Genomic DNA, 115,343 nt, shown 5'->3' with positions numbered 1-115,343 from the left:
GAATAGAAATTTGATATGAAGAGGTAAATTTTTGATGGAGTACAAGAGGGGCGTATTCGGCGTCTTGAATCAGGATGACATGGAGCCCCAGCCGCTTATCCTGCTGGACGGCGGTGTGGAGCGCCGGTGCGGGGAGACGTATGATTTTTCCAATGACAGGAGGCCTGGGTATGAAGGTTTTCTCTTTCAGTATACGCTTTCCGGGGAAGGGATATTTGAGAGGAATAAAAAAAGATACAGAGTGACGCGCGGTCAGGGATTTCTGATCCGGTTTCCCGAAGAAAGCAGATATTATCTGGAAAGAGACAGGAATGAACCATGGGAATTTCTCTATCTGCATTTCTGTGGGACCGCAGCACTGCCTTTTGTAAAAAAGATAAGAGATATCAGCCCGGATATTCTGGATCTGGATGAAAACAGCCCTCCTGTGCGCATGGCTCTTAGTCTGCAGAAACGTCTGACAAACGGGGAGCGGCTTCAAAAATACGAGGGCGGAGAGTTCCTCTACCGTTTTCTCTGCGCTGTCTTGAGGGAGACGGAACACCCGGCGGCACAGAAAAAGAGTTCCTCTGTCAAGAAGGCAGCAGAAATCATGGAGGAAGAATACCGGGGGCTGGCCGGAATAGAGGAGCTGGCAGCCAGACTGGACCTATCGCCGGAACATCTGTCAAGAGCATTTAAAGAGGAGATGGGAACAGCGCCCCTGTCCTATCTGACAGGACTCCGTCTGCAGTCAGCCATGAATGATCTGTTGGGTACGGAGCAAAGCATTGATTGTATCGCAAGAGCAAATGGCTTTTCCAATGGGAATTACTTTGCGAAGATATTCAGGAAACATGTGGGGATAAGCCCGGGCTGCTACAGAAAGAGTAATGGAATTGGCAAATACAGCGGGAAAGGAATGGGAGAATGAAAAAAATGGGAATTATATTCGGCAGTTTGATCTTTGTGCTGGCTGCTGTGCTGGCAGTTCTGGCAGTGACAGGCACACAGAAAAGCAGATCGCTCCAGCAGGAGATGAAGCGTATGGACAGACAGATAAGCAAAATGCAGAAATCTTCAGAGTCCCTGGAAAAGGAGCTGGAGGAATTAAAGAAAGAAGCCGAAAAGCAGGCATTGGAGGAAAAAGCGGAGCAGAATGGAGAAACGACAGGGGACGTCCAAGATGCCGGATCAGCAGGAGACGGTCAGGATGCAGATACATCCACTGCGCAAAATACAGAATCAAAGAGTAACGGAAGAAAAGTAGCTGTGGATCCCGGACATCAGGGGCCAGGAGCGGATACAGGAGGAACGGAACCCCTTGGCCCAGGCTCTGAGGAGATGAAAGATAAGTTTGCATCCGGTACGCAGGGAGTCTACACAGGTGTCCCTGAATATGAGCTGACGCTCAATATTTCCATGCAGCTTCAGGCAGAGTTAAAAAGCCGGGGATATGAGGTCATTATGACAAGAGAGGACAACGACACAGCCGTCAGCAACGTAGAACGCGCTCAGATCGCGGCAGAGAACGGTGCTGAGATCCTTGTGAGAATCCATGCGGACGGCAGTGAGGACAACAGCGCAAACGGAGCCATGACCATGATCCCCTCTGCAGAGAATCCCTATGTGGGCCAGCTTCACCAGGAAAGCAGCAGACTGGGGGAGGAAATCATTAATGCCTACTGTCAGGCAACGGGAATCAAGAATAATGGCGTAAGGCTCTATGACAACATGACCGGCATCAACTGGAGTACAGTCCCGGTCACTATTTTGGAGATGGGCTTTATGACCAACCAGAATGATGACCAGAAAATGCAGGACCCTGATATGCAGAAAAATATGGTACAGGGAATTGCCGACGGCATAGATGCGTATTTCAATCTGTAACGGCAGTCTGCCGCAAAGGGCTGTCATGGCCCGAGCTATGGGAATTCCGAAATTGTGATGGGGACATTTTAAATTGTTTCTTAAATGCTTTGCTCAGATGAAACTCATCATAAAATCCGAAGTTGACGGCAGCCTCATGAAGAGTGGAATCCGGCTGGTGTATCAGAAAATGCCGCACCATCTCCAGTTTGGTTTCCATCTGATAGGCGTAAAACGTCTTTTGGCAGACTTTCAGAAAGCGGTTGTTAAGCGTACGGGCACAGATAAAATGAGCGTCTGCCATTTCCCCGGCAGTGTAAAAGATCTGGGGATTTGATTGTATCTGACGGCAGATATCCTCCACTAAAGGATCGGAGGGCTGCTTATCCCTCGGGGAAGTCTGCAGTTGTGCTATTTCACATAAGAGCAGATTAAAGAGCAGGGAGAGGCGGCAGAGCTTTTCCGGGCTGTCTGACCAAAAGGCGGAGATAAGCTCTTCAAAATACCTGCGGATATGTGGAGCATGCCGGCAGTGCAGCAGGGTATGGCATGGAAGAAGTGTGGAGATTTCCATTTCTTCCATGCCGCTTTTTTCGTCCTTTTCGGAAGATGTGGGTAATACATGAAAGTACATATGCCGGTTTCCGGGGTTGCAGAGTTTTTTCCCATAGTGATGTCTGCCTGCACGGAGGATCAGCAGGTCATCCCGCTGTATTTCATAGATGTGCCCATCCTCTATAATCTCCCAGCCGCCATCAAGCATATAGAGAAAATCGTGTTCCGGAAGAGTACGGTCTGGGTGGAGCATACCGTTTACAGAGGTAATATAGTTGGCACTGGTTATCTGCCGGTGTGCCATTTTTTCTAAGACAAGCATGTAGATTCCTCCTTTTTAATAAGCTGTTTTCCATATTATACATGCTATGTTCCTCATTGGCAATGGATATGAGAATTCACTTCTGCTACACTTACCATGACAAAAGAAATATATAAATAGGATTGCCGAAAGTGGGAAACAGAAGGCAGACAGAGGATGAATAGAATGAACAGAGAAGATTTCAGCAAACCGCTTTCCCTGAGAAGCGTACAGATAACTGATGATTTTTGGAAAAAAGAGATGGAGCTGGTAAGAAACCAGATGCTGCCCTATCAGTGGGACGCGCTGAACGATCAGGTGGAGGGCGCGGCTCCCAGTTATTGTATGAGAAACTTTAAAATAGCGGGAAAGAAAAATCTGGAGAGGAAAGAATTGGGAGGAGATTATCAGGAGCCTTCCTATACCTTCCGAGGTTTTGAGGCTCTTCCAAAAGACCCGGAGCATTTGGAAGATAAATTTTATGGTTTTGTATTTCAGGACAGTGATTTTTATAAATGGATCGAAGCAGTGGGATATTCCCTTACCCAGCACCCGGATCCGGAGCTTGAAAAGACTGCAGACGCGGCTATTGATATTGTCTGTGCGGCCCAGCAGGAGGACGGCTATCTAGACACCTATTATATCCTGAACGGCAAGGATAAAATATTTACTGATCTGAAAGACCATCATGAGCTTTACTGTCTCGGACATTTGATCGAAGGCGCAGTGGCTTATTATCAGGCCACAGGAAAAGATAAGCTGCTGAAAGCGGCAATGGGTTATGCAGATTATACCGCCGAGTGTTTTGGTCCTGAGGAGGGAAAATGCAAAGGATACCCGGGGCATGAGATCGCCGAGATGGCACTTGTCCGTCTGTATGAAGCCACGGGAGATGAAAAGTATCTGAGTCTGGCACGGTTCTTTGTGGATGAGAGGGGCAGCAGGCCTTATTACTTTGACAAGGAGCACCCGGAATGTGTGGGGAATTCTCCGGATGGACTCCGCTACGCATACAATCAGGCACACGTTCCCGTGCGTGAACAGGAGGAAGCTGTAGGGCATGCCGTGCGCGCGGTCTATCTCTATGCGGGGATGACAGATATAGCAAGGATAACACAGGATGAACCCCTTTACAGTGCCTGTGAAAAATTATGGGATAATATGGTCAGCCGTAAGATGTATATCACAGGCGGTATAGGCGGCACTCACTTGGGAGAGGCATTTTCCTTTGATTATGACCTGCCCAATGATACGGCATATGCGGAGACCTGCGCGGCCATCGGCCTTGTATTTGTGGCAAGGAGAATGCTGGAGATCAGGCCAGTCTCCGGATACGCAGATGTGATGGAGCGTGCTTTGTACAACTGTGTGCTCAGCGGTATGGCTTTGGACGGCAGAAGTTTCTTCTATGTCAATCCATTGGAGGTGAACCCGGAGGCCTGCCATAAAGATGAGAGAAAAGCCCATGTTAAACCTGTACGCCAGAAGTGGTTCGGCTGTGCATGCTGCCCTCCCAACCTTGCAAGGCTTCTGAGTTCCATAAGCTCTTACGCGTATACGGAAAAAGAGGATACACTGTTTGTACATCTCTATATGGGAAGTATCATTAAAAAGCAGGTGAACGGAAAAGAGCTTACGATCACAGTCTCATCAAACCTGCCAAGAAGCGGTCAGGTGGAAATCCGGGTGAGTGGAGAAGCCGTACCGTTTACCATAGCTCTTCGCATTCCGGACTGGTGCGGGGAGGAAAACGGAGGGTTCCGTGTAAAAGGTGTGAAGGACAGTGAGTGCACAAAAAAAGACGGATATCTGTATGTGACAAAATGCTGGAAACCGGGCGAGTGCATATCCCTGGAGCTGGCTATGGATGTGAAAATCATGCAGGCGGACCCAATGGTCCGGGAAGATATCGGTAAAGTGGCTGTGGCAAGAGGCCCTATGGTGTACTGCTTGGAGGAGGCTGACAATGGACCGGATCTGCATCTGCTGACAGTGGACTGCAGTAAGGAGGCGGAGACAGAAGACTTTACCGCTGCAGGGGAACAGGTGGTCTCTGTTGTCATGGATGGTTTCCGACAGCAGGTACAGCCCTCACAGGCCGGGCTGTATCAGCCTCTTAAAGCAGCAGTGAAGGAACCGGTTAAGCTGCATTTCATACCATATTATGTCTGGGCCAACCGCGGAGAAAATGAAATGGCAGTCTGGGTCAGACAGGAAAAATAGAAAAAAGGCGAAAAAAACAAAAAAATATCACATAAAATCGAAAAATAATCCATTTTTTTTCGGATAGGATTCGATTATAATGTACTCAGTTTAAGAGAAGATTAAAAAATGGCGGATTATATAAAGAATAAAAAAGACTAACTATTAAAGAAAGTCAATAAATAGTTTCAAAAACAGAGATGTTTTGAGTATAGTGGCGATGACTTATTCATCGCAATCAGTACCTTGAAAATTGCATGACAAATAGAGCATCGAGTATGATGCTCTGACAAGAAGATATGATGTTGGAAGAATTAGATTGCTTTTTGGTATTGCTGTCCAGTGCGTTCGAGATGATAAATTAGCCGAACTAGTTTCTTGGTCGCGTGAGACATTGCAACATAGTAATGCTTGCCTTCAGCTCGTTTCTTGGCAAGATAAGCCTTGTAGGTTGGATCCCATAGACAAACATATGCGGTTGCATTAAACAGAGCATATCTAAGGTATCTAGAACCACGTTTTTCCATTCTGGCATAACAGTTATCTAACTGGCCGGATTGATAGGTAGAAGGCGACATTCCTGCATAAGCAAGGATCTTATCTGGAGAGTCGAATTGGCTAAAGTCACCTATTTCAGCAATAATCATGGCACCCATTCGATAGCTGATTCCAGGAATGCTAAGGATTGGAGAATTGATTTCATCCATGATGACTTTAATCTCGTTTTCAATCTCTTCGATTTCAGAATCTAGCTCTCTAATGAGCTTAATGGTGTGCTTTAATTCAAGCGATTTAGCTGGCATATTTGAACCGATAGAGGTTCTTGCAGCCTCTCTAAAAGCGATAGAGGTTTCTTTTGTGTAGTGGCCTTTAGATGCGGTTTCAAGAAGATTTGAAAGTCTTGTGAGATGTGCATTAGCTACCTGTTTTGCACCAGGAAATTCGTAGAGTAACTCATAAACAGAATTCTGATGAAGTGTTGGAACAAGCTTTTCTAACTCAGGGAAAAGGATACATACAAGACGGGATATAGATGTTTTAAGCTTCGCGCGTTCTTTAACTTTATCAAAACGATAGCGAGTAAGTGACTTAAGCTCTTCGTTGTGATACGATGTGTCTGAGTAGGACTTTAAGTTCACGTCAGACATTAGCATAGAAGCAATTGTATGGGCATCAACTTTATCCGTTTTCGTCTGTCTAAGGCTTAGACTTTTTCTGTACAGATTAGTATGTAACGGGTTGATAACAAAGGTGGCCAGACCTTTATCAAGCAGATATCCGAGAAGATTGTAACTATAGTGTCCAGTGGCTTCTAGGCCTACTTTTACTTTAGAAGCATCTTCCATAACGGATTCTATTTTCTGATAAAGCTCGTCGAACCCATCGAGATTGTTTTTGATGGTAAAAGCCTTGAAAAGGACTTCGCCATCAGAGTTTGTGATAAAGCAATCATGCTTATCTTTTGCGACATCAATTCCTACGTAAATCATATAGGACCTCCTGATATAAAGTATTGATACTGTCTTAAGATCCACAGGGCTCCTTGCAATCGTAACCTACTTCTTGATAAACCGTCATGCGGTAACTAACTGATTAACAAATAAACAAAGAGACTGTGGTTGGAGCCTTTTTTAAACCATCAAGTGGTAGGAGGTGATAACCAATCCACAGTATCTTAAAATAGCATAGTCAAACCTGTAGAAAAGGTAAAGAAAGACTATGACTTTATATAATAGTAGGAGAATGATTTTATGTGTGTTCAGGTCTGTTTTAAAGAAGTTGACGAAATCGTGAAGTTTGTAAACAAGGTATCGGAGGCGCCGTTCCAGATTGATGCCTGTTATGGCAGTTATATGGTTGATGCCAAATCCATTATGGGAATGATGGCGATCGGCGCCGGCAAGAAAGTGGAACTGAAAATTTATTCTGATGAGGGAGTGGGAAGCCTGGAGCAGCTGATCAGGACATATGCTGCGTGATCACAAGCCTTCTCCTGCCCGGTGAAATGGTATTCTGTAAATCGGCCCTGCCTGCAGCTTTTAGCGCTGTATGGCAGGGCTATTTTTATGCGGAAAATTGGGCATATTTTTTTGGTGAAATGCCCACCGCCTTTGTGAAAGATTTTAAAAAGTTGCTGTAGTCCCCAAAACCGCAGCGGATGCAGGCATCTGTGACGGAATATCCCTCTGAAAGATAGGATTTTGCAAGGGTGATGCGTTTTGCTGTGATGTATTTATTTATGGTGGTTCCGGTCTCGCTCTTAAATATCCTGCACAGATAAGAAGTGCTGATATAAAAGTGTCTGGCCAGCCGCTCAATGCTCAGATCCTCCGCGATATGCTGGTTGATATAAGAGAGAATGGCATCCATATGCTCATGGTGGCTTCCGGCAGGTTCATGCTGGGGCAGGTCATGGTCACAGTTCCTTAAAAAAATACCGTTCAGAAAGGTCATAAGCTGAAGAAAGACTGCATGGTCCAGTATGTCCTGTCCGTATCCCTCATTTTCTGACAGTTTATGTATAAAGTAGAGGAAACGTTTCTGCTCTTCCTGGGACAGGGAAAGCTTGTGCCCGAAATTGGTATTGCGCCGGGTAAAGCAGCAGTTCAGGTCCGTATGCGTGGAACAGCATTGTTTCAGATATTCGGGATATATGGATACAATGATACGTTCATACTCCACATTGTCAATCTGGGAGATATAATGGCTTTCATACTGATTGATGAAAAAAATGTCTCCGGGATTAAAATTGTAAAACCGGTTGTCAATTAAAAACTGCTTTCCTCCGGAGATGGAGTAATAGATTTCGTAACAGTCATGGATATGGATGTCCATGGGCTTTTCGTAGCTGTACAGATGCGCAGCGGAAAAGGAACGCGTTTCAATACAGGTGCGTATGCCCTCTTTACAGGAACTGCAGATTTTCATGGCCGCTCCTCCTTGGATAAGTATTATTTTCCAGTATAAGATATCAGTGTAGGATTTGCAAGATTTCTGAGAAAAAAACACAGGAAATTGAAAATCTATCATGATAAGATGGTAAAAAAGATACAGGATAGGTAACTGTTCAGTACCTTTACAGCTACGAGCAAAAATCCATGCAAATTTACTATTCAAAGAACAAGGAAAAGAAAGGCAGGAGTTATATGGAACTCAGAACCGCAGCTTCCCCCAGGGATGTAAAACATTATACAACTCAGCGACTCAGAGAAGAATTTTTAATACAGAAGGTATTCGTACCGGATGAGATCAAGCTGGTATACAGCCATATTGATCGTATCATCACAGGCTCTGCCACTCCGGTGGAAAAAGATTTAAAACTGGTGGCAGGGGATGAACTGAGAGCAGAGTATTTTTTGCAGAGACGTGAGATGGGGATCATCAATATCGGCGGCCCTGGCTGTGTCTGCATTGACGGCAGGACATACCGGGTAGCATCCCGGGAGGGGATGTACATTGGTATGGGGAAAAAAGATATCACATTTTCCAGCGAGAATAAGGAAGATCCGGCTAAATTTTACATCAACAGTGCTCCGGCGCATACCTCTTATCCCACGGTGTTGATCAGACGTGAGGGAACACCGGAGGAAGGCGTGGTCATTATCAAAGAGGAAAACAAGGTGGAACTGGGAAGTCTGGAGCAGTCAAATCACAGGACGATCTGCAAATACATTCTCCCGGGACAGGTAGAGAGCTGCCAGCTTGAGATGGGAATGACAAGTCTGGAGCCGGGAAGCGTGTGGAACACCATGCCGTGCCATACCCACGACAGAAGAATGGAAGTGTACCTGTACTTTGATATGCCGGAAGACGCCTTTGTTATGCATTATATGGGAGAACCACAGGAGACCAGGCATATTGTTATGAGAAATGAGGAGGCAGTGATTTCCCCCAGTTGGTCTATCCATGCAGGCTCAGGCTCCAGAAATTATACATTTATCTGGGGAATGGTGGGCGAGAACCAGGATTTTGATGATATGGACAATATCAGGAACCAGGATATCCTGTAGAAGCGGCAGAATGATTTCCGGGTCTGCGGATATGCTCTGCCCGGAGTATTTATAAAAGTGAGAGAAGGAAAAAAGAAAGGAGATTTTCATATGGAGTCAAATAAATTATTTTCTTTAGAGGGAAAAGTTGCCCTTGTGACAGGCGCGGCCTATGGGATCGGATTCGCCATTGCAGAGGCGTATGCGGCAGCCGGTGCCAAGATTGCGTTTAACTGCAGAGGTCAGGTGCACATGGATAAAGCGCTGGCTGATTATAAGGCAAAGGGAATTGAAGCAAGAGGATATATCTGCGATGTGACAGATGAGGCACAGGTGGAAAAGATGGTGACTGACATTGAAAAAGAACTGGGCGCAGTTGACATTCTGGTGAACAATGCAGGCATCATCAAGCGCATTCCTATGACAGAGATGAAAGCGGAGGAGTTCCGTCAGGTGATCGACATTGACTTAAACGCGCCGTTTATTGTGTCAAAGGCAGTTATCCCGGGCATGATACAGAAAGGACACGGTAAGATCATCAATATCTGTTCCATGATGAGTGAACTGGGACGTGAGACGGTGTCTGCCTACGCCGCAGCAAAAGGCGGTCTGAAAATGCTGACAAAGAATATTGCGTCTGAGTACGGTGAGTACAATATCCAGTGTAACGGCATCGGACCCGGTTATATTGCAACCCCTCAGACAGCACCTCTTAGGGAAAAACAGCCGGACGGAAGCAGACATCCTTTTGACCAGTTCATTATTGCCAAAACTCCGCAGGCCCGCTGGGGAAGCCCTGAGGATCTCATGGGACCGGCAATTTTCCTGGCATCCCATGCGTCTGATTTTGTCAATGGCCATATTCTCTACGTGGACGGCGGCATCCTGGCATACATAGGAAAACAGCCGTGACGAACAAATAGCCATCAAATGAGATCAATTTTGTTAGAACAGTTACTTATATTTTTGAAACGTAGTTAAGTGAGGAGTAAAACATTATGAAAATTGCTTTGATAAATGAAAACAGCCAGGCAGCTAAAAACGGGATCATCTGCAGCGCGTTAAAAACAGTTGTGGAGCCAATGGGGCATGAGGTTATCAACTACGGCATGTATACAGCAGAGGATGACTGTCAGCTCACCTATGTACAGGTGGGGATCCTTGCAGCGGTTCTGCTGAATTCCGGTGCGGCTGACTATGTGATCACCGGCTGCGGCACCGGCGAAGGAGCAATGCTGGCCTGCAATTCCTTTCCGGGAGTTATCTGCGGCCATGTGGAGGACGCTCTGGATGCCTATACTTTTGCGCAGATCAACGACGGCAATGCCATTGCCATTCCCTTTGCTAAAGGGTTTGGCTGGGGCGGAGATCTGAATCTCCAGTATATATTTGAAAAGCTTTTTGCGGAGGAGAGCGGACAGGGATATCCCAGAGAACGGGCAGTTCCGGAAAAACGCAACAAACAGATCCTGGATCAGGTCAAAGAGGTTACATACAAAGACTTTTCTGAGATTCTGGAAAGTCTGGACAGGGAGCTTGTAAAAGGCGCCCTTGGCGGTGAGAAGTTCCGGGAATACTTCTTTGCAGACTGTAAATGCCAAAAGATTGCGGAGACAGTGGAGAAAATATTAGATTAAATATTAGGTTAAATATAGAAAAGAGCAGAGGTATGAAATGTCAATCAGTTTAAAAGTACAGGATAAAAACGGCTTCACACTGGCAGTTGCCCGCAGTGAGCGGGAAGTGAATCTTCCCTACTGTGCCGAATACATGGAAGGGGATCAGATCGTAGTGGAAGCGTCTGACACACCGGCCTTTTACTGGCTGTCCCTGGATGACGGAAGAGGACATTCCCTGGTATATCTGACAGGAGATATGTGGTATAAAATTCCTTTCGGAGAAAAACGTGTGAATATGTCTCCCAAGACATTTTCAGGAAGCAGACATCTGATCCACATCCGGAAGGCCTATCCTTTTGAATATGAGGCATACCGGAACCTGGCGCTAAACGTAAATGACTGCCACGGGGAGACAAACTGTTACCCCCACGCGTCAGCCAATGTGGAGACTAGAGGGGAATCTGTCTTTGCGGCTATGAATGCCATAGACGGTATTACTGCAGCGGCCTGCCACGGGGAATGGCCATATGAATCCTGGGGGATCAACCGGCGTACAGACGCAGCGATCAAACTGGAGTTCGGACGGATGGTGGAAGTTGACCGCATTATTCTTTATACAAGGGCAGACTATCCACATGATAACTGGTGGAAAAAGGCCACGGTCACGTTTTCGGACGGCAGTACCATGGAACTGGAACTGAAAAAGACAGGAGAGGCCCAGGAATTTACTTTTGAGAAGAAGAAAATGGAATGGCTACAGATCGGAGAATTGATAAAATCAGAGGAACCTTCCCCATTTCCGGCACTTGTGCAGTTGGAAGTGTATGGGACGGAGGCATAAGAAATATAATGGAAGTCCCTGACGGTTTTTTGCCGGCAGGGGCTTTTTGTGTTATATGCATAAAAAATGATTACTTTATTTGTGTATTGGTGCGAAATGCACAATAAAATACGGGAGATAGTTGACAAGTATGGATTAATGCTATATGATGCAGATAGATGTAAACGTTTTCAGGAATTAAAATCAGTTGATTACACATTTTACATAAAAGGAATTGAACAGAGGAAAAGTATGGAAACAAGAAAAACTGTGAGTATTAAGGATGTGGCGAGGACAGCCAATGTTTCGCTTGCCACAGTTTCTAGAGTTATCAATAACAGCGAAAATGTAAAACCTGAGATGCGGGAACTGGTTCAGAATACCATCCGTGAACTGGGATACAGCCCCAACCACGCGGCCAGGTCTCTGGTGAAAAGGAAGACAAACTGCATTGGAGTGGTAGTCAATAATCTACATGATCCTTTCTTTTATGACCTGATCAAAGGATTTGAGCATGGAGCACAGCAGACAAAGTACAATGTGATATTCTGCAGTGTTCTCGGCGGGGATGCTGACAGCAAGGAGAACTATGTAAAATATTTAACTAATGGGGTTGTGGACGGGGTGGTCCTATATGGTTCCTATCTCAATGACAGGAAGGTCCTGGATTATCTAAAAGAAAGCAATCATGTAGATTATGTAATGATAGAGAATGATGTAAGGGAATGCAGCTGCAATAAGCTTCTGATAGATAATTACGGCGGAAGTAAAAAAGCTGTGGAGCATCTTATGCAGAGAGGACATAAGAAGATAGCCCATATCTGCGGTAATCCAAACAAAAAAGTGACACAGGAGCGTATGAACGGATATCTGGACTGCATAAGAGATGCGGGTCTGGAGATTAAAGAAGGCTATATACAGTATACCTCTACGGATTACTGCAGTGGCTATGACAAAATGAAAATGCTCATATCACTTGACAACAGGCCAAGCGCTGTGTTCTGTTCCGATGATGCTATAGCCAGTTTTGCTGTGAGAGCAGTGATGGACAGCGGTCTCAGGGTGCCAGAGGATGTTTCCATTATCGGATTTGACAACCAGAGGATCCTGCCTGACGGATATCGCGGGCCGCTGATCACTTCTGTAGAACAGCCTCTTTATCAGATAGGGCAGGACAGCATTCATATATTGGCAGAACAATTGGAATATCCCGAGGAGGCGAAATTAATAAGACATGTATATGAAACAAAGCTGATCGAAAAAGAAACTGTTGGATATTGTGGAGGTATTTAAGAAAGGATATGATGAAATTGGATTTTAACCGTCTTCTGGATGGAAAGAAAGCAGTTATCACCACGGGGGCAAGAGGGATAGGGCGGGAGACTGCCATGCTGTTTGCACAGCAGGGTGCCCGGGTTTTTGTGGGAGGCCGGAATGAGCAGACATTGTCTGAGACTATGAAAGAGATACAGAAACTGTCACCCTCCTCCAAAGGATTTGTAGCGGATTTGTCAAAAAAAGAGGATATCGAGAGGGCATGCGATGAGATACTGAGCCGGGAGGGTGGAATAGACATCCTGGTAAATACAGTGGGAATAAATGAGCAGCATCCTTTGCACCAATGTTCTGACCGGTTGATCGAAAAGATGTTAATGACCAATTATATGAGCGGCATATATTTCAGCAGAAAGTTTCTGCCGTCTATGATGGAGAATAAGTCTGGAAATATCGTCAATATCTCTTCTATTCACGGAACTGTGACCATGCCGGGGTTCGATATCTATGCCGGCACAAAAGGGGCGGTGAACGCCACTGCAAGGGCCATGGCACTGGACTATGCACCTTACGGTATCCGGGTGAACAATGTATCGCCGGGGCTGATTTTGAGTGATGTGATGATGGATGAGATCCATACATATCCGGAAGGTGAAAAGCGGGACGCATTTTGGGATATGCTGGATAATATGCAGCCTCTCCCGCCGGGAAAAATGGAGGATATCGCGTATGCTGTATTATATCTTGCCAGTGACTTATCGGCATATGTAACGGGACAGACGCTGTTGGTTGACGGAGGGGCAAGTATTAAGGCTCATTAAGGACAGGGGGAAAGAAGATGGATATATTTCAGGAGCTGGGAGTAAGGCGCTGCATCAACGCGCATGATACATATACTATATACGGAGGAAGCCGTATGGCACCCCTGACACTCAGGGCAATGGAGGAGATTGCGGGCGCATTTGTTGATATGGATGAACTGCAGGGGATCCTGGGTGACAGGACAGCAGAGATGACCCGCAATGAAGGTGCCTATTTTACCAACGGAGCGTCAGGAGGAGTACTGCTTGCAGCCTGTGTGTGCATGACAAAAGGAAATCCGTACCACTACGGAAAACTGCCTGATACGCAGAATCTGCCAAATGAATTCATTGTCATGAGAGCACAGCGAAATGCATATGACAAAGCCATAGAAACATCAGGAGCAAAAATAGTTGAGATTGGAGACGCTGACGAGACATTGGAATTTGAACTGGAGGGGAGGATCAGCGAAAAGACAGCAGGTATATTTTACTTTGCCTCTACTCTGTATCAGAGAGGTTCCCTGAGTCTGAAAAAAACCATCGAGACAGCACATAAAAAAGGAATTCCCGTGGTGGTTGACGCAGCAGCACAGCTTCCTCCGGTTGAAAACCTGTGGAGATTTACAGAGATGGGGGCAGATATGGTGATCTTCAGCGGGGGCAAGACCCTATGCGGTCCCCAGGACAGCGGTCTGATTTTAGGAAAGCGGGAGTATATACAAAACTGCAGAAAATTTGGCTCGCCTACCCACGGCATATGCCGTTCATGCAAAACATCCCGGGAAGCCATGGCTGGCCTTTATATGGCAGTAAAACAATACTGCTCTTTGGACCATGAAAAGAATAAAGAGGAAATGAACCGCAGAAATATCACTATACAGAATAAAATAAAAGGCAAAGACAGTGTTCTGCGGACCAGAATCGTTCCCAAAGGCCCCGTGGGACAGGATTACCCGCGTCTGTTCTGTGAATTGAAACAAAAGGGCAAAGCGGAAGAGACAGCTGTAAAAATGAGGGAAAACGGTATCTTTATAGGAATCATTCCCCAAGAAAATACCATATACATCAGTCCTCTGAACTTGACGGACGAAGAGGCTGTTATCGTGGGAGATAGATTGTCAGAGCTGTTGTGATATTTTTTTACAATCAAATGTAAACGTTTGCAAATTCTGGAAAATCAGAAATGGAGATAAATTAGTAATAATGCACTAAATGAAAGGGGTGTTACAAAATCGAAAGAAATGTATTTATAAGGAACCATGAAGAGGAACTGAAAAGATGTCTGCATGTTATTGAACAAGAGCTTTTGGGGGAGATAATTCCTTTTTGGGAACAGAGGGTAAGAGCAGAAGGCGGATTCGGTTACACCATCTGCTATGACAGAGAGGGGAGAAAAACAAAGGACATCCGTCCCGGCTGGTTTGTGGGTAGGACAATGCATACCTTTGCAACTCTTTATAATGAGATGGAAGAAAAGGAGGAATGGTTTTCTATTGCAGAGGCGGGGAGGAAAGCGTTAGATACAGAATTCTGTAACCCAGACGGAAGATTCTGTCAGATGATGGATACCAAAGGAAATGTACTGGAAGGTCCTGTATCCATCTTTACAGACCACTTTATGGTAAAGGGGCTGTATGCGTATGTTCTGGCATTAAAACGGCGGGGTGAGAAATGGCAGAGAGAGGCCGGGATTGCAAAAAGGCTGACAGAGATTCTCTTTGAGAATGTAAAAAGACAGGAAGTATTAAGCCGGGAAGGGATACCACAAGGATTCCAGAAACACGCAGTGAATTTCATGACTCTCATCGTAGCTCTGGAAAGCCGTAAATTATATGGAGATACCTACAGAAGCGTGCTGGAGGAGTGCGTACATAAATCACTCTATGAATTTGCCAGTGACCGGTATAACAAGCCTTTTGAATATATCAGCATTTCGGGAGAACCTCTTCTGGAGGGGTCTGGAAGGGTGATCGATGCAGGGCATACGATGGAAGCCCTCTGGTTTTCCATGACAGCAGGTCTGGAGTTGGGGGACAGATCAATTCTGGAGAGAGCAGGAGTGGTGCTGGATTGGGTAATAGACAGCTGCTATGACCGGGAGTTTGGAGGGTTTTACCAGAATGTGGATGCTCTTGAACACTATCCGGAGAAGGCTTTTGAAGAGAATGATTATGCAGGAAATCCAGTACGGTGGGACGATAAGATCTGGTGGGTACAGGCAGAGGGGCTTTATGCTCTTGCAATGAGCGCACTGTACAATGAAAATGAACGTCATTTTCAATATTTTATGAAAGAGTTCGATTATGTGGAGAAGTATTTCAGAGACAGAAAATATGGGGAATGGTATGCGGTTCTCCATCGTGATAACAGCATTTATATGGACGCCAAAGGGTTTGAGCTAAAGGGTCCGTACCATGTGCCCAGGTGTTTTATGAATTTATATACACTGCTCAATATTCATTGCACTCCGTAGAGATGTAGGTGATTGTAAAAGTTGCCGATTGACAATAGTACAGGGAATAAGAAGAGGACTGCATATGAAAAAATATGATTTAATCTTAAAAGGAGCAAGAGTGCTGGACCCGTCCAGAAATATGGATGGTGTGTTTGATGTTGCTGTAAAAGATGGTAAGATCAGAGGTCTGGAAAAAGAAATTCCGGCAGAGGAAGGGGAAAAAGTTTTAGAAGTCAGTGGGTATCTGCTGACACCGGGACTGGTTGATATGCACTGTCATATTTATCCCAGATTTCCATTTGAGGAGGACGGGCTTCCTACAATACAGGGGGAGGCCCATATGTTCCGGTCCGGAGTGACGGCCTGTGTGGATGCAGGTACATGCGGAAGCCGCGATATCTTACAGTTTAAGGAAAGCGTGATCGATCGTTCCAAATTAAAGATATTTGCTTTTGTCAATATTGCGTCCGGCGGAATGGTCAATTTGGAGTCCGAACAGGATATACAGGAATTTCAGCCGGAAATTGCAGCTGCCATAGCCGGAACGTATGACTGTGTGGCAGGTATTAAAACAGCCCATTACTGGGTGGGGAAGCCTGTGGACAGCAGACATCCTGCCTGGGAGTCCGTGGAACAGGCGGTAAAAGCCGGAGAACTGTGCGGGAAGCCGGTGATGGCGGATTTCCAGCCTAATCTTCCGTGGCGGACGTATCCTGATCTGATACTGGAAAAGTTAAGACCGGGGGACATTCATACACATGTATATGCCCAGCAGTTCCCCATTCTGGATGCAAACAGAAACGTACAGGAATTTATGTTTCGGGCAAGGGATAGAGGCGTGATTTTTGATCTTGGACATGGTGCGGGAAGCTTTTGGTTCCGCAATGCGGTGCCGGCTCTGAAACAGGGCTTTTATCCGGATACCATATCCACAGATCTGTATCTGGACAATGTGAATGGTCCTGTGATTGATCTGCTTCATGTCATGTCAAAATACCTGAATATGGGAATGCCCATAGAAGAAGTTATTTACCGTACAACAAAACGGCCTGCAGAGATCATTGGACACGAGGAACTGGGAGACCTGAAAATCGGTGGGGAGGCAGATATTGCGCTGCTTGACATCAGGGAAGGTGATTTTGGATTTGCAGACGCGGGACACGCATCCATGCGGGGGAACAAAAAACTGGAGTGCATTATGACAATAAGAGCCGGGGAGATCGTCTATAATCCCATGGCGCTGGGTATGCCTGAATGGGAACATGCACCCCGGGCCTACTGGGAATCGCCAGGGGTAATATAGACGTAGGGATCTATACGACCGCTCAGGTGGACAGCTCTGTTTGGACACTGGAAATCCTTGCTGCTAAAGGGGAACAAGAGACACGAAAGGCGGTTCTGAAAAGCTGTCTTGTGTAATGTCTGCAGAAAACTGAATTGAGGCAAAAAAAGTCACGGTCTTTAGAACGTGGCTTTTTTTGCGGCTCATTGGCAAGTAAACGAAGCTTTGCCATGATTTTTCTGTACAGTTTGAAAACCATTACTTACTCATCTTCTTCACATAAGCCGAGGGCGTCAGCCCCGTACATTTCTTGAAAATCTTACTAAAGTAATAAGGCGTATTTCCACACCCCACAAGCTGCGCTACATTCTGTATCTGCTCATTATCCCGGGCAGCCAAAATCTCTTTTGCCTTCTGCACTCTCAACTTCATAAGAAATCCCGAGAACTTTTCCCCTGTCTCTTTGGTAAAGCAGCGGCTTACGTAGTTCACATTCATATATAGATAATTCTCAGAGATCCATTTCAGTGTCAGATCAGGATTGGAATAGTGTTCATAAATATAGTCCATCAGCCGTGAGATAAAGGGGCTGTACTGTTTGGTGCTTAAGGATTGTACCTCGGAAAGCTTATTGATATAATCCAGCACAGATTCACCAATGATAACAGCATCCTCCTCTTTGTGGAGCTTGTACAGGAAATCCGTGATTTCCGGCAGTGTGTGGGAGGGCAGTTGTGTTCCCAGGGAAATGATGATATTATCGGAGAGCTGCAGCAGGAAATCCTTGTTGGAAATGGCGGAGAGTATCTTTTTCAATTCCATCATGGTCTCTTCTCTGCCCTCAGCATTTTTATGGGCTAATACGGGGATCAGCCGATTCACCCGGTCCACGATCTGCCCGTAGTTAAAATTGGGAACAGCCTCTGTGTTGTCTATAAAATAAAGGATATCATATCGTTTCAATTTCTTGATCAGCATGGTGAGCAGTGTTTTCAGATCGGCATATCTCATACGGCTGTACTCTACAGATACAGTTTGTCCGGGAAAAGCCAGGCCTTTGAAAAAACTGTCAAGCTGCGCATAAGAAGTCTCAAAATTAGGGAAGAAGACCAGGAGAACATTCTGTATGTAGACGGCGTAGCGCTCCACCTCCGGCATGTTTTCCCGGCAGTAGTCATCGAATTGTTCCAGGCATCCTGCCAGATTTTTTTCCTCCAGATAATAGACACTGCAGAACTGATAAGGCACGTCTGTCAGATTGATATAATGCTCGTACAGGTCAAAAAAGGTATCCGTCACCTGGTCACAGGAGATTCCCTCCCGTATCATATTCCGGATCAGAGTTTTGTGCAGATTATGGAAAGCCCGGCTGTCCTGCTCCGGCTTCAGATCCCCTGCAAATGCGATCTTATAGTAATCCTTGGTGACTTCCTGAATGCAGTCAATGATCTGCGTCTCTGTGCAGGGCTTCAGCAGATAATGCTGAACACCACATTTCATGGCCCTCTTGGCATATTCAAATTCTCCGTATCCGGAGAGGATCACAAACTGCGTACATAGATCCGTACGGTTGATCCTTTCGATCAGTTCCAGGCCCGAGATGCCGGGCATGCGGATATCGGTTATCACAATATCCGGACATTCATCCAGTATGGTGTGGTAGGCCTCCACCCCATCTGTACACGTCCCCACTAATTGGATATTATAGGATTTCCAGTCAATGATATTGGCGATCGCCTGGCAGATCATTTCCTCGTCATCTACGATCAATAGTTTTAACATGGCTCGTTCTCCTCTTTCTGTACATAGGGAATGCGTATTTCCGCTGCTGCGCATTCTTCATAAGTGTCTTCATCTTCTATAGTATATAACTGCAGTCCGTATTCACTGCCGTAAGTCATCTGGATCCGTTTGTGGATATTCAGGATTCCGATCCCGAATCCGTGAGGCTGTATCTCCCCATCCAGCAGCTTCTCCATGAAATCCTCTTCAAAGGAGGAACCGGTATTCATGATCTTCAGGATCAAAGTGTCGCCTTCTATATGGGAAGTGATGGTTATATAGCAGGTTTCGGAAGATTCCTCCAACCCATAGCGTATGGCGTTTTCCAGTAACGGCTGCAGAGTGAACTTGGGAATGGGGATATCCAGTAGGCTTTCCGGAATATCCACCGAAAAATCCAGACGCTTCTGATACCGTATTTTTTGTATGATAATATAATTGTCCACAATGGTCAATTCCTGGCGCAGTGTGAAATCCCTGGAATTATTGCCGAGGGAAAGGCGCAGGAGATTTCCAAGGGCTGTGGTGATCTGGGAAATCTCTTCTGACTTGATCATACGTGCCCGCCAGTTGATGGAGTCCAGGGTGTTGTACAGAAAATGTGGGTCCATCTGGCTCTCCATGGCTTTTATCTGTGCCTCTTTTTTCAGCAGCTCGTTGATGTAATTCTCATTGATCAGAGTGTTTATTTTTTCCACCATGGTATCAAAATTCTTATACAAAAGGCCGATTTCATCCTGCCGGTAATCCCTGGGAGAGGCAGCTATCTCATATTTTCCCTCACCGAACTGCTTCATATTCTCGATCAGTCTGTCGAAATGTCTGAACAGGGCAAAGACCAGCTTGGTACTGAAAATCCCAACAAGGATCACAGACAATACCATAATGAGGAAGAAGGACCGGCTGGAGAGGGTAATGGCCTGATAGATGGAATTATAGGAGACCGCACAGATATAATTCCATCCGTAAGTTGGGATCATTCCGCTTACGGCAAACAGCTTTTCGTGCTTCAAGGTGACTACATCATAGTCCCCTTTTAATTTTTGGTATAATTCCGTGGAATCTTGCCGTGACAGTGCGCTGTCGTTAAAGATAAGGCTGTTGTCATCATACAGATAATAAGAGATATCTTCAAATTCCGTACTGGCTGCCGTGGAAGCAGAGATAAGCGCGTCCATATCAATGTTCAATATGAGAACACCCAGGGAATCCAGGCTCAGCCCTTCTATTTTGCGAAGCTCCTTAACTATAAAAATCCCGTGATCCGGTCCGTAGTCTGTGACGGTTACCGTGGCACCCTGGCCGCTGTAGGCTGTCTGTTTTAATTTGCTGCGGACAGTATCCGGCAAAGCCTGCAGCTTCCGATTGGAGGTGCTGATGACATCATCTCCCTGAAATATGGAGATATAGGAGATGGCATCACTGTTAAAAATAAAGAAATAGTCACATAATGTGGAATACACCTGGTTAAAACAGAGCTGTTTTTCCGAATTCTGTGTGCTTTTCCCTGAACGGTCCAGGCTGGCCTGTATGGTCTGGTTTGCCAGTATGGAATCTACTATGGTATCTATATATTTTAACTGGTCGGATATTTCCAGCGCGGAGTCCGTGAGTGAGGCAGCAATGGAATTATACAGTTTCTTTTCATAAGATTTGGATACAAACGCCAGACTGATGATCCCTGCCAGAAAAAGTACAAAAAAACCAGTCAGGATAACGGTCAGTATCTTATATTTTAAAGACATACTCTGTAATCTTGCCGTTTTTTTCATGGTAAACGCCCTTCTGCTTTTGCGTGGTCAAGCGGGTATAAAACCCCGTCACCGTTTCCTTATCTGTGAAACGGGCAGGGATTCCTTTATGAGGTTAAAAAAATTATAGTAAAATAAACATAAAAGTGCAATTGATTTACCCGGAAAAAACAAACGAAAAGTGCGGGAAGTCAATTTTTTACAGAAAAAGTAATTTTTTTGCGGATGCAGGTATGTTTTTTGAGCTTGGAAGTAAGTTTTATCAATTTTCATCTGCAAAAAACCATTATATAATAAGTTACATGAAGAGGAGCTTCTCAAAAGAAAATATGGAGGAAAAACAAGTGAAAAGGAAATATTTAAAAAAAGCGGCAGCAGCGGCACTGGCATGTGCGTTGGCGGCAGTTTCCATGACAGCGTGCGGATCAGACAAGGGCGGAAACGGAAGTAAAGAGCAGGCATCAGGGGAACTGACTATGGCCTGGTGGGGAAACCAGGTGAGAAATGAGCGTACACAGCAGGTACTTGATAAATATAAAGAGGAAGAGGGAACCACAGTCAAGGGACAATTCTTCCAGTGGGACGATTACTGGAGCAAGATGGCTACCTCAGCAGCAGGCAAAAAGATGCCGGATATCATCCAGATGGATATGTCATATCTGCAGCAGTATGTGGATAAGAACCAGCTTCTTGATCTGACCCCATACATTGAAGACGGCACACTGGACATGTCAAATCTGTCTGAAGATGCAGTGAATATGGGCAAGGTGGGAGACAAGATTTACGGTGTCGCAGCCGGAAGCAGTGCGTCCTGTATGTTCTATAATAAAACACTGCTGGACGAACTGGGCATTACCATTAAAGACAACATGACCCTGGACGAATTCATTGAGATATCTAAACAGGTTTACGAGAAGACAGGCTACCGCGCGAATCTGATCCATTACGGAATGTATATGGAAGTCTATGCAAGAGCCAACGACATTCAGGTTGTGGACAAGCTCGGCGGCAAGAGCGCAGATGATTATGTAGATTATTTTAAAATTTCTGAGGACGGCGTGAAAGAAGGATGGCACATCTCTCCAAGTCAGGCGGCTGATACAGCCAGTGTTGAGGAGGACCCCATGGTTTACGGTTCCAACCCTGACAACATGACATGGTGTACCATCAACGGATCAGCTATGCTGACTGCTTACCAGACAGCAGCTCCCGAGGGAACAGATATTGCGATCACAACGATTCCCTCCACTGACCCGAAAAAATCCAACTATGTAAAACCCAGTATGTATTATTGTGTGAGCGCTGACAGCAAAAATGCGGAAGAGGCAGTAAAGGTTCTCAATTACTTTACAAACTCTTCAGAGGCTTACAAGATCCTTCTGGCAGAAAGAGGCATCCCGGTATCCACTAAGATTGCCGAGGAGATCATGCCGCTGATCAGCCAGGAAGACCAGGAAAACGCTGCATTTATCACAGAGGTCATTACTCCGAATTCCAGTGCGCTGCCGCCTCTGGCACCAGAGGGAACCAGTGAGGCTCAGGATTTACTGAGGAAACTGGAAGAAAAAGTGAAATACGGGGAATATACTTCCCAGCAGGCTGCGGAAGAGTATTTCAACAGCGCAAACGAAATTTACGCGGAACATCAATAAACGATCAGGGCTGCTGTAGTCTTCTGTGGACGGCGGCAGCCCTTTTTCTGCCTTTAGAAAGGAGAGAAGATTTTGAAACCTACCAGTAAAAAATTATATAAGTTCTTAAATAAGGAAAAGACAGCGGGTGTTGTGTTCTGCCTTCCTTTTATCATAGGATTTCTGTTGTTTTTGATTATACCTATGGGAATCTCATTTTATTACTCACTCTGTGACTATGATATCCTGTCACCGCCAAAGTTTGTGGGACTGAAGAATTACATAGATATGTTTACAAATGATGAGGTGTTCTGGCATTCCATCAAGGCCACTCTTTATTTTGCACTGGTCTCTGTTCCGCTGAGACTTATCTTTGCTCTGTTTGTGGCCATGCTGCTGGTGAAACCTACAAAGGCCACAGGATTTTACCGGGCAGCCTACTATCTGCCGTCCATTATCGGAGGTTCCGTGGCAGTGGCTATTTTATGGAAAAGAATGTTTGCACCTGACGGCGTTGTGAACAGCATCCTTGGAATGATGGGGATAGATACCAACTTTGCATGGCTCAGTGACACAAGAACGGCTATCTGGACTTTGATCTTGCTGGCTGTGTGGCAGTTTGGTTCCTCCATGCTGATATTCCTCTCTGCATTAAAGCAGATTCCAAAGTCTCTGTACGAGGCAGCAGATGTGGACGGCGCCAACAAGGTTACAAAGTTTTTCCGGGTTACCCTGCCGCTTCTGACACCTACGATCTTCTTCAATCTGGTCATGCAGATGATCAACGGATTTTTGGCGTTTACACAGAGTTTGATCATCACACAGGGAAAACCTATGGATACCACCTTATTCTACGCTGTGTACATGTACCAGCAGTCCTTCTCCTTCAGCAAATCCGGTTATGCTTCCGCAATGGCCTGGGTTATGCTTGGAATTATTGCAGTGATAACATTTATATTATTTAAGACGAAAAAATATTGGGTATATGAACAGGGGTGAGATTGTGAAAACGAAGAATATAAGAACAGTTGTCTATCATGTTTTAGTCTGCGGTTTCGGATTAGCCATGCTGTATCCGCTCTGCTGGATGTTCATGAGCTCTTTCAAGGAAACCAGTACCATTTTTACAACAGCGGGAAGTCTCATTCCTGTGAAATTCACAACGGAGAACTATGCCAACGGTTGGCGGGGCTTTGCGGGCGTATCCTTTGGCACTTTTTTCAAGAACTCTCTTTTTATCGCCATTGTGGGTACCATAGGTACTCTGGCGTCTTCCGCCTGTGTTGCTTATGGCTTTGCCAGATGTCAGTTCAGGGGCAAAAAAATTTTATTTGGCGCTATGCTTGCGTCCATGATGCTGCCGGGACAGATCCTTATGGTACCTCAGTATCTGTGGTATGAGAAGCTTGGCTGGGTAGGCAGCTTCTCTCCGCTCATCGTACCATTTTTCTTTGCCATCCAGGGATTCTTCGTATATCTTATGATGAATTTTATTGAGGGTATCCCCACAGAGCTGGATGAAGCGGCAAAGATTGACGGATGCTCCTATTATGGGATTTTCTTCCGTATCATTTTGCCGTTGATGGCTCCGTCACTGATCACAGGCGGTATCTTCTCCTTTATGTGGAGATGGGACGACTTTATGTCAGCACTGCTTTATATTAACGATGCTGCTATGTATCCGGTTGCCCTGGCACTGAAGCTGTTCTGTGATCCGGGTTCTTCTTCAGACTATGGTGCCATGTTTGCGATGGCTACGCTCTCCGTAGTGCCCATTGTTTTGATATTCATATTCTTCCAGAAATATCTGGCAGACGGAATTGCAACATCAGGGTTAAAGGGATGATAAAACGTGCGGAAACCATATCCGGGAAATGAAATACTAGGAGGAAACTATGTGTAACTGGGAGCAGGCGTGGCTTGCATATGAACCGATAGAAAATCAGAAAAACAGGAATTTTTTTGAGTCTGTATATACAGACCAAAACGGAGAGCTGGTCAAAACCGCTCTCCAGGAAATAGAGACGGCATCTGAAAAATTATTTAACATCCATATTGCCAAAACAGAGGACAGGAACAAGGCTGGGATTCTGTTAGAAATAAATCCCACACTAGATCTGGGTAGGGAAGGATATGCGATAACTGAAGAAAACGGCAGAATCCATATCTGCGCAGCCAGGGAAAACGGACTTTTGTACGGAACCTTCCGGTTTCTTCTCGTGGTTTCCTCAGGAAAAGAGATCAAGGGCATTTCCCTTCAGGAAATTCCGCAGAATCCTGTCAGAATGCTGAACCAATGGGACAACATAGACGGCAGCATTGAGCGTGGATACGCAGGAAACTCCTTTTTCTATGAGAACGGAAAGGTATGCGTAACGAAGCGGATCACAGATTATGCAAGACTTCTCTGTTCTGTGGGGATCAATGCTATTTCCATCAATAATGTGAATGTCCGGGAAGGGGCAGAATGGCTTATTACAGAAAAACATTATAAAGAATTGGAACAGATTTCCGGTATCTTTGGGAAATATGGCATTTCCATGTACCTGTGTATTGACTTTGCAGCACCCATGACTCTGGACGGACTTCCCTGCGCGGATCCTCTGAACGAGGAAGTGAGGAACTGGTGGGAGAAAAAATGCAGTGAGATTTTCAGCCGTATCCCCAATATGGGAGGTTTTCTTGTAAAAGCGGACTCGGAGGGGCGTCCCGGTCCTTTCGCATATGGCAGGAACCATGCAGACGGCGCCAACATGCTGGCCCGGGCGGTAAAGCCTTACGGAGGAACGATTATCTGGAGATGTTTTGTGTACAATTGTCAGCAGGACTGGCGGGACCGCAGGACGGACCGGGCGCGTGCCGGATATGACAATTTTATGCCCCTGGACGGAAAATTTGATGACAATGTGATCCTTCAGATTAAAAACGGACCTATTGATTTTCAGGTAAGGGAACCGGTTCATCCCCTTTTCGGCGGACTGCAGCACACCAACCAGATGTTGGAGGTGCAGATAGCCCAGGAATACACCGGGCAGCAGATTGATGTGTGTTACCTTGTTCCTATGTGGAAAGAAGTGCTGGATTTTTCTACAGGCTGTGGAAAACCCGAAGATACGGTTGCGGATATAATCTCCGGCAGAACATTTGGTCAGGTAAAATGCGGCATGGCAGCAGTTGCCAATACAGGAAAGGATGCCAACTGGACAGGACATGATCTTGCGGGCGCCAACTTATATGGATTCGGACGCCTGGCCTGGAATCCTCAGACATCAGCAGAGGAAATTGTGCAGGAGTGGATTGCCCTGCAGATCAGCAGAGACAGCGGGGTGATGGCAGTTGTCTCAGACATTCTTCTTCGTTCCAGGGAAGTTTATGAAAGATATACAGCGCCTCTGGGAATCGGTTTTATGGTGAACCCTGCACACCACTACGGACCCAATCCTGAAGGATACGAATATTCCAAATGGGGCACCTACCACAGAGCGGATCATCTGGCAGTAGGTGTTGATAGAAGCGACAAAGGTACCGGATACAGTGAACAGTATTTTGAGAAAAATGCAGCCCTGTACAGAGATGCAGAGAGCTGTCCTGAAAATCTGCTGCTGTTTTTCCATCGTGTACCCTACACACACCGGCTGCACTCCGGGAAAACATTGATCCAGCATATATATGACAGTCATTTTGAGGGATATGCAGATGTTCAAAAGATGCAGAGAGACTGGGATTCACTGGAAGATAAAATTCCACAGCACATTTTCAAAAGAGTTAAAGAACGCTTTGCGCGCCAGGCTGAAAACAGCCGGGAGTGGTGCGATGTGATCAACAGTTTCTTTTATAGAAAATCTATGATCCCGGATGAAAAGGGAAGAGATATTTTTTAATGAATAGATTCCCCTGCCTGATAACAGCAATGTTTCAGGCAGGGGAATTTGCGTTGTGAGTTATGTATCATGAGTTATGTATAATGAGTCATACACAATGAGTAATACATAATAAGTAATACCTATTATGTATTATATAATTGCTGTTACACGATGAATAATAAATAATAATAAGTTCCTGATGAAACATTATTTTTATTATGGTACAATATTGTTATCAAGATTAAAGAATATAGTGTAAGGAAATATGGTATAAAGTAATATTCAGGTATTGAGCAGTTAGAGCGGTACCATAAAAGGAATAATAGCAGGAGGATAAAATGCTTACATCATTAATTATAGGTATAGTTTCCGGCTGGATAGCCGGCAGAATTATGGACGTAAAAAAGGGAGGATTCATTAAAACCATTGCCACGGGAATCGTCGGCTCCTTTGTGGGCAGCGCCGTTATTTCAATCGTTGGATTTCATGCAAATGGCTTTCTGGCTAATATTATAGTGTCTGTTTTTGGCGCATGTATTTTCTTGTTTGTTGCGAAGAAAATTTTTAAATAATAGGAAGTGCTGCTGAGCGGCAGGTCTGTGTCAAATGACCATATCTGCCAACAATTAATATATATAATTAAATGGAATGCTGCAAAATCCGATGCGGTTTTTAAAGCGCTGCACTGATTTTTGCAATAAAGCACAGCGCCTGGTAAATTGTTAAATATGAAGTCAGGGGGGGACATGGTGAAAAAAATAAAAGGTTATATTTTATTGTTTCTGACTGCAAGTATGTTATCCGGCTGTGCGTATACTGATTGGCCTATTCAAATAAAGACTACATCATTTGAAACATCAGAAATAAAGCAAAAAGATAATATTATTATATCTAAAGGCAAAGTGAAAGTACATGACTCTTATGGTGTTTTGCTGGCAGTTGAAGTCAGTGAAGATACGCCGGGAAAGTTGAATATTGTTTACAGCAAAGATAAAAATAAGCTAGAAATATTTCAAGATTGGAGAAAATTCCTACTGTTGAAAGAAGATGCTGTAAGTGACGAGGATTCCGGTGATATTACAATTGAGTTGTCAAAAGGTCTGAATGAATTTGTGATTTCTGGCTCGGATTGTACTTGTGAATATGCAGTCAGTCTAAGTATTCCGGCCAAAGATAGATTGGTAAGCTATGATGGCGCATATATAATGCCTCATGAATAGAATCTAATAACCGCCCTATTATAGTGGTGCGATATCTATTGGTGTAAAAATGCTTTACAAAAATAACAGTATATATAGAATATATTTTGACAATAAGAGAAGGCGTTGTTATGAAAAAGAAAAATAGAATATTAATTGCTGTATTGTGCCTTCTAGCTGTCGGTGGGGGGATTTTGTTCTATAATAAGAATGCCGATGTTGGCCAAAATTTTGATGAAACAAAGGCATTTGAAAAGCTTACAAAAAAGAATCCATATCTAAAGAATGACAAACGAAAGACTGCAGGTGAGGATATATATGCAAAGGGTGAACATATTGTTATTACAGATGAGGAATTGGAATGGCAGACTGAGGTTTTCAAGCTGACAAGTTCTAACGTTCCGGAAGGGGATGTGTTTGATTTTATCTGTAAATTTAAAACATTATATTATGTTGCAGCCCAAAATGGTTTTTTAGTCTCAGATGAAGAACTGGACAGAGCAATAGCATTTAATATAGAAACTTATGAGCTGATGAAGAAGGAAGGAGAAGTTGATGCCCTTTATGAATCCTACGGCGGTGCACAAAATTATGAAGATGCCATGAGGGAAGTAACCCGGAAAAGTATGACCATTGAAAAATATATGAGCAGCTTAAAAGAAGAATTTGCGGGGGATTTTACCGAGGAACAAATTGCTTTGGGTGCGCTGGAGGAAAAATGGGCATATAAAAGGACAGATATAGAGAAATCCTTGGTAGAAGAAGAAAATATCCAAAAGCAATGAGGTATTTTAGCAATGTCTGGCTTCAAAACTCAGGAGGTAAAAGAATGAAGTGGAAAGTAAAAAGAGCCACTTGCAAAACAAGCAGCTCTAGTATATAATTTACTTAGAAAGGTTATCGGAATTGAATTTCCGATTGCCCTCAGTTAATAATGACTATGAAGAATAGCATCCAAACTTTAGGCGGTGGGGATGCTATTTCTTTTTATTAATATGATTGTCTATGTAAGACAGAGCCGCAAATACTACCAGCAAAAGCGTTAGCACTTCTATGGTATTCATGGGTATCACCCTCTCTTAAGTGATGTCGTTATATTAGCCTCAAATGATAAGCATTCATATGATGAAGTTTATGAAACATATTAAGAAAAGGGGAAAATTATGAAAAATAAAATCTTATTGACAGGAGTAATTGTTTGTTTTCTTCTATCTGGATGTGGTAAGCAAACAAAATCGGATAGCATTAAAGTTACTACACTAGAGGGCTCATATTCTATTGATGTTGATTCTTATTCTGAACTGGCTGGTGACGCGGATTATGTTATAATTGGTAAGATAATAGATGAATTAACTACCAATTACAAATGGCCTGTAATATTAGAAAATGAAGATGGGACAGAACGAGAGGATACAATACCATATACAGATTATAGTGTTGAGGTATTAAACAATTTAAAAGGAGAACTAACACAGGAATCACCGATAACAATAACAAAAGTAGGTGGGGTAACGAAAAATGGAGATATGTATATACTTTATGAGAATGACATCCTTCCTTCTATTGGTGGCTCATATGTTTTTTATATTTACGCTCAAGATGATGGGAGCAACTTAGTATCTGGCCCGAACTCGACCATTCCGATAGAGAATGTGAGTCAGACAAAGGCTACAACAAGATTTATCCAAGAAGAAAACCAAGATCATGAAAGTATATTAGAGCAGGTAATAGATGGGGTTGACAACCCAATTATAACCCAGAGAAATAGGTCAATCTCAAATGATGATATTTCTACCTCAAACTAATATATTTATATACAATATCCACAAAAACCCTTGAAAAATATAGTCAAATGCGCTATAATTTCTATTAGAATAAAAAGAAATTCTTCGGGGCAGGGTGCAACTCCCTACCGGCGGTATAGTCCGCGACCCATGTAAATGGCTGAACCGGTGTGATTCCGGTACCGACAGTTAAAGTCTGGATGAGAGAAGAAAATGTATGTCATAATGCAGATTTCATCCATGCCCTGATTATCAGGGCATTTTTTCGTAGTTTCATTTTTGCGGTTTCAGGAATGGTTTCAGAATTTTCCTGTGATACTGCCAGGAAGACGCTGCGTGCTTATGACAGAAAAAGAAGAATTTCCTTTTATGAAACCATCATAAAAAGGAGAGAATGAAAATGAGTAATGAAGCAATTGTAAACAAAAGGCCTGCGGGCGCACAGAACCGTTCTAAGATCAGGACACTGGCACAGGTAGCCATGCTTGGAGCAGTGGCCACAGTATTGATGATGATTGAATTTCCCATCCCGGTGATCGCACCGCCCTTCTACCAGATGGACTTCTCCGAAGTGCCTGTACTGGTCGGCGCGTTTGCCATGGGGCCGGCAGCGGGTATTATGATCGAGCTTTTAAAGGTACTGTTGTATGCAGTCATCCACGGTTCTGCCACAGCGGGTGTGGGAGAGATCGCCAATTTCCTGATAGGATGCTCCTTCATTGTCCCGGCAGCATTTTTCTATAAATACCGCAGGAACAAAATGTATGCTGTGATCGGTATGGTCATAGGAACCATCACAATGGCTGTTGTGGGTTGTGTTGTGAACGCATTTATCCTGCTTCCCGCATATGGGGCAGCATTTGGAATGCCGGTGAGCGCGTTTATCCAGATGGGAACATCGATCCATCCCGCTATCAATAACCTGTTTACCTTTGTGGTGCTGGCAGTGGCACCCTTTAATCTGGTGAAGGGATGTATCATCTCTGCCGTCACACTGCTTATTTATAAAAGAATCAGAGTATTACTGCGAGGAGAATAATAATGCCGGAGATAAAAAAAGTGACGCCGCTTACAGAGAACCCACATGTGAATCTCTACCATTTAGATGTGGAGAGCAAGACAGGAAGAAAAGGCCATTACTACGTGGCGTCACGGGCAAAGACCGAAAATGACCTGAAGATAAAAACAAGAAAAAACACCCCCGACGGAGTCATTATCTACAGCCTTTACGGGGAGAAGAAAGACAGGGTCGTATTGGTGCGTCAGTACCGGTACGCCATCGACAGCTATATCTATGAATTTCCGGCAGGCTTGGTAGAGCCAGGTGAAGATTATAAAGAGGCCGGAATCAGGGAAATGAAAGAGGAAACAGGTCTAACTCTGTCGCCGCTCCAGGTGGATCCGGCATATGAAAAGCCGTATTTCACCACCATTGGGATGACAGATGAGTCCTGCGCCAGTGTATATGGCTACGCTTCCGGTCAGGCGTCCCGAGATGGACTGGAGGACTCAGAGGAGCTTGAGATTGTACTGGCAGACAGGGAAGAAGTCAGGAGAATACTGCGGGAAGAGAATGTGGCGATCATGACAGCATATATGCTGATGCACTTTCTTCATGATGATGAGCCATTTGCTTTTCTGAAGGAAATATAACAATTGCCAGGTTATAGATTCTGTCATTTTTATATGCCGGCATTCTGAACCCCCAACACAGACATAATTACTGATCAGATATAGTTCGCAAATTTTTCATAAAAAATTAACGGGATAGGCATTGTATCCCATGCGGATGAAAGAGTATACTTAAAGCAGCCGGTGCAGGAAAATCTGCCCCGGCTGTTGTCAGATTGCATTGATGGCAGTCAAAACAGGCAGGCATGGGAGATATTTATATATGAAGAAGTGGAAAAAGTATGTAAAGGGTACTCTAGCGGCATTGTTTACAGTTTTGGGCGTTGTTCTGGCCATTTTTTTGGGAATCAGATTCCTCAGGTTTTTTATGCCTTTTGTCATTGGGTGGATCATTGCCATGATCGCAAGCCCTCTGGTGAGAATGGTTGAAAAGAGGATGAAAATAGCCAGAAAGCACACATCTATGCTGATCATTATAGCAGTTCTAGCTGCCATAATCGCGGCAGGATATTTTATAGGGGCAAAAGCAGTGGAAGAGACCAGCGCACTGATCGATCAGGCGCCGGATATATACAGCGGATTCCGGGAGGATTTCCAGGAGGTTGAGCACAATCTGAATAAGTTCATGAAACAGCTTCCGGAAAATGTACAGACTTCTATCAATAATGTACAGGATGACCTAGGAGAACGGATAGGAAAACTGGTGGGAAATATCAGTGAGTGGACAGTGGGTTATGCGGGAGACATGGCAAAGCATCTTCCCAATGTGCTGATCTCTATTATTTTTACAATATTATCTGCATATTTTTTCATTGCGGACCGGGATGGAATCCTGGAGTTTGGGCGGAATAACACACCGCAGATCATCCAGGAAAAATGGAAGCTGCTCTCAGACAGCTTTAAAAAGGTATTCGGCGGTTATTTTAAGGCACAGTTCAAGATCATGGCTATTATCTGGGCGATACTTTGTGTGGGGCTGTTGTTTCTGCAAGTGAGTTTTGCCGTTTTGGTTGCATTTCTTATTTCCTTTTTGGATATGCTTCCGTTTTTCGGGACCGGGACAGCCCTTATTCCGTGGGCCATCTTTAAACTTCTGTCCGGCGATACAAAGTTTGCAGTGGGTCTGATCATTCTTTATCTGGTGACGCAGTTGGTCAGAAGGATCATAGAGCCGAAAATGGTGGGAGATTCCATTGGTATGGACCCTCTTCTTACTCTGATCTTTATGTATACAGGATACCGTATCAGCAGTGTTATAGGTATGATACTTGCTGTTCCCATAGGGGCAGTTGTGATCAATTTTTATAAAGCAGGAATGTTTGACAAGCCTCTTCAGTCGGCAAAGGAAGCGCTGGAAGACCTTTTGGAATGGTTTTACCGCACGTCAAGGGACGATGACCAGATAGAGAATAAAGAATAAGGGAACAGGATAAGATAGCATAAAGAGCAAATCATGGTAATGTTTCGGTAAGTATATGCATTTACTGAAGAGTTACAAATCTTTATGCTATCTTAATACATCTTTCATATGACTTTATGCCGTTTTAATATAAAAGAATTTAGAATATGTAGGTACAGGATAACACATCAAGAGAATAAAAAGGGTGGAATACTCTTATGTCAGAAATAAAGAAACATCACTGGACTACAACAAAACTCATTGTATTTGGGTATCTAGCAGTGATCACTACAGGTACGCTTCTGCTGATGCTGCCTGTGTCAAACCGGCAGATGACTGCAGCTCCATTTATGGATGCCTGGTTTACTGCCACATCGGCAACGTGTGTCACCGGACTGGTTCTGCATGACACCTATTCATTCTGGTCTCCGTTTGGCCAGAGCGTTATTTTATTACTGATACAGATTGGCGGCATTGGCTTTATGACCATCGCCATATCAGCGCTTACTATCACAAAAAGAAAGATTGGTTTGTCACAGCGGCTTTTAATGCAGGAGTCCATGGCGGCGCCGCAGGTGGGCGGAATTGTGCGCATGGCAAAGTTTGTGTTCGGCGGAACGGTATTATTCGAGGGAATGGGGGCCATTTTGCTGAGCTTTTATTTTGTCCCGAGACTTGGAGTGGGAAAAGGCATATATTTTTCCGTGTTCCATTCCATCTCTGCCTTCTGTAATGCGGGAATAGATCTGATGGGCTATTTTGAACCTGGATCCTCTCTTATGACTGCTTCTGGAAATGCGCTGGTGAGTATTACCATTATGCTTCTGATCATTGTGGGCGGTCTTGGATTTCTTGTGTGGTCAGACATCAAGATCCATAAATGGCATTATAAGAATTATAAGCTCCACACCAAAGTGGTGCTTATGGCAACCTTCATTTTGATATTCGGAGGGGCTGTTCTCATGTTCTTTTTTGAATTGGGAAAACCTTCCATGGAGGGTAGGAGTCTGGGAGAACAGGTGCTGTGTGCGTTTTTCCAGGCGGTGACTCCAAGGACTGCGGGATTTAACACAGTGGATCTGACAACACTCACAGGATGCAGCAAAATTCTCATGGTGGGCCTGATGTTTGTCGGCGGTTCTCCAGGCTCCACTGCTGGAGGTATTAAGACAACTACAATGTTCATTATGATTTTAAGTATATGGTCAGAGTTCAGGAAACGGAAGGATATTGAGTGCTTCCGCAGAAGAATGGAAGAAAATGCACTGCGCCATGCAAGCTGTGTGACTATGCTCTATGGGCTTCTGATCCTTGTGGGAACCATGCTGATATCATCTGCGGATGGAATTGCCATTCAGGATGCCCTGTTTGAAGCGGCTTCCGCTATCGGAACCGTGGGCCTGTCTCTGGGAATCACTGCGCAGCTTGGAACCATATCGCACATAGTTCTGATCCTGCTCATGTTTATAGGAAGGGTTGGAGGCATTACCATACTCATTGCTTTCGGTACCCGAATTGCCAGTATACCGTCAAAACTGCCTATGGAGAAAGTGTCTGTGGGCTGATGTCTGATAAAGGAGGAAATGTAAAATGAAATCGGTTCTTGTTGTGGGCCTGGGCCGCTTTGGCCGCCATATGGCCGCAAAATTAATAGAAGAGGGAAATGAAGTCCTTGCGGTTGATATAAATGAGGACCGTGTCAATGACGCCCTTGATCTGGTGACAAATGCACAGATCGGGGATACCACCAATGAGCATTTTATTGCCTCACTGGGAGTGGGGAATTTTGATCTGTGTGTGGTTGCCATCGGAGATAATTTCCAAAGCTCCCTTGAGACCACAGCACTTCTCAAAGACTATGGGGCACCTTTTGTCCTGTCAAGAGCGAACAGGGATGTACACGCGAAATTCCTTCTCAGAAATGGAGCGGACAAGGTAGTCTATCCAGAGCGGGAGATGGCAGAGCGTCTGGCTGTTAAATTCGGCACAGACAATATTTTTGATTACATTGAACTCACCCCGGATTATTCTATCTATGAAATTCCGGTGCCGGCCCCATGGGTTGGCAAATCCATTGTGGAAAAAGGTGTGCGGAATAAGTATCATATCAGTATCCTAGCTGTCAAGGAGCAGGAGGAGATCTATCCCCTGCCACGTCCGGAGTATATCTTCCGGGGCAGCGAGACACTGATCATTATGGGACACTACAAAGATGTAAGAGCGCTGGCAAAGGCGAGATAGCCGGCGCTTTTTGCCTTTCCAGATGAGCAGAAGGGGGAACAGGGATAAAAATGGATAAAAGCGGCAGACTTAAAATATTTTTCAGCTATGCTGAAGGTACGGGAAAGACAGGGCAGATGCTGCGGGATGCCGGAGAAAGAAAAAAAGATGGCTGTGATGTGGTGATAGGCTGCGTTCCCCTGGAAGTGGATATGGGGGAAGAACTGGAAAAGCTTACACCCGTTTTTCATAATTATCAGGGTGTTCTCTCCCCTGAATTTGATCTGGACAGCGCTATCAGAAGAAGACCCCAGCTCTTAGTGATTGACAGGCTGGCTCACGGAAACGCGCCCGGGTCCAGGCACAGAAAGCGTTATCAGGATATAGAGGAGCTTCTCCGTGCCGGAATTGATGTATATACAACGCTGAATGTGCAGCAGATAGAAAGTCTGTCAGATGTAATTTCCTCTCTGACAGGCCGGCAGGCAGGGGAGCGTGTTCCGGATAAGGTGTTCGACCAGGCGGATCAGGTGGAATTCGTGGATGCGGAGCCGGAAAAGGTGCGGGAACGTCTGGGGAATCAAACTCCGGGGACAGGGGTTCTCACAGCCCTGAGGGAGATGGCACTCAGAAGAATGGCTGACCGGATCAACAAGATTGCCGAGAAGGGGGAAACCGTACAGGAAACCTCCTATCCCGGGGAACATATCCTGACCGGCATCTCCGCGTCACCCTCTAACGGCAGAGTCATAAGGACAGCGGCGCGTATGGCAGATGCATTTCACGGCGCGTTTACCGCTCTGTATGTGCAGACCTCCCATGAAAAAAACATGCCGGATGCTGAGAAAAAGATTTTAAAGGAAAACATGGAGCTTGCGGAAAAACTGGGAGCCAGAGTTATCACCATGTATGGGGATGACGTGGTTCAGCAGATCGCAGAGTATGCCAGAATGGCAGGGGTATCAAAAATTGTACTGGGCAGGACAAAAGGAATCGGGGGAATTCCTTTTTCGAGAGTCAGCTTTGCCGACAGGCTCACAGCCCTTGGCTCCAATCCAGATATTTATATCATTCCGTCTATGGAGGAAAATACAGGGACAGCGGGATTCCGAATCAGACACAACAAGACCGGATTTACATTTAAAGACACTCTTAAAACAGCAGGTGTACTGCTGGCTTCAACAGGGATCGGTGGCTGGATGTACAGTCTGGGGATTTCAGAGGTCAATGTTATCATGCTGTATATTCTGGGGGTTGTTATTACGGCCATGTGGACAGAGAGCAAGGCATACAGTCTGGTAAGCTCCTTTATCAGTGTGTTTACCTTCAATTTCTTCTTCACGCTTCCCAGGTATTCCTTTAAGGCTTACGGCCCGGAATACCCGGTTACATTTATTATTATGTTTCTGGTGGCATTTTTGATCTCCACCCTGACCACCAGGGTGAAAGAACAGGCGCATCAGGCGGCGGAAAAGGCGTACCGAACAGAAATCCTTCTGGAGACCAGCCAGAAACTCCAGAAAGCCAGGGATGTTTCTCAGATCACTTCAGAGATAATGGTACAGATGGAAAAAATGTTGGGCCGCACCGTTATCTTCTATATACCCGATGAAAAGGGGAACCTGGTTCCCAGGATGAAAAGCCGGGAGAAAGATGCAGAGCAGTATATCAATGAGAAGGAACAGGAAGTGGTATCCTGGGTATATCAGAATAATAAACACGCCGGTGCCACAACCGATACGCTGCCCGGGGCAAAATGTCTGTATCTGGCTGTCAGAGGCAGAAAAGAGGCGCTGGCAGTGGCCGGCATTGTCATGGGAGCCGATGAACTTACCGCCTTTGAGAGAAGTCTGCTTCTGGCCATGCTGAATGAATGTGCCCTGGCACTTGAAAAGCAGAAACTGGACGAGGAGAAAAAAGAGGTGGAGATGAATGCCAGACAGGAGCGGCTGAGAGCCAACCTTCTGCGCGCCATATCCCATGATCTGCGCACTCCGCTGACCGGCATTTCAGGAAATGCCAGTGTGCTGTTAAATGGCGGAGCACAGATGGAGGAGGCCCAGAGACACAAAATTTACGGGGATATTTATGATGATGCGATCTGGCTGATCAACCTGGTAGAGAATCTGCTCTCTGTCACAAGGATAGAGAACGGTGCCATGAACCTGAAACGGCAGACAGAGCTTTTGGATGATGTGCTGAACGAAGCGCTGCACCATCTGGACAGGAAGAGCGGAGAACACAGGATCACGGTGAAGCAGGAGGATGAATTTCTCATGGCAAAGATGGATACCAGGCTGATCGTACAGGTATTTATCAATATCATAGATAATGCAATCAAATATACACCGTCCGGTTCAGAGATCAAAGTCCATGTATTTCAGAAGGAAGGATTTGTATGGACGGAAATCTCCGACAACGGAAACGGTGTGGCGGATGAGGATAAAGAGAAGCTGTTTCAGATGTTCTATACAGCGGAGAACCAGAAAGGGGACGGCAGGCGCGGCCTTGGCCTTGGCCTTGCCCTCTGTAAGTCTATTATAAATGCACACGGCGGTGAGATCGGGGTAAGGGATAATGTTCCCCGGGGAAGTATTTTCTATTTCTCATTGCCGGCAGAGGAGGTAGTGATACATGAATAAACCATTGATACTTATCGTGGAGGATGACAAAGCCGTCAGAAATCTGATGGGGACCACACTGGATATACAGGAATACCGATACCATATGGCTAAGAATGGGGCGCAGGCTTTGATGGAAGCTGTTTCCCAGAGACCGGATGTGATCATATTGGATTTGGGGCTGCCGGATATGGACGGTGTGGAGCTGATAAAAAAGATAAGATCCTGGTCAAATGTACCTATTATAGTGGTAAGTGCCAGAAGCGAGGATGCGGATAAGGTGAATGCGCTGGATGCAGGCGCAGATGATTATCTGACAAAGCCTTTCAGTGTGGAGGAACTGCTGGCAAGGCTGCGTGCCAGCCTTCGCAGGGCCATGTATCAGAGCAGCGGAGGTGTGGAGGATAACGCGGTCTTCGTAAATGGTGATCTGAAAATTGACTATGCCTCCGGGTGTGTATTTATCAGGGATCAGGAGATCCATCTGACGCCTATTGAGTATAAACTGCTGTGCCTTCTGGCGAAAAACGTGGGGAGGGTTCTGACCCATAATTTCATATTAAATGAGGTTTGGGGAAATGTGATGCAGAGTGATGTGCCTTCCCTGCGTGTGTTTATGGCCACACTCAGGAAGAAGATCGAGGAAGAGCCTTCAGAGCCTAAGTATATCCAGACCCATATCGGTATCGGGTATCGGATGATCAAGAGGGAGTAACGTGCTGTACGGACAAGAAGCCGCATGGCGGCTTCTTAAAATTGTGAGTAGAGAAAGGGCGGTGCTGAGGAGAGGTTGGCAGTCATAAAATAGAGATAGAGGAGCATAAGGAGCGCGTAAAAAGTGAGCACCTGGAGAAGGAAGCGCGCTTTGGCGTTATTTTTAAGGTTCTTTATAAAAGTTGTAAAGACTTTCATTGATCAGCACCCATCCTTTCCGTCCAATGTGGACTTGGTCTTCAAAGAAGTATTTTGTATATTCGTCGGCAGAGAAATCGGCAAGCTGGGCATTATAGGCGTCAGCCAGGTTTCGGATGTTGGAGTAGTAGGTTTCTCTGGCAGTCTGAGGGAATCCGGTGTAGTCGTAGTAGTAGCCGTTCACAGGCAGGATGACCAGTAGAGGCTTGATGTCCATATCCCGGCATACGTCCAGGAAACAGCGGAGATCATCATACTCTGGTGAGGAACCGTAGCCGTGGATGGCTTTTTTATTGCTGTCTTTCTTTTTGGAAAGGCGTGGCTTGAGTTTTTTATAGTTTTTCTCATCTATATAGAATTGGTTTTCCTGATAACGGGAACCGTCTTTTTCAGCTTTGGCTAACCACTTGGTCCAGTTTATGGATATATTGCCGGCAGTACGGTTTGTCTTTTTTGCTGTGAGGTCAAAGAGAAGAGGTACGGTTATTCTTTCTTTTTCGTTCAGAAAGCCCTGCCATGCGTTGGCAAGGAGGGTATCCTCTGTGGTGGCGGTTTTGGTATCCCATACGCGCTCATATCTGCTTAAACGATTCCGGGTTTTGGGGTCGTCTTTCAGGAGAGCGTGTGTGCGGTCTATGATGTATTGCTTTGTCTCTTTTGAAAGGTTTTCGTTCTGCAGCATGCCCATATAGTCATTTTCTGAGAAACGGGATGCAAAGGCCTGTGGCAGGACACCGGGTTTCCTGAACCACTGGGGTGAGAGGAAAAGAACGGCTTTTTTCTGGCCCTCTCCTACAGCGCTAAGAGCGATGGCATGGCTCAGGGACTGGTAATAGCCGGCACCAATGAGCATAGGCTCAAAATCGCTGTCCGCGAACATAGCGGATGGATGATAAGGCGTGTCCTGGCCGTGCATGAATTCAGAGGAGCCAAATACCAGAAGGCTGTCCGAATTCAGGTTTTGTTTTATGGTTTCACGGGAACGTGTTTTTGTCTCGTTGGCCCAGGTGGAAAACGCGTGGGAGTCCGGGATTTTCTTGTCACGTACAGACAGATGAATACCTGCGGCAGTGACAAGGAACAATACAAAAGCCGTGAAAAATGCAGTCAGTCTTTTCATGTTTCCTGTGCCTTCCTTTCCTGGAGGGGATCTTGGATCAGACTTTAGACCTTACAAGGGTCAGGATTTTTTCAGGTGTGTCCATTTCTTCTCTGGTGACTTCTGAGGGCGCAATGACAATCCCGCACTCTTCCTCAAGGCCGGCCAGGAACTCGGCAAATCCCAGGGAGTCCAGAAGTCCGGACTGGAAAAGTTCGGTCTTTATATCCTCTTTCACAATGTCATCTTCACAGATATCTGCTAATAAATCTAAAATTTTTTCTTCCATTTTGTTTTCTCCTAATATAATAATGAGGCAATAGAATAATATGTGAGATCAGGCAGCTAACAGCTCCAGGAATTTTCCGGAGAAGATAAAGAAGCCCAATATCACCAGGTTTATGGTAAGCAGCCAGGAGGCCGCCTTGTATAGTTTCTGGTTTTTGTGTTTTTTGTAGAAGGCTGATTTTTTCTGGTATACCTCTGTGACTGAAAGCAGGATGCCGTGATAGAGTCCGTAGAGTATGTAGGAAGGGGTGACACCGTGCCATAGACCCATAACACCCATATTCACAATGAATCCGGCGCAGGCCCTGTTCAGGCGGCTGGAAAACCATTTCTTCTTTGTACATTTCATAATGAAACGGGTGAAGAGGAAATCACGGAACCAGTGGGACAGGGTTATGTGCCAGCGGTCCCAGAACTCTTTTATGTCCAGACTTCTGAATGGAGCACGGAAGTTGTCGGGAAGTCTTACACCCAGGATATAAGCGGTTCCCACAGCCATAAGGGAATATCCTGCAAAATCAAAGAACAAATAGAAGCCGTACAGCCAGGCATATCCGGCGGCAAAGTACCAGGGGGCACCGCGCTGGCCCATGGACTGTTCACATATGGTGAGCAGTGTGTAGAGCTGGGTGCCCAACGCCAGCTTGTAGACCAGGCCCAGAAGAAGTTTGAAAATTCCTTCTGCCAGCATTTCCAGGTAATTGGCTCTTGGTATGATGCGCTCCCAGTCATCATGAAAGCGGCGGCTTCTGTCAATAGGCCCGGAGCTGATGGAGGGAAAGAAAAGAAGAAATCCCGAAAATTCCAGAAGGGGAACCTCTTCAATGATCCCGTCGTAAATCTCTATGACCATCTGAATGCTGCGGAAACTCATATAGGAAATGCCGGTAAATCCAAAAATGTTCATGTGAAATAAGGGCGATAATTTACATAATATAAGAGGCAGCAGCATGGCAGCCAGGAACAGGTAATACTGTTTTTCGTTTCTTCCGTATTTGCCCCGGACAGCAGCGTATCCCCGCACAACCAGGTAGGACCATCCGTAAAATAAGAGGAGATAGAGGAACTGCCGGGGGCTGTGGCCGAAGACCAGGACAATGAAGACCAGGGAGACTGCCAGGGTATAATGCCCCATTCTTTTTTCCATGATGCCCAGAATGACGGCGGGGATCAGGAAGAGAAAGAGACAGATAAAAAAGGAAAGCCCTTCATAAAAACTCAAAGAACTGTGCTCCCCAGGGCTTTTCTGTCAACCTTGCCATTTCCGGTCATGGGAAGTCTGTCCATGAATATGAGTTTTTTAGGTATCATGTATTCCGGAAGGAATGCGCGCAGTTTCTCTTTTAGGGATTCCGCGTAAGTGCGTTCCGGCGCCGTCATGCCGGGGCAGACCAGATAGGCACTGATGCTTTTGATACGCCCGTCTCTCATATTGGGGAGTACCGCTGCTTTTTCTATCTGTGGAAGGCGGATAAGATTATTTTCAATATCCTCCAGCTCAATTCTGTATCCGTGCAGCTTAATCTGCAGATCTATGCGTCCGCAGTAATAGAGCATCCCGTCTTTCATATACCCTTTATCACCTGTGCGGTAGCCCTGTACCGCAGTTTTCTCCTCTGTATATGTGAAAAAATGCTTTTGTGTCTGTGAAGGGTTCTGATAGTAACCGGGACTTACCGTGTCCCCCAGGATAATGATCTCACCCTTTTCGCCTTCGGGGAGTATGCTGCCCGAAGGACTGCAGATCTGCAACGCAGTGCCAGGCTTTGGCCTGCCTACAGGCAGAGGGGAAGTACAGGCAGCCAGTTTAGGCGTTATCTCTACCTGGGTGACAGCCACTGTGGATTCGGTGGGACCATAGGTGTTCATGATCCTGGCAGAGGGAAAACGCTCCATAAGCTTAACGGCTGTCCGGTTTGTCAGGGTTTCTCCGCAGAACAGGAACAGGCCCAGTTCCGGCAGGGACGTCTGTGTAAATCCGGGGTCTGACAGGCACATGTCTGCAAAGGACGGTGTGGAAACCATAATGGAGGCCCCGGATCTTTTCAGGGAATCCAGCAGTTTCCGGTAATCCTTCTGCACATCATTTGTCAGGCACCAAAGCGTTCCGCCCACAGCCAGACATGTATACAGATCCAGGACGGACAGATCAAAAGAAAAAGGAGCCTGATTCAGAAATACCTTCCCCTTTTTGGCGTTGGTGGGTGTCCCCAGAGTAATGGACCAATCCAGGAAATTGCTCAGATTTTGTTCCGTGATCGTGACTCCTTTTGGGGTGCCGGTGCTTCCCGAAGTAAATATGATGTAAAAAATATCCTCCCCTAAAATAGGCTCTGGCCTGGTTTCTTCCATGCGGATGTCCATAGAGGGAAAATCGGTATGTATGATCCTGTCAATTTCCTGGAGGGAAAGGGGACGTTTATTTTTACAGTCTCCGTGCAGAGGAGAGAGGGTCAAAAGGATTGGTGAGTCAAGGGCGTCTAAGATCATTTCCACCCGGGAATCCGGCACAGAGGTGTCAATGGGGCAGTATGCCCTGCCTGATTTGACACATGCCAGAAAAGATACAAGCATCAGGGGGTGCTTATGACCGTATACAGCTATGGGGGAGTGGTCCTGCCCGCACTGCTGCCCAAGATAACGGGCCAGACGCCCGGAATATAACTCCAGCTCCCCGTAAGTAACAGACAGGCCGTCACAGCAGATGGCTGTTCTTTCCGGGCAGATGGAGGCATACTCGGATATTTGGTTTAATATATTCATGGAAATCACCTCAATTTCGACATTATTCTTACGTTCTCATTACACCATATAATTTAAAAGAAATTGCAGGCTCAATTTATAAGAAATTCTAAAGAAAACCTTTCGATTCATTAAGAATACCGGCCATAAGATCACGAATAATTCTATATCTAATGTATTTTTTATGAATAATTATGCCGCGGTACTTGCGTAAAGCAGGCAAAACGAATATAATTCACAGTAGAATAAAACGGACAAGGAGAATATAAATGAACAAGAATTTTGATGTTATCGCCCTGGGCGAGCTTTTGATCGATTTTACAGAGAACGGAGTGAGCGGACAGGGAAACCCTATCTTTGAGGCAAATCCGGGCGGCGCCCCTTGTAATGTGCTGGCCATGCTGAACAACCTTGGGAAAAAGACGTCTTTTCTGGGTGTTGTGGGTAAGGACCAGTTTGGTACATCCCTGAGAAACACACTGAACAGTCTGGGGATTGACACCAGCCATCTGTATGAAGACCAGGAAGTCCATACAACGCTGGCCTTTGTCCATACCTTTGAGGATGGGGACAGGGACTTCGCGTTTTACAGAAATCCCGGTGCGGATATGATGCTGAGTGTAGACCAGATCGACGAAGAATACATAAGATCAGCAAAGGCATTCCATTTTGGCACCCTGTCCATGACCCACGAGGGTGTGCGCAGAGCAACTGCCAAAGCTATTGATATTGCAAGAGAAGCAGGGCTTCTGATCTCCTTTGACCCGAATCTGCGCCCGCCTCTGTGGAGCAGCATGGAACTGGCAAAAGAACAGATCACATATGGTCTGTCAAAATGTGATCTGCTGAAAATCTCTGAGGAAGAGCTGGAATTCATGACCGGCACAAAGGATGTGAAGGAAGGCGCCCATATACTGCTGTCCCAGTATCCTGATCTGAAGCTCATGAACGTGACCATGGGAAAAGAGGGAAGCATTGCCTTCCACGAGGGCAGAGAAGTGTTCCATGCGCCGTTCTTACAGGAAAATACCATCGAGACTACAGGAGCAGGTGATACCTTTGGCGCATGTGCGCTGAATTATGTGCTGGAGCACGGAATTGAAGGCCTTTCAGAGGAACAGCTCTATGAAATGCTGGAATTCTCCAACGGTGCCTCCTCTCTTATTACTACAAAGAAGGGCGCACTCCGTGTTATGCCCAAAAAAGAAGAAGTATTATCATTTATCGCCGGAAAATAGAGTAAAATTGTCGAAATATTGTTGTGAATTTTTAATATGATACAGCATTGACAGTAATCGGAATTTGTGATAAATTATAGACATAACAAAATAATAGTTTTGATTTCTGACGGATTACAATGTGGAGCACCACAGTGAAGTCAAAATGTAAGTGAGAGCCGACCGTCTGGGCAACGTTTGTAATTGTGTAATTGACAAATGTTGCCCTTTTTTTTCAAAGGGTTCATACATAGACAGTGGCAGTATACATGCAGAAACAAAACTATTGCCATGAAAAGGAGGGTATTAACATGGGATTCAAATCAGACATCGAAATCGCACAGGAGTGCACAATGGAGCCAATTACAAAGATTGCAGAAAAAGCAGGTATTGATGACAAATATCTGGAGCAGTACGGTAAGTACAAAGCTAAAATTGACTACAATCTGTTAAAAGAATCTGATAAGCCAAATGGAAAACTGGTTCTGGTTACAGCAATCAACCCGACTCCTGCCGGAGAAGGAAAGACCACCACAACCGTAGGTCTGGCTGATGGCCTTCAGAAATTAGGAAAAAATGTAATGGTAGCGCTCCGTGAGCCATCCCTGGGACCGGTATTCGGTGTAAAGGGCGGCGCAGCAGGCGGCGGTTATGCACAGGTAGTTCCCATGGAAGACATCAACCTGCATTTTACAGGTGACTTCCACGCGATCGGCGCAGCAAATAACCTGCTGGCAGCAATGCTGGATAATCATATTTATCAGGGCAACGACCTGAATATTGACCCAAGAAAAATTACCTGGAGAAGATGTGTGGACATGAATGACCGCCAGCTTCGTTTCGTAGTTGATGGTCTGGGCGGAAAGACAAACGGCTGTCCGAGAGAAGACGGATACGATATCACAGTTGCTTCTGAAATCATGGCTGTTCTGTGTCTGGCAAAAGACATTACAGACCTGAAGGAGAGACTGGGAAGAATCATCGTTGGTTATACATATGGCAAGGTTTCCGAGCAGAAACCGATCACAGCACATGACTTACATGCAGAAGGCGCTATGTGTGCACTGCTGAAAGATGCACTGAAACCAAACCTGGTTCAGACTCTGGAGCATGTACCTGCAATCGTACACGGTGGACCATTCGCTAATATCGCTCATGGATGTAACTCTGTGATCGCTACTAAGATGGCGCTGAAATTAGGCGATTACGCTATCACAGAAGCAGGATTCGGTGCTGACTTAGGTGCAGAGAAATTCCTGGATATCAAGTGTCGTATGGCAGGCCTGACACCGAGCGCAGTTGTTATCGTAGCTACTGTACGTGCCCTGAAATACAACGGCGGCGTACCGAAAGCAGATTTAAATAACGAGAACCTGGAAGCTCTGGAGAAAGGTCTCCCGAACTTACTGAAACATGTAAGCAATATCACAAATGTATACAAGCTTCCGTGTGTTGTTGCTATCAACGCATTCCCGACAGATACCAAGGCAGAGCTTGACCTGGTAGAAGCTAAATGTAAAGAACTGGGCGTAAATGTTGCACTTTCCGAGGTTTGGGCAAAAGGCGGCGAAGGCGGTGCTGCACTGGCTAAGGAAGTTATACGTCTTGTGGAAGAACCCAATGACTTTACATTCTCCTATGAACTGGAAGGAAGCATTGAGGATAAGTTAAACCAGATCGTTCAGAAGATCTACGGCGGCAAGAAGGCTGTTCTTACAGCAAACGCTCAGAAACAGGCTGCTCAGCTGGAAGCTCTTGGATATGGAAACTGCCCAATCTGTGTGGCTAAGACACAGTACAGTCTGACCGATGATCAGACAAAACTGGGTGCACCGAAAGACTTTGAAGTAACCGTTCGTAACCTGAAGATTTCCGCAGGTGCAGGTTTCATTGTTGCTCTTACCGGAGAAATCATGACCATGCCAGGTCTGCCTAAAGTTCCGGCTGCAGAGAGGATCGATGTTGACGAGACAGGAAAGATTTCCGGTCTGTTCTAAAAAATCCATTTTGAAAACTGAATATAGAGAAGTTCAGGTACGGCTTTGCCGTACCTGAATTTTGTATACATAATTTAGCTATAGAAGCGGGGGAAAAAGTATGTATTTTGATGAATTCAGTGCAGTCTGTAATGCGGCAAAAGGCAAGATAAACTTCATGGAGAACAATACCTTTGGATTTATGGTATCCTCCATCACGGCAGGGCTTTTCATTGCTTTTGGAAGTTTTGTAACATTTACGCTGGGAACACCTCTGAACGCAGCGGGGTCCCCAATGCTGAAAGCAGTGCAGGCTTTTGCCTTTGCGGCAGCCCTGAGCCTTGTCATTATGGCGGGTGCCGAGCTGTTCACAGGCAACAATATGGTTCTTGCAAGTGCTTCCTTCAGTGGATGTGTGCCTTGGGGCAAGACAGTCAAAGCATGGGTTTTATGTTATATCGGAAATATTCTTGGCTCTCTGCTGGGAGTTATCGGATTCCAGCTTACCGGAGTTCCGAAAGGCGATATAGGAGCTTATTTCGCACAGATAGCCGCCACAAAGATGTCTCTGACACCTGTACAGCTTCTGGTAAGAGGGATTTTCTGTAATGTCCTGGTATGTCTGGCTGTATGGTGCGCATTAAAGATGAAGTCCGAGTCAGGAAAGCTCATCATGGTATTCTGGTGTATTTTTGTGTTCATGATCTGTGGATTTGAGCACAGTATTGCCAATATGAGTATTCTGGCAGTGGGACTTTTAAATGCAGGTGACGCGGCAGTCAGCATAGGAGGATACTTCTACAACCTGCTGTTTGTCACGATTGGAAACATGATAGGCGGTGTGTTCTTCGTGGCAGGCCCGTATCATATTATGACCAAATCAAAATCACTGCAGGGTTAAATTGATCCAGGCAGCGGATATCTGTTTGGAAGGATACTTAAAAGCAGTCAATATCTGTTTAAAAGAGCAGATTTTGACTGCTTTTTTTGCATATAATGAAGAGATACAGCAAAAAACAGGGAGTCGTTATGCAGGATCAGAAGCTGGAAAATCTGTTAAACCTGGCACTGGATGCTACGCCGCAGGAACGGGAAAAATCATTGGTTTTAGATGTGGGCTTTGAGCCGGAGGAGAGAAGATGGGATTTAATTGTTAAATATTCCGGGAGCCTGCAGGGGGCACTGGATCCGGAGATCCGGGCAGTGGAGCTGCTGGGTGGTTTTGCCATCCTCTCTGTACCGGAAAGACGTATCCAAAGCCTTACGGAGTATCCTCAGATAGAGTTCGTCGAGAAGCCCAAAAGGCTGTTTTTTACAGTGGAGCAGGGACGGGCCGCCTCCTGTATCAATCCGGTACAGAGCGGTTTTTCGCCTCTTGGACAGCCGCTTTTCGGCTCAGGTGTGCTTGTGGGCTGTGTGGATTCGGGAGTGGACTACGCCCATCCTGATTTCCGCAATGAAGACGGGAGCAGCCGTATCCTCAGATTGTGGGATCAGACTGTGCCGGGTGATCCGCCTCAGGGCTATGTTATGGGAACAGAGTATACAAAAGAGCAGATTGATGAGGCGCTTCAGATGCCCGTGCCTGCGGAACGGTATGCAGTGGTCCCCAGCCGTGATCTGAGCGGACACGGAACAGGGGTTCTGGGGATTGCGGCCGGGAACGGAAGGGCTTCAGGGGGGCTTCACAGAGGGGTGGCTTCCCAGAGCCAGATCATAGTTGTGAAGCTGGGAACACCTCAGGCAGAGGGATTCCCCAGGACCACAGAACTGATGCAGGGGATTGACTACTGCATCCGTCAGTCCATTGCCATGGGAATGCCTCTTGCCCTGAACCTGAGCTTTGGAAATAATTATGGCTCACACAGCGGTGAGTCGCTCATAGAATTATATCTGGACAGCGCCTCCATCCTGGGGCGGACAGTGATCTGTGTGGGGACGGGAAATGAGGGCAATAAAGCGATACATACTTCAGGTGTTTTGGAGCAGAGCGAGAGTCAGAGCGTGCAGTTTCAGGTGGGTGGTTATGAGACGGGGATGAATATACAGATTTGGAAACAGTACGTGGACCGGATGGATATTTCCCTGCAGCATCCCAACGGACAGGTGGCAGGTCCGTTTCAGGAAATACTGGGACCACAGCGGTTCCAATTGGGAACCACACAGATTTTGATCTATTATGGAAAACCAAGTCCATTCAGTCTTTCTCAGGAGATTTTTATTGATTTTATCCCCCAGAATACATATGTGGACAGTGGTGTGTGGAAAATCAATCTCATACCCGGGAGGATTGTGGACGGAAGATATAATCTTTGGATGCCGGGGGGAGCGGCTCTGAACGAGGGAACGCGATTTTTATTTCCGGTGCCGGAGATCACGCTCACGATTCCTTCCACAGCCGGGCGTGTGATCTCTGTGGGCGCCTATAATTCCAGATACCAGGCCTACGCGGATTTTTCCGGGCGCGGCTTTACCAGAGTTACCAATCTGGTAAAGCCGGATATAGCGGCTCCCGGCGTGGATATCACAACTGCATCCCCAAACGGCGGCTATACGTCCAGGACGGGTACCTCTTTTGCAACACCTTTTGTCACAGGCTCCTCTGCCCTTTTAATGGAGTGGGGGATCGTGAAGGGGAATGACGCATTTCTCTATGGGGAGAAAGTAAAAGCATATCTGCGCAGAGGCGCCCGCCACCTTCTGGGCGGACCTTATCCCAACAACCAGACAGGATACGGGGCGCTGTGCCTCAGGGACAGCTTTCCTATATAAAAGTTTGTAAAACAGGACATTGCCAAAAGCAGTGTCCTGTTTTATACTGTGATTATAATGAAAATCCCCACAACAGACAAGAAGAGGAAAAGGAGAGACAAAAAGAGATGGGAAAAACACTGAAGAGACTGGTCAGCTACTATAAGCCCTATAAGGGTTTGTTTTTTTCTGACTTGTTTTTTGCGGTTTTAGGGGCCGGGATCACCCTTGTAATACCGCTTATTGTACGTTATATCACCAGCACGGTTGTGAACCAGCCTGTGCAGGAGGCAACGGATTTGATCGTGAAGCTGGGAATCTTCATGGTGGTTCTGGTACTGGTGGAGGCATTCTGTAACTTTTATATTGCCTATTACGGGCATATCATGGGGGCCAGGATAGAGCGGGATATGCGCAATGAGATTTTCGGGCATTACCAGAAGCTGTCTTTTGCCTTTTACGACAACCAGAAGGTAGGACATCTTTTGTCCAGAATCACTTCTGATCTGTTTGATATCAGTGAACTGCTTCATCACGGGCCGGAGGATCTGGTTATCTCTATTATTAAATTTATCGGCGCGTTTATTATTCTGATGTTTATCAACATAAAACTGGCCCTTTCAGCATTCCTGTTTGTGCCGTTTCTGCTTATTTACGCCTTTATCTATAACAGGAAGATGAAGTCAGCGTTCCGGGAGAACAGAGCCAGGATCGCGGATATCAATACCCAGATTGAGGACAGCCTTTCCGGTATCCGAGTGGTAAAATCTTTTGCCAACGAGAAGGAAGAGATGAAAAAGTTCCAGAGGGGCAATGAGCGTTTTGTGGATTCCAAGAAGCGCAGCTATAAGTATATGGGGACTTATAATTCCGGTATGGGAGCTTTCACAACCTTGATTACCATAACTGTGCTTCTGGTTGGTGCATACTTTATGACAAGAGGGAAAATGCCTGTGGAAGATCTGGTGACAGTGCTTTTGTACATCAATAACTTTACAGACCCGGTAAAGAAGCTGATCACCTTTACAGAGCAGTTCCAGAACGGATACAGCGGATACTCAAGGTTTCTGGAGATCATGGCAATTGCACCGGACATCAAGGACGTGCCGGAGGCTGTGGAGCTGGGGGATGTGAAGGGAGAGATCGCTTTTAAGGATGTTTCCTTCCACTATGAGGAGAGCCAGGAGGAAGTGCTCAGTCATGTGGATCTGACTGTAAAAGCAGGGGAATATGTGGCTCTTGTAGGAAGCTCAGGTGCAGGAAAAACAACCCTGTGCAGTCTCATTCCCAGATTCTATGATGTGAGCGGCGGAAGCGTATGTCTGGACGGCATGGATATCAGAAAGATCAAGCTCCAGAGTCTCAGAAATCATATCGGCATTGTACAGCAGGACGTGTATCTCTTTGCGGGAACCGTAATGGAGAATATCCGCTACGGCAAACCGGATGCCACGGACGAGGAGGTACTGCGTGCAGCCAAGGCAGCCAATGCCCATGAATTTATAATGGGTCTGGAGAATGGTTATGACACGGATATCGGACAGAGGGGTGTGAAGCTCTCAGGAGGCCAGAAGCAAAGGCTGTCCATTGCAAGGGTATTTTTAAAGAACCCGCCAATACTGATTTTTGATGAGGCCACATCTGCCCTAGACAATGAGAGTGAGAAGATTGTACAGCAGTCTCTGGAGAGCCTGGCAAAAGACAGGACCACATTTGTCATTGCCCACAGGCTGTCCACGATCCGCAAAGCCCAGAGGATCCTTGTACTCACAGATGATGGAATTGCCGAGGAGGGGACCCATGAGGAGCTGATGCAGAGAGAGGGACTGTACAGCAGTCTCTATAAGCTGTCCTTTGTGTAGATGAAAGAAATATTTTTTTGGTTTAATGTGTTAAAACGTTGATTTTGTCCGGCGGAAAATGGTATAATCGTAGATAACCGAGTTAGAGTGTGTCTTAAGCAGCACAAATTATGTGCATTTTGCGAAAAAGAATTTGAAACATGCTTTGGGAAAATTACACAGAAAGGAAGATAAGTATTATGATAGCAGATAAAATGGTAGATTTAGTAAAAAACAGTTCAGCCATCCGCGCAATGTTTGAGGAAGGCAAGATCATGGCCGCAAAGTATGGGGCAGAGAATGTATATGATTTCAGTCTTGGCAACCCCAATGTTCCGGCACCGGCTGAAGTAAAAAAAGCGGTTTTTGAGGAGCTGGAGAAGGAAGACCCTGTTGTTCTGCACGGCTATATGAACAACAGCGGATATGAGGACGTGAGGGCGGCAATTGCAGATTCCATCAACAGGAGGTTTCAGACTTCCTTTGGCGAGCAGAATATTATCATGACTGTTGGCGCAGCAGGCGGATTAAATGTGATCTTGAAAACACTGCTGAATCCTGGGGATGAAGTGATCGTTATTGCACCGTATTTTGGAGAGTACAACAGCTATGTCTCCAACTATGACGGGAAGATTGTGGTAGTAAGCCCCAACACAGAAAATTTCCAGCCCAATCTGGAGGAACTGGAACAGAAGATAACTGCCAATACAAAGGCAGTAATCATCAATTCCCCCAACAACCCAACAGGTGTTGTCTACTCAGAGGATACCATCAGGAAAATGGCAGATATTCTCCGCGGCAAGGAAAAAGAGTTGGGAACCGATATTTATCTCATTTCGGATGAGCCGTACAGAGAGCTGGTTTATGATGGAATTGAGGTTCCATATTTGACAAAATACTATGAAAATGCTATCATTGGTTATTCCTACAGCAAATCCCTGTCTCTTCCGGGTGAGCGTATCGGTTATCTGGTGATCCCGGATGAAGTGAGTGATGCTGAGGATGTGATTGCAGCAGCGAACGTGGCAACCCGTATTCTGGGATATGTCAATGCCCCGTCCCTGATGCAGAAAGTTGTCGCAAAATGTCTGGATGCCAAAGTAGACGTACCGTTTTACAACCGCAACCGGGAGGCCTTATACAACGGACTGAAAGAGCTGGGCTTTGAATGCATTAAGCCCGAGGGCGCATTCTACCTGTTTGTAAAATCTCCGGTGGAGGACGAGAAAGTCTTCTGTGCCGCAGCAAAGAAGTACAATATCCTGATTGTTCCGGGATCTTCCTTTGCCTGCCCGGGTTATGTGCGGATCGCCTACTGCGTATCCTATGAAACGATCATGAATTCTATGCCTGGATTCAAAGCGCTTGCAGAAGAATTCAAGGTAAAGTAACAGGAGGTTTTAATGGAATCCGTAGTACATTGGTTTGCTGAGAATATGCCGTCTTTTCTGACACCGGAGGCAGCCGTCTTCCTGATCTCTATGGTTCCTATTTTGGAACTGAGGGGCGGACTTTTATTGGCGACCGTATTGAAAATCCCTATGCTTCAGGCTGTTTTTGCCTGTGTGATCGGGAATATTATCCCTATTCCGTTCATTCTGCTCTTTATCAGGCAGATATTTAAATGGCTGAAGAAGACAAAATTATTTTGTCCTCTGATCGAGAAGCTGGAAAAAAGGGCCATGGGAAAGAGTGACAAGATCAAAAAATATGAGTTCTGGGGACTTGTCTTGTTTGTGGGTATACCGCTCCCCGGTACAGGTGCATGGACGGGAGCGCTTATCGCGTCTCTCCTTGAAGTGGATTTGAAAAAATCTGTTCCTGCAATTCTGCTGGGACTCTGTATGGCAACGATTATCATGTGCTTTTTGGGATATGGAGCGCTTGGTTCCGTATTAAGTTAAAATTCATAAAAGGCTGCTGAAACTGACCGTTCAGTGAAAGCAGGGAGTGAGAGTCCGGTGGAAGCCGGACTCTCATTAAATTTTATAAAAATTTTAATGAATTATCATTACTTTTTGGGAAAGATATGATAAGATGGCGGTATAACAGGAAAGGATTTTAATGCCATGAGCAAACGAGAATTTTTAGATGTACTTCGGGAAACTCTCTCAGAGGAGCTTCCTCAAAATGTGGTGAATGGACATATACAATATTACGACCAATATATAAGCGGCGAGATAAACAAAGGGGTATCAGAGACAGAGGCCACCGACCGCCTGGGAGATCCCCGTCTGATCGCCCGTACGATCCTGGAAACTTCCGGAGCATCCGGATCTGCCGGCCAGAACGGACATAGCAGTCAGTCCTCTTACAGTCAATCTTCCTACGGCCAGTCTTCCTATAGCCAGGACGGCATGGAAAACTCCGGCAGCGGATTCCATCATGTGCAGGAAAAATTGCACAAGAATCCTACGGTTCATCTGGCACTGGGGATATTGATCGCGGTGGGAGTGATCGCTTTGATCATCAGTATTGTCAGCGCGCTTTTGCCGGTGGTGCTGCCGATCGTGGCAGTTTTGATCCTGCTTTCTTTTCTGCGCAGGAAGATGTAACAGCAGTGGGAGTGAGATAAGGCCCTGTATACCATGGAATAGATGATGGCTGTTCCATGGTATACAGGGCCTTTTTTGCGTCACAGGGTCTCCAGCTCCAACAATGAGAGGTGGCCGCTGAAGATTTTGTCTGCCGCCAGGGCGACAGAACCAATGAGCGGGGCATTGCCTCCGAAGGTTGAGTGGAGAACAGACAGAGGATTAGATTTTGCCGTGAGCGTTATTTTAGATAACTTGTGATACAGCAGATCCTCTATAATGGTATTGGTCCCGTCCGAATCGTATCCCACAATAATGGTGGAAAGGTTCAACAGATTTAAAGTATTAGTCAGTGAATAAGATATGTAGGAACAGAATTCCTCCAGAACAGTGATCGCGAGAGGGTCGTGTTGATTACCTGAGGAAATGATCTCAAGCCAGCTGGGAGTCTGGGGAATGGATAAGGGTGAATTGGGGTAAAAGGGAGCAAGCTCTTTTATCCTCTGTTGCAGATTATCCAGGTTCGCGTACAGATCAAGGCAGCCCCTGTTGCCGCAGGCACAGAGAGGACCGTCAAAATTAATGGAGGTATGTCCGATCTCACCGCTCTGCCCGGAGTCTCCGTCATATAAAGCATGGTTCAGAATAAAGCCGGCACCGATTCCGTTCATGATATGGAGATAAGCGAAATTAGATATGGAGGTACCTGAACCAAACAGTTTTTCCGAAAAAGCTCCCGCGGTTGCGTCGTTTACCAGAAATACGGGCAGACCCGTCTTTTCACTTATGATTGAAACTATAGGCAGATTTTCAATATCGTAAAAATAGGGAGGATTCAAAATGATTCCCCGTGAGGAATCCAGGGGACCAAGGGAGGCGATTCCGATGGACGTGATGCGCCGGTCAGTGCTTTCTGCACATTCAGTATAGGCCCTGAGCAGAATGCGCAGCAGGTCATCAGAACTGTCCAGCGTGTCATAGGGATAATCCACCTGTTTAAAGATCCTGCCTCCTAAGTCTGAAAGAACAATCTGGCACAGCTTTCTTTTGATCAGCATTCCGCAGATGCAGGGTGAGTTTTGAGCCAGGGTGAGGAGAATAGGTCTGCGCCCGTAAATTGCTGAAGCATTATTGGAGACATTGATAGTTTCTTCCGCTAAGCCGGAGCTGAGAAGCTCTGTGACAATGTTGCCCACCGTCATTTTTGACAGCCCGGTACTCCGGGCAATATCAACTCTTGAAATTCCGCTGCTTGTTGCAATGTGTTTTAAAACAAGCATTCTGTTTTTAGATTTCACATCTTGAATATTTGAACCAGTTTTTTCCAGCATACAATACCGCCTTTATATAATAAATTGAGAATGTGCATTTATAGGAACCCAGTCGGGAAATAGAGTCAAATCTAGAAACAGATCCATAAATGCAGACTAATTTTATATTCTAAATTCATTATAGTATAGATGCCGTTAAAAGGCAATAGTACGAACGATTTACTTAAGCTTTGAGTATACCGGAATAAAGTGTAAAAAATGCACAAAAAATATGATATAAAAATGTTAAAAAGGTCGAAATGCACACTATATAGTAAAATAAATTGACTTTATAGTAAATCAATGTTACTATATGGTTATCAAAAAAAGAGACCAATAAACTGGTTTTAGAACAAAGGAGGAGGTATTTTATGTTTAAAAAGAAAATTGCAGGACTGTTGGCAGCTATGATGTGTGTATCGCTGATCGGATGCGGAAGCGGGGGTGAGAAGACCGCAGGCGAGTCAAAAAAGGCGGGTACGGAAGAAAGCAGCGGCGGTTCTTCAGATTCTGATGTGATCAAGATGGCTGTGGGGGCAGATCGTGTTGATTTTTACAGAGGACTGGCGGACGAGTTTGAAAAACAGAATCCGGGAAAGAAAGTGGAGATCATTGAGATCGTCAATGGTTCTGATATGTATACAAAGATCACAATGATGATGCAGTCAAAAGAGACATCTCCTGACCTGATCACTGAGGATGGTTTTATGATCATGTCTGACGCAGAAGCCGGTTATCTGGAACCGCTGGATGAGTTTATGAAAAACTGGGAGGATGCAGGACAGTTTGAGGAAGCTATCCTGGATGGCGCAAAAGGAGCTGACGGGGTACAGTATGGCGTTCCTTTTTCAACAGATACCCAGTGTCTCTGGTATGACAAAAAGCTGATGGAGGAAGCCGGTGTTTCTGTTCCGTTTCAGCCAAAGAACTGGGATGAGATCCTGGAAGCCGGCAGGAAACTGAAAGAAATCGGAGGCGATGGATTTATTCCGTTCTTCCTGTATGCATCCAAAACTTCACCTGAGGAGACTTCCATGAGAACGTTCCAGGAGCTTTACTCTGGAACAGGCGGAACGCTCTATGATTTTGAGTCAAAGAAATGGATTGTTGATAAAGAGAATTTACTGAAGGTCTACAATTTTGTAAATGACGTTTACAATGTGGAAAAAATAGGGGCGCCTCTCAGCATCGTATCACAACAGAAAGTGGAAGATCTCTTTGTAAGTGATTATATGAAGAACGGAAAATTGGGTATGATCATCACAGGAAGCTGGGTACCAGGAAACTGGGGTGAGGGAAGAAATTATGAATGGCCGGAAGCGCTTGATACATGGGCGGCTGTCAAGATTCCTACATATGACGGCAGCGGTGACGGTTTCAGCACGATGTCAGGCGGATGGACCTGGGCAATTCCAAAGAATGCCAATAATAAAGCGGGTGGCGAGGAACTTCTGAAATTCATTGCAGGAAAAGACTGTCAGCTCAAATACGCTATGTTTTCAGGAGACCTGGCAGTGCGTAAGGATGTAATGGAGGATGATATCTACTTATCACAGAAGATGTCCGTGGTAAAAGAAGCCGGTGAAATGCTGCCATATGCACATTTCAGACCATCTGTAGAGGGATATTCTACCCTTACAACTATGTTTACTGAGGTAGTGGAGAGTATTGCCATGGGAAGCGCGACACCGGAAGATGCCGCAGCTACCTTTGAATCAGAGATGAAACGAATTGTGGGCGAGGAAAACGTGACTGTAAAGTAGCCGGATGGCTGCACTGTGAAATAAAGGATCTGCATTCAGCTTGGAGCTATGCTCCAAGCTGAATCTTTAAAGGAGAGACTAAGGATGGTTGGAACAAGAAATCAACAAAAACGAAAGATATGGAAAACGGCACTTTTTTTCTCCCCATCAATTCTACTGCTGGGTATTTTCTTCATTGGCCCCATGGTCATGACTGTCTTTTTTTCTTTTACAGACATTTCACTGACGGGGAGTTCTGCACAGGCAATGAAATTCGTAGGCTTCAGGAATTTTATTGAAATATTCAAAGACCCTAAATTACTCACTGTATTAAAAAATACAATGGTGTTTCTGGTATTTTCAGGTATTATCGGGCAGCAGTGTCTGGGATTTCTGCTGGCGTCTCTGATGCGGGGAAAGAACAGGCTGGTCCGTAAATTTGTCGGCTTTACAGTAGTGGCAGGCTGGATCACTCCGGAAGTGATCGCGGCATTTATGTTCAGCTCCTTTTTTGCCGATGGCGGTACATTGAATAAGATCATAGGCATATTCGGGGCTTCGCCGGTTTCCTGGCTTTTCACATTTCCCATGGCCTGTGTTGTCATAGCAAATATATGGAAAGGCTCCGCATATTCCATGATGATGTTCCAGGCTTCCCTGGACAACATATCTGATGACATAGTGGAGGCGGCAAAAATTGACGGTGCCAACGGACTTCAAATATTACTCAGGATCACACTTCCTATGATAAAAAGCACCATGGCAACCACATTTGTAATTGTCACATTGTCCACACTGGGCGCATTTGGTCTGGTGTTTGCCATGACGGGTGGCGGGCCGGCTATTATGACCACAACACTTTCCATTTTCATGTATCAGAAAGCGTTTATCGCATATCAGATAGGATACGGCATGGCAATTGCTCTTTTTATTCTGGCGATCGGTATTCTGCTGAGTCTTGTGTATATCAGGCTGATCCGCGCAAATGATGGTGATTAGGAGGGGGATTATAATAATGAAGAAAAAAAATAAAAATATACAGAAGATTATTCCCTATATGATTTTACTGCTGATTGCGGGGGCATTTTTACTTCCTCTTCTTTGGCTGGTCTTTGCGGCATTTAATCCGGAAGCCAGTCAGGCTTTTGCAGTGCCAAAGCATATGAGTGTTGAGAATTTCAGGATTATCCTGACAGATGCCAAAAATCAGAGAGGGTTTTTAAACAGCTTGTTTATTTCTGTAGTACAGACCGGGATCGTACTGGTATGCTCCCTGCTGGCAGCTTATCCGCTGTCAAGATATGAGCTGAAGACAGGGCAGAAGATCACCATGGGAATGCTGTTTTTGACTTCTATTCCCATAACGGCAGTTATGGTGCCGGTTTACCAGATGTTTATCATGATGAAACTGGTTGATTCCTTAGGGGGAACCATTATATTTCTTTCGGCATCCGGCCTTCCCTACGGGATCTGGATGATGAAAAATTTTCTGGATGGGGTTTCTGTGGATTTGGAAGAAGCGGCGTGGATTGACGGCGCGTCTGCAGTTAAGAGTGTGGTGCACGTGGTACTGCCCTTAATGCTTCCCGGATTATTTACAGTTGCCATGTTTACCTTTGTAGGAAGCTGGGGGAATTTCTTTGTACCTCTTATTTTACTGCAGTCCACGGAGAAGATACCGGCTGCCGTAAATATTTACCGGTTTTTTGGGGAACGCGGACAGGTTATCTATGGACAGTTGGCAGCCTATTCTATTGTCTATATGCTTCCTGTATTTGTTTTATATTTCTTTTCACAAAACTATATGTCAAAGGGATTTGCAATGACAGGAGCGTCAAAAGGCTGATGTCAAAAACTTATTTAACGGAAATTGGGAGGTTACTGTTATGAAAAAAATGTATATGATAGGAAATGCGCATCTTGACCCTGTATGGCTTTGGCCATGGCAGGAGGGATTCCAGGAGAATAAAGCCACCTGTAGATCAGCACTGGAACGCCTCAATGAATATGATGATGTAATATTTACATCAAGCTCCGCGCAGTTTTATGAGTGGATCGAAAAAAATGATCCGGAGATGTTTTCAGAGATTGAAAAGAGGATCAGGGAAGGGCGCTGGGTGATCTGCGGGGGCTGGTGGGTACAGCCTGACTGTAATATTCCCTGTGGAGAATCCTTTGCCCGCCATGCTCTGATCTCCCAGAATTATTTCAAGGAAAAGTTCGGCGTGATAGCCAAAACAGGATATAATGTGGACAGTTTTGGCCATCAGGGAATGATGCCTCAGATCCTGCGGTTGTCCGGTATGGAAAATTATGTGTTTATGCGTCCAAGCCCTCAGGAAAAAGGTCTGCCTGCCAGGAATTTTATATGGGAATCGGACGACGGATCCAGGGTACATGCTTTCCGCCTGCCCTTTTCCTACTGCACCTTCGGCAGGCTTGAGGACCATATGAGAGCCTGCAGGGAGGAATTTGATGCAGGCGTGGAGGAACTGATGTGTTTTTTTGGTGTGGGTAACCATGGGGGAGGACCAACCATTGAGAATATTGAGACTGTGAAAAAGCTTCAGAAGGAATGGGATGATGTTGAGATCATATTTGCAGACCCTGATTTTTATTTTGAGAAGCTAAGGGAAGGAAACTATGAGCTGCCCGTGGTACACGGAGACCTTCAGCATCATTCCAGCGGCTGTTACAGTGCGGAATCTCAGGTGAAGCGTTATAACCGGAAGGCGGAAAACGCTCTTTTGAGAGCAGAGAAATTTTCTGTTTTGTCCGAGCTTGTGGCGGGACAAGGATATACAGAGGGGCTGACAGAGGGGTGGAAGCGTGTTTTATTTAACCAGTTCCATGACATTTTGGCAGGCTCCAGTATTCAGACAGCGTATGAGGATACCAGAAACGAGTTGGGCGAAGCCCTGTCCATTGCAGCGCGAAATGAGAATAACAGTCTTCAGGCTGTATCCTTCCATATTGATATTGACCAGGAGGAGAATATGCTCCCGGTAGTTGTTTTTAATCCCCATGGCTGGGAGACAGAGGAGTATGTGGAAGTGGAGACAGGGATGTTCGGCAATTCCTGCAGGGGTGAATCCTATCTTGTAAAGGACAGCGATGGAAATGTGGTGCCGTCTCAGAAAATATCTTCAGATGCCAAAGTAAACGGCAGAAACAGGATCGTATTCAAAGCATGTGTGCCCTCCCTTGGATATGCTGTGTTCCGTATCTACGCAGTGGAACGGGAGCAGGAGGCAGAGCATTCGATGCAGGCTTTGGTACTGGAAAATGAGCAGATCCGTGTACAGTTTGAAGAAAGGACAGGAGCCATCATTTCCATCTGGGATAAGGAAAACAGGATTGAATACTGTGATGGGGCTTTTGGAAGAGCTGTAGTGGTAAAGGACAAATCCGATACCTGGAGCCATGGTGTCACAAGATTTCATGAAACGGAGGGGTATTTTGAACCAAAATCCGTGAAAAAGACAGAGGACGGGCCGGTGAGGAGCAGTATCCGGGTCATCAGCAAGTATAAAAATTCTACACTGGTTCAGATATACACATTATATAAAGAAGATAAATCTGTCAGAGTATCCGCGAAAATCAACTGGCAGGAAAAATTCCGGTGTGTAAAGATCCAGTTCCCGACTGCACTTGACCAGTACAGAGGAATATATGAAATTCCTTTTGGCTGCATAGAGAAGGCCTGCAATGGAGAAGAGGAACCGGTTCAGCGCTGGATGGATCTGTCAGGTATGCAGGAGGACAACAATAAAATCATCTGCGGTATTGGTATTCTAAATGACTGCAAATACAGTGCCTGCATTGAGGGAAACTGTATGGAACTGACGGTTTTGAGAAGCCCTGTGTATGCTCATCACAATCCGTATATTCTGGATGAGGAGGAAGATGACTATCAATTCACTGATCAGGGAATACAGAATTTCCGATATACCATCGTACCGCATCTTGGCACCAGCAGAGAGGCGCATCTGGTGCAGCGGGCAGAAGAACTCAATCAGCCCTGTGTCACAGTGATCGAGACATATCATAAGGGTGATTATCCGCAGAAGGCAGAACTACTGGCCGTAAGTGAGAGTAATGTGGTGTTGTCCGCGCTGAAAAAGGCGGAGAAAAATAACGGGTATATTGTCAGGTTTTATGAGACAGAGGGAAAGGAATGCCATACAGATATCTGTATCCATTTCCTTGAAAAGACAATTCATGCGGAGTTTAAACCCTATGAGATCAAGACATTTCTTGTGAGTGATTCCGTAGATTCAAAGCCTGTAGAGGTGGATTTCATGGAATGGGAGAAGTGACGCGCTAAAAAGATGCCTGCGAGGAGATTGAGATATGAAAGACTATGTGATTGGTATTGATATAGGCGGCACAAAATGCGCAGTAGTGCTGGGTGAGGCAGGGGAAGCAGATGAGGACTGCCGGATATTTGACAGGATATGCTTTGCTACAGAGGCCAAGAGAGGGCCGGACTGTGTGATCCAGGATCTGTTCGGGGCAGTTCGGGCATTGCTCAGGCGTAATGATATCTGTACAGAAAGGCTGCAGGCAATCGGGATAAGCTGTGGGGGGCCTTTGGACCACATTAAAGGAGTGGTTAAGAATCCGCCCAATTTATATGGCTGGGACAATATACCGATTGTGGATATTATGGAAAAGGAATTTCAGATTCCCACGTACATACAGAATGATGCAAATGCCTGTGCACTGGCAGAGTGGAAGTTCGGGGCAGCAAGGGGATATCAGCATGTGATATTTCTTACCTATGGCACAGGGATGGGCGCCGGACTAATATTGGACGGGAAGCTGTACAATGGTGCCAGCAATATGGCCGGTGAAGTAGGTCATGTGAGAATGACGGAGAGCGGCCCTGTGGGATTCGGAAAGTCCGGTTCTTTTGAGGGGTTCTGCAGCGGAGGAGGTATCGCGCAGATTGCCAGGATGAAGGTGCTGGAGAAGCTGCAGATAGGTGAACGGCCCTCCTTTTGCCAGAGCTTTGAACAGATAGAAGAGCTGTCGGCAAAGACAGTGGCACTTGCCGCAAAGGGAGGGGACCCTCTGGCTCTTGATATTTACGAAACCAGTGGATACTATCTGGGAAGGGGATTGGCTATTCTCATAGATATTCTGAACCCGGAGATTATTGTACTGGGCAGTGTCTATGAAAGAAGTGAGGAACTGCTGTGGCCGTGTGCACAGAGGGTAATCGAGCAGGAGGCTCTGGCTATTTCAAGGGAAGGATGCAGGATCGTGCCGGCTGAACTGGGAAATAAGATTGGTGACTATGCTGCGCTTTCTGTGGCGATTCAGGGAGGTAAAAATGGGAAGAGAACATGCAGTATATGATAAATTCCGGGAGGATCATCCTGTACTGAAGGACCAGCCTGTCTGGGAGGCTTTTGAACTCCTTTTGAAAAGCTGTAAAAAGGGCGGGAAAATCCTGGTCTGTGGAAATGGAGGTAGTGCCTCCGATTCAGAACATATTGTAGGAGAGCTGATGAAAGGATTTTTGCTGAAGCGTGAACTTCCGGATGAGGAAAAAGAAAAATTCAGCCGTTTGGAAGGCGGCGAAGAGTTATCCGGGCGGCTGCAGCAGGGAATTCCGGCCATATCATTGAACAGTTATACATCCCTTATGACAGCGGTGGGAAATGATACTTCTTTTGATATGATATTTGCCCAGCAGGTATATGCATACGGGCAGCCCGAAGATGTCCTGATAGCGATCACCACCTCAGGGAATTCAGCAAATATTGTGGAAGGGGCTAAGACTGCCAAGGTAAAAGGAATGAAGGTATTGGGCATAACCGGGGAAAAAGAGTCTGTGCTCTCAAAATACTGTGATATCTGTTTCCGGATGCCTTCTACGGAGACATACAGAGTTCAGGAGTATACGTTGCCGCTGTATCATACTTTGTGTGCTATGTTGGAAGAGGCAGTTTTTGGATGATGATCAAATTCGGGTACTACGGAAGAGTCCGAGGGTATTAAGGCAGTTCAGGTGCAGATTAGTAAAAAATAAATAGTCGATAGATAAAGACAGGTGTCTGCCAGATGATTAACCGGGCGGTATTGGAATCTATGCTGTTGCATAAGAAATCCAATACCGCCCGGAGTTTTTGTAAATAGACAGAGAAACACCCTGTAGGGGAGCTACAGGGTGTTTCGAGGGGAGTATAAATAATTAAATAAGGGGTTATAATGTAAAAAAAATTTTTGAAGGGTAAATTCTTTTTACAACCCATATTATAATATAAAAGGAAAAAAAATGCAATCCTTTTTTGACGAGATACGCATGCTAAAAAGGAATATTAGTGCTTTTTTACGGATATGTTGACGAAAACGAGAAGAATTAACCGGCGGTGAATATTTTGAAGCAGAAAAGACATAATAAGACTGTAAACAAAAATGTACAACCAGGAGGTAAAGTCATGGCTAAAAACTATAGCAATGAATCAACCAGCAACAAATCCACAAACGCAAATAACTCTCAGAACTCCCAGAATTCTCAGAACTCCCAGAATTCTCAGAACTCCCAGAATTCCCAGAACTCCCAGAATTCTCAGAACTCTCAGAAAAATTCCTATTCAGGAAGCAAAAACGGAACAGAGAACTGTGGAACAAGAAACTCCCAGAACTCTAACTCCAACAGCAAAAATTCACAGAACTCCAATTCTAACAGCAAAAACTCTTCTAAAAACAACACATCCTCTGAGTACGGTTATTAATTAAATATAGAAGAGCATACAGTCAGGGAGATTTCGGACAAGTGTCCGGAATCTCCCTGATTCATTATATATAGAAACCATGAGTTATAATAGAAACCATGCCAGGTGTGGTTTCTATTATTTGCGTACTGGATTTGGAATGCATATAATAGAAGAAAAAGGTATTTCTTATGATTGGTATTGAGACAATTTCCGCCCATGATCTGGATGATTATTATGGGGATGAGAATGTTATGATTATAGATTTGCGTGACAGAGAGGAATATGAGATGAGCCATTTTGAAGGGGCTGTGAATATTCCGTATGAAGATCTGGACCTCTGTGATGATCTGCCTGCTCACAAGACACTTGTGCTTTATTGTGACAGAGGGAGCGCCAGCCTTCTGGCAGCCAGAGAACTGATGCAGAGAGGCTTCCGCGTGAAGTCAGTTGTAGGCGGATTCCATGCGTATAAAGGAACGAACTTGTATTTTCCTTCAGGGCATAGTAAAATAAAATAGACGAAACAGCCGAATGAGAAAAACAGAGGAGAATACGTTTATGAAATACATGTTTGCATCAGACATCCACGGTTCAGCCTATTATTGTAAAAAGATGCTGGAGGCATATAAGGCAGAACAGGCGGACCGTTTTATTCTTTTGGGAGATTTGCTGTACCATGGACCCAGAAATGACCTTCCGAAAGATTATGCACCCAAAGAAGTCATTGCCATGCTTAATGACTATAAAGATGAGTTGTATGTGGTGCGCGGCAACTGTGATGCGGAAGTGGATCAAATGGTACTTCATTTTCCGATCATGGCGGATTACTGTATTATAATGGATGGTGAGCGTACAATTTACGCCAGCCATGGACACATATATAATGAAGAGAATCTGCCTCCTATGAAAAATGGAGATATTTTTATTCACGGCCACACACATGTGCTGCGTGCAGATAAGAAGGAAAACTATACCATACTGAATCCGGGTTCTGTTTCCATTCCCAAGGAAGGAAATATCCCTACCTATGCGGTACTGGAGGATGGTCTGTTCTCAATCCGCGGATTTGGCGGGGAAATTGTTAAGGAGTTAAAATTATAATGGAAAAATTTGAATTGATCGCACCGTGCCATTTTGGACTGGAGGCAGTGTTAAAACGGGAAATACAGAATCTGGGATATGAAATCAGCGAAGTAGAGGACGGGAAAGTAACATTTTTGGGAGATGCCGGAGCTATTGTCCGGGCCAATATGTTTCTGCGCACCACAGAGCGTGTACTCTTAAAAGTGGCAAAAATTAAAGCAGTGACTTTTGAAGAGTTATTCGAGAAAACAAAAGCCCTTCCCTGGGAAAAGTACATTCCGCAGGACGGGAAATTCTGGGTGGCTAAGGCGAATTCTGTTAAAAGCCAGCTCTTCAGCCCTTCTGATATTCAGTCTATCATGAAAAAAGCTATGGTGGAACGTCTGAAATCAGTCTATCATACGGAGTGGTTTGAGGAGGATGGAGCCAGTTTTCCCATCCGTGTGGCGTTTATGAAAGATGTAGCCACTATTGGTATTGATACATCCGGTATTTCCCTGCACAAGAGGGGATACAGACAGATGACCAGTAAGGCACCTATTACGGAGACGCTGGCAGCGGCTCTTCTGATGCTGACGCCCTGGAACAAAGACCGTATTTTAGTGGACCCATTTTGCGGGAGCGGGACATTTCCCATTGAAGCGGCTATGATAGCAGCCAATATTGCCCCGGGACTGAACCGTGATTTCCTCTGTGAGGATTGGAAACATCTTATATCAAGAAAGCACTGGTATGATGTCAGAGAGGAAGCGCAGGGCTTGATCGATCTGTCTGTGGATACAGATATCCAGGGATATGACCTGGATGCGGAAATGGTAAAAGGGGCAAGGGAAAATGCGGAGAGGGCTGGTGTTGAAAAGCTGATACATTTTCAGCAGAGAGACATAAAAGACCTGAGCCATCCTAAAAAATATGGTTTTATCGTTACCAATCCTCCGTACGGTGAACGTCTGGAAGACAAAGAAAATCTTCCTGCTCTCTATGAAACTATAGGGGAACGTTATCAGCTGCTGGATTCCTGGTCCATGTATCTGATCACTGCATATCAAGATGCAGAGCGTTATATAGGAAGAAAAGCAGATAAAAACAGGAAGATTTACAATGGAATGATCAAGACGTATTTCTATCAGTTTCTGGGGCCAAAACCCCCGAAGAAAAAGAGGAGTTAACAAACGATGAAAAGATTGATCTTTGCAACCGGCAATGAAAATAAAATGAAGGAAATACGGGAGATTTTGGAAGGCCTCCCTGTTCAGATCTTATCCATGAAAGAGGCCGGCATTGAGGCTGATATTGTGGAAGACGGACTGAGTTTTGAAGAGAATGCCCTGATCAAGGCCCGCGCTGTATGTAAACTGGCAGGAGAGATGGTACTTGCTGATGATTCCGGGCTGGAGGTAGATTATCTCAATAAAGAGCCGGGAATTTATTCCGCACGTTATATGGGGGAGGATACTTCCTACAGGATCAAAAACAAGAATATAATCGACCGTCTGGAGGGTGTTCCGGATGAAAAACGCACGGCTAGATTTGTGTGCGCCATTGCCGCTGTATTTCCGGATGGCAGGGAACTGGTGACTCGAGGTACAATAGAGGGAATCATCGGTTATGAGGAAAGGGGAGAAAACGGATTTGGATACGATCCTATCTTTTTCCTTCCGGAGAGAGGCTGCAGCACTGCGGAGCTTCCGCCTGAGGAGAAAAACAGTGTGAGCCACAGGGGAAATGCCCTGCGCAGCATAAAAGCCTTGTTGGAGAAGGAACATTTATTATAATAAATGGAAAGGACTTTCAAATATGAAGGTGTTAATTGTCAGTGATACCCATGGTCACGAAGGAAATCTCGAGAAGGTTTTGGGAAAAGTGGGGGATATTCAGCATCTGATCCATCTGGGGGACGTGGAAGGCCATGAGGACTATATTGAGGCTATCTCGGGCTGTCCCGTACATATCGTGGCCGGAAATAATGACTTTTTTTCAGACCTTCCAAGAGAAGAGGAGCTGTGGCTGGGAGATTACCGTGTGATGCTTACCCATGGGCATTATTATGGGGTTTCCATGGGAACCAGCCGTCTGGAGGAGGAGGCACGGGCCAGAGGGTTCGACATTGCCATGTATGGGCACACACACAGACCTGAACTGAAGATTGAGGATGATCTTACGGTGTTGAATCCGGGGAGTATTTCTTATCCCAGACAGTGGGGACATGAACCGAGTTTTATTCTTATGGAGATTGACAGGGACGGGCAGGCTCACTACACAATTAATTATCTGAAATAGCAGGCATACTCCGGTACTACAGCCGACATTCAAAAACACAAACTGCAAGGAACAAAAAACAACTTGATTCCGTAAAATACAGTTATGATAAAATATATTTATGACAGATTGGATGTTGTTCATAATGGGGATTAAATTCATTATGTTCGTGTAGTGCCGGGGCTGCGGTTACGATTGGGCTGATGGGTGTCACATGCTGCTATATTAGACATGACCGGGCTGAGACATGCAGGAGGGAAAACGGGGCAATTTGTAAAAAAATGGAATAGAAATAAATATTCTAAAAAAAGTGTTGACTTTTCAGTTCCCCTATGGTATATTTTATCTTGCGTCAGGCAAGAGCACTTGCATAAGACGGTAAGATACCTTTCGGGGTGTGGCTCAGCTTGGCTAGAGCGCCTGGTTTGGGACCAGGAGGTCGCAGGTTCGAATCCTGTCACCCCGATGTTTCAACAAGTGCATTAGATGCCCGTGCGGGTGTAGTTCAGTGGTAGAACACCAGCCTTCCAAGCTGGATATGTGGGTTCGATTCCCATCACCCGCTTTCGGTTATAAAACCGAGGATGTGTTTGTAGCTCAGTTGGATAGAGCAACGGCCTTCTAAGCCGTGGGTCGGGGGTTCGAATCCCTTCAAGCACGCTTGTGTGTCGAAAGACGCACAATGGATTATGGTGGGTATAGCGCAGTTGGTTAGCGCGCCAGATTGTGGCTCTGGAGGCCGTGGGTTCGAATCCCACTATCCACCCTTGCCGTTACGGCGCTTTTGGGCTATCGCCAAGCGGTAAGGCACAGCACTTTGACTGCTGCATTCGCTGGTTCGAATCCAGCTAGCCCAGTTCAAAGTCTAGATATGGAGCATTAGCTCAGTTGGTAGAGCACTTGACTTTTAATCAAGTTGTCCGGGGTTCGAATCCCCGATGCTTCACTGGAACAAGCAAGAGCTTGTTCCTATTTTTTTACAATATATGCGGATATGGCGGAATTGGCAGACGCGCCAGATTTAGGTTCTGGTGTCCATGACGTGCAGGTTCAAGTCCTGTTATCCGCAGGAGAGTATGGAAGAGCCAGCCGGTTGATCGTGGATTTTAGCCGGCTTGTTCCTAAGTAAATATCCTCACTGGTATCAATGTTTTATGGCATTGAAATCTCCGGTGGGGATTTTTTTAGGCAGTTTTCATTCTTTTAACCGTATAAGTTTTAAAAAAAACCACTGCAATAATAAGGTTGTAAATAGAGTTGTAAATAAAGTTGTGTCTGTGCTATGATAAGTGTGCGGGAGCAATAGAATATCCGGTATATCTGTAGGTTGATCACTGATACCGGTCGGACGGCGAGTCGCCGCCTGATGATAAATTGGGAGAAATCAGACTTCCGAAGGCTCCGAGGTACTACTGCACACTGCGTGTGCTGTTCGGCCTCAGGCCTGTGTACATCTGCGCATTCTCCAGAATCACCCTCTTGTATTGCTCCCGCAGATTCCAAATCAGGGATGTGATTTTTATGGCAGGAAGAGATATATGGAGATATTGTACAGCGGAGCAGATGGAAGAGGTACTGCGGTCTTTCCAGCTTCTTCAGGGGACAAAAGTGAGAGGCGATAGGTATATGGCCTGCCTTTATGCTGTGAGTAATCATATAGAAAAGCATTATCATATTGCAGTTATTCCCAAAAAGAACGGCGGGAGAAGAAAGCTGTCGGTGCCTGATATACTGCTGCGGACGATACAGAGAAATATAGTAAAATATGTACTCCCGGAGCGTTCCGTTTCACAGTATGCAACTGCATACAGGCCCAACGCTTCTGTTTTAATGAATGCATGTCCTCATGTTGGGACGGAACAAGTGCTGAAGCTGGATATCAGAGATTTTTTTCACAGCATTACGTTTCAAATGGTATATCAGTCTGCGTTTCCGGCAGTTTATTATCCACCGGCGATACGGATGCTGTTGACTTCCCTTTGCTGCTTTATGGACTGCCTGCCCCAGGGGGCGCCTAGTTCGCCGGCTATTTCCAATCTGGTCATGAAGCCCTTTGACGAATATATGGGAAGCTGGTGTAAAGAGCGACGGATACAATACACGAGATATTGCGATGATATGACATTCTCCGGGAACTTTGACGTGAAAAAGTTGAAGCTGAAAGTTAAAAATTATCTGTATAAAATGGGTTTTGAGCTTAATGAACAGAAGACAAAAGTCCAAAGGCAGTATCAGAGACAGATAGTAACCGGCATTGTGGTAAATGAAAAGCCGCAGGTGTGCAGAGAGTATAGAAGGCAGCTTCGGGCTGAGATTTATTATTGTAGGAAATATGGCGTGGGATCACATTTGCAGAGAATGGGGATATCCGGGGGTGGATCAGAAAGCCCACAGGATCCAGAGCGATATGCGCAGCACTTGTTGGGAAAGATAAATTATGTACTGTCGGTGGATCCTGGAGATAAATATTTTTTGGAAAAACGGGATGAGATTCTTCTTCTGGCTCAGGAGTTTAGGGGAGACAGTATTATTTCAAAATAAAATCAAGATACACATAAAAGGATTCCAAACTCAGTAAAAATCTGAGTTGAGGAATCCTTTTCATATTCAGGCATTTATCTGCCTTCTGACTCTGCCACGATATCTTCCAGAACTTTTATCAGATCAGGAAGGGACTCTAAATGAACATTTCGTTCCAGAATACAGTTTTTCAGATCAACGGACAGAGTTTCAAATTTGTCCCGGATTGCCGGGGATATATAGGATGCCATAAAATCACCTCAGCAATAGGATGTGTCTGAATGGAATAAAATATGCGGCACAATGAAAAAAACGGGATTCCAGTCAGCGAAAGACTGGAATCCCGAAATTTTTATATCTATTACTCTTTTGTATAATTATCAAAGTACCCCTGGATATAGATAATAGGCGTACCTTTATCTCCGGAACCGGAAGTCAGGTCAGCCAGGGAGCCAAGCAGGTCTGTCAAGCGTCTGGGAGTAGTGCCCTGAGTTACCATAGTACCCTTTAGATTTTCTGCTTTTTCATCTTTTTCCTGGATATAATTCTTGATGGCCGTTTTTAACTCATCACCGGATAAATCTGCAAAATCATTATCTGCCAGATATTTCAGTTTTACTTCATTGGGCGTTCCGTTCAGACCGTCTGTGTATGCTGGTGAGACAACCGGATCAGCCAGTTCCCAGATTTTGCCTACCGGGTCTTTGAATGCGCCGTCACCGTAAATCATGACTTCCACATGCCTGCCGGTTTTTTCCAGAATGGATTTATGTATGGAATCAACCATTTCCTGACAGTGGATGGGGAAGAGCTTTATGGTATCTTCTGTGGCCTTGTTGGAACCGAGAAGTCCGTAGGAGTCATTGTATCCGCTTCCGTCAATACTGTGTGTCATGATATCATCCAGAGCGTAAACTTTTTCTGCACCGTTGGCGTTCAGGATGCGTTTGGTGCGTTCTCTGCTGTGGATATCGCAGGTGAGAATGCTTTTTGTATAGTCCAGGATTGCTTTAGGATTATTGGCAAAAATAATCTCCACTTCAGCACCGCTCTCACGGATCACATTTTTATAATAGTCCACATAGTCAACACCGGTAAATACGTGTTTTTCGTATCCGAACAATTCTCTGTATTTTTCTTCTGAAAGTACATCTGTCCAGGGATTGACACCTTTTTCATCCATGACATCCAGATCTACAAGATGATTGCCTACTTCATCGGAAGGATAACTCAGCATGAGCACGATTTTTTTACAGCCTTTGGCAATTCCTTTCAGACAGATAGAAAAGCGGTTCCGGCTAAGGATTGGGAAGAGGACACCGACAGTGTCATCACCGAATTTTTCGTGTACATCTTTGGCAATCTGTTCCACACTGGCATAGTTGCCCTGTGCTCTGGCAACCACTGCCTCTGTGACAGCGATCACATCTTTATCGCGAATCTCAAAGGGTTCGCTTTTTGCGGCTTCCAGCACGCAGTCCACTACGATTTCCGACAGGTTGTCGCCTTCACGGATAATAGGAGCGCGGACGCCGCGGGATATGGTACCTACCATTTTAGACATTATGATATTCCCCCATTTTTTCATTTTCGTGGACATTGCCACCATTACTATTCTAAGGTTTGTTGGTAAAATAAGCAAGTAAATCCTGACATAATGCGACAAAAAAATTGTGTTGAGAGGGAAAGCTTTTCAGTTGACAATATCGTTATACGATATTATAATGAAAATAAGAAATATCGAATATCGATATTATAGAAACTAAGTAATTTATCCGGTAACGATACAGCAGGTCCGGTTCAAACACACTCTAGAGAACTGTGAAGGACTGAGGAGTTACCACATCCATAAGTATAAGAAGGCCATAGAAGCGGGCCGTATAAGGTTAAGGGAGGGAACAGGCATGCCCAGAGAACAGTTTCAGAGTCTGACAGAGCCTATGTATTACATATTGATGTCACTTCAGGAGGAGTGCTGTGGTGTGGATATTATGGAAAAGGTGAAAGCTTTGTCAGGCGGGCGTGTACAGGTGGGACCCGGAACCCTGTATACACTTTTGGCAAAATTTCAGGAGGGAGATATCATAGAAGAAACAAGACAGGAGGGGCGGAAAAAGTGGTATCGGATCACAGAAAAAGGAAAGGATACCCTGAAGAAAGAGTACCGACGTATCCTGGCTATGGCCAGAGACGGGGCCGCCGGATTGGAGGGGGATAAGGATGCTGTATTGGAGATGGAAGGGATTTGGGATTCTGGATACTCCGGCAATGGAGTATTTCTTTGAAAAAATGGCAGCACGGGGATGGATGCTGAGAGATGCTGTGGGTAGTTTTTGGGGATTTGAGCGGCAGACTCCCAAGAAGGTAAAATTTTCTGTTGTCATATTGAAAGAAGTTTCTATGTGGGAGGGAAGTGAGAACGAAAAGTCAAAAGAGTTTCAATTCTACTGTGAGAGTGCAGGGTGGCATTTTGTGTGCGCGGAGAAATGCAGACAGATTTTGTGGAGTGGAGACAGGGATATTGTTCCGATAGAGACAGACGAGGCACTTAAGATGGATGCGGCAAAGGTGCAGTTCCAAAAACAGGTGGCAGTCACTATGGTTTTGGGCGTATTGTGGATATTGTGCTATTTTGGGCCTGCGCTCATGGGGGGAATGGGGCTGGCCGGATATTTGCTGGAGTCATTACTTGAAACAAATGCGGGGATTCTGGTGTTATTCTGCATGCTGTATCTCTTTTTAAACGGTTTGGCCGGTGTGGTTTCTTATCAGGTCTGGAATCAAAGGGCAAAGAGAGATCTGCAGCGAAAAAAGCCTGTGAGATACAGATCCTATCCTCTCTTTATGGTCAAAGATATTGCCGGGAAAGCCTTTTGCCTTCTTCTTGGCGTGCTTTTTTATACGACGGTGGTGCGCAGTGCTGTACAGAACAGGGATTGGAGAGCACTGGCAGGTATGCTGTTGTTCTTAACTGTATATGGGAGTCTGAATTTATTTATGTGGAGCAGAAGAAAAAAGGGATTTCGGTGGAGATACCTTCTGCTTGCCATGGCAGCTATAATTATTATGGCTGTCGGATTACATAAAATCGACTCGCTTGCATCTTTAGAACCTCCCAAAGAGGACTCCTGGCTGATCGGGATGGGGCCATTCTTACAATGTTCGGAACTTTTTGCGGAGAACAAAAGCACAGGAAATGGCAAAACGGATAATAATGAGATTCTAAATGCATATCATTCGAGAAGTGGCAGTATTTTGCTGGAAAAGGAAAGCTACCGCACATTTCGGAGTGGCGGATGCAGAGATGAATTCTCTTATACTTTATACAGATCCGGGTATAAAGGGGTTCTGAATTATGTCCGGAAATTGTCAGAGAACCACCGTAATTATAAAGAGGAAGGCGGCTATTGGGACGGTTCCATATACATACAGGGATATTCATATCAGGAAAACGGTTATACTGACCAGAAAACGGCAGGTGGGTCCACAGGGGAAGATGAGAAGTCGGAAGAGACTTACCGGGTATCTGTTTTAAGAAACGGTCCTTATATACTGATGATCCGGTACAGGATTCACGACCAGAGCATAAGTAAGGATGTTGTTGACAGCCGGGCGGCTGAAAAAATGAGGGAGCTGCCGGGGATACTATAATGTGCAGCAAACAACCGGGCCGCGGTGGATCTTAACAGGTATGGCGCGGCAGCTGGAAAAAACGGCGTATAGGGAATAGAAAGTTTTTTTCTATTGCTATACGCCGTTTTTACGGCATTCAGTCAGGTATCTGACGTCCTTCATGATCCATGTGATAATTGTCTTTATAGATGAGCTGTGAGATAGGGACAAACTCATAGCCCTTTTCCTGCAGTGTGGTGATTAGGGTGTCCAGCGCATCTTTTGTGTATTTGGCGCCGTTATGGCAGAGGATAATGCTGCCGTTGCCCAAGTGGGAGTCCTCCGTAACTCTTTTTATAATGTCATCAGCGCCGTAATCTTTCCAGTCAAGAGAATCCACATCCCACTGTATCGGGTAGTAATTGTTGGCAAGAGCATTTTTGACCACGCCATTGTCATAGTCTCCGTAAGGAGGACGGAACAGGAACATGTTATAACCGGTCAGCTCTTTGACTTTGTTGTGTACAGACATAAGCTCCTGGGTTTTTTTCTCATCGCTGAGTTTTGTCATATATTTGTGATTTTCGCTGTGGTTGCCCAGGTCATGTCCCGCTTCATAGATCTTTTTTACATCGTCGGGGTAGCTGGAGATCCATCCGCCGGTCATGAAAAAGGTGGCTTTTACCTGGTGTTTTGCCAGGATATCAAGAAGAGCGGATGTGTCTTGATTGCCCCAGGCAGCGTCAAAACTGATGGCGATCTGCGGCTTGTCAGTTTGTACACAGTAGATAGGAAGCTCACGGCTTCCCGCTGTGCTGCTGACGGATATGGCATTTGGCAGGTATGTGACGGCACAGAGTACAAGGGCGCCACAGAAAAGCAGCGTTATGGCTGTGTTGAGAAGCTTCTTTAGCATGGCAGACCTCTGAAATAGATGTTGTTTACATCATATGCCGCCCCAAAGGAAAAAAGAACGGGGCAGACAGGGAAAGGGCTGTGCACCCTTTATATAGCGCACAGCCCTGAAGTCAGAAATTACTTTTTATAGAAGTTTCTGCCGTAAGAATCGTATTCTTCAGTTATCCAGCGGGCTTTGGCTTTGATTGCCTCGTCATCCGGTGCGCCGTATGTGCTTGCCCAGAATACAAATCCGCCTCCCGGCGCAAAGGAATCTATGCATTTACGGACCTCAGCTCTTATGATCTCCTCCGGGGTATCCGGCCAGCCGGCAGGGCCTGAGGAGTCCCAACAGCCTTCCAATACCAGGCGGTTTCCATATTTTTTCTTGATCCCGGCCAGATCATTCATGGTTTGAGCGGGGTTCCATGCGCAGACACCAAAGTCAAGCCAGTCTTCTATGAAATCCTCACATCTGCCGCAGTCGTGCATATCAATGGGGATTCCGGCCTCCTGTGCGAACTTCGCTTCGCTTGCATGGAAAGGCTTTATCATCTCCCGATACATATCTACAGATATAAACGGGTTGGTTGCCGTTGCCGTATCGTCTGTGATCGCCCAGACATCAGGTTTGTAATAATCCCTGACCTTGCTGCATATCTGGAGATAGAATTGATTCATGTACTCAAATAGTGCCATGACTTCTTCCGGCTCCTCCAGCATCGCACAGAGTCCTTCGGTGAATCCCATGAAATTCATAAGCTGCTGGAAATATCCCACATGTATGGTAGCAGTAACGGATGTCTGCGTCCGGTCAACCTGTGCCAGATCTTTCTTTGCCATGGTTTCCCAATCAATATGGGAGATATCGGGAGCCTTGATAACATCACGCCAGCGGCAGATATCATCAAGTATGAAGCGCCCCGGTTTGGGAAGAGACATATAGCCGGTTTCCTTTGTTGCCACGTATTCCACGCCCCAGACATCAAAACCGCCCATGGGAGTTTTGCGAGCATTCAGAAATCCCGGACCGATCCAGGCTGTGGCCGGAGCATGTCCGGGGGATGGAATAAGCAGTCTTGGTATCCATTCTGGGGTTTCGCCCCGCAGAGTCATTAAATAGTTATCTTTTTCGGTTAACATAATACTACCTCCTTTGTGTAAATGGATTCTATAGGGTTTATCTGCTCAGGCCTGTGATACCTTTTTATTACCGCCGGTGACTATGATATATATGACAGCGCCCAGGACCAGGCAGAGCGTAGAGAACGCGGTGATCTTCCACTCAGCTCTCAGTACATTTAAGTTCAGCAGCTTTTTCACTCCGTTTATCAGGTAGGGAGAGAGAAACTGCCCTAATCCTACGCAGCTTGTGTAAATGGCAATTGCCTGGGAACCAAATTTAGGCTTTGCAGCGGTGCCCGCAATAAGCAGATTGTAAGTTGGATTATAAAAGCCAAAGCCAAGACCAAAGATTGCCCCGCACATAATAAACAGAGGGAAATTCTGGGCAAAGCAGAGAATAGCCAGAGCCAGCCCCACAAGTCCTGTGGAGATCACGGCCATATACCGCTGTGTTTTTTTGTGAAGACTTCCGAAGATCAGGCCGGCTATAAATGCAAATATAGTATTGGTGGATGCAACCATAGATACCTGACTGGCGCCACCGATATTCTCTCCGGTTATGACAAGAGACAGCTCTACATTAAAAGACATCATACACGCATTGAAAAATACGGCAAAGAGAAGAACATAGAAGGTTTTCTTAGTATACTTTTTTTCGCCTGCTTTTGCCGTGGAACTTTCTTTTTTTATAGGCTCATTGGATGGGCAGCAAAACAGAACCAGGAGAGCTACCGGGATCGCGAACAGATAACCAAAGAATGCGTACCGCCATCCAAAGGAGGTCAGCCAGCCGCCCACCATAGTGACAGCCGCACCGAATAATGCGCCAAATCCTGCCCGGAAACCCAAAAGCCGGGCTTTTTCTTCGCCCTCATATAACTGCTGGATGATCGCATTGGCCAGCGGGAATACAGTACCGGACCCCATGCCATAGATGACTCTCATAATAAGGATAGCAGGCAGATTGAACACAAAGTAAGTTCCGAAACCTGCAGCAAACATAAGGGCGGCACAGCCGATGACGATTTTCTTAATTGGGAAGATCTGTATCAGCTTTCCGGACAGCAGGGAGCAGACGATCATCATAAGTGACGGGATGGTAGAGAATAGTTTGACGGTTGTGATATCATACTGTGGAAATTCTTTGACCATGTAGGCAAGAGATGATGCATTGATCGTAGCCAGATACAATAAGGTACTGACAGACAATACGGCCACAGTATTCATTAATGTGTATTTTTTCTTTTCTGCCATAGTGATTTCCTCCCTTGTGATCAGATGGAAAATAAGGGACTGCTGTCCAGTGCTGACTCTACGATCTGTGCCAGGGTATTCTTGTCTATGCAGAGGGCAATGACCGCAGCATGTATTTGTATGTTAGGAGACAAAGCCTCCTTTTTCATGGCTTCCGTATCAGTGAGTGATATTATGATCACCTCATTGCGTTCCATAGATGCTTTGATATGTCCGATAATGCCGTTTTGCTCCGTAATATCCCGGGCAATATTTTTAAACAGTTGTTTCAGCAGAACCTCTGTCTGCCTGGCGTCCTTACAGGCCTTCCATTCCAATGAAATGATACTGGCGTCATCCTGCTCATAGGCGTTCAGGGTAATCATCGTGTTATTTATACGACGAGATATGGATGCTTGCTCATGATGGTCGTGGGAGTGACTGTGGTAGTCATGTACGTGTGTGCCTTCGTGGGAAATTTCATTCATTAGGATCACCCTCCAGTATAGAATCCCAAATATAGTGGGATACGGGCTGACTTGCAGATGTCTGAAAAATTTTTGGAGTTTTGTTTATAGCTTTTATCTGCAGTTCGATTTTTTTCAGTGTGTCCGGACTGACCAGATCCATCTTATTGATGAGTACAGTGTCAGCATTAGTCATTTGTCCTGTTATTAATTCGTGAAGCGGCGTAAAGAGACGTTCCCAGCGTGAAGCGTCAGCGACAATGCATATTCTGGAAGAGAGATTCATACTGTCAGCCAGATTTTTTTGGATCAGATGGGGATAGGCAAGGCCGGTAGTCTCCAGGATCAGCCATTGTGGCTGAAGCTGCTTTTCGATATTGCTGACAGATGACAGCAGTTCTCCGGATAAGGTACAGCAGGCGCAGCCTGAAAACAGGTTTTCTACCTGATATCCGTTTCCGCGAAGCAGTTTATCGTCAATTCCCTCCTCCCCAACTTCATTTTCCAATATCACAACCTGATACTTTTTATCGCCTGATAAATGCTCGGTCATGTAATAGGCAAGCTGCAGCAGAAGTGAGGTCTTTCCGGAACCAAGAAATCCTCCCAGGATCAAAACTTTCATTGTGATTCACCCCTTTTTACATTAGATGAAATGATTCGAGAGACTGTGCGCGCAGATTTCTGAATTAATTAAATTATAAAATGAATTGATAGATAAATATAGAAGATGAACGCACAAAAAATAGAAAAAATATAGCAACTCTTTAGTGTGATGAGCACAAATTAAAATGCGGAGTCGAATTATGTATTTTTTTGTTGATTTATGGTATGATTTACCATAGAGTGCGTTTGAAAATTGCTTCTGGAAGACTGCATGGCGTAATAGATTTTTAAACACGCTCCGAAATTCCATAATTCCAAAGCTTTGATAGGGGGCGGGTATCTATGAAATTAAGTATGCATATGATCGCAAACAGGATATATTTTCTTGATATGGAGTTAAATCTCAGTGACAGTGATCCGCCGGTTTTGAAAAGTGCCAGGCTTGTATATGCCACAGACTGTGCATATATCTATGCCAAGGGCAAGGATACGATATGTGAGGCCGAAAGCGGCAGTATAAGGCTCAGAGATGTGAATCTGACGGAGGGATTTGACATTATCCAGAGTGTGTTTGATTTTTATGACGATTGGCAGCAGAATATCCTTGATCTGGCTGCCCAGAAGTCTTATCAGGATTTGGTGGATGCCTGTTTTCGCGTTTTCCACAATCCCATGATCATGTTTGACGCAGACTGTAAGGTGATGGGAATAAGTTCTCAGTATGGGGAAAATGATGTGGACAGGGAGTGGGCTTATCTGTCACGATACGGATATTCCTCCATCCAGGCCCTGGAATATATGAAATCTTACTACCCGGACCATGATTTTGAACATGAGAAGATCCTGCCGTTTCATTTTAAAGGCACAATTCTCAATTGTGAGGGGATCACAGGTGCTTTGATATATCAAAATGAATTTTTCCTGAGGATCAATGTGATAGAAAAGGAACGGGCATTGAACTATGGGGATTATCAAATATTGGAGATGCTTTTGCATATTATGTACCAGAATCTGGAAAAACGTGATACAGAGAAGGAAAAGGGTGAAGAAAACTCTGTATTCCACAGCCTCCTGAACCAAGAAGCTGTAGATAAAGAGAAGCTGGCCAGAAAACTTCATTATGCCGGCTGGGAAGTGTCTGACGAATACCAGTTGATCCTGGTATGGGCAGATAAAAAGGAAATGTCTGCGAAAACGGCTGAGGTCATGCGCACTACGCTGATGAACATGTATCCTGAGGGCAGGATCGTGGGCGGGGAGAAAGGGTTTATTCTCATATGGAACCTGAGTAAATGCGGAGATTTCAAAAGGGACCGCATTCAGCTTCTCTTTAAGCAGACAGAAGCTGATGTGAGCATGAGTCTGAGAATGAAAGGAATCTATAACTTATCGCATCTATACCAGCAGGCAAAATCTGCTTTGGATATGAGAGAGCTGTTTTCCGGGGAGACAGACGGCATTTTTGATTTTTATGAGGCGGCTGCAAATTATATCCTACTGTCCGGAGACCTGGAGGAAATGGTGTATGCCTGTCATCCGGACGTTCGGAAGCTGTGGCTGAGAGAACAGGAGGAAAAGGATGGACTGTTTCCCACATTCTCTTCCTATCTGAAACATGAGCGGTCCGTGCTCAATACCTCACAGGATGTGTTTATACATAGAAATACCTTATTATATAGAATAAAGAAGATCAAGGACTGTCTGACATCCGATTTGGATGACACGTATACCAGGAATTATATGCAGATCTCTGTTATGGTCTTGGAATTATATCAAACGCTGCAGAAAAATAAGTCTTAATTTTAAATATACTGCTTGTAAAAACGCGTGCAGAAGATTATAATAGAAAAAAACGCGTGCTATATTGAGAGGATTCGTGTGTTTTGCGTGCGAATGTTGAAATGCTTGTTTTACATTTTCTATTATTATAAAAAAATTCCGGAGGCGGATCATGGCGGGTACAATACAACAGATTGCAGAGCTGGCAGGGGTGTCACGGGGAACTGTGGACCGGGCTTTGAATAACCGGGGGAGGATCAACCCGGAAGTGGCAAAAAAAATAGAGCAGATTGCTGATGAGATCGGATATGTGCCAAAACACAGGAAAAAGGCTGACGATACAGTAAAACAGGCCGGCAGGGGAAAGCGGGTTGGAGTTGTGACACAGTTGTCCCAGTCCTCTTTCATGCTGCAGGTCAACAAAGGGATCAGGGATGCGTCAAAAAAGCTGGCGGACCAGGGCATTGAGGTGCTTGTAAAGGAAAACGCATCCGTGGATGAGGCAGAGCAGATGCAGGCCATCACAGAGCTGGAGGAAGAGGGAATTGACGCACTGGCTGTCATGCCGGTGGATTGTGACAATGTCAGGGTTAAGTTAAATGAGCTGACCGAGGAGAAGAATATACCGGTTGTCACTTTTAATTCTGACATTGTAGGGACAAAAAGATGCTGCTTTGTGGGGCTTAACAACTGGCAGAGCGGACAGACAGCGGCCGGCCTTATGGGATTGATGATGCGGGGTAAAGGAAAGGTGCTGGTCATTACCGGGTACTTTTCCAACAGCGCAGGCAGCCGCAGGGTAGACGGCTTTGTGGAAGAGCTGAAGAAAAACTTTCCGGAAATGGATCTGGTGGGGGTGCAGAGCAGCTTTGATCATACAGATGAAGTGGAGAAGATCATCGTAAATGCTATGTCGGCATTTCCGGATCTGGAGGGCATCTTTGTCGCATCCGGCGGGCAGGCCGGGGTTAAAAAGGCTTTTGATAAGCTGGATCTTCATAAACGCCCGTATGTGATCATCTATGACCTGACACCTAAAAATGAAAAGGCGCTTTTAGAGGGGACCGTGGATTTCCTCATTGATCAGGAGGGATATGACCAGGGATACCGGGCATTATCCATACTGTCGGATATGCTGAGAAGAGGCAGAATGCCGGAAAAAGAATACATGTACACAGAAATCAATATAAAGACAAAATACAATCTCTAGCCGGTTCGGATATAAGACTGGTGCAAGACAGAGAACATGACAGTCAACAATACTGTATAGCCGGGGGATTCCCGGCTTTTTCTATTGTGCAGAAAAGTTCTTTGGACAGGATGCGCACTGCGCACAAGGGGAAAATGACTGGAAATAGCTGCGTTTTGGGCCGAAAATCCCGTTTGTCAGATTTGAGTCTGACTAAAAAGCACATGAAAAGCACGCAGGAATTATTGTGAAAATGCAACAAATCCGCGCTATAAAATTGTGCACAAAATAGAAAGGTTGTGAAAATAAAAAAAGTGCTTGCACATTTGATGTGCGTGTGATACTATAAAAGCACAAAAGGAAAGCACGTAAAACGCACACATAAATAAAAAGCACGCAAACATGGATGGAAAAAACAGGAGGAAAGTTTTTATGAAGTATGTAGAATTTGATCAGAGCAGACCATTGGATTTGGTATTACTGGGCCGTGTGGCAATCGATTTTAACCCGGCTTACAATGACCAGGTAAAAGAGGAGTTCAAACCTCTGAAGAAAGTCCATATGTTTGAGAAGTTCGTAGGCGGTTCACCGGCCAACATCGCTGTGGGTGTTACAAGACATGGAATGAAGGCAGGTTTTCTGGGAAAAGTTTCTGATGACCAGTTTGGTGACTATGTAGTGGATTATTTCGATGAGCAGGGTATTGATACCTCACACATTACAAGATGTACCGGCGGTGAGAAACTGGGCCTGACATTTACTGAGATGTTATCCCCAAAGGAAAGCAGTATCCTGATGTACAGAAACTGCATCGCTGACTTACAGCTTCATGTGGATGACATTGATGAAGAATACATAAAAAAGACAAAAGCAATCCTGATCTCTGGAACAGCGCTGGCAGAGAGTCCTTCCAGAGAAGCGGCGATCAAAGCAGTGCTTCTGGCAAAGAAGAATAATACAAAGATCATATTTGACATTGACTACAGGGAGTACAACTGGAAGAACAGTGATGAGATAGCCATCTACTATTCCATGGTAGCAAAAGAAGCTGACATCATCATGGGCTCCAGAGAAGAGTTCGACCTGACAGAAAAACTGATCCAGCCGGGCATGACAGATGAAGAGTCCGCAGCACTGTGGCAGGGCTACAATGCCAAGATCGTTGTTATCAAGCACGGTATGAAAGGCTCCACGGCATATACCTGTGACGGACAGAAATATTCCATCAAACCGTTCCCGGTTGATGCCAGAAAAGGCTTCGGCGGCGGAGACGGATACGGTTCCGGTTTCTTATATGGACTGTACCAGGGATGGGAAGTGATCGACTGCCTGGAATTCGGTTCCGCAGAGGCTTCCATGATGGTCAGAAGCAACAACTGCTCCGATTCTCTTCCGGGACCGGATGCGGTGCACGCGTTTATCAAAGAAGAAAAAGAAAAATTTGGCGAGATGATCGCAAGAGTATAATAAGCGTCATAGCGGTTACAGAAATCGCTGACATAGATACTAACATAAACACTGACTGCGGGGCGGGCCGGGAGTTCCCCCCTCGCCCATGTGGCAGGCAGAGCCTGCCCGGTAAATGAAAGGAGATTAATCATGGCAAAGACAACAAGAATGACGGTTGCACAGGCTATCGTTAAATTTTTAGATAATCAGTATGTATCCATGGATGGTGTGGAGACAAAATTCGTGGAAGGTTTCTTTACCATCTTCGGACACGGCATTGCAGTGGGTCTTGGAGAGGCGCTGGATAGTGATCCGGGACAGTTAAGGGTTATGCAGGGAAGAAATGAGCAGGGCATGTGCCACGTGGCAACAGCATTTGCAAAACAGAACAACAGAAAAAGCATTATTCCCTGTGCTTCATCCGTAGGACCTGGAGCTGCCAACATGGTGACAGCCTGCGCGACTGCCACAGTGAACAATATCCCGCTTCTGGTATTCCCGGCAGATACCTTTGCCTCCAGACAGCCTGACCCGGTTCTGCAGCAGTTAGAGCAGAGCAGCAGCCTTGCTACAACAACCAACGATGCATTTAAACCGGTGTGCAAATACTGGGATAGGATCACACGTCCGGAGCAGCTTATGACAGCACTGATCAACGCAATGCGTGTTCTGACAGATCCCTCTGAGACAGGCGCGTGCTGCATCGCCCTTCCTCAGGATGTAGAGGGAGAATCTTATGATTACCCAGATTATTTCTTTGAGAAACGTGTACACAGGATCACACGTCCTGTGGCAGTGGAAGAAGAGCTGGAAGATATAGCTGAAGTGATTGCAAACGCAAAGAGACCTCTGCTTATTGTAGGCGGCGGTGTTAAATATTCTGAAGCCGGTGAGACAGTTGAAAAGTTCTGTGAGGAATTCCATATTCCGTTTGGCGAGAGTCAGGCAGGAAAGAGTGCATGCCAGACAAGCAATCCTTACTGTCTGGGCGGTATCGGTGTGACAGGAACCCTGGCATCCAATGTCATTGCAAAAGATGCCGATGTGGTGATCGCAGTAGGTTCCAGACTCTCCGACTTTACCACAAGCTCCAAACACTTATTCAGAAATGAAGACGTAAAATTTGTTACGATCAACAACAACAGATACCATGCATATAAGATGGATGCTGTAAAAGCTATCGGTGATGCAAAAGCCACAGTGGAAGCCCTGGCTGAAAAGCTCCGTGCAAAAGGATATGTTTCTTCCTACAACGGAGAAATCGAAGCTGCCAAAGAGGCATGGGACAAAGAGTGGGATCGTTTGGCCGGAATCGAGTACACAGGCGATGACTTTGAGCCGATCATCAAGGCAAGAGACCCGAGAACGGTTCCTGAGTTCGTGAAACTGACAAACGGTAAGATCACACAGACCGCAGCCCTGGCTGCTATCAATAAAACCATTGATAAAGACGCCACCATCATCACAGCAGGCGGTTCCCTGCCAAGCTGTATGCAGCGTATGTGGAGAACAGATAAGAGAGGCGGATATCATGCGGAGTACGGCTATTCCTGCATGGGATACGAGGTGGCTGCCACTCTCGGTGTAAAATTTGCTGAGCCGGACAATGAAGTATATTGTGTAGTAGGTGATTCCAGCTTCCAGATGCTTCACAGTGAAATCATGACGATCATGCAGGAGAGAAAGAAAGTAAACATCTTAGTGTTCGATAACTGCGGATTCGGCTGCATCAACAACCTGGAGATGAACCATGGTATCGGCAGCATTGCCACAGAGTTCCGCTATACAGACGGCAAGAAGCCTACCGGTGATCTGATTCCTGTAGATTACGCGAAGATCGGTGAGGGTTATGGCCTGAAGACTTACACCTGCAAAACCATCGCTGAACTGGTTGACGCTCTTGAGGACGCAAAGAAACAGGATATTGCCTGTCTTTTTGACCTGAAAGTTATTCCGAAAACCATGACAGACGGCTATGAATCCTGGTGGAACGTAGGCATTGCCACAACATCTGACAAGGACAGCGTAAAGAGAGCATGTGAAGGCGTTATGACAGGACGTAATGAGTCCAGAGCTTATTAATTTAATATAAAAACAGGATGCCGCACGGACCCATCCGCTCTCAACACTGCAGCCATTTCCTTAGCTGGAATGGCTGCGACAGTGCAGGGAAATCGGGCCGGTGCGGCAAAACCAGATGCTGCAGTTGGAAGATTAGACGGACTGCAGCGGCATAACTGTATATAAGACAAGGAGGATATTTAGATATGGGAAAAGTGTTCGGATACCCGGAGTTTGACGCAAACGGTGAAAAAATTCTTACAACCTATGACAATGAATACAAAGACATGATGATGGACATCCGTGTTTACCGCATGAAAGCCGGCGAGACCAGATCCTTTAAAAGAGACGGCGAAGAGACAGCGGTACTTCTGCTCTTTGGAAACATCACCTATGCATGGGAAGACAGCAAAGAGACGGTCAGCAGAAAAGACGTGTTCACAGAGGGTCCCTGGTGCGTCCATGTGTGTACTGGAACTGAAGTCAGCGTGACTGCAGAGGCGGATTCCGAGATCCTTGTGCAGTGCACAAAGAATGATACAGAGTTTGCCGCAAAATTATATAAACCGGAGGATGCTCCCTGGGGATATTCCTGTAAAGGGAAATTCGGCAATGTTGCAAAGAGAAGAGTCAACACTATTTTTGACCATGATATCGCTCCCTGGTCCAACATGGTTTTAGGTGAAGTCCTCAATGACAGGGGAAACTGGTCAGGATATCTGCCTCACAGACATCCGCAGCCAGAGACTTACTACTTTATGTTTGACCGTCCGGAAGGTTTTGGCGCCAGCTTTGTAGGAGATCAGGTTTTCAAAAGCACAGACGGAAGCTTCTCAGCAATTCCGGGGGGCGAACTGCATCCTCAGGCAGTGGCTCCGGGATTCCAGATGTACACCTGCTGGATGATCCGCCATTTAGAAGGCAATCCGTGGCTGCAGACAGACCGCTGTGAAGATGAGCGCTATACCTGGCTGCACGACGCTGAGTTTTAGAATTTAAAGAAAAACAGTTACGATCTGCAGTCCTGCAAAAAGTGCGGTTTGTTGAACAGTATGAAAAACAGGCAATCCATAGAATAGAGAATAAGAAAAGGAGAACACGATTATGGCAAGAGAATTTATCGTACCGGGTCAGATCATTTCCGGTTCAGGTGCATTAGATATGGCAGAGGGAGTATTAAAAGGACTTGGAAAAAAAGCCCTTATTGTCACAGATAAAGTTATGATCCAGTTGGGAAACTGCGCAAAAGTTGAGGCGGCCCTGAAAAATCAGGGAGTTGAATATGCCATTTACTCTGAGATCGTAGGTGAGCCAACAGATACCATGATTGAAAACGGTCTGACATTATACAAAGAGGAAGGCTGTGATTTCCTGGTAGCCCTGGGCGGAGGAAGCCCCATTGATTCCATGAAAGCCATCGGTTCTCTTGTTGTCAACGGCGGATGCATTTCAGACTACATGGGTAAAGTGATCGATGTGGAAGTGCCTCCTATGGTAGCGATTCCAACAACAGCCGGAACCGGATCTGAGGCAACTCAGTTTACGATCATTACAGATACAAAGAAAAACATTAAGATGCTGTTAAAGGGCAAAGTCCTGATGCCGAGCCTGGCGATCATTGACCCGCAGTTCACTATGACCGCGCCGCCTAAAATCACAGCAGCTACAGGTCTGGATGCCTTATGTCACGCGGTGGAGGCTTACACATCCAGAAAATCACAGACACTTTCCGATACCTTTGCTGTGTCAGCAGTAAAACGTATCTTTAAATATCTGCCGGCTGCATTCAAGGATGGCAGCAATGAGGAAGCCAGAGTACAGATGTCTGTGGCAGCTCTGGAGGCAGGTATTGCCTTCAACAATGCCTCCGTTACCATTATCCACGGAATGAGCCGTCCGATCGGTGCTCTGTTCCATGTAGCTCACGGCCTTTCCAATGCCATGCTGTTAAAAGAGTGCCTGACATTTGCCCTTGAGGGAGCTTACGACCGTTTTGCAGAACTGGGACGCACGGTTGGTGTTGCAGTAGATACAGATTCTGACAAAGAGGCAAGTGAAAAGTTCCTTGCTGCTGTGGAAGCTATCACAAAAGAGCTGGAAACTCCCACATTGGCTGAGTTCGGCATTGACAAAGATGAGTTCTTCAAGGTGATCGACAAGATGGCTTTTGATGCAATGGATAGCGGAAGCCCGCAGAATACCATGAGAGAAGTTACTGAGGATGATGTGAAACAGATTTATAGAAATTTGTGGTAATTTAATAGATGTAAGCAAGCTCCAGGACCGGGGGGTTACCGGTTTCTGGGGCTTTTTGTGTGCGGACGGAAGTGAGCGGGAGAGGGCCTAAGGAGGGAGAAACCTGTGAGCGAAGCGTTTCGCTGCCATGGAGCTAACCAGCTCCCAGTTACTAAATTCATCGGCAATGGCCTCTTCATTAAGTAACTGGGGCAGGTGGATCTCCCTGGCGCTCCACTGAGACATCGCTCGCAGGTTTCTCCCTCCTTAGGCCCCCTCCCGCTCACTTCCTGTTCTTCACTGGCCATAGTGTTTTTGGGTGTGGTAGAAATGGATAAAAAGAATAAAAGGGAAATGTAATGTTTTTTACTTGCTGCAAAGAAGACCAGGGTTGTAGGGGGATACAAATACTCTGTGTTCATATGGTGTTGTAAGAAATGGTGGAAAATGTTAAAATTAGGTCAGAAAAAACAGGATGAGGGAATGTGGAATGCGAAAGAGTGTGGGAAGGCTTTTGCTGGCAGTTGTGTGTTTGTTATGTATGAGCGGCTGCGCCGGGAAGGATGTGAAGGAACCGGAGAGGGAGTTTATCATAGGGGTGGTGACAAAATCCAGGAACAGTGAATATTGGATGTCTGTCAATGCCGGTATGGAAAAGGCGGCCAAGGAGATGAATGTGAAAACAGTTATCCTCTCCCCGGATACAGAGACGGATAAAAAGATACAGAAGAAAATGATACGGGATCTGCTGAAAATGAAGGTGGACGCTTTGGCTGTGTCTCCTATTGATTCTAATGACAATCGGGATTATTATCTGCAGGCTCAGGAACTGGGGATTCCGGTATACTCTTATGACACGCCTATTGCGGATGTGGAGGTGCCCTATATTGGCATTGACAATGAAAAGGTAGGGTATGAGCTTGCCGGGGCTCTTGCTGAAAAGATGGGGCATAAAGGGAACATTGCCATCATCGCGGGCAGCAGGGAACAGACATCCCATGAAAAAAGGATTGCCGGGTTTGAAAAGTATATGGAGCAGGAACCGGATATCCATATAGAGGTGGAGAAGAGCGGATACAGCAACCTGCGGGTGTCCGAACAGGAGATGGAAGAGATTCAGAGCAATTATCCGGATTTGGACGGTATTATGACCACCAGTGCAGTTACAGCGCTGGGGCTTGCTGAGGCTACCAAAGGCAGCGGTATTTACATAGCCTCTGTGGATGACCAGGAGGATGCCATTCGGGCAGTGGAAGAAGGACGCATTACTGTGCTGGGAGCCCAGTCCGGCTATGATATTGGATATGAGACTGTGAAGTATATTGTGAATGATAAAAAGGGGATAAAACAGGACCGGGAAAAGATTTTGGAAACACAAATACTGACCCAGGAAAATGTAGAGGATTATCAGAACCTAAAAAAATGACACAAAAATCAAAAAATAATCCCAGTCATACAGCAGGAGACGGGACTGTGCTAAAATATGGGAATATTTTTAGGACCATATAAGAAAAAACGTGAAAATAAAACTAAGAAATCTAAAATTTCTATTACTAGGATTTTCCCTGCAAAAAGGTAAAATAAAATCATCAAAAGGATGATTTAAAGAAAGGCAGGGAAACAAAATGGGAAAAGAATTAGCACAAAAAATAACCGGAGGAAAGCTGTCGTGGGGAACCAGGCTGTCTTATGCCAGCGGTGATGTGGCGTGCAACGTTGTGTTCGGAATGATCGGTACGCTGCTTACACTATTCTACACAGACTATGTGGGGATCAGCCCGGCTACCGTAGGTTTGATGATGCTGTTGTCAAGACTTTTTGACGGTGTGTCTGACCTGATCATGGGCGTTATCGTGGAGCGCACCAATTCCAGATGGGGAAAATCAAGACCGTGGATCCTCTGGATGAGCGTACCTTTTGCGTTGTCAGCAGTTTTGCTGTTCACAGTACCGCACACCACAGGTCTGCTTCAGTTCCTCTATCTGTTCGTAACCTATAACTTCTGTACAACCGTATGCTACACAGCAATCAATCTTCCTTACGGAAGTCTCTCAGCCATGATGACCAGAGTTTCCTCTGAAAGAGATATGCTGAGTGTTGTCAGAATGGGACTTTCTCCCATCGGTAAAATCATTGCTGCAACCTGTACACTTCCCATCGTAAAACTGTTTGGAGATGATCAGGCAGCATGGGTTAAAACAATGTCCATCTGGGCAGTGTTGGCACTGATCCTTCTTCTTGTATGCTTTTTCAAATGTGAGGAGACAGTTCGGATCGAAGCAAAAGAAAAAGCAGCTAAAGTACCTCTTGGAAAGGGATTTGCAGCACTTTTCAAAAACCAGTATTTCTGGGCGGTTCTGGTATTATGGATGGTACAGAGCGTTTCTTTCGGTATTTCAGGAACCATTTTACCGTACTACTGCAAATACATATTTGGAAATGACACATGGATGTACAGTGCTCTTTTCCTTACAGAGACACTGACACTGGTTGCAGGTATCTTCGCCTGTACACCGCTTATCCGCAAATTTGGAAAACGTAATATTGCCCTTGTAGGTTCACTGATCGCACTGGCAGGACAGCTTCTGTTCTTCCTGAATCCCTACAGCTTCCCATGGATGGTTATGAGCTGTGTGGCACGTGCTGTCGGCCTGGCTCCCCTGAATGCAGTTGTATTCGGTATGGTAGGTGATGTAGTGGAATTCGGACAGTGGAAGACACACATCAGACAGGAAAGTCTTATATTTGCCGGCGGTTCTATCGGAACAAAAGTAGGTGCCGGACTTGCATCCGCAGCTATGACAGGACTTCTCTCCCTGGCAGGTTATGTAAGTTCCTCCGTGGGAACAGCAGCTCAGCCGGAAACAGCGCTGAATATGATCGTAAATATTTATAAATTCGGACCGGTTCTGATCGCAGTAGTAGCCTTTGTCACACTGGCACTGTATAAACTGGATAAGATGTACCCGGATATTATGAAAGAGTTGATTGAACGTGAGTCAAGAGGGGAGTTGTAAAATATGAAAGAACGTACATTGATCACCATCAGCCGTCAGTATGGCAGCGGCGGCAAGGAGATTGCAGAGCTGCTTGCGAAAAAAATGGAGGCGCGCTGCTATGACAGACAGATCCTGTATCTGGCAGCAGAGAAATTGGGAAGCTCAGATCTAGATATGGACACTATTCTGGATATGTCTTACAAAATGCCGGACAACAGCATGGGTTCCTTTATGGAAGGCGTGAATTCTCTGGGATACGAGTCGATTCCTTCCTATAATAAAATGTACCGTGAGCAGGCAAAAGTCATCCGCAGGATCGCGGAGAAAGAGAGCGCTGTATTTCTGGGAAGGTGCGCAGATGTGGTACTGAAAGATTTTCCTGAATGTTATAATTTCTTCATCTATGCAGATGAGGAATTCAGGAGAGGGAGAGCCAAAGAATTTTATGGGAATAAATCCATAAAAGAACTGGAAAAGGAAAACAAGACGCGTGAACGCTATTACAACTACTATACAGGCGAGAAATGGGGAGAGCCCCTGAACTATGACCTGATGATCAATACAAGCAGATTTTCTGTACAGAAGGCGGCTGATCTTATATGGGAATATGTGGAGAGCTGCCAAGCTGAATAAAACATGTGAAGCAATAAATTTTCAATTATTTTCAATTATTAAGAGAAAGAGGTAAAAATCATGAAAAAAGTAAAAGTAGGTATTGCAGGATTAGGAAGATTAGGAAAAGTACACGCAAATAATATTGCATTCAAAATCCCGAATGCGGAGCTGACAGCAGCATGCTCCATCATGCCGGCAGAGCTGGAATACGCGAAAAATGAACTCGGTGTAAAAGACGTTTATTCTGATTACCGCGAAATGCTGGAAAAAGCAGATATTGATGCTGTAGCGATCGTGACCACAAGCGGTGAGCACTGCTGGCAGATCGCGGCAGCCTTAGACGCAGGAAAGCATGTATTCTCTGACAAACCGCTGGGTGTTACGGTTGAAGAGTGTAAACTGGCAGAGGCAGCCGTAGAGCGTCATCCGGAACTGGCATTCTTCTTAGGCTTCATGCGCCGCTTTGATCCTTCTTATGCTTACGCAAAGAAAAAAATTGAGGAAGGTGCTATCGGAACACCATACATGGTAAAAGCTACAGGCATTGACCCGGAAGCACTGGTTGAGGGCGCCATCAAATTCGCGGCTACCAGCGGCGGTATCTTTATCGACATGGCAATTCATGATATTGACCTTATGAGATGGTTCTTAGGCTCTGATCCTGTTGAGGTTTATGCAACAGGGGCTACCTTCAAACATCCGGAATTCAAAGAGGCTGGTGATGACGAGACAGGTATCGCTACATACCGCTGTGAAAACGGCGCGCTGGGATTTGTACATGTGGGACGTACTGCAGCTCACGGCTATCATGTAGAGACAGAGATCATTGGCACAGAAGGCTCTCTGCGCATCAGCCCGGTTCCGGAAAAGAACCTGTGCATGATCTACGATAAGAATGGTGCAGTTGTTGAGTGTGTCAGCGGATTCCCGGAGAGATTTGCAGAGTCTTATCAGTTAGAGATGCAGGAATTCATAAACTGTGTAGAATCCGGCAGAAAACCGGAAGTAACCGTTTACGACGGAACAAAATCTACCCAGATTGGTTTTGCTACAACAGAAGCATGGAAAAAAGGCGGAATCGTTAAAATCGAATATTGATCCGTATCTCCCCTGCATGAACGGGAAGATCATCATAAATCAGAAGTGTGCTGTTATCTTAGCAGCACACTTCTATTTCTTCTCAGGTTGAAAACCTGTCATAACAGTTCAGCCTTCCGCTGTCCCGCCAGGTGCTGCCCTGCATTGGCAAGACATCTGTCTGTTCTGTTGGAAAGTCTGTGTAAGCGTGATTTCTTAAAATTTCTATGTTATAATGTACGCATAAGTAATAGGTATCAGAATGTATGGACGGTAAAGGAGAGAGTATGCTGCAAAGTATCAGAAGCAAGGTGCTGTTGGCAATCCTGGCAGTGACTATGGTGACTGCCTGTTCCATCACCGTGGTTTTTTATTTTAAATCAGCAGGAATGATAGAGGAAAATTATTCCACCAATCTCTACGGCAGAGTGAAGCAGACGGTCACTTCTCTGGATGATTCCCTGCAGGAGATATATTATATCAATGTAAAAGCTGCCGGTGATATTAACATGGCCCAATATATAAAAGAATACAGGAAGTCAGAAAGCGGAGAAGCGCTGGATAAAATAGCAGAGCTTCTGAGAAATTACCGTACGGAATACAAGGATTTAAGCTCCCTGTATTTTGTTTTTCCGGATGAGAGGATAGCTGTCACGTCAGAGGATTACCCTGTGTGTAAGAGAGATATTCCGGAAGAGGAGATAGTGAAGATCCGTCAGACAGAAGCAGAGGAAGCTGTTCCCATTATGTTTGGGGATATGGTCCATGATACAGGAAAGCAGCTCTCCTGTATCCAATCCGTTACAGATGAGGATGGTACAGTGCTGGGATATATGCTGGCAAATACGGAGGAGAGGACACTTTTTTATGAATATCTGGAGCCTGTATATGACGGTAAGGTGTCCCAGGCTCTGATCCTGGACAAGAACAGGGAAATTGTCACAAGTAAGGATTATGAGAGTGTGGGGCAGGTTTATGAAGGTGTGGACAGATTACCCGAGGTCAGCGGCATTGAGAACCAGGACGCAAAAGAGATCCGTATCTTTTATCAGGGGGCATTTTCAAAATGCGGCCTGTACATGGATATCCGAAAGAGTGAGGTCCTGCGGGACTTAAAGCAGATGCAGATCTTTCTAGTGGCAATTTTCTTCCTTTTTCTCATGATCGGTGGGCTCCTTGCCACATCCATCACGAGAGCCATGTATAAACCCATAAAAAATATGACAAATACGGTGGAAAAAGTCAGCAAAGGTGATCTGAGCCTTCGGGTGGATGTGACCACAGAGGATGAGATCGGAACCTTGTGCCGGGAATTTAACAACATGCTGGATAATCTGGAAGATCTGATCGCCAGAGTGATCGAGGAGGAACGGCTGAAAAAGGATGCGGAGCTGGAAGCTCTGCAGTATCAGATCACGCCCCATTTTATGTACAATACACTGAATTCTATCAAATACGCTGCTCTGATAAAAGGGGAGAAGGAATTGGGCGGATTGATCGGGGATTTTGTGGAGCTTTTACAGGCCAGTATCAATAAAAAGGGGACATTTATTTCCGTGGCAGATGAACTGCATATTTTGAAGAATTATATTCATTTGCAGGAATTCCGTTATCAGGGGGGCTTTGATGTGGAATATGATATCTCGCAGGAAGCCTATGGGTGCTATATTCCCAGATTGATCCTTCAGCCTTTGGTTGAGAACTCTATCCTTCATGGTATTGATATGAAAGGCGGCAACGGCCGGCTGGTGATCTGGGGAAGGGTAGACGGCACGCGCCTTACCCTGTCGGTCATTGATAATGGACGGGGAATGTCCCGGGAGCAGATACAGGCTCTGCTCAGCAGCAAAGCGAAAAAAACCAACGGTCTGAGTGCTATTGGCGTACCGAATGTGCGGGAGCGTCTGGAACTTTATTATGAGGAGGAAGGCGGCATTATATATGAGAGCAGTGAGAGCGGTACCATCGCTTCCATCTTTTTGCCGGTAAACAGGGAAGTGAATCTTTGACAGACAGAAGAAAATGTGACAAAGGGGAAGAAGCCTATGTTTCGTACATTGTTAGTAGATGATGATTTTTTGGTCAGGAGTTATTTGAAGACCTTGAGCGCCTGGGAAAAAGCAGGGTATGAGGTGGTAAAGGACGTGCAGGACGGTGAGGAGGCCCTGCGCGTTTTGGAAGAGGAAAAGATTGATGTGGTCATCACAGATATATCAATGCCCCTCATGGACGGTATTGAGCTGATACGCCATATCCGGGAGGAGAAAGAAAATATATACATCATGGTTCTGAGCTGCCATGATGATTTTGAGTACGTCAAGGAGGCTATGCGTCTGGGGGCAGATGAGTATATTTTGAAAAATACCCTGGACGAGGATACTCTTTTTGAAATCCTGGAGAAATCAAGACATCATATAGAGACACGGCTGGAAAAAAGCAGTGAACAGGAGCGGACCAGGAAACTGATCAGCATGGGAAGCCATACCTTGAAATATCATTTTTTTAACGGGATTCTCTCCGGTACTTTAAGCGGACAGGAGCGGGAGGAAAAGAGGACAGAGGCAGGCATCAGGGGGCGGTTCCAGAACAGCGCGGTCATCAATATGTTCATGCACGAATGGAATGTGCAGAACCAGGTATGGAGTCCTCTGGAGGCAGAGCAATATTCCCAGAGCTTCCGGCATGGGCTTATGACAGAGATGGAGGATCTTCTGCAGGAGGACAGTGATCACGCGGAGATCATTTATCTGGGAGCCGGTATTTTTTGCTGTTTTCTGGATATGTCATCCATGCGCAGAAGCTCTGTGATGCGCCAACGCCTGACAAATGTGGCATCTGCCTGTTTTCGATATTGTAAAAATGAGCCTTATCATTTCGGCATCGGCGTGAGCAATATCTGCATTGGCGAGGAGGGCATCAAACAGGCATACCAGCAGGCCAGAGAGATGATGAAGCTGAGTTTTTATGATGACAGTGATATTCTCTATTTTGACAATGGAAAAGAGATCAGCACCAAGCTGCCTCCTGCTGCGGAAGAACTGTATGAGAGAATTGAAATCCTGAAAAAGGGAAGAAAGCAGGAGGAGCTGACAGAAATGTGGAAGCGTGTAACAGATGCCTGTCAGCGCTCCCATGTGGACAGTAAACTGGTTCTTCAGTGGCTCAGACGTCTGGATAAAAGGGCTGGTCTGGAGCGGTCCTCTGAATTTTACAGCAATGTGCACAGTATGGATGAGCTGTGCAGGATTGCGGATAACTACAGCAGGGAATTGTTTGCTGACAGGAAAGCAGACATACCGCCGGGAGTGTCAGGAGCTGTACGTCATGCCATTGAATTTATAAACGGAAATTACAAGAATCCTATCAGTCTGCAGGACGCAGCAGAGGCAGCCGGAGTCAATTCCGCGTATTTGAGTTATCTGTTCAAACAGGAGATGCAGATCGGTTTCTCCAATTATCTGCAGGAATGCAGAATGGAGTGTGCAAAAGAACTCCTCTGTACCACCAATTATAAAATTAAGGACGTGGCGTCCGAGGCGGGATTCAATGACTATCATTATTTTTCAAAAACGTTTAAGAAGCTCAATGACTGCAGTCCGGCGGATTACCGCAGGGAACACAGCAGATGACCGCTGAAGTATAAGGGATTTCTAAAAAAAAGACACAAAAAGGTTTCACATTTTCTGAAGATGGAAAAACAGCATATGAAATTACAACAAAGCTAAAAATATTTCCGATTTAAGACATGACAGAATTCTGGTATTCTTTATTCAAGAACAAAGGAACGGCCCGCCGGGCGCGGATCAGGACAATGAGTAAAGGAGAATGAATGATGTTTAATAAGGAAAAAGTAAAATTGGGAATCGCACCGATCGCATGGACAAATGATGACCTTCCGGACCTGGGAAAAGAGAACACCTTTGAGCAGTGTGTCAGCGAGATGGCCCTGGCAGGATTTACCGGTTCTGAGGTGGGAAACAAATATCCAAAAGACCCGGAAGTGCTGAAAAAAGCTCTGGAGCTTCGCGGTATTGAAATCTGTAATCAGTGGTTTTCATCTTTTCTGATCACCAAACCCTTTGAGGAGGTGGAGAAAGAGTTCCGGGCACAGCTTGCTTTCTTAAAGGCAATGGGTGCAAAAATCATCGGTGCATCCGAACAGAGCCACAGTGTGCAGGGAATGCAGGACACCCCTATCTTCGGCCACAAATATGTGATGAACGATGAGGAGTGGGAGACCTTCTGTACAGGGATGAATAAGCTGGGTAAGATTGCAAAGGAAGAGTACGGGATCAGCCTGACTTTCCATCACCACATGGGAACTGTAGTACAGAACCCGGATGAAGTAGAGCGCATGATGGAAAATACAGACCCGGAATATGTGAGCCTGTTATTTGATACCGGACATTTTACCTACTGCGGAGCAGATCCTCTGGAGATGGTGAAGAAATATGTAAATAGGATCAAACACGTGCACTTAAAAGATATCCGTCCGGACGTGGTGGAGAAAGTAAAGAAAGAGAATCTGAGCTTCCTGGAAGGTGTACGTCTTGGAGCGTTTACGGTACCGGGAGACGGCTGCATCGACTTTGAGCCGATCTTCAAAGTGCTGGAAGACGCAGGATATGAAGGATACATGCTGGTAGAGGCAGAGCAGGACCCTGCAAAAGCCAATCCTCTGGAGTATGCTGTCAAAGCAAGAAAATTCATTGCTGAGAAGACAGGACTTTAAAAATGGTATGAACTGTCCTGCAGGAGAACGCAGCCTCCGGCAGATACAGCTTATATAATAAATACCCGTAACTGTTCAGTACCCTTATGGTTACGAGCAAAAATCCATGCAATTCTCCTTTGGCGATGGGATTTTTGCCTGGCTGCTGAAGGTTTTCTTACGGTCAGCGCAGTAAATGCGCAGACCTACTGAATAGTTACAAATGCCCCTCTAATTGAATAGTTACTGATTGTGTAACAAAAAGATACTGCCGCAGAACAGAGCCTGTAAGGAGCTGTTTTGACGGCAGTATCTTTTTTGCGGCAACAGGACGGATGATAATCCGCCTGTCTGGTCTGTCAGCTTAAAAATTTCACGCCAACCATGAGCAGACCCAGAAGGGAGAGCACTACACCGGTGACACGATTAAGGGTTTTTGCAGGTGCTTTGTTTGCGAACAGTGCGGCAATTCTGGCACCTAAAAAAGTAAACAGGATACAGAAAAACAGCGCGCTTAAATCCGGCAGTGAACCGTCAATGAAGAAATGGGAGGCAGCCCCTGTAAATGCAGTGAAAGCCATAATAAATACGCTTGTGCCTACAGCGGTTTTCAGTTCGTATCCCAGTACACTTGTGAGTATGAGAAGCATCATCATACCGCCGCCTGCACCAATGAACCCGCAAATGAAACCAATGACAGCTCCGCACAGAAGGGACTGAATGATCTTCGTCCTTTCACTTTTGTTTTCCTGCGCGCTTTTTTCTGTCATGACAGGGCGTATGATGAATTTGATACCCAAAAGCAGAGTCATGAAAACAGAAAAGTTTCCCATGGCGCTTCCTGGAAGTAGTGATGCAATATAGCTTCCACCCAAAGTAAAGACCAGCACAGAGAAGAGCATAATGACACCGTGACGTATATCCAGATTCCCATGTTTTTTGTAAGTATACGCAGAGACAGCGGATGCAAGCACATCGGATGCCAGCGCAATTCCCACAGCCTGATAAGGGTCAAAATGCAGAAAAGTGATCAGCATGGGGGAGATTACAGCAGCAGCCGAAAGTCCGGCAAGGCCGGTTCCGATACCTGCGCCCATGCCTGCCAGAAAATAGACGATCAGTTTCAGGATCATTTTACAGTTCCTCCTTTATATTCGCAGCAATCTGGCGGAACGCCAGTCTCACTTCATTTTTTCTTTCCTCAGATATATTTCGGGTGATCAGGGTAAACACCTCTTCCTGCGCTTCTTTTAAGTCGATCAGAGCGGCCTCTGCTTCTTTGGTGAGCTGCAGGTGCGTAACACGCCGATCTTTAGAGTCCGGTGAGGTGATAAGGAAATTTTTATTGGCCAGTATGTCGATGGATTTTGACACATACGATTTCGCGATTCCGCGAATATTTACAATATCTTTTGCCGTGTCAAAGCCGGGATTATTTCGGAGGAAGAGGAGAATATCCGCCTCCGTCTTAGAGATATCATGGCAGGATGCGGCTTTTCCTATTTTTCGGGAATATAACTGATGGAAAAGCCAGCTTGTAGTCAGAATATCGCTCAGTGAATTCATAGTTGCCTCCTGTCTGTAATAGGTGATAGAAAATAGTTCCATAAGGAATAGTTCAATATAGAACTATTATACAAAAAGAGAAGCAAATGTCAATAAAAAAGATTTTATAAAGATTTGATTCCGTAACAGTTCAGCCTTCCACTGTCCCGCGAGGTGTTGCCTTGCATTTGCAAGGCAATCCCGAGGCAGCCACGCGCCAGACAGCGGTTCTTGCAGCCTGTGTGCATGCTTTTGTTGCTATGAAGCCAAAAGGCTGAATAGTAACTTGATTCCTGAAAAATTTATAAGCATAGAATCGCAGATAAGCGCTTAAAAACTTTTGTGACGGGTACAGATATATGTATAAAAGAATGTAATTGCAGTCTCTTTGAGGGTATGTTAGAATAACTAAAAGCATATTTTCTAAGTTCTTTATCTTGTTTTGAATCTATCCTATGATTCAAGATATCTAATATCATTTCATGGCAGCAGGTCTATACTACATGGCCTGTCCTTTCGGAAAATTCATGCTTTTCACCGCAGACCGGCAGGAGTTTTCAGAAAGGCTGAAACCTCCTGTAACAATTTAATATCGAGGAGGTTTTACATGGAAGAACACAAGCAGAAAACCCATATGCTTCAGTGGCATCCGGCTTTTTATGCCGGAATCCAGATTGAGCTGGAAGCAGAGGCAGAGAATCTGTCTTTTGAGAACGAGCATCAACTAGGTACGAAACCTAAAGAAATTGACATTCTGATCATAAAAAAAGACAGAGAAATCCCCATACGAAAAAATATCGGGAGAATTTTTCGGAAGCATAACATTATAGAATATAAGAGCCCTGCAGACTACCTAAGTATAGATGATTTTTACAAGGTTTATGGCTACGCTTGCTTTTATAAGGCGGACACATCAAAAGTGGACAACATTAAGATCCAGGACATTACCATAACATTTGTATGCCACCGTTATCCCTGCAGTCTGATACGTCACTTGAAGAGAGAAAAAAACTATGAGATAAAAAAGGAAGAAGATGGGATCTATTATATTACAGGGGATAAAATCCCTATACAGTTAATTGTGCCAAAAGAATTGTCTGACGAACAGAACTTGTGGTTAAAAAGCCTGACAAATGAACTGAGGGAAACAGAGACAGTAAAAAGGCTGATCGAGCAGTATGGAAATCATAAGGGAAGCGGATTATATAAATCAGTTATGAACCTTATTGTCCGTGCAAACCAGGAAAAGTTTAAGGAGGTAAAAGATATGTGTGAGGCATTAGAGGAATTAATGAAAGATGAGATGGAGGCGAAAAAGGCAGAAGGAAAGGCAGAGGGAAAAGCAGAAGGAAGAGCCGAGGGCAAGGCGGATTCTGTTTTAGAATTGCTGTGTGATCTGGGCGAGGTGTCTGAAAAACTGAAAAAAACCATCAGGGAGCAAAAAAATCAAGATGTCCTCAACTGCTGGCTTAAATATGCAGCAAAAGCAGATTCTATTGAAGAGTTTGAACAAAGGATCAGGTAGTCCGTATAAACGGCAGACTGCGTTACTTTCCAAAGACAGAGCGGATATATCTTGCACATTTTATAAAGTGATTATATAATGAGCATAGACATTGCGTGCCCAGGAACGCACACAGGGAGGCGCGCGAAAAGGAGACAGTATGGGAGTAACGATACGGCAGATAGCGGAGGCGGCCGGTGTCTCACGGGGAACTGTGGACAGGGCGCTTAATAACCGGGGCAGAATTAAGCCGGAGGTAGCTGAGCACATCAGACAGATTGCGGAGGAGATGGGGTACAAGCCGAACCAACTCGGCCGTGCTCTCTCTATGAGCAAAAATAATATCAAGATAGGGGTGATCCTCCAGGCTGCGGAGACACCTTTTATGCAGTGCGTTCTGGAGGGCATCGAGCGTGCAAAAGAAGAGGTGGACAGCCTGGGCGGTACGGTCATCCTCTGTAAAATTCCGCATATAAGCAACAGAGACACCATAGATGCCATGGAATATATGCGGAAAGAAGGAGTCAGTGCCATAGCTATGGTTCCCATTGAAGAGGAGGAGATCAAAAAACACATTAATCTTTTTGTGGAGGAATATCATATCCCGATCGTGACGTTTAACTCAGATATGGAGGATACCAAGCGCCTTTGCTTTGTGGGACAGAATGCTTTCCAGTGCGGACGGGCAGCGGCCGGTCTTATGGGAGAACTTGTGGGTGGCTGCGGAAAAGTAGCTGTTATCTCAGGATACAGTTCCAATCCGTCTCTGAGTAATCGTGTCTTAGGCTTTGATTCAGAGCTGAAGCTAAAATACCCGGATATTGAGCTTGTGGGACCGGAATATTGTTTTGAGGATAATCATTTGGCGGGACAGGCCACGGAAAAGATTCTGAAGGAAAATCCTGACTTAAAAGGAATTTATATGACTTCCCACGGCGAGGAGGGGGTGTGCCAAATGCTTTCAAAATACGGGAGAGCAGGCACGGTCAAGATGATCGCAAATGATTTTATGGGGAAAAATTATGAACTTATGAGGGCCGGGATGATTCATTTCCTCATTGGACAGGATGCCCAGATACAGGGATATGAGCCGGTTATGATCCTTTTCAGGCTTCTCTTTAACGGGGAGGAGCCAAAAGGAGAACTGCAGTATACAGAAATTTTTATCAGGAATGAGTACACCATACCTGAAGATATAGACTGAGAACACCCCGGAAGGGCGGCAGAGTGGAAAGGCCGTCTTTCAGGGGTGTTTTTTTGGTAAAAATGAATAGAAATGTTATGGTAAAATTGTACAATTTTCGGGGTTGCGTTTTCGGGCACGCAGTGCTATTATAACATTATCAGCAATGCGTGTTCGGGCACACAGAAAGAACACACAAATAAATCTCAAAGTATAAAGGAGAAGAAAAAAATGGTAAAAGTAGGTATTATCGGAGCAGGCAGAATCGGAAGAGTACATATTACAAGTATCAGCACAAGAGTAAAGGATGCAGTGATCAAAACAGTTGCAGATCCGTTCTTAAATGATGAGACAGCAACATGGGCTAAGAGCATGGGTGTGGAGAACACAACAAAGGATTACAAGGAAATCATCAATGATCCGGAAATTGATGCAGTGTTGATCTGTTCTTCCACAGATACACATTCTCCAATCTCTCTGGAGGCTATCAAAGCAGGAAAGCATGTTTTCTGTGAAAAACCAATTGACCATGATGTAGATAAGATCAAAGAAGTCATCGAGGCGCTGGAAGGAACCAACCTGAAATATCAGGTGGGATTCAACAGAAGATTTGACCATAATTTTGAGGCAGTTCAGCAGGCTGTCGCAGCAGGCAAAGTGGGGAAACCGGAAATCATCAAAATCACTTCCCGTGACCCGGAACCGCCAAGCATTGACTATGTAAAGGTTTCCGGCGGTATGTTCCTGGATATGACGATCCATGATTTCGATATGGTGCGGTTCCTGGCTGGCTGTGATGCCACAGAGGTTTATGTACAGGGCGCTAACCTGGTTGATCCGGCTATCGGAGAAGCAGGGGATGTGGATACTGCAGTTATCACCTTACAGATGGAAAACGGCGCGATCGCTGTTATCGACAACTGCAGAAAAGCTGTTTACGGATATGACCAGAGAGCAGAAGTATTTGGTTCTGAGGGAATGGTTGCAGTCAGCAATGACAGCCAGTCTTCCGCAGTTATCAGCAATGCGGACGGCGTGACAGGCGAAAAACCAATGTTCTTCTTCCTGGAGAGATATATGGATGCATACGGAAAAGAAATCGGAGCATTCATCGATGCGATCGTAAACGACAAAGAGACTCCTCTGAACGTTATGGATGGTCTGAAACCGGTTCTTATGGGCCTGGCTGCAAAGAAATCCTGTGAGGAGCACAGACCGGTTAAGATTTCTGAAATTATGTAATTAAGAGCAGGTATATTGTAAGCATCTGCTTTGAAACTGACAGACAGGAGAACAGATAATGTTTAATAAAGAAAAAGTAAAATTAGGAATTGCACCAATCGCATGGACAAATGATGATCTTCCCGACCTGGGAAAAGAGAATACCTTTGAGCAGTGTGTCAGTGAGATGGCTCTGGCAGGCTTTACCGGTTCTGAGGTGGGAAATAAATATCCAAAAGACCCGGAAGTGCTGAAAAAAGCTCTGGAGCTTCGCGGTATTGAGATCTGTAATCAGTGGTTTTCATCTTTTCTGATCACCAAACCCTTTGAGGAGGTGGAGAAAGAGTTCCGGGCACAGCTTGCTTTCTTAAAGGCAATGGGAGCAAAGATCATCGGTGCATCTGAGCAGAGCCACAGTGTGCAGGGAATGCAGGACACCCCTATCTTTGGTCACAAATATGTGATGAACGATGAAGAGTGGGAGACCTTCTGTACAGGGATGAATAAGCTGGGTAAGATTGCAAAGGAAGAGTACGGGATCAGCCTGACCTTCCATCACCACATGGGAACTGTAGTACAGAACCCAGATGAAGTAGAGCGCATGATGGAAAATACAGACCCGGAATATGTGAGCCTGTTATTTGATACCGGACATTTTACCTACTGCGGAGCAGATCCTCTGGAGATGGTGAAGAAATATGTAAATAGGATCAAACACGTGCACTTAAAAGATATCCGTCCGGACGTGGTGGAAAAAGTAAAGAAAGAGAATCTGAGCTTCCTGGAAGGTGTACGTCTTGGAGCGTTTACGGTACCGGGAGACGGCTGCATCGACTTTGAGCCGATCTTCAAAGTGCTGGAAGACGCAGGATATGAAGGATACATGCTGGTAGAGGCAGAGCAGGACCCTGCAAAGGCCAACCCTCTTGAGTATGCTGTCAAGGCAAGAAAATTCATTGCTGAGAAGACCGGCTTATAAAATTTGTTACCTCTATGGTATATGACAATAGAAAGACTGCCGGATATATCCTGAAAGGAATCCCGCAATTCATGCTGCACAGTGGCTGTGAATAGTAATGCTGCACAGCACTTTCTATTGCAGATAATTGAAAATATTGAAAACAGCCGAAGGTACCGGTTCCGGATGGAGCCTGTGCCTTCGGCTGTTTGTATAAAATGGATCAAAACTTATGCCAAATGAACAGAAATGCCGTATTCCCTGCAATAGTCATCATATTCCTCAGTGAGCAGCCGGTCCGTGACAATATGCTGAACCTCATTCAGACGGCAGTATGTCATAAGCGCAAACTTGCCGAATTTGGTGTGGTCGGAAAGCAGATAGCGTGTCCGGCTGTTCTGGATCACCGCCTTTTTGACTGCGTATTCCTCGGCGGAGGCATTTGTCAGGCCGTTTTCAATGGTCACGCCTGTGGAAGCCATGAAGGCCTTGGTTATATTGAAGGTACGCAGATATCCCGGAATCTCGCTGCCTACAAAAGAAAGGGTATCCCTGTTGAGGATTCCCGGCAGGGAGATGACCTGGAGATTGGGATAAGGAACCGCGCGGATATAAATCTGCAGGCTGTTTGTGATGATGGTGCAGTCTAAATGAGAGAGATGATCCACCATATTGAGACAAGTAGTTCCCGTATCAATATAGATCACATCCCCATTTTCCACAAAGGAGGCTGCTTTTTTTGATATGGCCTCCTTTTCCAAGCTGAGCACTGTGTGGCGCTGTTCATAAGGCAGCAGCCGTGTATCGGATGCCTGCTGCGTGCTGACCACACCGCCGTATACCTTTTGCACTGTGCCCTTTTTCACCAAATCCTCAATATCCCTTCGGATTGTATTCTTGGATACATTGAATTTTTCGCACAGAGTGTCCAGGGATACAGACTTCTCCTGCTCAATAAAAGTTTCTATTAAATCGATCCGTTTTGTACGCATAAAAAGTTTCCTTTCTCAGAGGTTTGGTATAATTATAGTACATTCTGGGTAAGTTGTGAAGGTTTAAAACAAAAAAATATAAAAGTTAATCAAAAACTATTGACTAAATTCCCAAAAGATGATACTTTAAATGCAAAGAGATTACCAAGATATAACAAAGAGTTAATCAGATGAGGAAGGGAAGCTATGATGAAAGGAAAAGCAAATTCAAAAACAAAATACCTGATACTGATATTTGGCGCCTTTGCAGTGTTTTTTACAGGGTATCCACACATCTGGTCCATTTATCAGCCATATGCCATGGATTTGACGGGATGGAGCCAGAGTCAGGCATCTATGTGTTTCTACCTGTATTTTGTCACATTTGTACTGGGTAATATTTTTGGGGGGCGTATCCAGGATAAATACAGCCCAAGGATCGCAGTGATCTGCGGCGGCGGAATTTTTACAGTAAGTGTGCTTCTGTGTGCGTTGGCACTTCGTCCGTCACCTATGATGATGTATTTTACATACGGCATTTTGCAGGGATTTGGACAGGGTATGATTTATACGACCATCATATCCACCGCGCAGAAATGGTTTCCGGGAAGGACTGGATTTGCATCAGGAGTTATTGTTACGGCCAATGGACTATTCGGATTTTTCATGGCACCAGTTTCAAGGGCACTGCTTTCCAGCCAGGGGATCAAAGCTACTTTTCTTGTGATCGGTGTAATGATAGGTATCTCCTGGATATTTGCAAGCATTTTTATTAAGAATCCGGAGAATATGGGTGAGACAGGGAAGAACGCGGCACACAGAGAAGAGGGAAAACAGTATTCCTCCATGGAAATGATCAAGACCAGAAAGTTCTATTTCCTTCTGGCAACCATGCTGTTTGGTCTGATCCCATATCTGATCCTGTCACCTCTTTCCCAGACTGTCCAGATGGACAGAGGGATTGCATCCACAGTGGCAGTGGCAGCAGTTATGGCAGGTTCAGTGTTCAACGCGGGAACTCGTCTGGCGCTCCCGACGGCTGCTGATAAAGTGGGCAGGATCATCTGTCTGAAGGTGGTACTGATAGTTGCAGCGGCAGCTATGATCCTTTTAGTGGTTGCACCGGCAGCAGTTACAACCGTCTGTGTGGTCCTGGTATATGCTTGTTACGGTGGTATTATGGGAAGCTTCCCGTCACTGACCAGCAACATTTTCGGCATGGCACATTCCGGTGAGAATTACGGCTATGTTATGCTGGGTATCGCGGTTGCCACTTTAGGAGCACCTGCGATCACAAACACAGTTCTCGGACAGGGCTACGACATCAATGTGGTGTTCGCGATCGGAGCCATCTGTGCAGCGATTTCCTTCCTGTTCCTGCTTCTTTTGGAAAGAGAGATGAAAAGGGAAAAATCAGAGGCTGTAGCTGTGGGAACAAAAAGCTTTGCAAAATAAAAATAATAAAGAATGAGATAAAGGAGAAGAATCATTATGGCACTGGTAAGAATGAAAACATTATTGGAAAATGCGGCAAAGAATAACAGAGGATGCGGCGCGTTCAGTGTGGGCAATATGGAGATGGTAAAAGGGGCTGTCCGCGCAGCAGAGGAGCTTAACACTCCCATCATTTTACAGATTGCAGAAGTACGTCTGAAACATTCCCCGCTTGACCTGATGGGGCCTATGATGGTGCAGGCGGCAAAATCAGCCAAGGTGGATGTGGCAGTGCATCTGGATCACGGTCTTACCTTTGAAACTGTACAGAGGGCTTTAGAACTGGGATTCACATCTGTTATGCTGGATGCCTCCACACTTCCTTTTGAAGAAAATATCGCAAATACCAAAAAAGTAGTGGAATTGGCAGCAAAATACGGCGCGACGGTAGAAGCAGAGCTGGGGCTTGTTGGGGGAAGTGAAGACGGAAGCTGCGACCACGGAATCCGCTGCACGGACCCGGATGATGCAAAAGTATTTGCAGAGAAGACAGGTATTGACGCCCTTGCCGTGGCGATCGGAAACGCACACGGAAATTACCCGGTAGCTCCCAAACTGGCCTTTGACGTACTGGAGCAGATCCACAATAAAGTAGATATCCCTCTGGTGCTTCACGGCGGCAGCGGTATCACAGATTCTGACTTCCAGAAGGCCATCTCTCTCGGGATCAAGAAGGTGAACATTGCCACAGCAAGCTTCAACTGTCTGACCAAGAAAGTGGAAGAGTACATTGCCTCTGGGGACAAACACAATTACTTTGATCTGAATGAGGCAATGGTGCAGGGAACATATGAGAATGTAAAACGTCATATTCTGGTATTCAACACACCGTACCAGGCCTAGTACATCGTTCATTAAATAACTACCCGATTCACTGGCCAAATTTTCCGATAACACAGGTGCAAAAGCCTCAGCGTAGCCCGCTACGCCTACGTTTTTGCACCTGCACTCTCGAAAAATTATTCTCAGTGATAGTGCAGTTATTTAATTTACGATGTACTAGTAAGGCAGCAGTCCTTTTATAAAACATAGATTGCCGGATAACAGTGTAAACTGTTGTCCGGTATTTTAAAAGGGAGACAAGGGGAATAGTGGTTTACATAAATGAAACTTAAAGGTTTGTGAGGGTGCTGAACAGTTACTGTGAGGGAGATAGTATGAGAGAAAATAAATACAGCGCAAAGACTAAATATCAGATCCTGATATTTGGAGCTTTTGTCATATTTTTTACAGGGTATCCGCATATCTGGTCCATATATCAGCCTTATGCCATGGAGCTTACCGGTTGGAGCCAGAGCCAGGCAAGTATGGGATTTTATCTGAGTTTTCTGGCGTTTGTGCCGGGAAATATCATTGGGGGAAGGATTCAGGACAGATCTAACCCTAAAATGGTGGTGACAGCAGGGGGAGCCATATTCGCGGCAGGAATTCTGCTGTCGGCCTTTTCCATGCGCCAGTCACCGGTTATGCTGTATCTGACCTATGGGATCATGCAGGGATTTGGACAGGGGATGATCTATACAACGATCATATCCACTGCCCAGAAGTGGTTTCCAGGCAGGACCGGTTTTGCGTCGGGGATCATTGTGACGGCAAACGGCCTGTGCGGATTTTTTCTGGCACCTCTGAGCAGAGTGCTGCTGGCAGAGCGGGGAATCCAATTCACGCTTCTGGCAGTGGGGTCCATGCTCACTCTGGCCTGGATCCTGGCATGTGTTTTTGTAAGGAACCCTGTGAATGGAGAGGCTGTCTCAGGGAAAACAGACAGGAGTACCAAAGAAAAAAACTCCTCCTTGCTGTATGAGAACTGTCAATATACATCGGGGGAAATGTTGCGGACAAAGAAATTTTATTATCTTTTGGCAGTCATGCTCTTTGGGCTGATCCCTTATCTGATCCTTTCCCCGCTGTCCCAGACGGTACAGATGGACAGAGGTATTGCGTCTGGGATAGCCGTGACATCTGTCATGGCAGGGTCTGTCTGTAATGCGGCAGCCAGGCTTCTGCTGCCCACCGCTGCAGATAAAGTAGGGCGCACCATCTGTCTGAAAGGAGTGCTGGCTGTCATCGTCCTTGCTATGATCCTTCTGATAACAGCACCGGCGCCTGTGACTACTGTGTGTGTGGTGCTGATGTATGCCTGCTACGGCGGAATCATGGGAAGCTTTCCTTCCCTGGCAAGCTCTATTTTTGGAATAAAGCATTCCGGGGAAAATTATGGGTATGTCATGTTCGGCATAATCGTGGCAACCTTAAGCGCTCCTGTTGTCACGAATTTAGTGCAGGGGGCGGGAATGGATATCAATGTGGTATTTGCCATAGGCGCGCTGTGCGGTGCCGCGGCACTTATATTTTTACTGCTTCTGGAACGGGAGTTAAAGAAAGAGATAGATGTAAGCAACAGTTCAGAAAGGTCTGCGCATTTGCAGGCCGGTATGGAATGATCAAAGTGTAAAAAGAAAGGTCCGGTCTATATTCCGGGCCTTTTTTGCACTCTGTATTCTTTTGGTGTCATGCCTGTGTATTCCCGGAAAACCTTATTAAAATAAGAGGGGGAGGAGAATCCCACAAAGTCGGAAATTTTATTGATGCTCAGATTAGAAGTGATGAGCATCTTTTTTGCATTGTCAATCCTTACCTGTATGACAGCCTTGTTTGGGGTGATCCCGTATTCCCTTTTCAGGCATCGTATGATATGGACCGGGTGGAAATTAAAATAATCGGCAATGCTTTCCAGGGTGAGCTGGGTGTGAAAGTTCTGCAGTATGTATTCCATAATATTGGCTGCCAGCAGTTCCGAGGAATTGCGCTGCGGCTGGAACACCTGTACAAAACTCAGGAGCCGGAAAAAAAGTTCCTGGCATTCCAGGGGAGACAAAAGCGCCTGGTCCTGGGTCTCTTTCTGCTGATATTTGTCTATGTTCGCTGATATTAGCTTTGAAAATATAGATGTGAACTCACTGCTTTCCAGAGGCCCCATTTTTTTATAGAGGGGAAGGGTAAGGGTGCTTTTCCGGTCTGTATATGTATTCAGGGACTTCCGTTCTTCTTTTGCCAGATGAAATTCTCCGGAATACTGATAATCCCCCACACTTCTGAAATGGATCCAGTCAAACTTTGTCTTTTCCGCCACTTTTTTGTGGCCGTAATGGGTGGAATCCGGCTTCAAAATAAGAAGTTCATTTTCTCTGAGATGGTAAGCGGTATCTCCGTCTGTGATGTAGAGTTCTCCGTATTCAATAAAGATCAAGTCAAAGATTCCAATATTGCTGCGTCTCCCATGTGCGTCACCGGGACGGTAGAGCGCAGAACCGGCAATGATGAAGTGCGGGTAGGGGGGAGTAGAAAAGTTCACATATTCCATGACGGCCTCCTGTTTGATATGTTTATATTTTAATATGAGTATAATGGAAAAGTTACGATAAATCAACAAAAAAAGAAAAAAACTGCTGTTTATATGTTAAATTATTACAACTTCATGCTGTTAATATTTTACTATTTTGGGTAAAGAATATGAATTTACTTAGAGAGAATGCTTTTGTATAATATACCCAAGATATCGGTCCGATACCACTTGAAACATATCAAAGTGCATAATGGCACAGGCGTAAGGGGCCTGAGTCAAAGGAGGAAAATTATGAAAACAAGAAAAATGAAGAAATGGGCAGCTCTTTCCATGACATCACTTATGGCAGTTTCTGTACTGGCAGGCTGCGGCGGTGACAGTGATCCGGGAGAGAAAAAAGGCGGGGAGGCAGCATCCGGAAAGACAGAGATTGTTGTATGGACCCGTGATTCCACTGTGGCCGCTGTGAAGAGCGCAGCAAAAAAATATAATGAACAGAATGAAAATGTGGAGGTGAAGGTCGTGGAGCAGCCTGCATCCCAGATGGCAGATCAGCTTTCACTAGCGCTGTCCTCCGGTGAGGCACCCGATATTGTCTCTCTGGACTGCACCAAGGTTCCCTACTTTGCTTCCATAGGGGCCTTTGCCGATATTTCTGATAAATATGAGGCTCTGGATTACAAGGATGCATTCAGTGAAGGTATGATAAAGTCAGGTCAGCTTGAAGGTAAGACTTATGCAGTGCCATTTGCACCGGATGTTTCCGTGCTTTTGTATAATAAAGACCAATACCAGGAAGCCGGGCTGGATCCGGAAACGCCGCCAAAGACCTGGGAGGAACTGATCGATTATTCCCAGAAGCTGACTACGGCTGACCGTTACGGTTATGTTTATGCCGGCGGCGATGCGGGAGGACACATGTTTACCTTCATGCCTTATGTATGGAACAACGGCGGGGAAGTGCTTTCAGAGGACGGAAAGACATGTGAGCTGGATTCCGAAAATGCAGTTGCGGCCCTCTCTATGTTCAATGACTTGACAAATACCTATAAAGTCACACCGCCCAGTGTCACCACATATTCTTGGAATGAAGCTCAGGATGCTTTCCTGACCGGTAAAGCCAGCCAGGTGGTGCTGGGAAGTGCAGCCATTTACTCCTTTATCAGCGGAGAACACGGTGATATGAACTGGGGTGCATGCCTTCTTCCAAAAGGACCGGACGGCACGGAATACGCATCATTCTCCGGAGGGGATTCCATTGGTGTCACCTCTCAGTGCAAAGATGTGGACGCAGCCTGGGAATTTATTCAGTTTAGTCTGTCAAAAGAAGTGCAGGTGGATGAACTGGCAAAAGGAGGTCTGCTTCCGGCAAGAAGTGATTTCTTTGACAATGAATACTTTAACAACACTCCGGAATACCAGGTGCTGAAAGAGGCGCTGGAGGTTGGGCATACCCCGGTATCCCTGAAATACGATGAGATGTATGTGCCTATTTTAGAGGCTATGCAGACTTGTCTGAATGGGGAGAAGACACCGGAACAGGCATTTAAGGATGCTGCGGAGGCCATTAACAAAATTATGCAGTGACAGTGTAAAAGAGGGGACTGCCTGCAGGGGCAGGCGGCCCTTCCATCATAAGGAGAAACTGATGAAGAGAGGACATAAAAAGAAAATATCGCTGGTATCTTACCTATTCATACTTCCGGCCTTGATATTAAATCTGATGTTTTTTGTATTTCCATTTCTCCAGTCCCTGCTCATGTCATTTTATGACTGGCCGGTGCTGGGGGAGAAGACCTTTGTCTTTCTGGATAATTATATAAAGCTGTTTCAGGATTCCCAGTTTTGGAATTCTCTGCTGTTTACCATGAAATATGCGGTCTTTGTGACCCCGTGCCTGTTTATTCTGGCATTTATCCTGGCACTAATGATCAACGGAGCATTTAAGGGCGTGAATTTATTTCGCTCACTTTATTTCGCCCCTGTGGTCATCTCTATGACCTGCTGCAGTATGGTATGGCTCTGGATTTACAATGATCTGTACGGTGTCCTGAATTACCTTCTTCAGACACTTGGAATCGTACAGGACCCTGTACTGTGGATGAATTCGGCAAAAACATCTCTTCCCGCCGTGATTTTTATGGTCACCTGGAAGATGGCAGGATTCTCCATGCTGATCATTTTGGCAGCGTTTCAGTCTGTGGATGAACAGATTTACGAGGCCGCAAGTGTGGACGGCGCTAACAAAGTAAAACAGTTTTTCAGGATCACACTGCCTATCATCAAACCCCACGCAGCGCTGGCGCTGATCTTGTCTGTCATTGGTTCTGTGCTGGCATTTGAACAGTTCCTTATTATGACCAAAGGCGGTCCTGCCCAGGATACAACGACTATTGTGCACTATATATACAACACGTCATTTAAGTATTTTAAGATGGGGTATGGGTCAGCCATGACTATGATCCTGCTGCTTGTGCTTGGTATTTTGAGTTATTTTGAGAATAAGGTCCTGCAGGACCCGACGAAATAGAGGAGAAAGTATGAAGAGAGTGACGAAAAAAACCTGGATGAATACAGCTCTGGCAGTCATCTTTTTCCTGCCGCTGTACTGGACGATCGTGACGTCCCTGAAGGATAAGACGGAAATTTACGGAACGCCCCCCACATTGATTCCCAAACACCCGACTTTGGCTAATTATATCAAGATTTTTACACTGGATGACGGTCTGTACAGAGGGTATCTGATGAATTCCTTTGTCATTACAGCCATTACTATTTTATTGGTAGTTATTGTCAGTGTACTGGCCGGATATGGTTTTTCAAAGCTGCAGTTAAAGGGAAAAGCCTTGTTTATGGCATGTATTTTGGCGGCGATCATGATTCCGTTTCAGGCACTGCTGAATCCTCTGTATTCTATTATGTCAAAACTGCATCTTTTAAATACGGTTCCCAGTATGGTGCTGATCTACGCAACTTTCCAGTCACCGTTTTGTATTTACATGATGAAAAATGCTTTTGACATGGTACCTGACAGCCTTCTGGAATCTGCAAAACTGGATGGTGCGGGAGCGTTTTCCGTATTTTCCACAATATGCCTGCCGCTGACTTGGTCATCGGTGGCAACCATAGCCGTTTATGCGGCGTATACCACATGGAATGACTATTTGATCGCCCTGGTATTTGCCAACAGCAATTCGATCAAGACGTTCAATGTGGGACTTACCAATCTGGCAATTGGCCAGTATGGTACGGACTGGGGGCTTCTGACATCCAGTTCCATTATAGGCCTGATGCCTATCCTGATCCTGTTCGTATTCCTGCAGAAATATTTTATCAAGGGAATGCTGAGCGGAGCATTAAAATGAAAAGGCACCTTGGAGGAACAATTATGAACAAGAAAACAGAGAAAAAATTACATACATTTTCTATTCCTGAAGTAAAACCGGAGGGATGGCTGAAACGGCAGCTGGAAATACAGATGCAGGGACTTACCGGCAGATTATATGATATATGGGACAGCGTGGGCAGCTATTCCGGATGGCTGGGCGGTACAGGAGAGAACTGGGAGAGGGCGCCTTATTATCTGGACGGGCTGTTGCCCCTTTCCTATTATCTGGAGGATGAGGAACACTGGAAGACTGCGTGCAGGTTTGTGGAATGGACGCTTGGCAGTCAGGACGAGGAGGGGAATTTTGGCCCCATAGCCAGCAAGGAGGACTACTGGTCCAGATTTGTTATGCTTAAAGTTTTGATCCAATATTATGAGATCAAAAAGGATGGCAGGGTTCTGGAGTTTTTTGACAGATATTTTCAATATTTATATAATAAAATTCCAAAAGTGCCTATGAAGCAGTGGTCCAGTGCTAGAATCGGGGATCTGCTTTATTGCATCCAGTGGTATTGTGAACAGGAAGCAAAGGGTTACATACATGATGTGTCTGCCAAATATGATATTCACTCACTTGTGGAGATGCTCAGGGAGCAGGCGCTTGACTGGGTGGATATATTCCTGGACTTTCCATTTACAAGGCCTGCCGGGTATTACTATAACTGGAATAAAGAATACAGCCATTTTGCATGGGAAGATTACCATGATACCATGAAATACCACGCAAATCATATTGTGAATGTGACCATGGGCTTTAAATATCCTGCCATGCTGTCCTATTTTTTTGACGATATGGATTATAAGGCAGCTTCTCTTGCAGGCTTAGCAAACGCTGAGAAGTATCACGGAGTGGCAAGCGGTGCTATTAACGGAGATGAGCATTTAAGCGGAAACAATCCCTCTCAGGGATCGGAGCTCTGCTCTGTGGTGGAATATATGTTCAGTCTGCAGACCATGCTGGAGGCTTTCGGGCTTCCCTGTTTTGCGGATAAAATGGAGAGGCTGGCATATAATGCGCTGCCTGCTACCATAACAGAGGATTTCATGGCACATCAGTATTTGCAGCAGGCGAATCAGGTACTTGTCAGCAAGGCAGAGCGCAGTTGGTTTAATAACAATGAGGAGTCCAACATGTTTGGATTGGAACCGAATTTTGGTTGCTGTACTGCCAATATGCACCAGGGATGGCCAAAGTTTGTGAAGAGTCTGTGGTACAGAGGGGATGAATCCCAGGTGGTCTCCATGGTATTTGCCCCATGCAGGCTGGAGACAGAGGCTGAGGGGAGAAAAATATGCATCAGGGAGGAGACCGAGTATCCCTTTAGGGAAAAGATCACATATCATGTGGAGCAGGCATCCCATGATAACCTGGAATTCAAGATCAGGATTCCCCAGTGGTGTGGTTCCTATAAGATATATAAAAACGGCAAATGTGTCAAAGAGGAGAAAATCAGAGAAAAGACAGGGGACGTCATAACGGTAACCAGGGGAATCCACACAGGGGATATTCTGGAAGCAGAGTTTTCCACGGAGATTGAAAAATCCTATTGGTTCCATAACAGTATGGCTGTTGAGCGGGGGCCTCTGGTGTATGCACTGGATATAAAAGAGAGATGGGAAGCCGTAAAAGAAGTGGCCGGAATCAGGGATTATGAGGTCTACCCGGACAGCGGCTGGAATTACGCGTTAGAAAAAAATCCGTCTTTTGAAATGTCCACGGATTGCGTGGGCTCCGTACCTTTTTCTAAAGAGCACCCTCCGATCAGGCTGAAAACAAAGGGGCGGCGGCTTCCTTCCTGGAAACTGGAAGCAAACAGCGCGGGAACCCTCCCGGACAGTCCGATTCGCCCAGATGGGGCAGAAGAGGAAATTTCACTGATCCCTTATGGGTGCACAAAGCTGAGGGTTACCCAATTTCCATGGTATCAAAATGGAGACAAATAGATACATTTTATCAGGAATCTTTTGCCTGAACATAAAATAAGACTGGGGGAACGCATCAGCGGCGTTCCCCCAGTCTTATTTTTCTTCTTCTCTCTCCATAAAATCTCTGTGTTCTTCCTCCAGTTCTTTTACAAGATGTGCGAATGTCCAGAAGCAGTTCTGGGATGTGAGAACTGCTTTTAAGGCAACGGATGGAAGTTCTCCATTCTTCATCATGCGAAGAAGGTGATTCAGGTTATCGTCAGTAAAATTGCACATAACCATCACATCCATAGGAATAGAAGGCAGGTTTTCCAGCACGGATATTTTCCGCTGAGGAAAGCCCTTGATTTTGGCCAGATATCCCACAGTCTGAAGTAAATTCTGCGGGAGGATGGGAGTAAAATCATATCCCATACGGCGTGCTGCTTTTTCCAACACTTTTCCTTTTTCCGTCTGCCCATTGTTATAGTATAAGATATTGGGTCTGCGAATCATAACAATCCCTCCAGGCAGTTTTCATATTCTCATCATATACTATAAGCTTTGAATTTTCAACGGGGTTCTTACATCTTTTGTAAATATTAAGAAGAGGGTAAATGAAGGTCTAATACAGGGCCGGTAATATGTTCACAGTGAACAGTGGCCAATGAAATCAGCCTGTAATGAATTTACGAAAACGGGAGAAGATGTTAGAATAAGAGAAATGGAGAGGGACACGAAATAAGAAGTGGAAATGGACACGAAACGAGAAGTGGAAATGGACACGGAACGAAAAATGAAAGTGGACACGAAAAGCGAAGTGGAATAAGAAGCAAAAAGAAGATGGAGTGATGCAGGATGATCGGACTGGAGAATTATGAAAATATACTGAAAGAGAGTTGTCTGTTCCACAATAAGGACACAGCAGAACTGGCGGAGCTTTGCAGGCTTCTTGGAGGGAAGATACAAGATTACGGAAAAGGGCAGCAGCTACTGCATGAGGGGGACACCATTAAACAACTGGGGATTGTACTGGAGGGTGAGGTGCGGATCGTCCGGATCGACATGGATGGGAATGAGAGGCTTTTTCAGAAGCTGGTACCGTCTTATATGATGGGGGCTGATATTGTCTGTACACCCAGCCGGCAAAGCCCTTATTCCGCTTATTGCAGCCAGGACGCAAAAGTGTGGTATTTTGACTGGATGCCCGGAAATGAAAAATGGGAGGAGGAGCTGGAGCGCAGACTGATGGAGTTCATCGCAAATGAAAATGTGAGAAAATTTTACCGGATTGATATTCTCTCAACAAAAAGTGTGCGCAAAAGAGTATTAAAATATCTGCACATACAATGTCAGAAAAGAGGAAGCAGCACAGTGGTGATCCCGTATTCCAGAGAAGAACTGGCCAACTATCTGTGTGTGAACCGCAGCGTACTCTCCGATGAACTGGGCAGAATGCAGGAGGAAGGGATCATCACCTTTCGCAAGAACCGTTTTACGCTCTGCCAGGGAGTTTCTTCCTATAATAAATAGAAATAATTATAGATTCAAAAGGGTTTTTGGCTGTTAACACAGCAGTCAATGTGGTGCGAAATTGTACAAGAAATGAGATGATTATACGGCTGCATCGGTAAAAAACACAAGAAAATTTATTTCTAATATTTTGTTATGGTAAAGCAATAACAATAAAAAGTTACAAAATGGCATAATTTGGTGAAGTATTGACAGTTGTATCTGCATTAGAGTATACTAAATACAATATATTTTTTTGGTGACTGTTCAGTACCCTCACAGTTAGGAGCACGCTTTTTTAGGGGCACCGCAGTAAATGCGCAGACCTGCTGGATGGTTACATATTTTGTTACTTTGGGACTGTAAATTGAGAATATGAGGGATGAATTGTGGCAAACATCAGTGTACATCTTTTGGGAAGACCTTATGTAGAGGTAGACGGAGAACGTGTAAATTTTCCATATAAAAAGGCAGAGGGATTTTTCTATTATCTCTGTGTGAAGAAGACAGCTACAAGGGAAGAGATCATATACGTGCTCTGGGGTGCGGACAATGAAAATGTGGGCAGAAAGAACCTGAGGGAAGCGGTTTACCAGATCAAGAAGCTGCTTGGAAAAGAAATTCTGGTGACAGCCGGCCATACAAGCATCTCTTTGAATCCGGAGTGCATGCCGGATATTGACTGGGACCATATCAATGAAGAGAATATCCTGGAAAATGAAGAAGAAGGATTTCTCTCTCATTTTATGATAAAGAACAGCTATGAATATGAAGAGTGGATCACCACCATGCAGGAGCAGTATAACCAAGCATTTATCAAATGTGCCAGGGAAAAGCTGTACGATGCGGATGCCACAAAGGATGTGGATCTGATCCAAAAGTACAGCAACATTTTGCTCAAGCATGATCCTTATAATGAAAAGCTGTACTATGAGATCATGGACATCTATGCGGTGAATGGTAACTATAATATGGCAATCAAGCTGTATTACGATCTGGAGAAGGTTCTGGCAGATGAACTGGGTGTGGAGCCGTCCCCGGAGATCAAGGAATTGTTTCACCGCATTTTCAATGTTAAGGGGAATACCAAGGCAGAGTCCTCCGGCTGGAATGCCCCGTTTTTGGGCAGAACCTCTGAGATATACCAGGTCAGCGAGTGTATTGTGGGAACCGGAAAGAGCCGCCATCCCCAATGCGTGGCCATCAGCGGGGAGGATGGAGTAGGCAAATCCGCGCTTCTGGACAAGGCAAAGCAGATGGTGCGGGGATATCAGATGATACCTCTGTATGCTGCCTGCTATAGGGAGGAATCGGAGTTTTTTCTGCGCCCCTGGAATGATATTTTCTGGGAGATTGAGCAGTGCGTGGAAAATGGTCTGCTGGAGCGTTCCATCACCGAGGAGGAACAGGCACAGCTAGACCGCTTTTTTAAGGGAAGTATCCTGGGGGACGAAAAACCTCTGGGGAGGCTGACGTATCAGCTTATGGAAAAAGCTATTCTGGATATGTTCCGCAAAATAGTGGAAAAGCACAAGGTAGTGTTGTTTTTTGACGATATCCAGTGGATGGATACCATGAGTTTTCAGCTATTGAACAGAATCCTTCTGACTCTCGGCACGGAGCGGATCCTGCTGATGTGTACTTATAACCAGAACAATGACGTGGAGGTTATGGAGGCACTGGAGAAGCTGATGAAGAAAGATTTTCTCCATGTCATTTCTCTGAATCCGTTTACGGAGGATGAGACCATGGAGCTGCTTCATAAATACCTGCCGGAACTCAACGGGGATGAGCAGAAATTAAGGAGTATTTACCAGATGACAGACGGAAACGCGTTCTTCCTGATGGAGCTGGTCAATCTCATTAAAGAAAAAGGATATACCCTGGAAAAATCCCAGAAGACCAACAACGTAATAAAGGCAAGGCTGGCAGGCCTGCCGGAGACGGAAAATGAAGTGCTGGACTGCATGAGCATGTTTCCTGAGAAGATCAGTATTGAGGAGATAGAGCTGCTGCTGCCTAAGATGGACAGGCTCACTTTGGTACGCATTCTGGAAAAGCTGCAGGAGCGCCATCTGATCAAGGAAATCCTTGTGGGATGGAATGTCTATTACAAATTTGAACATCAGGTTTTCCGTCAGTTCATATATGAGCGTCAGAGTGAGGGGAAGAAACGCATGTACCATCAGATGCTGGCTGAGTATTATGAATCAAAGGCTGAGGGGAAG

The 115,343-nt window shown here is 45.5% G+C and carries 100 protein-coding genes, 7 tRNA genes and 2 riboswitches (1 of these 109 only partly in view); of the genes, 84 read left to right on the top strand and 23 right to left on the bottom strand.

Translation table 11 applies throughout. The features are described from left to right. Nucleotides 1-34: 34 nt before the first annotated feature. On the top strand, nt 35-913 hold the full coding sequence (locus BLCOC_RS23495) for an AraC family transcriptional regulator (RefSeq protein WP_115623519.1): 879 nt from the start codon (nt 35-37) through the stop codon (nt 911-913). A gap of 5 nt (nt 914-918) precedes the next feature. Beyond that, nucleotides 919-1,869, top strand: a complete 951-nt coding sequence (locus tag BLCOC_RS23490; RefSeq protein ID WP_242998993.1) for an N-acetylmuramoyl-L-alanine amidase family protein — start codon at nt 919-921, stop codon at nt 1,867-1,869. Here BLCOC_RS23490 and BLCOC_RS23485 read toward each other — a convergent pair. Further along, nucleotides 1,859-2,725 (bottom strand): helix-turn-helix domain-containing protein, encoded by an 867-nt coding sequence (locus BLCOC_RS23485; RefSeq protein WP_115623517.1) that lies wholly within the window; start codon nt 2,723-2,725, stop codon nt 1,859-1,861. The genes BLCOC_RS23490 and BLCOC_RS23485 overlap by 11 nt on opposite strands. 165 nt (nt 2,726-2,890) lie before the next feature. On the opposite strand from BLCOC_RS23485, the gene BLCOC_RS23480 reads away from it, so the two are divergent. Beyond that, a complete protein-coding gene (locus BLCOC_RS23480; RefSeq protein WP_115623516.1) occupies nt 2,891-4,927 on the top strand; it encodes a glycoside hydrolase family 127 protein in 2,037 nt (678 codons plus the stop codon). 293 nt (nt 4,928-5,220) lie between these two features. On the opposite strand, the gene BLCOC_RS23475 is transcribed toward BLCOC_RS23480, so the two are convergent. Continuing rightward, nucleotides 5,221-6,396 (bottom strand): IS110 family RNA-guided transposase, encoded by a 1,176-nt coding sequence (locus BLCOC_RS23475; RefSeq protein WP_115622538.1) that lies wholly within the window; start codon nt 6,394-6,396, stop codon nt 5,221-5,223. A 261-nt stretch (nt 6,397-6,657) separates the two neighbouring features. On the opposite strand from BLCOC_RS23475, the gene BLCOC_RS23470 reads away from it, so the two are divergent. Continuing rightward, a complete protein-coding gene (locus tag BLCOC_RS23470) occupies nt 6,658-6,885 on the top strand; it encodes an HPr family phosphocarrier protein (protein WP_029471156.1) in 228 nt (75 codons plus the stop codon). 85 nt (nt 6,886-6,970) lie between these two features. Here BLCOC_RS23470 and BLCOC_RS23465 read toward each other — a convergent pair whose 3' ends face one another. Continuing rightward, nucleotides 6,971-7,834 carry an AraC family transcriptional regulator gene (locus BLCOC_RS23465; protein WP_029471155.1) on the bottom strand — a complete coding sequence of 288 codons (864 nt, stop codon included), beginning with the start codon at nt 7,832-7,834 and terminating at the stop codon, nt 6,971-6,973. A 218-nt stretch (nt 7,835-8,052) separates the two neighbouring features. Here BLCOC_RS23465 and kduI point away from each other — a divergent pair, with 218 nt between their 5' ends. The 9 genes from kduI (at nt 8,053) to BLCOC_RS23420 (ending at nt 17,170) form a co-directional block, all read left to right on the top strand. Next, nucleotides 8,053-8,916 carry a 5-dehydro-4-deoxy-D-glucuronate isomerase gene (gene kduI / locus BLCOC_RS23460; protein WP_029471154.1) on the top strand — a complete coding sequence of 288 codons (864 nt, stop codon included), beginning with the start codon at nt 8,053-8,055 and terminating at the stop codon, nt 8,914-8,916. Between the two features lie 90 nt (nt 8,917-9,006). Next, nucleotides 9,007-9,807, top strand: a complete 801-nt coding sequence (locus tag BLCOC_RS23455) for a gluconate 5-dehydrogenase (RefSeq protein WP_115623515.1) — start codon at nt 9,007-9,009, stop codon at nt 9,805-9,807. Between the two features lie 86 nt (nt 9,808-9,893). Continuing rightward, complete coding sequence (locus tag BLCOC_RS23450; protein ID WP_115623514.1) at nt 9,894-10,532, top strand: RpiB/LacA/LacB family sugar-phosphate isomerase; 639 nt, start codon at nt 9,894-9,896, stop codon at nt 10,530-10,532. A gap of 37 nt (nt 10,533-10,569) precedes the next feature. After that, nucleotides 10,570-11,355 (top strand): DUF7402 domain-containing protein, encoded by a 786-nt coding sequence (locus BLCOC_RS23445; RefSeq protein ID WP_115623513.1) that lies wholly within the window; start codon nt 10,570-10,572, stop codon nt 11,353-11,355. Nucleotides 11,356-11,586: 231 nt separating this feature from the next. After that, nucleotides 11,587-12,627 (top strand): LacI family DNA-binding transcriptional regulator, encoded by a 1,041-nt coding sequence (locus tag BLCOC_RS23440; RefSeq protein WP_115625477.1) that lies wholly within the window; start codon nt 11,587-11,589, stop codon nt 12,625-12,627. Nucleotides 12,628-12,635: 8 nt separating this feature from the next. Further along, nucleotides 12,636-13,430, top strand: a complete 795-nt coding sequence (locus tag BLCOC_RS23435) for an SDR family NAD(P)-dependent oxidoreductase (RefSeq protein ID WP_081732795.1) — start codon at nt 12,636-12,638, stop codon at nt 13,428-13,430. A gap of 17 nt (nt 13,431-13,447) precedes the next feature. Further along, the gene (locus BLCOC_RS23430) at nt 13,448-14,545 is read left to right on the top strand and encodes an aminotransferase class V-fold PLP-dependent enzyme (RefSeq protein WP_115623512.1); all 1,098 of its coding nucleotides are present in this window, start codon (nt 13,448-13,450) and stop codon (nt 14,543-14,545) included. Nucleotides 14,546-14,718: 173 nt separating this feature from the next. Further along, nucleotides 14,719-15,885 (top strand): AGE family epimerase/isomerase, encoded by a 1,167-nt coding sequence (locus BLCOC_RS23425; protein WP_242998992.1) that lies wholly within the window; start codon nt 14,719-14,721, stop codon nt 15,883-15,885. Between the two features lie 64 nt (nt 15,886-15,949). After that, nucleotides 15,950-17,170: an amidohydrolase family protein gene (locus BLCOC_RS23420; protein ID WP_115623511.1), complete on the top strand. Its 1,221-nt coding sequence runs from the start codon at nt 15,950-15,952 to the stop codon at nt 17,168-17,170. A gap of 237 nt (nt 17,171-17,407) precedes the next feature. On the opposite strand, the gene BLCOC_RS23415 is transcribed toward BLCOC_RS23420, so the two are convergent. Together BLCOC_RS23415 and BLCOC_RS23410 are read right to left on the bottom strand one after the other, a co-directional pair. Next, the gene (locus BLCOC_RS23415; protein ID WP_165907173.1) at nt 17,408-18,931 is read right to left on the bottom strand and encodes a response regulator transcription factor; all 1,524 of its coding nucleotides are present in this window, start codon (nt 18,929-18,931) and stop codon (nt 17,408-17,410) included. Next, the gene (locus BLCOC_RS23410) at nt 18,925-20,703 is read right to left on the bottom strand and encodes a sensor histidine kinase (protein WP_115623509.1); all 1,779 of its coding nucleotides are present in this window, start codon (nt 20,701-20,703) and stop codon (nt 18,925-18,927) included. The genes BLCOC_RS23415 and BLCOC_RS23410 overlap by 7 nt, the downstream gene beginning before the upstream one ends. A gap of 323 nt (nt 20,704-21,026) precedes the next feature. Here BLCOC_RS23410 and BLCOC_RS23405 point away from each other — a divergent pair, with 323 nt between their 5' ends. The 15 genes from BLCOC_RS23405 (at nt 21,027) to BLCOC_RS23335 (ending at nt 37,746) form a co-directional block, all read left to right on the top strand. Further along, a complete protein-coding gene (locus BLCOC_RS23405; RefSeq protein WP_226984899.1) occupies nt 21,027-22,334 on the top strand; it encodes an ABC transporter substrate-binding protein in 1,308 nt (435 codons plus the stop codon). Nucleotides 22,335-22,406: 72 nt separating this feature from the next. Next, complete coding sequence (locus BLCOC_RS23400) at nt 22,407-23,312, top strand: carbohydrate ABC transporter permease (protein WP_018593070.1); 906 nt, start codon at nt 22,407-22,409, stop codon at nt 23,310-23,312. After that, nucleotides 23,299-24,159 carry a carbohydrate ABC transporter permease gene (locus BLCOC_RS23395; protein WP_018593069.1) on the top strand — a complete coding sequence of 287 codons (861 nt, stop codon included), beginning with the start codon at nt 23,299-23,301 and terminating at the stop codon, nt 24,157-24,159. The genes BLCOC_RS23400 and BLCOC_RS23395 overlap by 14 nt, the downstream gene beginning before the upstream one ends. Before the next feature lie 49 nt (nt 24,160-24,208). Then, nucleotides 24,209-26,194: an alpha-glucuronidase family glycosyl hydrolase gene (locus BLCOC_RS23390; protein ID WP_115623508.1), complete on the top strand. Its 1,986-nt coding sequence runs from the start codon at nt 24,209-24,211 to the stop codon at nt 26,192-26,194. Nucleotides 26,195-26,514: 320 nt separating this feature from the next. Further along, entirely contained in the window at nt 26,515-26,748 is a 234-nt protein-coding gene (locus tag BLCOC_RS23385; protein WP_018593067.1) for a GlsB/YeaQ/YmgE family stress response membrane protein, read from the top strand. Between the two features lie 174 nt (nt 26,749-26,922). After that, entirely contained in the window at nt 26,923-27,396 is a 474-nt protein-coding gene (locus tag BLCOC_RS23380) for a hypothetical protein (protein ID WP_115623507.1), read from the top strand. Between the two features lie 110 nt (nt 27,397-27,506). Further along, nucleotides 27,507-28,160 carry a hypothetical protein gene (locus BLCOC_RS23375; protein ID WP_115623506.1) on the top strand — a complete coding sequence of 218 codons (654 nt, stop codon included), beginning with the start codon at nt 27,507-27,509 and terminating at the stop codon, nt 28,158-28,160. Between the two features lie 378 nt (nt 28,161-28,538). Beyond that, on the top strand, nt 28,539-29,180 hold the full coding sequence (locus BLCOC_RS23370; protein WP_115623505.1) for a cell surface protein: 642 nt from the start codon (nt 28,539-28,541) through the stop codon (nt 29,178-29,180). Between the two features lie 76 nt (nt 29,181-29,256). Next, nucleotides 29,257-29,375: riboswitch (FMN riboswitch) on the top strand. Nucleotides 29,376-29,559: 184 nt separating this feature from the next. After that, entirely contained in the window at nt 29,560-30,198 is a 639-nt protein-coding gene (locus tag BLCOC_RS23365; RefSeq protein WP_115623504.1) for an ECF transporter S component, read from the top strand. A gap of 2 nt (nt 30,199-30,200) precedes the next feature. Continuing rightward, the gene (locus BLCOC_RS23360) at nt 30,201-30,812 is read left to right on the top strand and encodes an NUDIX hydrolase (RefSeq protein ID WP_018593064.1); all 612 of its coding nucleotides are present in this window, start codon (nt 30,201-30,203) and stop codon (nt 30,810-30,812) included. A 241-nt stretch (nt 30,813-31,053) separates the two neighbouring features. After that, nucleotides 31,054-32,211 carry a sporulation integral membrane protein YtvI gene (ytvI, locus tag BLCOC_RS23355; protein WP_018593063.1) on the top strand — a complete coding sequence of 386 codons (1,158 nt, stop codon included), beginning with the start codon at nt 31,054-31,056 and terminating at the stop codon, nt 32,209-32,211. A 197-nt stretch (nt 32,212-32,408) separates the two neighbouring features. Next, nucleotides 32,409-33,755, top strand: coding sequence for a TrkH family potassium uptake protein (locus tag BLCOC_RS23350; RefSeq protein ID WP_029471136.1), 1,347 nt, complete (start codon nt 32,409-32,411; stop codon nt 33,753-33,755). 25 nt (nt 33,756-33,780) lie between these two features. Beyond that, the gene (locus tag BLCOC_RS23345; protein WP_018593061.1) at nt 33,781-34,431 is read left to right on the top strand and encodes a potassium channel family protein; all 651 of its coding nucleotides are present in this window, start codon (nt 33,781-33,783) and stop codon (nt 34,429-34,431) included. 50 nt (nt 34,432-34,481) lie between these two features. Continuing rightward, nucleotides 34,482-37,052, top strand: a complete 2,571-nt coding sequence (locus tag BLCOC_RS23340) for a sensor histidine kinase (RefSeq protein ID WP_115623503.1) — start codon at nt 34,482-34,484, stop codon at nt 37,050-37,052. Next, nucleotides 37,045-37,746: a response regulator gene (locus tag BLCOC_RS23335; protein ID WP_018593059.1), complete on the top strand. Its 702-nt coding sequence runs from the start codon at nt 37,045-37,047 to the stop codon at nt 37,744-37,746. The genes BLCOC_RS23340 and BLCOC_RS23335 overlap by 8 nt, the downstream gene beginning before the upstream one ends. A 162-nt stretch (nt 37,747-37,908) precedes the next feature. On the opposite strand, the gene dltD is transcribed toward BLCOC_RS23335, so the two are convergent. From dltD to dltA, 4 genes are read right to left on the bottom strand one after another with little or no spacing between them, the layout of a single operon-like run. Then, nucleotides 37,909-39,063 carry a D-alanyl-lipoteichoic acid biosynthesis protein DltD gene (dltD, locus tag BLCOC_RS23330; RefSeq protein ID WP_115623502.1) on the bottom strand — a complete coding sequence of 385 codons (1,155 nt, stop codon included), beginning with the start codon at nt 39,061-39,063 and terminating at the stop codon, nt 37,909-37,911. A gap of 37 nt (nt 39,064-39,100) precedes the next feature. Further along, nucleotides 39,101-39,331, bottom strand: coding sequence for a D-alanine--poly(phosphoribitol) ligase subunit DltC (dltC, locus tag BLCOC_RS23325; RefSeq protein WP_018593057.1), 231 nt, complete (start codon nt 39,329-39,331; stop codon nt 39,101-39,103). Between the two features lie 48 nt (nt 39,332-39,379). Further along, nucleotides 39,380-40,552, bottom strand: coding sequence for a D-alanyl-lipoteichoic acid biosynthesis protein DltB (gene dltB, locus BLCOC_RS23320; protein ID WP_115623501.1), 1,173 nt, complete (start codon nt 40,550-40,552; stop codon nt 39,380-39,382). Then, nucleotides 40,549-42,093 carry a D-alanine--poly(phosphoribitol) ligase subunit DltA gene (dltA, locus tag BLCOC_RS23315; RefSeq protein WP_115623500.1) on the bottom strand — a complete coding sequence of 515 codons (1,545 nt, stop codon included), beginning with the start codon at nt 42,091-42,093 and terminating at the stop codon, nt 40,549-40,551. Before dltA ends, dltB begins: the two co-directional genes overlap by 4 nt. Before the next feature lie 248 nt (nt 42,094-42,341). Here dltA and BLCOC_RS23310 point away from each other — a divergent pair, with 248 nt between their 5' ends. From BLCOC_RS23310 to BLCOC_RS23275, 8 genes are all read left to right on the top strand, one after another. Next, the gene (locus BLCOC_RS23310) at nt 42,342-43,310 is read left to right on the top strand and encodes a carbohydrate kinase family protein (protein ID WP_029471128.1); all 969 of its coding nucleotides are present in this window, start codon (nt 42,342-42,344) and stop codon (nt 43,308-43,310) included. A 92-nt stretch (nt 43,311-43,402) separates the two neighbouring features. Continuing rightward, nucleotides 43,403-43,489, top strand: a riboswitch (ZMP/ZTP riboswitch). Between the two features lie 111 nt (nt 43,490-43,600). Next, nucleotides 43,601-45,286 (top strand): formate--tetrahydrofolate ligase, encoded by a 1,686-nt coding sequence (locus BLCOC_RS23305; RefSeq protein WP_029471127.1) that lies wholly within the window; start codon nt 43,601-43,603, stop codon nt 45,284-45,286. A 100-nt stretch (nt 45,287-45,386) separates the two neighbouring features. Next, nucleotides 45,387-46,166: a formate/nitrite transporter family protein gene (locus tag BLCOC_RS23300; RefSeq protein ID WP_029471126.1), complete on the top strand. Its 780-nt coding sequence runs from the start codon at nt 45,387-45,389 to the stop codon at nt 46,164-46,166. A gap of 128 nt (nt 46,167-46,294) precedes the next feature. Next, nucleotides 46,295-48,037: a S8 family peptidase gene (locus BLCOC_RS23295; RefSeq protein WP_115625474.1), complete on the top strand. Its 1,743-nt coding sequence runs from the start codon at nt 46,295-46,297 to the stop codon at nt 48,035-48,037. 107 nt (nt 48,038-48,144) lie between these two features. Continuing rightward, nucleotides 48,145-49,878 (top strand): ABC transporter ATP-binding protein, encoded by a 1,734-nt coding sequence (locus BLCOC_RS23290; protein ID WP_029471124.1) that lies wholly within the window; start codon nt 48,145-48,147, stop codon nt 49,876-49,878. A 179-nt stretch (nt 49,879-50,057) separates the two neighbouring features. Continuing rightward, the gene (locus tag BLCOC_RS23285) at nt 50,058-51,248 is read left to right on the top strand and encodes a pyridoxal phosphate-dependent aminotransferase (protein WP_018593049.1); all 1,191 of its coding nucleotides are present in this window, start codon (nt 50,058-50,060) and stop codon (nt 51,246-51,248) included. A 12-nt stretch (nt 51,249-51,260) separates the two neighbouring features. Continuing rightward, on the top strand, nt 51,261-51,761 hold the full coding sequence (locus BLCOC_RS23280) for a COG2426 family protein (RefSeq protein ID WP_018593048.1): 501 nt from the start codon (nt 51,261-51,263) through the stop codon (nt 51,759-51,761). Nucleotides 51,762-51,926: 165 nt separating this feature from the next. Beyond that, a complete protein-coding gene (locus BLCOC_RS23275; protein ID WP_115623499.1) occupies nt 51,927-52,412 on the top strand; it encodes an HAAS signaling domain-containing protein in 486 nt (161 codons plus the stop codon). Between the two features lie 80 nt (nt 52,413-52,492). On the opposite strand, the gene BLCOC_RS23270 is transcribed toward BLCOC_RS23275, so the two are convergent. Further along, nucleotides 52,493-53,722 carry an ROK family transcriptional regulator gene (locus tag BLCOC_RS23270; RefSeq protein WP_115623498.1) on the bottom strand — a complete coding sequence of 410 codons (1,230 nt, stop codon included), beginning with the start codon at nt 53,720-53,722 and terminating at the stop codon, nt 52,493-52,495. Nucleotides 53,723-54,072: 350 nt separating this feature from the next. On the opposite strand from BLCOC_RS23270, the gene BLCOC_RS23265 reads away from it, so the two are divergent. From BLCOC_RS23265 to BLCOC_RS23170, 20 genes are all read left to right on the top strand, one after another. Then, entirely contained in the window at nt 54,073-55,464 is a 1,392-nt protein-coding gene (locus tag BLCOC_RS23265; RefSeq protein WP_115623497.1) for an extracellular solute-binding protein, read from the top strand. Between the two features lie 84 nt (nt 55,465-55,548). Beyond that, nucleotides 55,549-56,442, top strand: coding sequence for a carbohydrate ABC transporter permease (locus BLCOC_RS23260; RefSeq protein WP_115623496.1), 894 nt, complete (start codon nt 55,549-55,551; stop codon nt 56,440-56,442). Nucleotides 56,443-56,458: 16 nt separating this feature from the next. Continuing rightward, entirely contained in the window at nt 56,459-57,289 is an 831-nt protein-coding gene (locus BLCOC_RS23255) for a carbohydrate ABC transporter permease (protein ID WP_029471119.1), read from the top strand. Between the two features lie 40 nt (nt 57,290-57,329). After that, entirely contained in the window at nt 57,330-59,762 is a 2,433-nt protein-coding gene (locus BLCOC_RS23250; RefSeq protein ID WP_115623495.1) for an alpha-mannosidase, read from the top strand. Nucleotides 59,763-59,796: 34 nt separating this feature from the next. Then, nucleotides 59,797-60,807, top strand: a complete 1,011-nt coding sequence (locus BLCOC_RS23245) for an ROK family protein (protein ID WP_115623494.1) — start codon at nt 59,797-59,799, stop codon at nt 60,805-60,807. Further along, on the top strand, nt 60,782-61,411 hold the full coding sequence (locus tag BLCOC_RS23240; protein ID WP_029471116.1) for a D-sedoheptulose-7-phosphate isomerase: 630 nt from the start codon (nt 60,782-60,784) through the stop codon (nt 61,409-61,411). Before BLCOC_RS23245 ends, BLCOC_RS23240 begins: the two co-directional genes overlap by 26 nt. Before the next feature lie 481 nt (nt 61,412-61,892). Next, nucleotides 61,893-62,189, top strand: a complete 297-nt coding sequence (locus BLCOC_RS23235; RefSeq protein ID WP_115623493.1) for a hypothetical protein — start codon at nt 61,893-61,895, stop codon at nt 62,187-62,189. 170 nt (nt 62,190-62,359) lie between these two features. Beyond that, nucleotides 62,360-62,689 (top strand): rhodanese-like domain-containing protein, encoded by a 330-nt coding sequence (locus BLCOC_RS23230; protein ID WP_029471111.1) that lies wholly within the window; start codon nt 62,360-62,362, stop codon nt 62,687-62,689. A 40-nt stretch (nt 62,690-62,729) separates the two neighbouring features. Then, complete coding sequence (gene yfcE, locus BLCOC_RS23225) at nt 62,730-63,272, top strand: phosphodiesterase (protein WP_029471110.1); 543 nt, start codon at nt 62,730-62,732, stop codon at nt 63,270-63,272. Further along, nucleotides 63,272-64,423 carry a THUMP domain-containing class I SAM-dependent RNA methyltransferase gene (locus BLCOC_RS23220; protein WP_115623492.1) on the top strand — a complete coding sequence of 384 codons (1,152 nt, stop codon included), beginning with the start codon at nt 63,272-63,274 and terminating at the stop codon, nt 64,421-64,423. The genes yfcE and BLCOC_RS23220 overlap by 1 nt, the downstream gene beginning before the upstream one ends. A gap of 6 nt (nt 64,424-64,429) precedes the next feature. Further along, complete coding sequence (locus tag BLCOC_RS23215; RefSeq protein WP_029471109.1) at nt 64,430-65,029, top strand: XTP/dITP diphosphatase; 600 nt, start codon at nt 64,430-64,432, stop codon at nt 65,027-65,029. A gap of 22 nt (nt 65,030-65,051) precedes the next feature. Next, complete coding sequence (locus BLCOC_RS23210; protein ID WP_029471108.1) at nt 65,052-65,534, top strand: metallophosphoesterase family protein; 483 nt, start codon at nt 65,052-65,054, stop codon at nt 65,532-65,534. Between the two features lie 370 nt (nt 65,535-65,904). Continuing rightward, nucleotides 65,905-65,979, top strand: a tRNA-Pro gene (locus BLCOC_RS23205). Between the two features lie 28 nt (nt 65,980-66,007). After that, a tRNA-Gly gene (locus BLCOC_RS23200) sits at nt 66,008-66,078 on the top strand. 21 nt (nt 66,079-66,099) lie between these two features. Further along, nucleotides 66,100-66,173: transfer RNA gene (locus BLCOC_RS23195), tRNA-Arg, on the top strand. Between the two features lie 32 nt (nt 66,174-66,205). Next, nucleotides 66,206-66,279 (top strand) — tRNA-His (locus BLCOC_RS23190). A gap of 19 nt (nt 66,280-66,298) precedes the next feature. Next, nucleotides 66,299-66,370, top strand: a tRNA-Gln gene (locus BLCOC_RS23185). A 16-nt stretch (nt 66,371-66,386) separates the two neighbouring features. Next, a tRNA-Lys gene (locus BLCOC_RS23180) sits at nt 66,387-66,459 on the top strand. 42 nt (nt 66,460-66,501) lie between these two features. Next, a tRNA-Leu gene (locus BLCOC_RS23175) sits at nt 66,502-66,582 on the top strand. A 452-nt stretch (nt 66,583-67,034) separates the two neighbouring features. Continuing rightward, the gene (locus tag BLCOC_RS23170; protein WP_115623491.1) at nt 67,035-68,054 is read left to right on the top strand and encodes a reverse transcriptase family protein; all 1,020 of its coding nucleotides are present in this window, start codon (nt 67,035-67,037) and stop codon (nt 68,052-68,054) included. A gap of 74 nt (nt 68,055-68,128) precedes the next feature. Here the strand turns inward: BLCOC_RS23170 and BLCOC_RS23165 are convergent, their stop codons facing one another. Beyond that, nucleotides 68,129-68,284, bottom strand: coding sequence for a hypothetical protein (locus BLCOC_RS23165; protein ID WP_018593020.1), 156 nt, complete (start codon nt 68,282-68,284; stop codon nt 68,129-68,131). Between the two features lie 110 nt (nt 68,285-68,394). Continuing rightward, nucleotides 68,395-69,597: a coenzyme F420-0:L-glutamate ligase gene (locus BLCOC_RS23160; RefSeq protein ID WP_115623490.1), complete on the bottom strand. Its 1,203-nt coding sequence runs from the start codon at nt 69,595-69,597 to the stop codon at nt 68,395-68,397. A gap of 340 nt (nt 69,598-69,937) precedes the next feature. Between BLCOC_RS23160 and BLCOC_RS23155 the strand changes: the two genes are divergently transcribed. Both BLCOC_RS23155 and BLCOC_RS23150 read left to right on the top strand, forming a co-directional pair. Next, nucleotides 69,938-70,318, top strand: a complete 381-nt coding sequence (locus BLCOC_RS23155; RefSeq protein ID WP_029467807.1) for a PadR family transcriptional regulator — start codon at nt 69,938-69,940, stop codon at nt 70,316-70,318. Next, the gene (locus tag BLCOC_RS23150; RefSeq protein WP_115623489.1) at nt 70,254-71,684 is read left to right on the top strand and encodes a DUF2812 domain-containing protein; all 1,431 of its coding nucleotides are present in this window, start codon (nt 70,254-70,256) and stop codon (nt 71,682-71,684) included. Before BLCOC_RS23155 ends, BLCOC_RS23150 begins: the two co-directional genes overlap by 65 nt. 118 nt (nt 71,685-71,802) lie before the next feature. Here BLCOC_RS23150 and BLCOC_RS23145 read toward each other — a convergent pair whose 3' ends face one another. The 5 genes from BLCOC_RS23145 to BLCOC_RS23125 form a co-directional block, all read right to left on the bottom strand. Next, nucleotides 71,803-72,561 carry a polysaccharide deacetylase family protein gene (locus BLCOC_RS23145; protein WP_115623488.1) on the bottom strand — a complete coding sequence of 253 codons (759 nt, stop codon included), beginning with the start codon at nt 72,559-72,561 and terminating at the stop codon, nt 71,803-71,805. Between the two features lie 119 nt (nt 72,562-72,680). Beyond that, nucleotides 72,681-73,685 carry a uroporphyrinogen decarboxylase family protein gene (locus BLCOC_RS23140; RefSeq protein WP_115623487.1) on the bottom strand — a complete coding sequence of 335 codons (1,005 nt, stop codon included), beginning with the start codon at nt 73,683-73,685 and terminating at the stop codon, nt 72,681-72,683. A gap of 45 nt (nt 73,686-73,730) precedes the next feature. Then, nucleotides 73,731-74,921 carry an MFS transporter gene (locus tag BLCOC_RS23135; RefSeq protein ID WP_115623486.1) on the bottom strand — a complete coding sequence of 397 codons (1,191 nt, stop codon included), beginning with the start codon at nt 74,919-74,921 and terminating at the stop codon, nt 73,731-73,733. A gap of 20 nt (nt 74,922-74,941) precedes the next feature. Continuing rightward, a complete protein-coding gene (locus tag BLCOC_RS23130; protein ID WP_115623485.1) occupies nt 74,942-75,388 on the bottom strand; it encodes a hypothetical protein in 447 nt (148 codons plus the stop codon). Next, nucleotides 75,381-75,992 carry a GTP-binding protein gene (locus tag BLCOC_RS23125; protein WP_115623484.1) on the bottom strand — a complete coding sequence of 204 codons (612 nt, stop codon included), beginning with the start codon at nt 75,990-75,992 and terminating at the stop codon, nt 75,381-75,383. Before BLCOC_RS23125 ends, BLCOC_RS23130 begins: the two co-directional genes overlap by 8 nt. A 323-nt stretch (nt 75,993-76,315) precedes the next feature. On the opposite strand from BLCOC_RS23125, the gene BLCOC_RS23120 reads away from it, so the two are divergent. From BLCOC_RS23120 to BLCOC_RS23095, 6 genes are all read left to right on the top strand, one after another. Further along, a complete protein-coding gene (locus BLCOC_RS23120; RefSeq protein WP_115623483.1) occupies nt 76,316-77,773 on the top strand; it encodes a PucR family transcriptional regulator in 1,458 nt (485 codons plus the stop codon). A 151-nt stretch (nt 77,774-77,924) separates the two neighbouring features. Further along, a complete protein-coding gene (locus tag BLCOC_RS23115) occupies nt 77,925-78,962 on the top strand; it encodes a LacI family DNA-binding transcriptional regulator (RefSeq protein WP_115623482.1) in 1,038 nt (345 codons plus the stop codon). Between the two features lie 411 nt (nt 78,963-79,373). Then, on the top strand, nt 79,374-80,408 hold the full coding sequence (gene iolC, locus BLCOC_RS23110; RefSeq protein ID WP_115623481.1) for a 5-dehydro-2-deoxygluconokinase: 1,035 nt from the start codon (nt 79,374-79,376) through the stop codon (nt 80,406-80,408). Between the two features lie 132 nt (nt 80,409-80,540). Then, nucleotides 80,541-82,472 carry a 3D-(3,5/4)-trihydroxycyclohexane-1,2-dione acylhydrolase (decyclizing) gene (gene iolD, locus BLCOC_RS23105; protein WP_018593000.1) on the top strand — a complete coding sequence of 644 codons (1,932 nt, stop codon included), beginning with the start codon at nt 80,541-80,543 and terminating at the stop codon, nt 82,470-82,472. A 185-nt stretch (nt 82,473-82,657) separates the two neighbouring features. Next, complete coding sequence (locus tag BLCOC_RS23100; protein ID WP_029467816.1) at nt 82,658-83,443, top strand: 5-deoxy-glucuronate isomerase; 786 nt, start codon at nt 82,658-82,660, stop codon at nt 83,441-83,443. A 112-nt stretch (nt 83,444-83,555) separates the two neighbouring features. Then, nucleotides 83,556-84,707, top strand: a complete 1,152-nt coding sequence (locus BLCOC_RS23095) for an iron-containing alcohol dehydrogenase (RefSeq protein WP_029467817.1) — start codon at nt 83,556-83,558, stop codon at nt 84,705-84,707. A gap of 87 nt (nt 84,708-84,794) precedes the next feature. Here BLCOC_RS23095 and BLCOC_RS23090 read toward each other — a convergent pair whose 3' ends face one another. After that, a complete protein-coding gene (locus BLCOC_RS23090) occupies nt 84,795-84,932 on the bottom strand; it encodes a hypothetical protein (RefSeq protein WP_165907172.1) in 138 nt (45 codons plus the stop codon). A gap of 244 nt (nt 84,933-85,176) precedes the next feature. Between BLCOC_RS23090 and BLCOC_RS23085 the strand changes: the two genes are divergently transcribed. The 7 genes from BLCOC_RS23085 (at nt 85,177) to iolE (BLCOC_RS23055) (ending at nt 94,109) form a co-directional block, all read left to right on the top strand. Continuing rightward, the gene (locus BLCOC_RS23085; RefSeq protein ID WP_115623480.1) at nt 85,177-86,112 is read left to right on the top strand and encodes a substrate-binding domain-containing protein; all 936 of its coding nucleotides are present in this window, start codon (nt 85,177-85,179) and stop codon (nt 86,110-86,112) included. A gap of 199 nt (nt 86,113-86,311) precedes the next feature. Continuing rightward, nucleotides 86,312-87,703 carry an MFS transporter gene (locus BLCOC_RS23080; RefSeq protein WP_018592995.1) on the top strand — a complete coding sequence of 464 codons (1,392 nt, stop codon included), beginning with the start codon at nt 86,312-86,314 and terminating at the stop codon, nt 87,701-87,703. Between the two features lie 3 nt (nt 87,704-87,706). Further along, nucleotides 87,707-88,318 carry a cytidylate kinase-like family protein gene (locus tag BLCOC_RS23075; protein WP_115623479.1) on the top strand — a complete coding sequence of 204 codons (612 nt, stop codon included), beginning with the start codon at nt 87,707-87,709 and terminating at the stop codon, nt 88,316-88,318. Nucleotides 88,319-88,378: 60 nt separating this feature from the next. Continuing rightward, the gene (locus tag BLCOC_RS23070) at nt 88,379-89,398 is read left to right on the top strand and encodes a Gfo/Idh/MocA family protein (RefSeq protein WP_029467820.1); all 1,020 of its coding nucleotides are present in this window, start codon (nt 88,379-88,381) and stop codon (nt 89,396-89,398) included. 266 nt (nt 89,399-89,664) lie between these two features. Continuing rightward, complete coding sequence (locus tag BLCOC_RS23065) at nt 89,665-91,386, top strand: cache domain-containing sensor histidine kinase (protein WP_115623478.1); 1,722 nt, start codon at nt 89,665-89,667, stop codon at nt 91,384-91,386. A 36-nt stretch (nt 91,387-91,422) separates the two neighbouring features. Next, complete coding sequence (locus tag BLCOC_RS23060) at nt 91,423-93,006, top strand: response regulator (protein WP_115623477.1); 1,584 nt, start codon at nt 91,423-91,425, stop codon at nt 93,004-93,006. A gap of 203 nt (nt 93,007-93,209) precedes the next feature. Further along, nucleotides 93,210-94,109: a myo-inosose-2 dehydratase gene (gene iolE, locus BLCOC_RS23055; protein ID WP_029467827.1), complete on the top strand. Its 900-nt coding sequence runs from the start codon at nt 93,210-93,212 to the stop codon at nt 94,107-94,109. A gap of 338 nt (nt 94,110-94,447) precedes the next feature. Here the strand turns inward: iolE (BLCOC_RS23055) and BLCOC_RS23050 are convergent, their stop codons facing one another. Both BLCOC_RS23050 and BLCOC_RS23045 read right to left on the bottom strand, forming a co-directional pair. Further along, nucleotides 94,448-95,221 carry a sulfite exporter TauE/SafE family protein gene (locus BLCOC_RS23050; protein ID WP_115623476.1) on the bottom strand — a complete coding sequence of 258 codons (774 nt, stop codon included), beginning with the start codon at nt 95,219-95,221 and terminating at the stop codon, nt 94,448-94,450. 1 nt (nt 95,222) lies between these two features. Beyond that, on the bottom strand, nt 95,223-95,654 hold the full coding sequence (locus tag BLCOC_RS23045) for a MarR family winged helix-turn-helix transcriptional regulator (RefSeq protein WP_130182844.1): 432 nt from the start codon (nt 95,652-95,654) through the stop codon (nt 95,223-95,225). A gap of 586 nt (nt 95,655-96,240) precedes the next feature. Between BLCOC_RS23045 and BLCOC_RS23040 the strand changes: the two genes are divergently transcribed. The 4 genes from BLCOC_RS23040 (at nt 96,241) to iolE (BLCOC_RS23025) (ending at nt 100,520) form a co-directional block, all read left to right on the top strand. Beyond that, nucleotides 96,241-97,158, top strand: a complete 918-nt coding sequence (locus BLCOC_RS23040; RefSeq protein ID WP_115623474.1) for a 3-isopropylmalate dehydrogenase — start codon at nt 96,241-96,243, stop codon at nt 97,156-97,158. 139 nt (nt 97,159-97,297) lie between these two features. After that, on the top strand, nt 97,298-98,341 hold the full coding sequence (locus BLCOC_RS23035; RefSeq protein ID WP_029467826.1) for a LacI family DNA-binding transcriptional regulator: 1,044 nt from the start codon (nt 97,298-97,300) through the stop codon (nt 98,339-98,341). Nucleotides 98,342-98,551: 210 nt separating this feature from the next. Continuing rightward, on the top strand, nt 98,552-99,562 hold the full coding sequence (iolG, locus tag BLCOC_RS23030; RefSeq protein WP_115623473.1) for an inositol 2-dehydrogenase: 1,011 nt from the start codon (nt 98,552-98,554) through the stop codon (nt 99,560-99,562). 58 nt (nt 99,563-99,620) lie between these two features. Beyond that, the gene (iolE, locus tag BLCOC_RS23025) at nt 99,621-100,520 is read left to right on the top strand and encodes a myo-inosose-2 dehydratase (RefSeq protein WP_029467827.1); all 900 of its coding nucleotides are present in this window, start codon (nt 99,621-99,623) and stop codon (nt 100,518-100,520) included. Nucleotides 100,521-100,729: 209 nt separating this feature from the next. Here iolE (BLCOC_RS23025) and BLCOC_RS23020 read toward each other — a convergent pair whose 3' ends face one another. Further along, entirely contained in the window at nt 100,730-101,491 is a 762-nt protein-coding gene (locus tag BLCOC_RS23020) for a DeoR/GlpR family DNA-binding transcription regulator (protein WP_029467828.1), read from the bottom strand. A 186-nt stretch (nt 101,492-101,677) separates the two neighbouring features. Here BLCOC_RS23020 and BLCOC_RS23015 point away from each other — a divergent pair, with 186 nt between their 5' ends. From BLCOC_RS23015 to BLCOC_RS23005, 3 genes are all read left to right on the top strand, one after another. Next, complete coding sequence (locus BLCOC_RS23015; protein ID WP_029467829.1) at nt 101,678-102,925, top strand: MFS transporter; 1,248 nt, start codon at nt 101,678-101,680, stop codon at nt 102,923-102,925. Between the two features lie 36 nt (nt 102,926-102,961). After that, nucleotides 102,962-103,807, top strand: a complete 846-nt coding sequence (locus tag BLCOC_RS23010; protein WP_115623472.1) for a class II fructose-bisphosphate aldolase — start codon at nt 102,962-102,964, stop codon at nt 103,805-103,807. Nucleotides 103,808-104,121: 314 nt separating this feature from the next. Next, entirely contained in the window at nt 104,122-105,408 is a 1,287-nt protein-coding gene (locus BLCOC_RS23005) for an MFS transporter (protein ID WP_115623471.1), read from the top strand. 26 nt (nt 105,409-105,434) lie between these two features. Here BLCOC_RS23005 and BLCOC_RS23000 read toward each other — a convergent pair whose 3' ends face one another. Next, on the bottom strand, nt 105,435-106,328 hold the full coding sequence (locus BLCOC_RS23000) for an AraC family transcriptional regulator (protein ID WP_115623470.1): 894 nt from the start codon (nt 106,326-106,328) through the stop codon (nt 105,435-105,437). A 273-nt stretch (nt 106,329-106,601) separates the two neighbouring features. On the opposite strand from BLCOC_RS23000, the gene BLCOC_RS22995 reads away from it, so the two are divergent. From BLCOC_RS22995 to BLCOC_RS22980, 4 genes are all read left to right on the top strand, one after another. Further along, on the top strand, nt 106,602-107,897 hold the full coding sequence (locus tag BLCOC_RS22995) for an ABC transporter substrate-binding protein (RefSeq protein ID WP_115623469.1): 1,296 nt from the start codon (nt 106,602-106,604) through the stop codon (nt 107,895-107,897). Nucleotides 107,898-107,958: 61 nt separating this feature from the next. Further along, the gene (locus BLCOC_RS22990; RefSeq protein WP_029467832.1) at nt 107,959-108,840 is read left to right on the top strand and encodes a carbohydrate ABC transporter permease; all 882 of its coding nucleotides are present in this window, start codon (nt 107,959-107,961) and stop codon (nt 108,838-108,840) included. 10 nt (nt 108,841-108,850) lie between these two features. After that, entirely contained in the window at nt 108,851-109,675 is an 825-nt protein-coding gene (locus BLCOC_RS22985; protein ID WP_115623468.1) for a carbohydrate ABC transporter permease, read from the top strand. 23 nt (nt 109,676-109,698) lie between these two features. Next, entirely contained in the window at nt 109,699-111,642 is a 1,944-nt protein-coding gene (locus BLCOC_RS22980; protein ID WP_115623467.1) for a beta-L-arabinofuranosidase domain-containing protein, read from the top strand. A 75-nt stretch (nt 111,643-111,717) separates the two neighbouring features. Here the strand turns inward: BLCOC_RS22980 and BLCOC_RS22975 are convergent, their stop codons facing one another. After that, nucleotides 111,718-112,119, bottom strand: a complete 402-nt coding sequence (locus BLCOC_RS22975; RefSeq protein ID WP_029467834.1) for a DUF3783 domain-containing protein — start codon at nt 112,117-112,119, stop codon at nt 111,718-111,720. A gap of 342 nt (nt 112,120-112,461) precedes the next feature. On the opposite strand from BLCOC_RS22975, the gene BLCOC_RS22970 reads away from it, so the two are divergent. After that, entirely contained in the window at nt 112,462-113,136 is a 675-nt protein-coding gene (locus BLCOC_RS22970; protein ID WP_018592974.1) for a Crp/Fnr family transcriptional regulator, read from the top strand. A gap of 368 nt (nt 113,137-113,504) precedes the next feature. Next, nucleotides 113,505-115,343: the 5' portion of a tetratricopeptide repeat protein gene (locus BLCOC_RS22965; RefSeq protein WP_115623466.1), read on the top strand. It continues 1,026 nt past the right edge of the window; the window shows 1,839 of its 2,865 coding nt (coding positions 1-1,839); its start codon is at nt 113,505-113,507; its stop codon lies beyond the right edge, outside the window.

It is taken from the genome of Blautia coccoides (genome assembly GCF_034355335.1).
GTDB lineage: Bacteria > Bacillota > Clostridia > Lachnospirales > Lachnospiraceae > Blautia > Blautia producta.
The sequence above is the reverse complement of the archived record's forward strand: the minus strand, read 5'-3'. Positions and strand labels throughout refer to the sequence as shown.

Coding starts and splice junctions, on each gene's coding strand:
- BLCOC_RS23085 (WP_115623480.1), top strand. CDS start 85,177: ATGCGAAAGAGTGTGGGAAGGCTTTTGCTGGCAGTTGTGTGTTTGTTA.
- BLCOC_RS23240 (WP_029471116.1), top strand. CDS start 60,782: ATGGGAAGAGAACATGCAGTATATGATAAATTCCGGGAGGATCATCCT.
- BLCOC_RS23215 (WP_029471109.1), top strand. CDS start 64,430: ATGAAAAGATTGATCTTTGCAACCGGCAATGAAAATAAAATGAAGGAA.
- BLCOC_RS23380 (WP_115623507.1), top strand. CDS start 26,923: ATGGTGAAAAAAATAAAAGGTTATATTTTATTGTTTCTGACTGCAAGT.
- BLCOC_RS23040 (WP_115623474.1), top strand. CDS start 96,241: ATGGAAGAACACAAGCAGAAAACCCATATGCTTCAGTGGCATCCGGCT.
- BLCOC_RS23220 (WP_115623492.1), top strand. CDS start 63,272: ATGGAAAAATTTGAATTGATCGCACCGTGCCATTTTGGACTGGAGGCA.
- BLCOC_RS23455 (WP_115623515.1), top strand. CDS start 9,007: ATGGAGTCAAATAAATTATTTTCTTTAGAGGGAAAAGTTGCCCTTGTG.
- BLCOC_RS23265 (WP_115623497.1), top strand. CDS start 54,073: ATGTTTAAAAAGAAAATTGCAGGACTGTTGGCAGCTATGATGTGTGTA.
- BLCOC_RS22990 (WP_029467832.1), top strand. CDS start 107,959: ATGAAGAGAGGACATAAAAAGAAAATATCGCTGGTATCTTACCTATTC.
- kduI (WP_029471154.1), top strand. CDS start 8,053: ATGGAACTCAGAACCGCAGCTTCCCCCAGGGATGTAAAACATTATACA.
- BLCOC_RS23155 (WP_029467807.1), top strand. CDS start 69,938: ATGCCCAGAGAACAGTTTCAGAGTCTGACAGAGCCTATGTATTACATA.
- BLCOC_RS23005 (WP_115623471.1), top strand. CDS start 104,122: ATGAGAGAAAATAAATACAGCGCAAAGACTAAATATCAGATCCTGATA.
- BLCOC_RS23410 (WP_115623509.1), bottom strand. CDS start 20,703: ATGAAAAAAACGGCAAGATTACAGAGTATGTCTTTAAAATATAAGATA.
- BLCOC_RS23245 (WP_115623494.1), top strand. CDS start 59,797: ATGAAAGACTATGTGATTGGTATTGATATAGGCGGCACAAAATGCGCA.
- BLCOC_RS23485 (WP_115623517.1), bottom strand. CDS start 2,725: ATGCTTGTCTTAGAAAAAATGGCACACCGGCAGATAACCAGTGCCAAC.
- BLCOC_RS23390 (WP_115623508.1), top strand. CDS start 24,209: ATGTGTAACTGGGAGCAGGCGTGGCTTGCATATGAACCGATAGAAAAT.
- BLCOC_RS22995 (WP_115623469.1), top strand. CDS start 106,602: ATGAAAACAAGAAAAATGAAGAAATGGGCAGCTCTTTCCATGACATCA.
- BLCOC_RS23260 (WP_115623496.1), top strand. CDS start 55,549: ATGGTTGGAACAAGAAATCAACAAAAACGAAAGATATGGAAAACGGCA.
- BLCOC_RS23280 (WP_018593048.1), top strand. CDS start 51,261: ATGGAATCCGTAGTACATTGGTTTGCTGAGAATATGCCGTCTTTTCTG.
- BLCOC_RS23115 (WP_115623482.1), top strand. CDS start 77,925: ATGGCGGGTACAATACAACAGATTGCAGAGCTGGCAGGGGTGTCACGG.
- yfcE (WP_029471110.1), top strand. CDS start 62,730: ATGAAATACATGTTTGCATCAGACATCCACGGTTCAGCCTATTATTGT.
- BLCOC_RS23340 (WP_115623503.1), top strand. CDS start 34,482: ATGGATAAAAGCGGCAGACTTAAAATATTTTTCAGCTATGCTGAAGGT.
- BLCOC_RS23490 (WP_242998993.1), top strand. CDS start 919: ATGGGAATTATATTCGGCAGTTTGATCTTTGTGCTGGCTGCTGTGCTG.
- BLCOC_RS23095 (WP_029467817.1), top strand. CDS start 83,556: ATGGCAAGAGAATTTATCGTACCGGGTCAGATCATTTCCGGTTCAGGT.
- BLCOC_RS23370 (WP_115623505.1), top strand. CDS start 28,539: ATGAAAAATAAAATCTTATTGACAGGAGTAATTGTTTGTTTTCTTCTA.
- BLCOC_RS22970 (WP_018592974.1), top strand. CDS start 112,462: ATGATCGGACTGGAGAATTATGAAAATATACTGAAAGAGAGTTGTCTG.
- BLCOC_RS23335 (WP_018593059.1), top strand. CDS start 37,045: ATGAATAAACCATTGATACTTATCGTGGAGGATGACAAAGCCGTCAGA.
- BLCOC_RS23210 (WP_029471108.1), top strand. CDS start 65,052: ATGAAGGTGTTAATTGTCAGTGATACCCATGGTCACGAAGGAAATCTC.
- BLCOC_RS23120 (WP_115623483.1), top strand. CDS start 76,316: ATGAAATTAAGTATGCATATGATCGCAAACAGGATATATTTTCTTGAT.
- BLCOC_RS23465 (WP_029471155.1), bottom strand. CDS start 7,834: ATGAAAATCTGCAGTTCCTGTAAAGAGGGCATACGCACCTGTATTGAA.
- BLCOC_RS23010 (WP_115623472.1), top strand. CDS start 102,962: ATGGCACTGGTAAGAATGAAAACATTATTGGAAAATGCGGCAAAGAAT.
- BLCOC_RS23135 (WP_115623486.1), bottom strand. CDS start 74,921: ATGGCAGAAAAGAAAAAATACACATTAATGAATACTGTGGCCGTATTG.
- BLCOC_RS23430 (WP_115623512.1), top strand. CDS start 13,448: ATGGATATATTTCAGGAGCTGGGAGTAAGGCGCTGCATCAACGCGCAT.
- BLCOC_RS23045 (WP_130182844.1), bottom strand. CDS start 95,654: ATGAATTCACTGAGCGATATTCTGACTACAAGCTGGCTTTTCCATCAG.
- BLCOC_RS23345 (WP_018593061.1), top strand. CDS start 33,781: ATGAAATCGGTTCTTGTTGTGGGCCTGGGCCGCTTTGGCCGCCATATG.
- BLCOC_RS23290 (WP_029471124.1), top strand. CDS start 48,145: ATGGGAAAAACACTGAAGAGACTGGTCAGCTACTATAAGCCCTATAAG.
- BLCOC_RS23140 (WP_115623487.1), bottom strand. CDS start 73,685: ATGTTAACCGAAAAAGATAACTATTTAATGACTCTGCGGGGCGAAACC.
- BLCOC_RS23080 (WP_018592995.1), top strand. CDS start 86,312: ATGGGAAAAGAATTAGCACAAAAAATAACCGGAGGAAAGCTGTCGTGG.
- BLCOC_RS23375 (WP_115623506.1), top strand. CDS start 27,507: ATGAAAAAGAAAAATAGAATATTAATTGCTGTATTGTGCCTTCTAGCT.
- BLCOC_RS23395 (WP_018593069.1), top strand. CDS start 23,299: ATGAACAGGGGTGAGATTGTGAAAACGAAGAATATAAGAACAGTTGTC.
- BLCOC_RS23100 (WP_029467816.1), top strand. CDS start 82,658: ATGGGAAAAGTGTTCGGATACCCGGAGTTTGACGCAAACGGTGAAAAA.
- BLCOC_RS23295 (WP_115625474.1), top strand. CDS start 46,295: ATGCAGGATCAGAAGCTGGAAAATCTGTTAAACCTGGCACTGGATGCT.
- iolE (WP_029467827.1), top strand. CDS start 93,210: ATGTTTAATAAGGAAAAAGTAAAATTGGGAATCGCACCGATCGCATGG.
- BLCOC_RS23480 (WP_115623516.1), top strand. CDS start 2,891: ATGAACAGAGAAGATTTCAGCAAACCGCTTTCCCTGAGAAGCGTACAG.
- BLCOC_RS22985 (WP_115623468.1), top strand. CDS start 108,851: ATGAAGAGAGTGACGAAAAAAACCTGGATGAATACAGCTCTGGCAGTC.
- BLCOC_RS23130 (WP_115623485.1), bottom strand. CDS start 75,388: ATGAATGAAATTTCCCACGAAGGCACACACGTACATGACTACCACAGT.
- iolE (WP_029467827.1), top strand. CDS start 99,621: ATGTTTAATAAAGAAAAAGTAAAATTAGGAATTGCACCAATCGCATGG.
- BLCOC_RS23310 (WP_029471128.1), top strand. CDS start 42,342: ATGAACAAGAATTTTGATGTTATCGCCCTGGGCGAGCTTTTGATCGAT.
- iolC (WP_115623481.1), top strand. CDS start 79,374: ATGAAGTATGTAGAATTTGATCAGAGCAGACCATTGGATTTGGTATTA.
- BLCOC_RS23495 (WP_115623519.1), top strand. CDS start 35: ATGGAGTACAAGAGGGGCGTATTCGGCGTCTTGAATCAGGATGACATG.
- BLCOC_RS23020 (WP_029467828.1), bottom strand. CDS start 101,491: ATGCGTACAAAACGGATCGATTTAATAGAAACTTTTATTGAGCAGGAG.
- BLCOC_RS23360 (WP_018593064.1), top strand. CDS start 30,201: ATGCCGGAGATAAAAAAAGTGACGCCGCTTACAGAGAACCCACATGTG.
- dltD (WP_115623502.1), bottom strand. CDS start 39,063: ATGAAAAGACTGACTGCATTTTTCACGGCTTTTGTATTGTTCCTTGTC.
- BLCOC_RS23285 (WP_018593049.1), top strand. CDS start 50,058: ATGATAGCAGATAAAATGGTAGATTTAGTAAAAAACAGTTCAGCCATC.
- BLCOC_RS23270 (WP_115623498.1), bottom strand. CDS start 53,722: ATGCTGGAAAAAACTGGTTCAAATATTCAAGATGTGAAATCTAAAAAC.
- BLCOC_RS23050 (WP_115623476.1), bottom strand. CDS start 95,221: ATGATCCTGAAACTGATCGTCTATTTTCTGGCAGGCATGGGCGCAGGT.
- BLCOC_RS23090 (WP_165907172.1), bottom strand. CDS start 84,932: ATGTCTCAGTGGAGCGCCAGGGAGATCCACCTGCCCCAGTTACTTAAT.
- BLCOC_RS23235 (WP_115623493.1), top strand. CDS start 61,893: ATGGCTAAAAACTATAGCAATGAATCAACCAGCAACAAATCCACAAAC.
- BLCOC_RS23015 (WP_029467829.1), top strand. CDS start 101,678: ATGATGAAAGGAAAAGCAAATTCAAAAACAAAATACCTGATACTGATA.
- BLCOC_RS23470 (WP_029471156.1), top strand. CDS start 6,658: ATGTGTGTTCAGGTCTGTTTTAAAGAAGTTGACGAAATCGTGAAGTTT.
- BLCOC_RS22980 (WP_115623467.1), top strand. CDS start 109,699: ATGAACAAGAAAACAGAGAAAAAATTACATACATTTTCTATTCCTGAA.
- BLCOC_RS23125 (WP_115623484.1), bottom strand. CDS start 75,992: ATGAAAGTTTTGATCCTGGGAGGATTTCTTGGTTCCGGAAAGACCTCA.
- BLCOC_RS23440 (WP_115625477.1), top strand. CDS start 11,587: ATGGAAACAAGAAAAACTGTGAGTATTAAGGATGTGGCGAGGACAGCC.
- BLCOC_RS23365 (WP_115623504.1), top strand. CDS start 29,560: ATGAGTAATGAAGCAATTGTAAACAAAAGGCCTGCGGGCGCACAGAAC.
- iolG (WP_115623473.1), top strand. CDS start 98,552: ATGGTAAAAGTAGGTATTATCGGAGCAGGCAGAATCGGAAGAGTACAT.
- BLCOC_RS23300 (WP_029471126.1), top strand. CDS start 45,387: ATGTATTTTGATGAATTCAGTGCAGTCTGTAATGCGGCAAAAGGCAAG.
- BLCOC_RS23475 (WP_115622538.1), bottom strand. CDS start 6,396: ATGATTTACGTAGGAATTGATGTCGCAAAAGATAAGCATGATTGCTTT.
- BLCOC_RS23060 (WP_115623477.1), top strand. CDS start 91,423: ATGTTTCGTACATTGTTAGTAGATGATGATTTTTTGGTCAGGAGTTAT.
- BLCOC_RS23075 (WP_115623479.1), top strand. CDS start 87,707: ATGAAAGAACGTACATTGATCACCATCAGCCGTCAGTATGGCAGCGGC.
- BLCOC_RS23450 (WP_115623514.1), top strand. CDS start 9,894: ATGAAAATTGCTTTGATAAATGAAAACAGCCAGGCAGCTAAAAACGGG.
- ytvI (WP_018593063.1), top strand. CDS start 31,054: ATGAAGAAGTGGAAAAAGTATGTAAAGGGTACTCTAGCGGCATTGTTT.
- dltA (WP_115623500.1), bottom strand. CDS start 42,093: ATGAATATATTAAACCAAATATCCGAGTATGCCTCCATCTGCCCGGAA.
- BLCOC_RS23230 (WP_029471111.1), top strand. CDS start 62,360: ATGATTGGTATTGAGACAATTTCCGCCCATGATCTGGATGATTATTAT.
- BLCOC_RS23255 (WP_029471119.1), top strand. CDS start 56,459: ATGAAGAAAAAAAATAAAAATATACAGAAGATTATTCCCTATATGATT.
- iolD (WP_018593000.1), top strand. CDS start 80,541: ATGGCAAAGACAACAAGAATGACGGTTGCACAGGCTATCGTTAAATTT.
- BLCOC_RS23275 (WP_115623499.1), top strand. CDS start 51,927: ATGAGCAAACGAGAATTTTTAGATGTACTTCGGGAAACTCTCTCAGAG.
- BLCOC_RS23305 (WP_029471127.1), top strand. CDS start 43,601: ATGGGATTCAAATCAGACATCGAAATCGCACAGGAGTGCACAATGGAG.
- BLCOC_RS23150 (WP_115623489.1), top strand. CDS start 70,254: ATGCTGTATTGGAGATGGAAGGGATTTGGGATTCTGGATACTCCGGCA.
- BLCOC_RS23165 (WP_018593020.1), bottom strand. CDS start 68,284: ATGGCATCCTATATATCCCCGGCAATCCGGGACAAATTTGAAACTCTG.
- BLCOC_RS23385 (WP_018593067.1), top strand. CDS start 26,515: ATGCTTACATCATTAATTATAGGTATAGTTTCCGGCTGGATAGCCGGC.
- dltC (WP_018593057.1), bottom strand. CDS start 39,331: ATGGAAGAAAAAATTTTAGATTTATTAGCAGATATCTGTGAAGATGAC.
- BLCOC_RS23445 (WP_115623513.1), top strand. CDS start 10,570: ATGTCAATCAGTTTAAAAGTACAGGATAAAAACGGCTTCACACTGGCA.
- BLCOC_RS23160 (WP_115623490.1), bottom strand. CDS start 69,597: ATGTCTAAAATGGTAGGTACCATATCCCGCGGCGTCCGCGCTCCTATT.
- BLCOC_RS23065 (WP_115623478.1), top strand. CDS start 89,665: ATGCTGCAAAGTATCAGAAGCAAGGTGCTGTTGGCAATCCTGGCAGTG.
- BLCOC_RS23415 (WP_165907173.1), bottom strand. CDS start 18,931: ATGTTAAAACTATTGATCGTAGATGACGAGGAAATGATCTGCCAGGCG.
- BLCOC_RS23420 (WP_115623511.1), top strand. CDS start 15,950: ATGAAAAAATATGATTTAATCTTAAAAGGAGCAAGAGTGCTGGACCCG.
- BLCOC_RS23035 (WP_029467826.1), top strand. CDS start 97,298: ATGGGAGTAACGATACGGCAGATAGCGGAGGCGGCCGGTGTCTCACGG.
- BLCOC_RS23070 (WP_029467820.1), top strand. CDS start 88,379: ATGAAAAAAGTAAAAGTAGGTATTGCAGGATTAGGAAGATTAGGAAAA.
- BLCOC_RS23000 (WP_115623470.1), bottom strand. CDS start 106,328: ATGGAATATGTGAACTTTTCTACTCCCCCCTACCCGCACTTCATCATT.
- BLCOC_RS23350 (WP_029471136.1), top strand. CDS start 32,409: ATGTCAGAAATAAAGAAACATCACTGGACTACAACAAAACTCATTGTA.
- BLCOC_RS23170 (WP_115623491.1), top strand. CDS start 67,035: ATGGCAGGAAGAGATATATGGAGATATTGTACAGCGGAGCAGATGGAA.
- BLCOC_RS23435 (WP_081732795.1), top strand. CDS start 12,636: ATGATGAAATTGGATTTTAACCGTCTTCTGGATGGAAAGAAAGCAGTT.
- BLCOC_RS23250 (WP_115623495.1), top strand. CDS start 57,330: ATGAAAAAAATGTATATGATAGGAAATGCGCATCTTGACCCTGTATGG.
- BLCOC_RS22975 (WP_029467834.1), bottom strand. CDS start 112,119: ATGATTCGCAGACCCAATATCTTATACTATAACAATGGGCAGACGGAA.
- BLCOC_RS23145 (WP_115623488.1), bottom strand. CDS start 72,561: ATGCTAAAGAAGCTTCTCAACACAGCCATAACGCTGCTTTTCTGTGGC.